Source organism: Mesorhizobium sp. M0208, assembly GCF_040322015.1.
GTDB lineage: Bacteria > Pseudomonadota > Alphaproteobacteria > Rhizobiales > Rhizobiaceae > Mesorhizobium.
In genome coordinates this window covers 1-111509 of record NZ_JAMYSP010000009.1, presented here as the reverse complement: position 1 = coordinate 111509, position 111509 = coordinate 1, and the positions used below count along the sequence as shown (strand labels likewise).

Genomic DNA, 111509 nt, shown 5'->3' with positions numbered 1-111509 from the left:
AGCTGCATGTTCATGCGTTCGGGCAGGCCGCCGACATTATGGTGCGACTTGATCGTCACCGACGGGCCACCGCTGAAGGAGACGCTTTCGATGACGTCGGGATAGAGGGTGCCTTGCGCCAGAAAATCGGCGCCGCCGAGCTTCTCGGCCTCCTCCTCGAACACCTCGATGAACAGCCGCCCGATGGTCTTGCGCTTCTTCTCGGGGTCCGACTCGCCCTCGAGCGCGCCGATGAAACGGTCCGCAGCGTCGACCAGGATGAGGGGCAGATTGTAATGCTGGCGAAACATCTCCACCACGCCTGATGCCTCGTCCTTGCGCATCAGCCCATGGTCGACGAGGATGCAGGTAAGCTGGTCGCCGACCGCCTCGTGGATCAGGAGTGCTGCGACAGAGGAATCGACGCCGCCTGAAAGCGCGCAGATCACCTTGCCCTTGCCGACCTGCTTACGGATCGTCTCGACCGCGTGCTCGCGGTAAGCGCGCATCGTCCAGTCGCCCTCAATACCGGCGATATTGTGGACGAAGTTTTGGAGCAGCCTGGCGCCGTCCGGCGTATGCACCACTTCGGGGTGGAACATGAGGCCGTACATCTTGCGCTCGACATTGCCGAAGATGGCGAAGGGCGAGCCCTCCGATTTTCCGAGCACCTCGAACCCCTTGGGCAGGGAGATGACGCGGTCGCCATGGCTCATCCACACCTGGTGGCGCTGGCCGGGCGCCCACAGGCCCTCGAACAACGGGCTGTCCTTGGCGATCTCGACGAAGGCGCGGCCGAATTCGCGATGATCGGAGCTTTCGGCGACGCCGCCCATCTGCACGCACATCGCCATCTGGCCATAGCAGATGCCGAGCACCGGCACGCCGGCGTCGAAGACGATCTGCGGCGCGCGCGGACTGCCGATATCGGCGGTCGAGGCCGGGCCGCCGGACAGGATTACCGCCCTCGGATCGATGCGCTTGAACGCCGCCTCGGCCGACTGGAAGGGCACGATCTCGGAAAAGACGCCGGCCTCGCGGATGCGGCGGGCGATCAGCTGGGTAAACTGGCTGCCGAAATCGACAATCAGGACGGTGTCGGGATGATTGGCTGTTTTCATGGCGAGCGTTTAGAGAAAGAAACGAGTCGGCGCAATGGGTTGCGAGGCCTCTCTCTCATTCCGATTCCGCATCTTCACGCGACAGATCAAACTCGATTGCGCCGGAGGCGATCGCCTGTTCCAGCAGTTGCACCGCCGCGGCCAGCTTCTCGTCGATGACGTGCAGATATTCGGTCCAGTCGCCGACATGCCTCAGATCGGCTGCCCCGTCGGAAATGCCTCGCAGGCCGATAAGCGGCACGTCGAACAGTTGGCAGGCGCGCAGGCAGGCGAAGGTCTCCATATCGACCATGTCGGCGGCGATCGCGTCGTAGGCGGCGCCGGTGACGATTGCCGCACCGGTCGACAGCGTCGCTTGCCCGATGCCTGGAACTCTGAACGGCAGCGGCACGCTGACAGGCAGATCGAGGAACGGCGTGGCGCCCTTCTCGAACCCCAGGGGCGAGGCGTCCATGTCGCGGTAGGCGACTGAAACGGCCTGGTAGATTTCCGTCTGCTCCAGCGTCCGGCTGCCCGCCGAACCGAGCGACACGACGAGATCGGGCAGCGCCACCCCGGCATGCAGCCGGGACAGTTCGGCGCTGAGTCCGACGCCGGCCTCGACCGGTCCGACGCCGGTCATCAGCGGCGTGAACAGCCGCTGCAGGTGTGGACCGTATTCGGCCTCGGCCGCCATGACGAAGAGAACGGACTTGCCGGAGATCGGGGTGAGCTCACCAGGTGCCTTGCCGGCCATGATCGTCGATCCTCCCCTGCCCGTTCCTCAGCCTTCGATGCCGTCGCGGCCGAGCACTGTCATCATCGTTCCGGTCATCGTGGCGATCAGCTTGGCCTCGCCATCGACAGCGAACGCATAGGCTTGTCCGTCGGCGACGATGATGGTGCGGCCGGGCTTGGTCACCGAGCCGCGGAACAGGAAACGCTCGCCCCGGCCCGGCGCTAGCAGATTGACCTTGAACTCGATGGTCAGCACGCCGGAATTTTCCGGCATCAGCGAGAATGCCGCATAGCCGCAGGCCGAGTCGAGAGCCGTCGAAATGACGCCGGCATGGAGAAAGCCATGCTGCTGCGTCAGAGCCGCCGAATAGGGCATTTCGATCTCGATGATGCCGGGCGTCACCAGCGTCAGCTCGGCGCCAATCGTCATCATCGCGTTCTGGCGCGCAAAGGACGTCCTGACGCGGTCCTCATAGTCGGGAGCAGGAACGATCTTTGCTGCCATGGCCGTCGCCCTTCATTTCTCGGCAAATCTTATTGCAAAGTCATTTATCGCAGAGGGGTGGGCGGCAGGCAATCGCAAATGCTGCACTGCAGCATTCGGCCCCGGCTCTGTTTCCATGACAATGGTTCAGCCGGCGCGGCGCAGCGCACAGAAATAGAAACCGTCGGTGCCGCTCAGCAACGGTGACAGCGAAATGCCGCCCGCAGCGCCTATCCGCATGGCCGCTTCGTGGCCCGCAAAACGGCTGTCCCAAAGCTGGCGGTGATCGACAGGGACAAAACCGGGATGGCGGTCCCGGAACGCCGAAACCTGGTCGCCATTTTCCTCGTCGAACACCGAACAGGTGATGTAGACCAGCAGGCCGCCGGGTTTGACGAAGTCGCTGGCGGCATCGAGTATCGTCTCCTGCTCGCCCTTGCGCGCGTCGAGCTGCCTCTGTGTCAGCCGCCATTTGGCATCCGGCCGGCGCCGCCACGTGCCGCTGCCGGTGCAGGGCGCATCGATCAGGACGATGTCCATATGCCTGCCGAGCGGCGCGAGTTCGGCCGGCCTGGTGACGATCTGCACATTGCGGTTTTCCGAGCGGCGGATGCGGTCGAAGATCGGCGCCAGCCTGGCCTTCTCGGCGTCGTGAGCGAAGATCTGGCCGCGATTGTCCATCGCCGCGGACAGCGCCAGCGTCTTGCCGCCGGCGCCGGCGCAAAAATCGAGCACCTGCATTCCAGGTTCGGCGCCGGCCAGTTCGGCCGCAATCTGCGAACCCTCGTCCTGAACCTCGAACCAGCCTTTCTGGAAGGCCGGCTCGGCCTGCACGTTCGGGTGCCTGCCGTCGCCTTCGATCGGCGGGATGCGGATGCCGTGCGGCGCGATCCGCGCAGGCTTGGCGCCGGTCTCCGCCAACTCGGCCAGCACCTTGCCGCGATCGGCCTTGAGCGTATTGACCCTGAGGTCGAGCGGCGGGCGTGTCGCCAGCGCGGCACCCTCTTCCACCCAGGCCGTGCCGAACGCGCGCTCGAACAGCGGCATGCACCAGTCGGGGATATCTGCCCTGATAGCCGGCGGCGCATCGGCGAGCCGGCGACCGCCGAGCGTTGTCAGTTCGTCGGCGGTAAGCAGCGGCGGCGCGAACTTGTCGCCCTCGAGCGCCTCGTTCAGCGACTGCGCCGTCTGGCCCCATTCGAGCAGCAGCGCGCCGAAGCCGATGGCGCGCGGCGTGTCCTCGCCGAGCAGCCAGCCGGCCGAGCGCTTGCGGCGCAGCGCGTCATAGACGATGTTGCCGATCGCGGCGCGGTCGCCGCCACCGGCGAAGCGGTGCGACAGGCCCCAGTCCTTCAGCGCATCAGCCACCGGCCGGTGGCGCCGGCCAATGTCGTCAAGCACTTCAATGGCTGCCGCCAGCCGCCCGCCCAGTCTCATTGTCGTCTTCCATTACTCAGCAAAACAAAATCCGGCCCTGCTCTTAGAGCTTTTCGTGTCCTGATTGAAACAGTTCTGTTTCCCCGACGGCGAGACAATCCATGCAAGGGGTGACGAGGGTGGGTTGGTGCATCGCGAGCCGCCGCCACCAAGCGGGCGCCGGCATGCGTAACCAAACAATTCATTAATATATTACAAGTCTCTAATGTGCATGTCTGGCGCTCACAAGCATAGCGGCTTGCGAAACTGCTCTGCTTTCCAAGTTTTCCGGTTGCGAATACTCTTTGCGCGGTGATTCGCGTCGCAGAAAAGGCGGAGCCGCGGGTCGATACGAGGAGAGGGCAATGAAGACTTATCTGGCGGAAGTTCTAGGCACGTTCCTATTGGTGTTCATCGGCACGGCTTCGGTGGTGACGGGCGGCTTCGGCGGCGCGCTGCCGCTTGGCCAGGAAGGTATCGGTCTGGCGTTCGGCATCGGCCTGATCGCGGCGGCCTATGCGATCGGCCCGATTTCGGGCGCGCACCTCAATCCGGCGGTGACGCTCGGTGTATTCCTCGCCGGGCGGATGCCGGCCAGGGATGTCATTCCCTATTGGATCGCGCAGGTCATCGGCGCCATCATCGCGTCGCTGGCACTGTGGATCATCGTCTCCGGACAGGTGGGCGGCCACACCGGCGGCTTCGGCGCCAATGGCTGGGATGTGACGAAATGGGGCGTCAGCTCGGCCTTGCTGTGGGAGCTGATCGGCACTTTCACCTTCGTCACGGTGATCCTCGGCGTCACCAACGCCAAGCACACCACGGCGTTCGCCGGCCTCGTAATCGGCCTGACGCTGGCCGGCCTGCACTTCGCCATCATCCCGGTGACCGGCACATCGCTCAACCCGGCCCGTTCGATCGGACCGGCGCTGTTTTCGGGAACTGCGGCGATCGGCCAGCTGTGGCTGTTCATCGTCGCGCCGCTGATCGGCGGCGCCATTGCCGGCGTGGTTGCCAAGGCCGGTATCTTCGAGAAGGACTGACTTTTCGGAAGCCCAACGAACAAAGGCGCGGGTCGAGGCCCGCGCCTTTTTTTGTTGCGTCGAGAAATTCGTATGCCCGGATCAGGCCGCCAGGTCAAAACGGTCGGCGTTCATCACCTTGGTCCACGCGGCGACGAAATCCCTGACGAACTTCTGCCCGGCGTCCGCCGACCCGTAGACCTCGGCCAGCGCCCGCAGCTGCGCATGCGAGCCGAAGATCAGGTCCGCGCGGGTGCCGGTCCACTTGACCGCCCTGGTCTTGCGGTCGCGCGCTTCGTAGACTTCATCGGAGCCGGCCGCCGGATCCCAGACAGTGTTCATGGAGAGCAGGTTGACGAAGAAATCGTTGGTCAACGTGCCCGGCCTGTCGGTGAACACCCCGTGCTTCGACTGACCGGTGTTGGCGCCGAGCACCCGCAACCCGCCAACGAGCACCGTCATCTCCGGCGCCGTCAAGGTCAGCAGCTGCGCCCGGTCGACCAGCATCGCTTCGACCGACATCGGCGGCTTGCCCCTGACATAATTGCGGAAGCCATCGATTTTCGGCTCGAGCGCGGCGAAGGACTGGACATCCGTCTGTTCCTGCGAGGCGTCCATGCGGCCTGGCGTGAACGGCACCCCCACGTCATGGCCGCCGTCTTTCGCCGCCTTCTCGACCGCGGCCACGCCGCCGAGAACGATGAGGTCGGCAAGCGAGATCTTCTTGCCGCCGAACTGCGCTGCGTTGAACTCGCTCTGGATGCCTTCGAGCTTTTCGAGCACCTTGGCCAGTTGCGCCGGCTGGTTGACCTCCCAATCCTTCTGCGGCGCCAGGCGGATGCGTGCGCCATTGGCGCCGCCACGCTTGTCGGAGCCGCGGAAAGTCGAGGCCGAGGCCCAGGCGGTCGAGACCAGTTCTGAGACGGACAGGCCGGAGGCCAGGATCTTCGCCTTCAGCGAGGCGATATCCTGCTCGCTGACCAGTTCGTGGTCGACTGCCGGTATCGGATCCTGCCAGATCAGCTCTTCCTTCGGCACGAGCGGGCCAAGATAGCGGACGGCCGGACCCATGTCGCGATGGGTCAGCTTGAACCAGGCGCGGGCGAAGGCATCGGCGAACTGATCAGGATTCTGATGGAAGCGCCGCGAGATCTTCTCATAGCCCGGGTCGACGCGCAAAGCGAGATCGGTGGTCAGCATCGCCGGGGCGCGACGCTTCGACGGATCGTGCGCGTCCGGCACAGTGCCTGCACCGGCGCCGCCCTTCGGGGTCCACTGATGGGCGCCGGCCGGGCTCTTGGTCAGCTGCCATTCGTAGTTGAACAGATTGTCGAAGAAGTTGTTGCTCCATTTGGTCGGCGTCGTGGTCCAGGTCACCTCGAGGCCCGAGGTGATGGCGTCGCCGGCAATGCCGGTAGCGTGCTTGCTCGACCAGCCGAGGCCCTGCGCCTCGATGCCGGCGCCTTCCGGCTCCGGGCCGACCAGCGATGCATCACCGGCGCCGTGGGTCTTGCCGAAGGTGTGACCGCCGGCGATGAGCGCCACGGTTTCCTCATCGTTCATGGCCATGCGAGCGAAGGTTTCGCGGATGTCGCGCGCCGCGGCCAATGGATCGGGCGTGCCGTTCGGCCCTTCCGGGTTGACGTAGATCAGCCCCATCTGCACGGCGCCGAGATGGCCGTGAAGTTCGCGGTCGCCGGAATAGCGCTCGTCGGCGAGCCACTTGGTTTCCGATCCCCAGTCCACGTCCTGCTCGGGCTCCCAGACATCGGCGCGGCCGCCGGCGAAGCCGAAGGTCTTGAAGCCCATCGATTCCAGCGCGACGTTGCCGGTGAGGATCAACAGGTCGGCCCAGGAGATCTTCCTGCCGTATTTCTGCTTGACCGGCCACAGCAGCCGGCGCGCCTTGTCGAGATTGGCGTTGTCCGGCCAGCTGTTGAGCGGCGCGAAACGCTGCTGACCGGCGCCGGCGCCGCCACGGCCGTCGCCGATGCGATAGGTGCCGGCGCTGTGCCAGGCCATGCGGATGAAGAGCGGGCCGTAATGGCCGAAATCGGCCGGCCACCAATCCTGCGAATCGGTCATCACCTGGTGCAGATCCCCGATCACCGCATCGAGATCGAGGCTCTTGAATTCCTTGGCGTAGTCGAAGTCCTCGTCCATCGGATCCGAGAGGCTGGACTGCTGGTGGAGGACGCCAAGGTCGAGCTGGTTTGGCCACCAGTCACGGTTGCTCCTCCTTGCCGATCCATGTGGGACCGGGCATTTGCCGGCGCTGTTGTCGTCGGTTTTCGCGTCCATCTTTGCCTCCGATTTGTTGATTTTCCGGGATTTTGTTGATTTTCCGGGCAGGGCCAGCGAGCCGCGCCATCCTGGAATGGTTCCAGACTAGCCTGCCCGGCCGATAAACACAAATTGCCTTTGCTGTTTATTCTGATAGGTTTTTCTTATGATCGGTTTGACCGTCCGGCAGATGCATTATTTCGAGGCGCTGGCGCAGACGCTGCATTTCGGCCGCGCCGCCAAGCTCGCTGGCGTCAGCCAGCCGGCGCTGTCTTCGCAGATCGCCGAGATGGAGCTGCGGCTCAATTGTCGTCTGTTCGAGCGCGGCGGCAAGGCGGTGCGGATGACGGACGAGGCGCAGGGCTTGCTGCCGCGCATCGAGCGCATCCTTGCCGACGTCCGCGACATCGAGGCGACGGCCCGGCGCGGCCGCCCGGCGCTGGAAGGCCGCTTCCGGCTCGGCATCATCCCGACGGTGGCGCCCTATCTGCTGCCGCATGTGCTGCCGGAGCTGAAACGGCATTTCCCGGCCTTACAGCTGGAACTGCGCGAGGCGGTTACCGCGTCGCTGGTCGACGACACCAGCTCGGGAAAGCTCGACGCCTTCGTCGCGGCACTGCCCATCGATTACCCGGGCCTGGTCACCGAAGAACTTTTCTCGGACCGGTTCTTCCTTGCCGTGCCGGCCGGCGACCCCGCCTTCGCCTCACCGCCGGTGCCGCCGGAAAGCCCCGCGCTGGAAAGGCTGATGCTGCTGGAGGAAGGCCATTGCCTGCGCGAACAGGCGCTCGCCGTCTGCGGCAGCGTGCGGCCGGTGGCGATGGCAAGCTACGGCGCGACCAGCCTGACGACGCTCTTACAGATGGTGGCGCACGGGCTCGGCGTCACGCTCATCCCGGAAATGGCGGCAGGGCCGGCGAGCGCCATGCGCGACCTGAAGATCGTGCCGTTCCAGGAGCCGATGCCGCAGCGCACGATCTGCCTTGCTTGGCGGCGCAACAAGGTGCGCCACGACGAATGCGTCGAACTGGCCAAGATCATCCGCGGGCTGGATGCGGCGGTGCTGGCGGCGTAGAGCGGCGGATGTTGGATCCGGTTAGCCCGAAGCGGACCCGCAGGCCCCCTTCGAAAGGGACGACTTCAACCTTTTTCCCAGGCTGCGAGCAACGGGCCTTTGCTTCCGTAGACAGGGTCCTTGCGCGGCCGGCCGACCCTGGGGATCGTGACGACCGCCCTGTCATGATCGGCAGCGGTCGTACACAGGTCATAGGTGCCGGATGGAGGATAGGCGCCGACGACCAGAAAATCGTCGGATGCGGAAAGACGCTGGTGCCCGGTGCCGGCCGGAAGCACCGCGACGTCGCCGGCCTTCAGCGACAGCGTTCGCCCCTTGCTGCCGCCAAAGCGGACCTTGGCCGTGCCGCGCGCAACGCCCAGCACCTCGTGGATGCGCGAATGGTAGTGGACGTAACCGTAGATGCCGTTGCGCCAGCTATCGCCCCAGCCATTTGCTTCGAAAAGCGCCTCCATGACGGCCGCCGGATCGAAGTCTTCGGGCAGCTTCACAGCGCCGCGATAGACGACAAGCGGCCAGAACGGATGGTTGGGCACCAGGCCATCATCGCTGAACCGAAACGCGTTTGGTTTGCGCGGCCTCAGGAGGTCGGCAACCTCTCGCCTGTCCGGTCTGGCGATACCAGTGACCTGCTCGACGGCTTTCTTCGTGGTTTGCAGAATGCTCATGGTGGGCCCTTGGGGTTGGTGGAAGCTTCATGCCGATTAACCGGTTGGATGGCGGTCGGTTCCGCTGGCGGCAGAGATCTGCGAACGGTGCGGCAGTCATGGACGGTGCTTGGCGTCGCGACAAGATCCAGCACGACGAGGTGTGGAACTGGCAACAAATATTCGTCGGTCGGAGGCGGCGGCATTGGAGGGCGAGATGCGCCGTACCGTGAAACGGAAAGTCTGGTGTGACCCGAAGTCGACCTTCGCAGCCTGAATGGCTGCTTTGCGCCGCATCACAGCCGTTGGGTAGAGAAGATGGTCATCCCAAAAAGCCGAAAGTTCCGTTTGTTCGAATGATGACAACTAAGGAAATTAGGAAACAGCCTTTGCGCGCAATTCCGTGCTTTGGCGTTGCCGAGGGTGCTTCACTAGCATTGATCTTTTTGGTGCGGCATCCACGGCGCCGCGGCGTGCAGTAAGTGGAGAATACAATAGCGGTGAGGGCTGCGATCGGTGAGGTTCAGTGATGAATCATGTGCAGAGTACCAGGTCAAAATGTCTCCGCTCTGACTTCACCTTTATTAAACGACGGCCCTTGATTTTACCTCACCAGATAAGCGGCAGGGGGCGTAACGGCGCGCCGTCCCTCATTCCGTTATGCCTCGTTCTACTGTTGGCATCTCCGGCAAATGGTCAGTTGGCGCCCGAAGCGCCAGCGGTTGCCATAGCTAACGACAGCTCGTCGGTCGTGGTTTCCGAACATACCAAGGTCGACAAAGAACCGTGCAAGCCACAACCGAGCGCGCTCGGATCCTGTCTATCTAGAGAGCTGGTGCTCAGCGAAACACAGGCACTCAAGGAGGGTGCGCAAACGCGCCTGGGCGAGCATGAAGTGGCTTTACGCCGCGAATTGGCCGCAGCACGAGCGGAGCTACTCGTCATGCAGCGCAGCATACGTGAGCTAAGCGCCCAAGCACACGTGCTGGCAGACACGGTGGCTCAGCAAGCACAAGCCCTAAAAGAGCAGCAGCGAACAGACGAAGCGCTCGCGCTCGATCTGGAGACGGCGCAGCGCGTTATCGAAAGCTACAGGGCTGAAGCCAGTCTCTGGAACAGCGAGAAGGCTGCCGCGCTTGGCGCGCACCCCTCTATGGAAGCCTCCCAGCTTGCTGCGAAGCGAGCGCTTGATGACGAGCGGCACAAGGTTGAGTTCCTGGAACAAGAACTTGCCACGGCTCGCCAAACTATCGATGCTCTTAAGACAGGCGCAAATCTGGCAGCCGTCGAGCAGGCCACCGCCATAAGGGACCGACAGGTGGCCGAGGCCGCTCTAAAGCAGGTTCGAGAAAGACTCGAACGGGGACGCGAACGAGCAGATTCAGCTGTACGTGACCTCGATATTGTTCGCCAGGAGCGCGATGCTTTAAAGCAGAATTCGGTAGCATTGAGTGCGGCGCTCGACCAAGAGCGTGAAAGGGCTATCGGCCTGGCCCGCAGCCTCAGTGCGGCGCGTGAGGCAATTGATACTGTCAAGGGTAAGCGTCGGACTGCGGCTGTGGAGCGCGCGCCGAAAACACGTACCCCCGCGAGTGCACTTGCAAGTAGGTTATCGCGTTCGGGCGCCAAACCAGCCCGTAAACCGGGCTTGCCGGAAAAACAGAGAGTGAAGGTCCAAAAGTCGCCGCAAACTGCTCTGCTGGCAACCATACCTCTTCCCGCAGCATTGCTTCCAACACGGCCATCAAAAAGCTCGAGCCGCGCGAGTGAAGACTAGTGAGCGAAAGCCGCAGGGGAGACGACTATGAACAAGTATGTCGCAGCTGCGTTGGTGATCGGGACTACAATTGGGCCTGCCTCGGCACTTGAAGCAGGCGTGGGCGGTAGCGCCGGCGGTGTCGGAGTCGGTGCTGGAGTGAGCGCCGGTTCGCAAGGCGTATCTGTCGGGGCGGGCACGAGCGTCGACGGCGTAGGCGGAGCAAATGTTGGAACTTCGGTCGGTGCAGATGACGGGTCAGTCGACGCAGGCGTTGGTGCCGGCGGCAACGTTGGTGACACAAGCACAAGTGCCAGTGTGGGCGACGATCCGTCCGCCGAAAACGAGGCGGCTACCGCACCCGACAGTTCGACTGCAGCGACGGCCCCTGCCTCTGCCAAGACGGCCAGGCAATCCATCGTCCTGCCACCCGTCCTCAGGCCTTCCAAAGCCGGTGAGGGTGACTCCACCAAGGGGTATCCGTTTGGATCTCTGGGGCCACTGACACCGAAACCCGGTACGCCGATTGCGGTCGTGCGAACCTGCCGCGCGGCGATCATGGCCGCTGCAACGCCGCTGGGCGCCGTCCGTGTCCACGCGGTAAGCGCAGGCGCCTTGCATCAACGTCGGGGTGCAATCACGGCGCCGATCGAGGTGCGAATAGACTACGCAAGAGAAGACGGCATCGAAGTCCGGCAGGCGCAAGTCAGTTGTCGCCTCGATGCGTCGGGCAGGGTCACTGCAATAATATAGCACCAAGCCTGATTGACGGGGCTGCACGTCGACAGAGGGACGATCCGCTTCGCCATCTACAAGGCGGCGTTCTTCGGCGGTGGCGCCGGAGGTGAGGGCACGCTGACCTTCATGATCGCCGCTATCCCATCTCGGCTCGGCGGCATTTCGGGCGACCTCGCCTTCGAGCTTCTAAACTAGTCTAGCCCATCTGCGCCTCCCACCCCTCACGGCACAAATATCAAAAACACCCAGGTAAAAAACACCACAAGGTGCACCAGCCCGGTCAGGAACGTCGTTCTCTCCGTGCTAAAGCTCACATTGCAGATGAAAAGCGCCAGGACCAAAAGCACCGTGTCGGTCGCCGGCAGCCCCAGGGTCAGCCCTCTTCCGGTGAGCAGGCTGGCGGCGGCTATGCCCGGTATTGTCAGGCCGATCGTCGCGCAGGCCGAACCCATGGCGACGTTCAGGCCGCGCTGCAGTTCGTTGCTGAGTGCGGCACGGACCGCCGAAATCGCCTCCGGCATCAACACCAGCCCGGCGATCATCGCGCCGACAATGGCGTCGGCCTGCGGCACCTCATAGGCAATGAGCGCATCTTCGACGCTTGCCGCGACTTGCTCGGCCAGCATGACAATGCCGATCAGCCCGATCAGCAGGAGAATAGCGCCGGCGGCGAGGCTTTCGTGAGCGTCGGTTCGCACTGTGGCGCCGTGTGCTTGTGCGTCGATGAAATCGTCGCGGTGGCGGACAGTCTGCGCGAACAGAAAACCGGCATACAGCAGCACTGACAGCACGCTGACGAAGCCAAGCTGCGCCGCCGAGAACGTGCCGGGATCGGTGGTTCGCGTGTAGGTCGGCAGAATGAGCGTCATGACGCTCAGCGCGACCAGAACCGCCAGATAGGCGCTTGTGCCTTGGCGCACGATTGCCTGCTTGCGATGGCGCCAGCCGCCAAACGTCAGGCACATGCCGACAACACCGGTGGAGGTGATCATCACCGTCGAGAACACGGATTCGCGTGCAAGCGTCGGGTTGTTCGCGCCGTGCAGCATGATGGAAACGATGATCGACACTTCGATTGCCGTCACGGCGATGGTCAGCACCAACGTGCCGTACGGCTCGCCTACCCGCCGGGCCACCGCCTCGGCGTGGTCGAGCACCACGAAAATGGTGATGAACATGATCGCGCTCGACAGCGCGCCGATAAATATCCTGGTGCCCAGCGACCCTTCGTCCACCGACACCCCGCTGACCCTGACCGCGACAGCCATCGCCAGCGCGGCCAACGGCATGCCGTAGGAAATCGCCGATCTTGCGAAACCACTCATTGTCACCGTTTTGCCTTCCCGCGAATCCCGTGGAAGGGCGATTTGCAACCACTGTTGCGCACCGCGACCATCCAGAGGAATCGCATATGACAGGTCATGACGAGCTCAATCGCAGCGTACCCCACCCTTCAAGGGGAAGGGCAATCGCATTTGGAGTCTTGCGAAAATGGACCCCCACCCTAACCCTCCCCACAAGGGGGAGGGAACGCTGCCGCGCGCCCTTGCTTTCCTTTTGGCGACGAAACGCAGGCAATTTGCAAAGGTCGGCGCCACCGAAAGTCCCCCTCCCCCTTGTGGGGAGGGTCAGGGGTGGGGGTCCTCTTCGCAAGAATCCTCCTGCCCCCGCACACCTCGCCTGTCCCCTGGTCCGAAACATCATGTCATCCGCAGGCAAGCTCACACGCTAGCCGGGCGTGTTGGCCTTGACGACCTTCGTGCATTCGGGCGTCAGCTCGCTCATGTGACCGGCCAGGCATTTGACGACGCGGCCACCGCCCGGCAGCACGCCTTTGCACAATCTCTGGTAATCTGCCTGGCAGGCCTCACGCTCGGCCGCCGTCTGCGCCAGCGCCGCGGTGGCTGCCAGCTGCGTTGCCAAGAAAAGCACCCCTAACCCAATCCGCATGGAACACCCCCCTCAATATGTTGTCCAAACAACGCCTCCGTCACGCGTAGACGCAAGCCTTCTCAAGCCGTCTTCTGCGTCACCAATCCCAGTTCGTCGATCATCGCCTGGCGCATCAGGAATTTCTGCGGCTTGCCGGTCACCGTCATCGGCAATTCGGTGCGGAAGCGGATGTAGCGCGGGATCTTGAAATGGGCGATCTGGCCGGCGCAGAAGGCCTTGATCTCCTGCTCGGTGGTGATCTGGCCGGGCTTCAGCACGATCCAGGCGCACAGCTCCTCGCCATATTTCGGGTCGGGTATGCCGAACACCTGCACCTCCTTGACCTTGGGGTGGCGATAGAGGAACTCCTCGACCTCGCGCGGATAGACGTTCTCGCCGCGCGGATGACCATGTCCTTGACCCGGCCGACGATGTTGCAATAGCCCTCGGCGTCGATGGTGGCGAGGTCGCCGGTGTGCATCCAGCCCTCTGCGTCGATGGCCTCGCGGGTCTTCTGCTCGTCATCCCAATAGCCCTTCATCACCGAATAGCCGCGCGTGCAGAGCTCGCCCGGCGCGCCGACCGCGACGGTAGCGCCTTCGGCGTCGATGGCCTTGACCTCGACATGCGGATGGACGCGGCCGACGGTCGAGACGCGCTTTTCCAGGGGGTCGTCGACGCTGCTCTGGAACGACACCGGGCTGGTCTCGGTCATGCCGTAGGCAATGGTCACCTCGGCCATGTGCATCAGCGATACCACCTTCTTCATCACCTCGATCGGGCATGGCGAGCCGGCCATGATGCCGGTGCGCAGGCTGGTGAGATCGAAGGAGGCGAAATCCGGGTGGTCGAGCAGGCCGACGAACATTGTCGGCACGCCGTAAAGCGCGGTGCAGCGTTCCGTTGCCACCGCCTTCAGCGTGGCGCCGGCATCGAACCCCTCGCTCGGGAAAACCATGGTCGCGCCCTTGGTGACGCAGCCCATCGTGCCCATCGACATGCCGAAGCAGTGGTAGAGAGGCACCGGGATGCACAGCAGGTCGTCGACGGTAAGCCGGATCGCCGCGGTGACGAAATTGCCGTTGTTGACGATGTTGTTGTGGGTCAGCGTCGCGCCTTTCGGCGCGCCGGTCGTGCCTGAGGTGAACTGGATGTTGATGGCATCGCCCGGTTTCAGCCCGTCGGAGATGCGGTCGAGCTTGTCATGTTCGTCGCGCCCGGCCATCGCCAGCACGTCGGCGAAATTGAACATGCCCGGCGAACTCTCCTCGTCCATGCGGATGACGATCTTCAACGCCGGCAGCTTGCTGGCGTCGAGCTTGCCGGGGGTGGCCGTGGCGATCTCCGGCGCCAGCGTTTCGATCATGCCGAGATAGTCGGAGCTCCTGAACTTGGCGGCGGTGACGAGCGCTCGGCAAGCGACCTTGTTCAAGGCATATTCCAGTTCGACCAGCCGGTAGGCCGGGTTGATGTTGACCAGGATCAGGCCGATGCGGGCGGTGGCGAATTGCGTCACCAGCCATTCCCAGCGGTTCGGCGACCAGATGCCGACGCGATCGCCTTTCTCGAGGCCGAGCGCCAGGAAGCCGGCGGCGAGCGCATCGACGGTCTCCGACAGCTCTTCCCAGGTAAAGCGCTTGTCCTGCTCGACGAAGACAGCGGCATCGAGCGTGCCGTATTTGCTGACCGTATCGGCAAACAGCGCCGGGATCGTCAGGTTGAGCAGCGGCACGCTGCGCTCGCCCGAGACATGCGCCGTGCCGTCGACCGGCGCAATGAACGAGCCGCCATCGCGCTTGCCGCGCAGGCTGGTGGCATTCTTCAACTCGTCGAGATTGATCGGCATCGCCGTGTCCTCCGCAGACCAGCCGAGCCTATCAGCCCCGCGGGGTGGTGGAAATCCCGTCGATGGTGGGGCTTGCGCTGGAACTCGCCTGTCAGGGCCGAAAACAAAAAACCCGCCTCGGCGGGCGGGTCTTCTGGGCCAATTGGCACCATAGCGAGATTAGTAGCATAGCTGCCGGCACAAAGCAAGAACAAAATTGCTGTGCTTTAGGGAAATCGCTTCGGCTTGGCGTCAGCGGCTTGGCGAAAGCCGAGGCGATATCCGATCTCCCCCCTTGCGGGGGAGATGCCCGGCAGGGCAGAGGGGGGTGTGAAGGATCGCCAAGTTCGACTTCAGCACCCCCAACCGGGAACGGATGAGGCTCCGATTGGCTGACAGGTCGGCGGGACAGCACCCCCCTCTGGCCTGCCGGCCATCTCCCCCGCAAGGAGGGAGATTGGCATCTTGGCCGACGGCGCCTGCTCCGCAATCGTCAACCCGAGTTCACCAACGCCATCCTGGCCGCAATATCGCGCAAGATCGCCTCGTCCGCCGCCGCGCGCGCCTTCCTCGACGCCACGAGACAGGCCTGCGAGCGCAGGATCACGCCATCGGCCAGCACTTTGAGATGGTTGGCGCGCAGTGTCGAGCCTGACGTGGTGATGTCGACGACGATATCGGCCAATCCGGCCGCCGGCGCGCCTTCGGTGGCGCCCAGGCTTTCGACGATGCGATAGACCTGGATGCCGTGCTTTTGCGAAAAGAACTGCTGGGTCAGGCGCCAGTATTTGGTGGCGATCCTGAGCCGCCGGCCATGGCGCTGGCGGAACTCGGCGGCGACGTCGTCGAGATCGGCCATCGTGTCGACATCGAGCCAGATGTCGGGCACGGCGACGACGACATCGGCATTGCCGAAACCGAGGCGGGCGATGATTTCGGCGCGCGCCTCGCAAGCGGCAAGGTTTTCGCGCAGCAGATCCTCGCCGGTGATGCCGAGATCGACCGAGCCCTGGCCGATTTCGCCCGCGATCTCGGAGGCCGACAGGAACGCTATTTCGACGCCGTCCATGCCATCGATACGGGCGCGGTATTTGCGCTCATCGCCGGGCAGGCTGACGGCAAGCCCGGCCTTGGCCAGCACCTCCAGCGCCTGCTCCTTGAGCCGGCCCTTCGACGGCAGCGCCAGCGTGATCATGGCGCCTTCTCCCGCAGCGCCTCGATGCGGTCGAGCCAGACGGAAAAACCGACGCCGGGGATCGGCGTTTTTGCGCCGAGCAGCGTCAGCAGCCGGTCGTAGCGGCCACCACCGGCGAGCGGCCGGTCGCCATCCTGCGCCGCGATCTCGAAGACCAGGCCGGTGTAGTAATCGAGCGGGCGGCCGAAGGCAGCGTCGTAGCGGATTTCAGACATGGGCAGGCCAAGGCTTGCGATCGCCGCCGCGCGGGCGGCAAAATTGTCCAGCGCGACGCCCAGCGAAAGGCCGGCATCGGCGGCAAAGCTTTCGAGCGCCCCGGCGGCGCTGTCGAGCGGCACGTCGATAGCCAGAAACCCCTTCAGCGCCGCAAATGCCTCGTTCGACAGCCGCACGCTGCGCAATTCGGCCTTCTCGACCAGGCGCCGCGCGATTTCGGAGGGCGAACGCCCGGCCGTTGCCGACAGGCCGGCCTCTTCCATGCCGCCGGCGATATGCGCCGAAAGAGCGTCCAGATCGCCATCAAGGACAAGGGCGGCGACCGCGCCGGCGAGCTGGCTGTTGCGCGGCGGATTGGCGAGGTCGGCAAGGGCTGCCTCCAGCATCGCCGCCGAGCCGAAGGCGCGCGCCAGCCGCATGCGCCAGCCGCGCGGCAGGCCAAGCGCTGCCAGCACCGCCTCGAAAATGGTCTGGTCGCCGAGCGTGACCACCAGCTCGCGGCCGGGCAGCACCAACGAGAGCAGCGCATGCGCATCGGCCAGCGAGCGGGCGTCGGCGGCGGCCGTGTCGCGGTCGCCGAGGTCCTCGATACCGGCCTGGAAGAATTCGTTGCCGCCCTCGCGGCGCTGGCGAAACACCTCGCCGAGATAGGAATAGCGGCGCGGCGTGCCGGCCTGGCTGGCAATGTGGTCGAGGCAGACCGGAATCGTGAATTCCGGCCGCAGGCAAAGCGTCTGCCCGGTCTCGCTTTCGGTGAGAAAGATGCGGCGGCGCAAATCCTCGCCGGCCATGTCGAGGAACGGGTCGGCCGGCTGCAGCACGGCGACTTCGACCGCATGGGTGTTGCGCGCGGCGAAGAGCGTCGCGATGTCGGATGCGATGGCGGGGTAGCGGGAGGTCATTGATCGGTTGGGCGCGAGGCACCCCCCTCTGTCCTGCCGGACATCTCCCCCGCAAGGGGGGAGATCGGCAGCTTGGGCCCCGGCACCTTTTCTCCAACGCCGGAGATTGGCGAAAGCAGGCGCGACATCCAATCTCCCCCCTTGCGGGGGAGATGGCCGGCAGGCCAGAGGGGGGTGTTCACGCGCCACCCTTCGCGCGGTCAGCCGCCTGCGCCGCAAGTATCTTCTTCACTTCGGCAACCAGCTCACTCTCCGCCACCGTCACCTGCGCCGGCCGTGCGGCGCGCCATTCGGCGTTATCGGCGATCTCGGCCGACATCCGTGCGCCCTCGATCAGGTCCTTGATCTGCACCTCGCCCTTGGCGCGCTCGTCGCCGCCCTGGATGACAGCGACGGGGCTGCCGCGGCGGTCGGCGTATTTCAGCTGCGCCTTCATGCCGGCGCCGCCGAGATACATTTCCGAGCGGATGCCGGCGGCGCGCAGCTCGGCCACCATCTTCTGGTAGCGGCCGAGGCTTTCCGTATCCTTGTCCATGGTGAGCACGACGACCGGCGCGATGACATCGGAAGTATCGAGCTTGCCGAGGTTCTTCAGCGCCGTCATCAGGCGTGAGACGCCGATGGAAAAACCCGTCGCCGGCACCGGCTCGCCACGAAAGCGCGAGACGAGACCGTCATAACGTCCGCCGCCGCCGACCGAACCGAAGCGCACGATCTGGCCGTCCTCATTGGGGATTTCGGCCAGCAGCTCGGCCTCGTAGACCGGGCCGGTGTAATATTCGAGGCCACGCACGACGGAGGGGTCGATGCGAATGCGATCCTCACCGTAGCCGCTTTGTGCGACCATGGTTCTTATCTGCTCCAACTCTGCAAGACCCTCAACAAACGAGGCGTTCGTGATGCCCAGATGTTCGAGTTTCCTTTCCTCGAAAAGATTGCTGACACCGGGGTTGATGGATCCCAGTGTCTGGACAATTTTTTCGGGATCATGCTGCGCCATGACTGTGAAATAGCTGATGACAACGTCGATTTGCGTATTGTCCAGCCCGGCGCCCTTGGTGAAATCACCGCTCTCGTCCTTGCGCCCGGCGCCCAAAAGCAGGCGCACGCCCTCGACGCCGAGCTTGTCCAGCTTGTCGATCGCCCGCAGCACCGTCAACCGGCGCCCGGCATTTTCGTCACCGCCGAGGCCGATCGCCTCCAGCACGCCGTCGAGCACTTTTCGGTTGTTGACACGGATGACGTAGTCGCCGCGCTTGATGCCGAGCGCCTCCATCACGTCCGCCATCATCATCGCCATCTCGGCATCGGCCGCAACGCCCGGGGTGCCCACGGTATCGGCATCGAACTGCATGAACTGGCGGAAGCGGCCGGGGCCGGGCTTTTCGTTGCGAAACACCCAGCCGGAGCGATAGCTGCGATAGGGTTTCGGCAGGCGCTCGAAATTCTCGGCGACAAAGCGCGCCATCGGCGCGGTCAAATCGTAGCGCAGCGACAGCCACTGGTCGTCGTCGTCCTGGAACGAGAACACGCCCTCGTTCGGCCGGTCCTGGTCGGGCAGGAACTTTCCAAGCGCATCGGTGTATTCGATGAGCGGCTGGTCGACCGGCTCGAAACCGTAGAGCTCGAAGACCGAGCGGATCGTCGCCATCATCTTCTCGACGGCGCGCAGGTCGTCGGCGCCGCGGTCGACAAAGCCGCGCGGCAGCCGCGCTTTCATCTTTTCGGATTTGTCGGCCATGGGATGGGTACTCGGTGTTTCGTGGCGCTCCGGGGATCGGTTAAATAACCGATTTCCACGGCGCCGGTGTCCTAACCGATGCAGCCGGGAGCGGCAAGGGTTTGCGCTTCTCCTTCCCCCTTGTGGGAGAAGGCAAGAAAAAGAAGCTGAAACAATTACGCCATGCGCGCGGCATCGTGCCGACACAATCCGGGCCGATAAGCGCGCCGAAACAACGGGTTCGGGGCCATGGCCACGCTACAAAAGTTCGACATCATCGATAGCGGCGCACGCGACGCCTCGGTCCGGCTGCGGCCGTCCGACAATCATGCGCCGAAGGCGACGAAGCAATTCGCGGGACCGTTCGAGATCGCGGCGCAACAGCCCAGTGGGCCGACCATACGCGACGTGCTGATGACCGGCCTGCTGGTGATCTATCCGGTGTTCGCCGCGCTGGCGGCCATCCTCGCCGGGTTTTTCCTCGCCGGCGCCGGCGGCGCCTGAGCCGCTATTTCGGCCGCTTGAAGGCTTTCCGCTCCGCCTCGACCGGCTCGCGGCAGACGCAGCCCTCGAGATGGTCATTGACCAGCCCCATCGCCTGCATGAAGGCGTAGACGGTGGTCGGACCGACAAAGCTCCAGCCGCGCTTCTTCAGTTCTTTCGAAATGCGGACCGAGACGGCCGTCGTCGGATTGGCGCGCAGATGCGCGAGATCGACGATCTCGGGCCGCTCGTCGGGGCCGGGCTCGAACTTCCAGAACCAGGCGGCCAGCGAGCCGGCCTCGTCGATGAGCTCGCGGGCGCATCTGGCGTTGTTGATGGTCGAGACGATCTTGCCGCGGTGGCGGATGATGCCGGCATTGCCGAGCAGGCGCTCGACATCGGCGTCGGTGAAGGCGGCGATCTTGTCGACATCGAAGCTGGCGAAGGCCTCGCGGAAATTGTCGCGCTTGCGCAATATGGTCAGCCAGGACAGGCCCGACTGGAAACCCTCGAGGCAGATCTTCTCGAACAGGCGGCGATCGTCGGCGACCGGCCGGCCCCATTCGTGGTCGTGGTAGTGCAGATAATCCGGCAGGTTGCCGTGCCAGAAGCAGCGGGCGACGCCGTCGGGACCGGCAAGCAGACCTGTCTTTTCGTCCATGGCGGAATTCCGTTCGTGTCTTGGCGTTAACGCGTTTTGACGCGGCCTTTACCGTGGCTTTACCAGATTCCTGAACCGGGCGGTAACCACACCAAAAGCTTTACTGACAGATCGGCATTTTACGCATTCCGATTCATGTTTCGGTGGCCGCTTCGCGCTCAATGTCGGCGAAATCGGGGAGGCTTTGCACCCCGGCATGTTCGACGATCAAGGTGCGTTGCGATGAAGACATTCTTGTTCCCACTGTTCGGCGGCGCCGCCGTGCTTGCCGCCGGCGCCGCCAATGCCAACGACCGCTATGCCGAGAGGCCGCCGGTGGTGGTCAGTCCCGACCTTTCGGCGCCCTGGGTGCTGCAGCTCGGCCATGCGCCGGGCATCGTGCGGCAGAGCCGGCAAGAGGCGCAGCCGCAACGGCGCTATCGGCGCCAGGCCGAACCCGATCAGCTGCGCACCGCAGCGGTGCAGGCACCGGCCAAGCGCATGATCATGCGGCCGCAGATCGACCCGATCTATCTGCCGCAGGAAGTCGCCTATGACGGCCCGCAGAAGCCGGGCACGATCGTCATCGATACGCGAGAGAATTTCCTCTATCTGGTCGAGAAGAACGGCAAGGCGCGGCGTTATGGCGTCGGCACCGGCAAGCCGGGCTTCGAATGGTCCGGCACCCACAAGATCACCAACAAGCGCGTCTGGCCGGACTGGCGGCCGCCGGCGGTGATGATCGCCCGCGAGGCCGCCAAGGGCCGTTATCTGCCGACCTATCTCGCCGGCGGCATGGAAAACCCGCTTGGCGCACGCGCGCTCTATCTCGGCTCGACCGAGTACCGCATCCACGGCACCAACCAACCCTGGACGATCGGCGGCGCGGTGTCGTCAGGCTGCATCCGCATGCGCAACGAGGACGTGGTCGACCTTTACGAGCGGGTCAATGTTGGCACGACGGTTGTAGTGATGTAATCTGCGGTTGACCTCACCGATGATTCTGCTCAGAAGCCTCGGGAGTATTGAATAACGGGGGACGGGCCGTGTGGGGATGCGGCCAGTCACGAAAGGGCAGCGCGGCAAGCCGTGCTGCCCTTTTTGTTTCCGCCAGCGCCAGCAAGAATTGACGGGAAGATTTCGCCGGCACGTCGCGCGACGGGCATGGCGGTTCGTTTTTCGCACTGCCTTTTCGCGGTTGCTTTGCTATGTGGCGGCTAAAGTTCAGACAAAGGCCCTATCTCGATGACCCTCTCCGACGACAGCCGCTATCTCCGAGGCGGCCCGGTTGCCCAACGCATCATCGCCGGCGTGCGCGAGGACGCGGCGATCGCCACCGCCGAAGGCTTTCCGCCGAAGCTGGTGTCGATCACCGTCGGCGACACAGCGGCGGTCGACGTCTATGTCCGCAACCAGCGCGCCAAGGCGGGGCTTGCCGGCATCGGCTTCGAGGAAAGGCGCTTTCGCGCCGACATCACCGCCGGCGAACTCGAAGCGGCGATCCACGGCCTCAACGCCGACCCGCGCGTCACCGGCATCATCATCCAGCGACCGGTGCCGGTGCACATCCCGATCAAGACGCTGCAGGCGGCGGTGCATCCGCTCAAGGACGTCGAAGGCATGCATCCGGCCTCGATCGGCAACATCGTCTACAACCAGCTCGATCTGGCGCCCTGCACGGCGGCTGCCTCGGTCGAACTGCTCAAGGAAACCGGCCTCGACCTGAAGGGGCTCGAAGTGGTGGTCGTCGGCCATTCCGAGATCGTCGGCAAGCCGATCGCTTTCCTTTTGATGAGCGAAGGCGCGACGGTGACGGTCTGCCATCACATGACGCGCTCGGTGGCGGCACACGCACGCCGCGCCGACGCGCTGTTCGTCGCCGTGGGCAAGCCGCGGCTGATCAAGGCCGATATGGTCAAGCCGGGTGCGGCCGTCATCGATATCGGCATCAATTCGGAGATCGGGCCAGACGGCGAGAGCCGCATCGTCGGCGACGTCGATGCCGAGAGCGTTAGGCATGTCGCGTCGTGGATCACGCCGGTGCCTGGTGGCGTCGGCCCGATCACCGTGGCGATCCTGCTGCGCAACACGATGGTGGCGCTCAGCCGCCAGCGCGCCCGCTACCAGGCAACCTACGGCACGGCGGACAGACTGGCGGCGGAGTAGGCGACTGGCGGATCACTCGGCCGCGATAACCGCCATCTCTTCGCGAACGCCTTCGGGCTTCGGCCCGCCATAGGCCCAGTCGAGCAGCTTTATCGTATGGACCACCGGCAGCTTCGCGGCAGAGGCGATCTGGGTGATGCAGCCAATATTGCCGGTGGCGATGATGTCAGCACCGGTCGCCTCGATATTCCTGACCTTGCGGTCGCGCAGCGTCGCCGAAATCCCGGGCTGCAGGATGTTGTAGGTGCCGGCCGAACCGCAGCACAAATGCCCCTCGCGCGGCTCGCGCACGACAAAGCCGGCACGGGCCAGAAGCTCCTTCGGCTGGCGGGTGATCTTCTGGCCGTGCTGCATCGAGCAGGCGGAGTGATAGGCGACGACGGTGCCCGGCTTGCGCACCGGCTCGGGCAGGTCGAGGCTTGCCAGATACTCCGTGATGTCCCTGGCCAGCGCCGACACTCGCGCCGCCTTGCCGGCATAGGCCGGATCGAGGCGCATCATGAAGCCGTAATCCTTGATCGTGGTGCCACAGCCTGACGCGGTGATGACGATGGCATCGAGCCCACCCTGTTCGATGGCGCGCGTCCAGGCGTCGACATTCCGCCTGGCCGACGCCAGGGCAGCGTCCTCGCGTCCCATGTGGTGCACCAGCGCCCCGCAGCAGCCCTCGCCTTCGGGTACGACGACCTCGACACCAAGCCTGGTCAGCAGCGAGATCGTCGTGTCGTTGATGCCGGGATCGAGCACGGATTGCGCGCAGCCGGTGAGGATGGCGACGCGGCCATTTTTCTTCGGGCCCTGCCCCGCATGGACGCCCGGCGAGGCCATCGGCGAGACTGCCGGGACCGACGCGGGTGCGAGCTTGAGCATAGCGCCCAGAGGCCTCAAGGCCTGGATTTTTTCAAACAGGCCGGCGAATGGCTGGCCGAGCTTCGCCAGCTTGAGCGCCGCGCGGAAACGCGAGGGATAGGGCAGCACGAAGGCCAGCATGGCGCGGGTCAGACGATCGGCCAGGGGACGCTTGTAGGTCTCCTCGATGTGGGCGCGGGCGTGGTCGACCAGATGCATGTAGTTGACGCCCGACGGACAGGTGGTCATGCAGGCGAGGCAGGACAGGCAGCGGTCGATATGGGTGACGATCTCCTTGTCGGCCGGCCGGCCATTTTCCAGCATGTCCTTGATCAGGTAAATCCGGCCGCGCGGCGAATCCAGCTCGTTGCCGAGCGTCACATAGGTCGGGCAGGTGGCGGTGCAGAAGCCGCAATGTACGCATTTGCGCAGGATCTTCTCCGATTCCGCGACATGCGGATCGGCGAGCTGGGCAGCTGAGAAATTGGTCTGCACGTAAACAAATCCTTACCGTTTGAGCATGATCTTTTCCCAAAACCGGTACCCACGTTTGGGGATCACGCTCATAATCCTAGAAACCAGCTTTCGGGGTTCTTGACCGCTTCGCCGCGCTGCAGCGCCTGCAGGCCGAGAATGCAGCGGGCGATGAACCAGACGGCGACGGCGAAAATCAGCACGACACCGATGACCACGATCATCAGCAGCGCCGAGATCAGTGCATAGAGCAGGCCGATCCAGAAGGTGCGGATCAGGAATGTGTAATGGCTCTCGACGAAGCCGCCGGCCTTGCCGCGGTTGATATAGGCCAGGACGATGCCGACAATGCCGCTGACGCCGATGGCTAGGCCGGCGAGATAGAGGATGTAGATGACCAGCGCGTTGGTCGGGCCGGGCTCTAGCCAGCGGTCGGTCTGGCGTGACGTACCGTTTTGGCCTGGATCGCTCATTGTGCTCCTCCCTCGGTTGCCGCGGCGAGAGTAGCAGAGCCTGCGCCCGGCGCCATACGGCCGGGATTGAGGATATTCTTCGGGTCGAATTCGGCCTTCAGCCGCGCCGACAGTGCTGCCAGTTGCGGCGCTTGCGGTTCGAACACGGGAACGGCAGCGCGGTGCGAGGGGGTTGCGCGCACCAGCGTCGCATGGCCGCCACCATGTCTTCTGATGAGGCCGCGCAACAGGCGGGCCTCGGGATCGTCCTGCTGCATGCGCAGCCAGATCAGCCCGCCCTGCCAATCGTAGAAGGCATCGACCGCGGCCTGCATGCGCAGCGCCAGCACCATCTGGTGGCCCTGTGACGGCGCCATCGAGACGCGCCACACAGGCCTTCCGCCGCCATCGGCGAACGGCGCGCAGTCGCGGATGTCACGCCAGACCGAATACGATACCGAACCGGAAATCTCCTGCAGCGGCCCAGCGTCTTTCAGCAGGTCTTTCAGCGCGGCAATGCGGTAGGCGACCGACGGGCCGAAGCCCTCGATGCGCAGCAGCGTCGCCGCATCGCTGCCGAGACTGCCGTCAGCGACCCTAGCTGCGACCCGTTCGGGAAGATGGGCAGCGCTCGACACCTCCGCGCTGGAACCGAGCGCCAGCGCCATGGCGGCGGCGGCGTGATCGTCGAGCAGGCCGCGAATGGCGAGCGTGACTTCGGTCTCGGCGGCAGGCAGCACCTTGAAGGTGACGTCGGTGAACACCGCCAGCGTGCCCCAGCTGTTGGCCATCAGCTTGGACAGATCATAGCCAGTGACGTTCTTGACCACGCGGCCGCCGGACTTGAAGGCCTCGCCGCGCCCGGAAACGGCAGATATGCCGAGAATGTGGTCGCGCGCAGCACCGGCCTTCAGCCGGCGCGGCCCGGAAAGGTTCGCGGCAAGCACGCCGCCGATAGTGCCTCGTCCTGGCTCGCCGCCGAGCAGCGGGCCGTAATCCATCGGTTCGAAGGCCAGTTGCTGGCCGTTTTCGGCAAGCAGGCTTTCGATCTCGGCCAGCGGCGTCCCGGCCTTCGCCGACAGCACCAGCTCGGCCGCCTCGTAGAGCGTGACGCCGGAGAGTTTGGAAAGATCGAGCGTACGCTCGCTCTGCTGCGGCCGGCCGATGCCGCGCTTGGAACCATGGCCGAGGATCTCGAGCGGCGAGTCTTCCGCTGCGGCCCAGGCGACGGTGGAGTGGGTTTCCGCTGATGTGGTCGGGGTGAAGGTGGTCATGCGGCAGAACCACCAGTCGTAAATGACGAGAGGCCGCGATCCTTCCCACCCCCCTCTGTCCTGCCGGACATCTCCCCCGCAAGGGGGGAGATCGGATGTCGCTTAGGCTTTCGCCAACCATCAACGCTTGAAGGCGAGCAGGACGTTGAAGCAGCCAATCTCCCCCCTTGCGGGGGAGATGTCCGGCAGGACAGAGGGGGGTGTCCAAGCGCCAACATACCCTCAAAACCTCGGAATGTCCGGAAACGCCACTTGCCCGCGATGCACGTGCATCCGCCCGAGTTCGGCGCATCGCCTCAGCTGCGGAAACACCTTGCCCGGGTTGAGCAGATGGTTGGGGTCGAACGCGCATTTGACCCGCACCTGCTGGTCGAGGTCGATCTGGTTGAACATTTCGGGCATCAGGTCGCGCTTCTCGACGCCGACCCCGTGCTCGCCGGTCAGCACGCCGCCGACCTTGACGCAGAGCCGCAATATGTCGGCGCCGAAACTCTCCGCCTTCTCGAGTTCGCCCGGCACGTTGGCGTCGTAGAGGATGAGCGGGTGCAGATTGCCGTCGCCTGCGTGGAAGACATTGGCGACGCCGAGCCCGTATTTCTCCGATAGTTCGCGCATGCCGGCGAGCACGTGCGGCAGTTCCTTGCGCGGTATGGTGCCGTCCATGCAGTAATAGTCGGGCGAGATGCGGCCGACCGCCGGGAAAGCCGCCTTGCGGCCGGCCCAGAAACTCAGCCGCTCCTGCTCCGATTGCGAAATGCGGCATGTGGTCGAGCCGTTCCTATAGGCGATGGCTTCGACCAGGCCGATCAGGTGATCGACCTCGACACCCGGCCCGTCCAGTTCGACGATCAGCAGCGCCTCGACATCTCGGGGATAGCCGGCATGGACGAAATCCTCCGCGGCGTGGATGGCCGGACGGTCCATCATCTCCATGCCGCCCGGGATGATGCCGGCGCCGATGATGTCGGCGACGCATTGGCCGGCCTGCTCGCTGGTCGGGAAGCCGATCAGCAGGGCACGCGCCGTCTCCGGCTTCTTCAGGATGCGTACGGTGACCTCGGTGACGACGCCGAGCAGTCCTTCGGAGCCGGTCATCACGCCGAGCAGGTCGTAGCCTTCCGCGTCGAGATGGCTGCCGCCGAGGCGCACCACCTCGCCATTCATCAGCACCATCTCGATACCAAGCACATTATTGGCGGTGAGACCGTATTTTAGGCAGTGCACGCCGCCGGAATTCTCCGCGACATTACCGCCGATCGAGCAGGCGATCTGGGAGGATGGATCGGGGGCGTAATAGAAGCCCTCCTGCTCGACGGCGGTGGTGATGCCGAGATTGGTGACGCCGGGCTGAGCGACGACGATGCGGTTCTGGAAATCGATCTCGAGGATGCGGTTGAAGCGGCTCATGACCAGCAGCACCGCGTCTTCCAGCGGCAGCGCCCCGCCGGAGAGCGAGGTGCCGGAGCCGCGTGGGACGACGCGGATATTGCGGTCACTGCAATATTTCAGCACGCGCGAGACCTGCGCCACGGTTTGCGGCAGCACCACGACCAGCGGCAATTGCCAGTAGGCGGTGAGCCCGTCGCTCTCGAAGGCGCGCATCGCATTGGCTGCGTCGACGACGCCCTCGCCCGGCACGATGATGCGCATATCGGCGACGATCTCATCGCGCCGGCGCAGCGTGGCGTCGTCTGGTTTCGGCATCGCAAGACCGGACATCGACAGCCTCCTTCGACCGACTGGTAAAAATCTTTTACCAGCGACGGCAGTCGGTTGCAAATGCCGCTTTGGCCGGGATGGGAGGCCTATGGCCGGGACAGCCTTCCGCAGCGGCAATCTGCCGCTCTGCCCTTCACTACTCGCCGGGCTGCTTGCCTGGTTCGGAGTGCATGCGGCGGACGCGGCGCACGCCCCACCAGACGAGCACGACGGCGAGCGGCACCGAGGCGGCGGTGACCATTTCCGGCGCAAAGGCATGGCCGAAGATCGAGGCGCCCTTGGCGACGTAGCCGATAAGGCCGACGACATAGTAGGAGACGGCGGCGACCGAGAGGCCCTCCACCGTCTGCTGCAGCCGCAATTGCAGGCGGGCACGATTGTTCATCGATGCCAAGAGATCGCGGTTCTGCTTCTCGACCTCGACGTCGACCCAGGTGCGCAGCAGCGTGGTGGCACGGGTGAGCTTCGTCGACAGGTTGGCCTGACGCTCCTCGACCGAACGGCAGGTACGCATCGCCGGCGCCACGCGGCGCTGCAGAAAACCGCCCCAGGTGTCATAGCCGGGCACGGCCTCTTCGTCGAGCGCCTCCAGCCGTTCGCGCACGATGCCGTCATAGGCGCGGCTGGCACCGAAGCGGTAGAGGCTGGAGGCGGCATCCGCCTCCAGCTCGGCAGCCAGTTCGGTCAAGTCGGCAAGTAGCGTCTGGCTGTCGCGGGTCTCGGCGACCTTCATTTCCAGCGTGGTCTGAGCCAGCCTGTCTTCGATGCGGCGGGCACGACCGGACAGCGTCAGCGCCAGCGGCAACCCAAGCATGGCCAGCGTGCGGTAGGTCTCGATGTCGATCAGCCGCTGTGACAGTGCCCCGGTGCGCGCCGGGGTCAGGCCGCGGTCGAGCACCAGCATACGGGTCAAGCCGTCGCCATCCTGGCGGAAATCGGTGACGATGGCGGCGTTGCCGCGCTCGACCAGCGAATAGCACAGGCTGGTCGGGTCGAAACCGGCGATCAGTTTTTCGTTCGCCGGCGTCCATTTGCGGATTTCCAGCCTGATGCCGGAAATCACCGTGCCCGGCGGTGAAAACCCGTTGCCGAAGGGTGTGTCTTCTTGCCCTCTGCCGTTTTCGGCGAGCGGTCCTTCCCAGAGGTAGGTCGAGAACTCCGTGTGCCGTTCCCAGCGCAGCGAGCCCTTGCCCCATTTCATCGCGTGGTGGCGGGCGTTGGGGTCGGGCGCGGCGATGCCGAGGCGTCGCGACAATTCGGAAAGCACGGCCTGATCGACGCCGGATCCAGCTTCGGTCATGAAGGAAAGCTGCACCAGCACGCGCGGCTTTTCGACCAGCGGATGCGGCCGGGCGTGGACCTCGCCGAGGGCGCCCGGCCGACCTTCATGCGCCGGAAAGCCCATGACGCTGCCGCCCACGGCTTTGGCGCGCAGCTGGAATTCGAGGTTGGACGGGTCGGCGTCTGGCACGGCTGGTCCCCCGGGCTTCTCTGAGCCCTTTTTGGCGATGATGTCTCTCTTGTTCACGGAAACGCCGAACCGCTCTATCTCTTTGATTCTGCGCAATTCCGGACGGAAAACCGTTTCACACTTTTCCTGGAATTGCTCTAGAGGCAATCACCAGAGGACGCAAACGGCCAGTTTAGCTTACGCTGATATGAAGCCGCGGCAGTGAACGGGCCCGGCCCCGGCGAATTGGATAAATAATTTGACCAGTTGGCGACGCTGGCTTTATCTTGCGCGACATCGGTTCAACCCCCAGGCACCCCGTTTGAGCGACATTTTCTCCCGGATCGAGCATTCGCGCACCGCCGACGAGGTGGTGCAGCAGATCGAGAGCCTGATCCTCGAAGGCGTGCTGCGCACCGGCGACCGGCTGCCGGGCGAGCGCGAGCTGGCGCGCCAGTTCGAGGTGTCGCGGCCGATCCTGCGCGATGCCTTGAAAGGCTTGGAAGGGCGCGGGCTGTTGACGACACGGCCAGGCGGCGGCACCCATGTCGCCGATGTCATCGGCCAGCTGTTCACCAAGCCGGTGACCGACCTGATCTCGATGCATCGCAAGGCGGTGACCGACTATCTGGAGTACCGCCGTGAGATCGAGGCGGTGGTTGCGGAATATGCGGCGCGGCGTGCCACATCGGACGATCTGGCGCTGCTCGACCGCATCATGGCGCGCATGGACGAGGCGCACCGGACCGCCAATTTCGACGACGAGGCGGAAATCGACATCGAGTTCCATCACGCGATCTGCGAATGCGCGCACAATATCATCCTGCTGCACACGCTGCGCTCCTGCTATCGGCTGCTGTCGGAAGGCGTGTTCCAGAACCGGCGGCTGGTGTTCAACGTGCCGGGCGCGCGCGAGGCGCTGCTTTCGCAGCACCGGGCAATCTATGCAGCGGTCAAGGCCGGCGATCCGGCTGCGGCGCGGCAGGCGGCGATGGACCACATCTCCTACGTCGAACGATCGATGGCCGAGGCCGAGCGCAGCGGCGACTGGCAGCGCGTGTCGCGGCTGAGGCTCAGGCAACGCTCCGAGCCCGGTGACGGTGAGGCGGCGAGAAAACCGTCGTAGGCCCCGCCCAGAAAATCCAACGACGAACCAGCGAAGAACCAGCGGAAAAAGATCCATGAGCAGCATTCTCACCATCGCCGACCTCAAGGACCTGGCGCGCCGCCGCGTGCCGAAGATGTTCTTCGACTACGCCGATTCCGGCGCCTGGACCGAAAGCACCTACCGCGCCAACGAAGAGGATTTCCAGAAGATCAAGTTCCGCCAGCGCGTGCTTGTCGACATGGACAACCGCTCGCTGGAATCGACCATGATCGGCGAGAAGGTGACGATGCCGGTGGCGCTGGCGCCGACCGGCATGACCGGCATGCAGCATCCGGACGGCGAGATGCTGGCGGCGCAGGCGGCGGAAGAATTCGGCGTGCCGTTCACGCTGTCGACAATGAGCATCTGCTCGATCGAGGATGTCGCGTCGGTGACCAGGAAGCCGTTCTGGTTCCAGCTCTATGTGCTGCGCGACAAGGACTTCGTCTTCGATTTGATCGACCGCGCAAAAGCGGCGAAATGTTCGGCACTGGTGTTGACGCTCGACCTGCAGATCCTTGGTCAGCGCCACAAGGATATCCGCAACGGGCTTTCGGCGCCGCCGCGGATGACGCCGAAGCACCTCTGGCAGATGGCGACAAGGCCGCGCTGGTGCGTCGGCATGGCCGGGACCAAGCGCCGGAGCTTCCGCAACATCGTCGGCCACGCCAAGGGCGTCGGCGACCTCGCCTCGCTGTCGTCCTGGACGAAGGAGCAGTTCGATCCGCATCTGTCGTGGAAGGACGTCGCCTGGATCAAGGAGCGCTGGGGCGGCAAGCTGATCCTGAAAGGCATACTCGACAAGGAAGATGCGCTAATGGCGGCCAGGACGGGCGCCGACGCGATCATCGTTTCCAACCATGGCGGCCGCCAGCTCGACGGCGCCTCGTCGTCGATCATGGCGCTAGAAGAGATCGCCGACGCCGTCGGCGACACGATCGAGGTGCATATGGACGGCGGCATCCGTTCCGGCCAGGACGTGCTCAAAGCACTGTGCCTCGGCGCTAAAGGCACCTATATCGGCCGGCCTTTCCTGTACGGCCTCGGCGCACTCGGCAAGGAAGGGGTTACCAAGGCGCTGGAAATCATCCGCAAGGAGATGGACATAACGCTGGCACTGTGCGGAAAGCGTCTGGTCACCGACATGGGCAAGGATCAGCTCCGGCGCTAAAGTCCCGTGACGGCATGACCACGGAGGCGACGCAGGCATTGACGGAGCCCGGCATCAATTTTTTCGAAGCGCGCGGACCGGAAGGTATGCGCCTCTATGCGATCGGGGATGTGCACGGTCGGCTTGACCTGCTGACCGCCATGCACCGCCGGATCGAGGGCGAGCTGGAGAGGAAGCCCACTGCCGATTGGCGCGTGATCCATCTCGGCGACTATGTCGACCGGGGTCCGGGCTCCAAAGGCGTCATCGATTTCCTGATCGACGCGCAAAAACGCGATCCACGTCACCTGATGCTGGCCGGAAATCATGATCTCGGCTTCCTCGATTTTCTCGATGTCCCCGACCCGGACGGCCTGTTCATGCGCTATGGCGGCATCCAGACGGCGCTATCCTATGGAGTGTCGCTCGGTGGCAGCAGCGCCTGGTTTGGCCGCGCCGATGCGGCATTGCGGCAAGGGCACGCCGCGCTGGTCGAGGCGGTGCCGCAGAACCATGTCGAGTTCCTGCGCTCGCTGGCCTTTTCAGTGACATTCGGCGACTTCTTCTTCTGTCATGCCGGCATCCGGCCCGGCATTGCGCTGGAAAGCCAGAGCCCGCAGGACCTGATCTGGATCCGCGAGGTCTTCCACGACCACACCGGCCTTCATCCCAAGATCGTGGTGCACGGCCATACGCCGGTGGCCAAGCCCGAGATCACCGGCAACCGCGTCAATGTCGACACCCTCGCCTGGCACTCGGGAAACCTCACCGCGCTCGTCGTGGACGGCGCGGAGAAACGGATCCTGACGGTGACGGGTGAGCGGGCGTAGGTAAGGCGTGAGGTTATGTGCAGAGGGTCTAGCGAAGCGCGGCGGTGACGCCGTAGCCGTCGACGGCATTGTGGTTGTTGGCCGCGTCGGCGGAATAAATGCCGAGGCCGCACAAGACGATGGCCGACAACATGGCAAAGGACAAAAAGGCTGCTTTCACGGACGTCATCTCTTGTTGAGCTTTCTGCATCTATGCACGAGCGGGTTACCAATGCGTTGAAACGCGAAATACGTCGCAAATGTCTGACGGTTTCGCGCTTCTAGGCATGTTCTGTATCGGCGGTGTGTCGCGCGGGTCACAGGAAAGGTTCATCGCGGTTGCACGCAAGATGCAGAGCGGGCGCCTTTTAGGCTGGCGGACTGACACAGGCCAAGGATGAAACGCGTTATCCCCGGCGGATTTGCCGCCGCGTGCCAAATATGCAACGTCGCCAAATACGTTGGCTGTATGAGCCGTCAGATGGTCGCCACCCAGGCGCGGGCGATGGCCAGGCCGGCGGCATAGGCTACAGGTCCGTTGCGGGCCATTTCATCGTCGAGCCGGCCCGCCCATTCAGGATGCCGCTCGGCGATCAGCGGTGCGAAGGATGTGCTCCAGTCGCGCACCATCGGACTGTCGGCCTCGAAATGGAACTGGAAGCCGTAGATGGCGCGGCCGATGCGGAACGCCTGGTTCTCGGCGACGGCATTGCCGGCCAGCCGCACGGCAGTCTCGGGCAAGACAAAGGTGTCGTCGTGCCATTGGAAGATCGGGAATTTTTCGGGCAAGGCGGCGAGCACCGGATCGGCCTGCGCCGCCGCGGTGAGCGCGACCTCGTGCCAGCCGAACTCCGAGGCACCGCCTATCTGGTTCTCGCCGCCAAAGGCGCGCGCGACCAACTGGCTGCCAAGGCAGATGCCGAGCACCGCGCGATCCCTGTCGGCAAAGTTGCGCGTCAGATCGAGCAGGCCCGGGAAATACGGGCAGAGCTCGTCGTCGAGCGCATTCTGGGCGCCGCCGAGCACCACCATGGCGTCATGCCAGCCGCTATCTTGCGGCAGCGCGTCGCCGCGATACGGCCGGCGCAGGTCGATATCGGCGCCCGCCTCGACAAGCGCCGCGCCGATCTGGCCAAGGCCCTCATTGTCGAAGTTCTGGACGACCAAGACCCGCATCGAAACCTGCTGACATGAAATTGATGCAGTGAGCGATATCATGGCGTCAGCATTGCAGCCAACAGGGAACGCCTATGCCACTGCAAAACCGGGTCGACCCGTTCGGCGCCATCCATGCCGTGCCGGAGCGCGGCCTGTTCATGGGCAATCGCGGCATCATTCACGAACCCGAGACGAGAACGCTGTTGAAGAAGCGCTGGGCGCTGCAAGCCTGGATCATCTGTGTCTGCGAATACGGCGACGTGCGGCGCCAGCCGATGGGGCGCAACCGGCAAAGCGACGACCAATTGGGCGGCAAGGCCGGCTGGACCGAGCTGTTTTTCCTCGACGAGGTGACGGCACTTGCCGCCGGGCACCGGCCCTGCTTCTTCTGCCGGCGCGAGCGGGCCAGGGATTTTGTCCAACGCTTCGGCGACGCCTTCGGCATTGCCGAGCCACGCGCGCCGCAGCTCGACAAGCGCCTGCACAAGGAGCGCCTGGCATCGGGCGGGCGGGCGCCGCGACTGAAACCGGAGGCGCTTGCGGACTTGCCGGACGGCACGATGATCTCGTCAGGAAAAAGGGCGTACGCCCTTTTTGACGGCGCAGCGCTGCCCTGGAGTTTCGGCGGCTATGGCGATCCGGTGGGATTCGGCGATTTTACCCACGGTCCAATCGGCATGCTCACGCCGGCGACAACTGTTTCCGTGCTGAAGCGTGGCTACAGACCTGTCTGGCACGCCAGCGCGGAGGCTTGACGCCGGCGACGGCCTCGCCCATTCCTCGGCGATGCGCGCCAATTACAAGATGCAGCGGCTATTCGTGCCGGACGAGCTTGGACCGGATATCGAGTTCGACGTCGGCCAGCAGCAGAGCCATTATCTCTCGCATGTGCTGCGGCTCGGCGAAGGCGCCGAGGTTCTGGTCTTCAACGGCAGCGACGGCGAATGGTCGGCGGCAATCGCCGCGAAATCGAAGAAGGCCTTGCGCCTGAAGGTGATGGAGTTGCAGCGGCCGCAGCCGCCGCTGCCCGATCTCGTCTATTGCTTCGCGCCGCTGAAGCAAGGGCGGCTCGACTACCTCGTGCAAAAGGCGGTGGAGATGGGCGCCGGCATCCTGCAGCCGGTCATCACCCAGCATACGCAAGTGGCAAAACCCGGCATCGAGCGCCTGCGCGCCAATGTCGTCGAGGCGGCCGAGCAATGCGGCATATTGGCGGTGCCGGAGCTGCGCGAAGCGGAAAAATTCGAGCGCCTGCTGGCGGGCTGGGACCGCGAGCGGCGGCTGATCTTCTGCGACGAGGATGCATCGACCAACAATCCCCTGCCGGCATTGCAGGCGGTGCGGGAGGGAAAGCTCGGTCTGCTGGTCGGGCCTGAGGGCGGCTTTTCCGACGAGGAGCGCAGGATGCTGAGAGCGCTGCCCTTCGTTACCGCCATTCCGCTCGGGCCGCGCATCCTGCGAGCGGATACGGCGGCGGTGGCGGCACTGGCGCTGATCCAGGCGACAATCGGCGATTGGTGATCAATTCCCGTTACCCTCTGGCTCAGGATTTTTCGCTTGATCGGCTACTGACATTTCGTCCATCTAGCGCCGGCAGTGGCCGCGTGTCCTTTCGGACGCGCAAAGGACGCTGTAGCATTTGATTGGGCACCTGATCCCTTCCGAAAATCGAAGCCGGTTTTCGGGGTCATGTGCGGAGGGCTATTATGGCGCGCGATACCACCGATTTCCGGCCGATCGAAGGCGCCGACGAACTCGTCGAGCACCTGGCCGAAGGCAACAAGCCGCGCGACAAATGGCGCATCGGCACCGAGCACGAGAAATTCCCGTTCTATGTCGACGGCAATGCCCCGGTGCCCTATGGCGGCGAGCGCGGCATCCGCGCCATCCTCGAAGGCATGCAGGACAAACTCGGCTGGGACCCGATCATGGATGCCGGCCGCATCATCGGACTGGTCGAGCCGACCGGTCAGGGCGCGATCTCGCTGGAGCCAGGCGGCCAGTTCGAGCTGTCCGGCGCGCCGCTGGAGACGATCCACCAGACCTGCCGCGAAGGCAATGCCCATCTGGCGCAGGTGCGCGAGATCGCCGAACCGATGGGCATTCGTTTTCTCGGCCTTGGCGGCAGCCCGAAATGGTCGCTGGCCGAGACGCCGAAAATGCCGAAATCGCGCTACGAGATCATGACCCGCTACATGCCCAAGGTCGGTACCAAGGGCCTCGACATGATGTACCGGACCTGCACGATCCAGGTGAACCTCGACTTCGAAAGCGAAGCCGACATGCGCCGCAAGATGCAGGTGTCGCTGAAATTGCAGCCACTGTCGACGGCGCTGTTTGCCAACTCGCCCTTCACCGAAAGCCGGCCGAACGGCTTGCAGAGCTGGCGCGGCGAGATCTGGCGCGACACCGACAATCAGCGCTCCGGCCTGCTCGAATTCTGCTTCTCGCCCGATTTCGGCTTTGCCGATTATGTCGAATGGGCGCTCGACGTGCCGATGTATTTCATCATCCGCGACGGTCAGTACCACGACATGACGCACATCACCTTCCGCCAGTTCATGGCGGGCGCTGCCCGTGACGAACTGCCGGACGGGCTGCCGACGATGGGCGACTGGGCGAACCATCTGTCGACGCTGTTCCCGGACGTGCGGCTGAAGCGCTTTCTCGAAATGCGCGGCGCCGATGGCGGGCCGTGGCGGCGCATCTGCGCGCTGCCGGCCTTCTGGGTCGGGCTGCTCTACGACGCGGCAGCGCTCGACGCGGCCGAGGCGCTGACCTCGAGCTGGAGCTATGACGAAGTGCTGGCGATGCGCAACGCGGTGCCGCAACAGGGCATTTCGGCGCCCTTCCGCAACACGACGTTGCGCGAGATCGCCCGCGACGTGCTCGTCATCTCGCGCATGGGACTGAAGAACCGTGGCCGCAAGAACCGCGACGGCTACGACGAGACCTCGTTCCTCAACACGCTGGACGAGGTCGTCGCGCGCGGCACGACCAGCGCCGAGGAGATGCTCTCCGCCTACCACACACGCTGGGGCGGCTCGATCGAGCCGGTGTTCATGGAATACGCGTATTAACGCTTCGCAATCCGCATGAGCCACGGTCCGGCAAATTCGCTTCAATCAGTGATGGAAACGAACTAGGCTTCTCCAACGAGGATTTTCCCGGAGGAGAAAACAATGCCTTCCTTGTTCGATATTCTGGCACAGGCCCAGAACGGCAACGGCATGCAGGCGCTGGCCCAGCAGTTCGGGCTGTCGCAGCAGCAGACGCAGGCGGCGGTCGCGGCGCTGCTGCCGGCCTTTTCGCAGGGGCTCAAGCGCAACACGGCGGACCCTTACGGGCTCGGCTCCTTCATGACGGCGATGGCCAGCGGCCAGCACGCTAAATATTTCGAGGATGCAAGCCGGGCCTTCTCGCCGCAGGGCCTCGATGAAGGCAACGGCATTCTCGGCCATCTGTTCGGCTCGAAGGACCTGTCGCGGGCCGTTGCCAACCAGGCCGCGCAGGCGAGTGGCGTCAGCCAGCAGGTGCTGCAGCAGATGCTGCCGGCAATCGCCTCGATGATGATGGGCGGGCTGTTCAAGCAGACCACCAACCAGCTAGGCGGACAGATGCATGCGGCAGGCAGTGGCGGCAATCCGCTCGGCGAACTCATCGAGCAGATGATGCGGCAGGCGGGCGGCGGCAGCCAGGCACCGGCCCCTCAGCCTGCAGGCCACACGGATAACCCGCTCGGCAAGATGCTGCAGGACATGTTCGGCGGCGGGCAGCAGCCGCAAAGCCAGCCGCAGCAGACACAGAACCCTTATGGTGACAATCCGCTCGGCAAGGTGCTGCAGGATATGTTCGGCGGCGGTGCACCACAGCCACAGCAGCCGCAGAACCAACCCCAGCAGACACAGAACCCTTATGGTGACAATCCGCTCGGCAAAGTACTGCAGGACATGTTCGGCGGTGGCGCACAACAGTCTCAGCCGCATCAGGCGCCGCAGCAGACGCCGCAGCCGCAGACCAATCCGAGCGGCAGGCCGAGAAATCCGTTCGACGACCTGTTCGGCAAGATGTTCGAGACAGGCGCCCAGCAGCGCGACGACTACCAGAAAGGGATGGAGTCGATCTTCGACCAGTTCAAGCAGGGCATGGGCCGGCGCTAGACCAGAAACCGGCAACCCCAATCATCAGTGCCGCCCAAAAAAGAAAGCCCGGTCCTGGGAGGACCGGGCAGCGCGCAGGCTGGCCGGGGGGATCCGGCAGGGAGTGGGGAGCCTGCGTAACTTGGTGGCGTCGTGCCTCAAAAGGTTCAATGCGACCAAAATCGCGAATTCGTGCGATCACACCACCTTGCGGGCAAGATCCTCGATCGTTTCGGCGCGCTCGATGGCGATGACGCGAAGCCTTTCTGTCGGATCTCGGCCAAAGGGTACACCGACAGCAACGTGCAGGTCGGCGCGGGTCAGGCCGATGTCGGCGAGCTCGGCATCCGACATCTCGCCGAGGCGATAAAAGGCGCGGCGGTTTTTCCAGGCGCGGTAAACATTGGCAGCGGCATTGGCCACGCGCGTCGCAACGGCCGGACGCGAGGTGATGCGCGAGGTCTCGGTAGCGAAATCAAACGTAGCCATGTCGGTCTCCTTCACATTCGAACGGGCGAAACCGGTCGATCGGGCGCTGGCAACAGCGGCCGTTCCGGCTTCGATTCACATGCGTTCATGTGGACAATCGGAATTTGCCATGGCCCGATTGATTAATCCAACGAATGTTTCTAATCTTTAGCATCAGCATCAATGATGGATTAGGCCAATGAAAGCGCCGCTCGATCTCGATCAGTTGCAGACCTTCATCTCGATTGTGGACACCGGCAGCTTTACCCGCGCGGCGGAAGCGGTGCATCGGACCCAGTCTGCGGTGTCGATGCAGATGCGGCGGCTGGAGGAACGGATCGGCAAACCGCTGTTCGAAAAAGACGGCCGCACCAACAGGCTGACCGAGGAAGGCGATAGACTGCTCTCCTACGCAAGGCGGCTGCTCTATCTCAACAAGGAAACACTGGCCGCCTTCGACGACCGCCGGCTCGAAGGCACCATCCGCATCGGCACGCCGGATGACTATGCCGATCGCTTCCTGCCAGAGATCATGGCGCGGTTTGCCCGCTCCAACCCGCATGTCGAACTGACCGTTATCTGCGAACCGACGCCGGGACTGGTCGAACACATCAAGCGCGGCAATCTCGACCTGGCGCTGGTGACGCACAATGACGCGCGCGGCCAGTCGGAAGTGGTGCGGCGCGAACCGCTGCTGTGGGTTACCTCGGCCAACCACGCGACGCATGAGCAGCCGATCCTGCCGATGGCCTTCGGCCGGCCGAACTGCATCTGGCGGCGGGCGGCCGCCGACGTGCTCGACCAGCAGAACCGCGACTACCGCATCCTGTTCACCAGCTTCTCTGCCACCGTCATCGCCGCGGCGGTGCTTTCCGGCCTGGCGATCTCGGTGCTGCCGGAATGCGCGCTGCGGCCCGGCATGCGGGTGCTGGGCGAGGCCGACGGTTTCGGCGCCCTGCCCGATTGCCGCATCGGCATTATGCGCGGCCAGACCTCGCGGCCGGAGATCGTCGATGCGCTTGCGCGCCACATTTCGGAGAGCCTCGACAATATTTCCGTGCCACTCGGCCAGGAGACCGGCACGTTCGATTTCGCCGCCCTCGCCTTCGCCAAGATGAAACGGACGAAGCCGAGCCAGATCCTGCCGGGCTGGTGATCGCGCGATTGGGGCCGACATCGAACACGGCCGCCTTGACGGCGGCCAACAACCGTTCCCCAATCGGCCGATGAGCGACGCAGCACCCGAATCACGCACCAACGCCACCGAGTATACGGTGAGCGAGATTTCCGGCGCGCTGAAGCGCACGGTCGAGGACGTCTTCGGCAATGTACGGGTGCGCGGCGAGATTTCCGGCTATCGCGGACCGCATTCCTCCGGCCATGCCTATTTCTGCCTGAAGGACGATCGCGCGCGGCTCGATGCCGTGGTGTGGAAGACCACGATGAGCCGGCTGAAATTCCGTCCCGAGGAAGGCATGGAGGTGATCGCCACCGGCAGGCTCACCACCTATCCCGGAAAATCCAACTACCAGATCGTCATCGACAATCTCGAGCCGGCCGGTGCCGGTGCGCTGATGGCGCTGCTGGACGAGCGCAAGCGCCGGCTGCAGGCCGAAGGGCTGTTCGACGCGGCCCGCAAGCGGCGTCTGCCGTTCATGCCGCGCGTCATAGGCGTCGTCACCTCGCCAACAGGTTCGGTGATCCGCGATATTATCCACCGCATCAAGGACCGGTTCCCGCTGCACGTGCTCGTCTGGCCGGTGCGGGTGCAGGGCGAGACGGCGGGCGCGGAAGTGACCGCTGCCGTCAACGGCTTCAATGCACTGCCTTGGGACGGCGCCACCGCGCGGCCCGCTCTGTTGATCGTGGCGCGCGGCGGCGGCAGCCTGGAGGATCTGTGGGGCTTCAACGACGAAGCGCTCGCCCGGGCCGTCGCCGCTTCGGGTATTCCCGTGATTTCCGCGGTCGGCCACGAGACCGACTGGACGCTGATCGATCTGGCAGCGGATGTGCGGGCGCCGACGCCGACAGGCGCCGCCGAGATCGCCGTGCCGGTCAAAGTTGATCTCGAAGCGACGCTTGCCGGCCTTGGCGCGCGGTTGAAGACCGCACTGTCGCGCAATTTCGAACGCAAGCGGCAGGCGGCGCGCGCAGCCGCCCGGGCGCTGCCCTCGCCCGACCAGTTGCTGGCGCTGCCCCGGCGGCGCTTCGACGAGGCGACGAGCCGGCTCGGCCGGGCGCTGTCGGTCAGCGTCGAGCGCAAGCGGGCCAGGCTTCTGGGCCAGCGTCTGACACCGGCGACCTTGTCGCGGCGCATGAACGAAGCCCGCACACTGACCCGCCGCGACCTCGCCCGAGCGCAAGCGGCGTTCTTCGCCATCGTGCGCGAGCGTCGGGCACGGTTTTCGCGCACGGCCGCCAGACTGTCATCGGCGCCGATCGCCAGACGGCAGAAACTGCGAGGCGATGCCCTGCTGGCACTGGCATGGCGGCAGGACCAGGCGATTTCGCGGCGGCTGGACCGTCTGCGTGGAAAACTGACGCAGGCCGATCGATTGCTGGCGACGCTGTCGCACAAGGCCGTGCTGGCGCGAGGCTTCGCACTGGTCAAGGATGCGGACGGCGCGGTGGTCAAGCGTTCGGCGGAGGTCGTGTCGGGAATGGCGCTTTCGCTGGAGTTCGCCGACGGCACCGCCGATGCCGTCGCCATCAGTGGCACGGCGCGGCCGAAGGCGATTGCCAAGTCGGCAGCCAAGCTCAAGGCGCCGGGCGGCCAAGGCTCGCTTTTCTGAGGAAGACCAAGGCGCTTTTCTGAGGAAGAAATGACCGATCCGCATCTTACGACGCCCTCGGGCAAACTGCGTGCACGCGCCGTCGATATCCCATTCGAAGGCACCCCAGGCCGCTTCAATGCCATCACCGATGTGCCCGGCGTGACGGTCGGCTATACGACGCTGATCTCAGGGGACGGGCCGCTCGTTGTCGGCAAGGGTCCGGTACGCACCGGCGTGACCGCGATCCTGCCAAGGCCCAGAGACGAGTTGGCCGTCCCGGCGTTCGCCGGTGTGTTCAGCGCCAATGGCAATGGCGAACTGACCGGCTCGCATCTGATAGAGGAGCTCGGAGCGTTCAATCTTCCCATCACCATCACCAACACGCATTCCTGCGGCGTCAGCCGCGACGCAACGTTGCGCTGGATGCAGACGGTGCTGCCGCACGCGCTCGACAGCGCCTGGGCGCTGCCGGTGGCGGGCGAGACTTATGATGGCTTTCTCAACGATATCAACGGCCATCATCTGAGCTTCGAGCACGTGTTTTCCGCGCTCGACACGGCTGAAAGCGGGCCGATGAAGAGGGCAGCGTCGGCGGCGGCACAGGCATGATCACCTTCGGCTTCAAAGCAGGGTCCGGCACATCCTCGCGCAGCGTCGACTGGAACGGAGAGCGTTTCACGATCGGCTGCTTCGTCCAGTCGAATTTCGGTGCAAGGCGAAACCTCGTCATAGGTGGCATCAGGGCCGGAGCGGAACTCGCCGAACCGGCGATCCGGGACAACACGCCGCGAGCGGAAAAGAGCTCGATCATCGCGATCGTCGCCACCGATGCGCCATTCATGCCGCACCAGTTGAAACGGCTGGCGAAACGCGTGCCCCTCGGGGTCGCGCTGACCGGCGGCTATGGATACAATTCGTCCGGCGATATTTTTCTTGCGTTCAGCACGGCCAATGCCGATGCGGCGCGCGGCGCGGCCGGCAAATTGGCCAGCGCCGGTTACATACCGGATGCCGACATCAACCCGTTCTTCGACGCCGTCATTCAGAGCGTGGAGGAAGCAATCCTCAATGCTTTGATCGCCAACGAAGACATGAGCGGGCGCGACGGCAATTTCGTGCCGGCATTGCCGAAAGGGTGGCTCGAAGGTAGATTCGGGGCGCATCACACTGCAGATCTTGGTTAAGCTTTCGCGGTCTTCGCCGTCTTCGGCAGGAATGGCCTGGAAGCCGCGAAGGATTAACCCAAAGCAGCTCAACGACGAATAAACGACCCCAAAAAATATCAATTGGAAGACTCATCGCCCAATCGGAGCCATAGTATGAGCAACCCAGATGGTCCCGCACCCGTGCACAAGGCGGTGATGAGACATAGCTCGGCTGAAGTCATCCAGGCCATCTCAGAGGGGAAAGATGTCGATGCGTTAGATCGCGAAGGCCGGACGCCGTTGTTTTATGCGTCAAAAGATGGCGAGACCGCAATCGTCGCTGCACTGATCGAGCGTGGAGCGAAGGTGAATGTGCAGGACAAGAATCTGGAAACACCGCTGCACTTTGCTGCTCGCGAATATCGGCTCGAGGTGGCGGAACTTCTAGTCAAGGGCGGCGCAGATGTTTCTTCCCAAGACATTCATGGAAACACGCCCCTGTGGCGTGCCGTGTTTGAATCACGGGGCCGTGGCGAGTTGATCAAGCTTCTTCTCTCAGCTGGCTCAGATAAGACACTGAAAAACAAGCTTGGCTGTTCGCCGCAAGACCTCGCAAAGACCATTGGAAATTACGACATTAACGCGTTCCTGGGCTGAAAACCCGCTAGCTTCACCCAGCAAGCAATTAATGGTGTATGCTGTGCTTCAAATAGCTGGCGCCAGGAACTTCGATCTCGACAAGCCACTGTCGCATACTGTTCCTAAGCATATTACTCGGCGGGCTTGTTCGAATTCTTTTCGTCCTGCTCGGCCTCGGCCGCCTCTTCGAGCCTCGAAGCAATGAGCTCCTGAATGTCGCCGACCTCTTCCTGAATATCCTCCAGGGGTATGCCGGCTTCGGCAGCCTTGGCCGCGCATTCCCTGGCGAGGGTCTCGGCCTGCTTCTCGATTCTGGCTGGCGAGGGCTGGCAGTGGACTTTTTCGCCAATCCACCCGCGCAAGAACTCGATCGCGTGTTCACTCATACTGCTGTTTCCCTAGCGGCTGTCCCGATTGGTAATCATAAACGTCGGCATCTTCGAAAAGATGCGTGCTGCCATTCGAGCCGAGTCGGCTTCGCCCGGCAAGCCGAACTTGTCCGAGGTCCACAGAGCCGAAGGGAATGGAGGGTTCAAGGAGCACGTTCTGGTTTTTGAGGACTGATTCTCTCGAGGAAACTCGTTCGACCCGCGCTATTGTTTCTATTTGCTTTTTTTCGGTTTTCAAGCCGTTTTAGATCACGATAGATGTCACAATAGCTAGCACATTTACCGCGCTCTCGCTGGCACGACGTAAAAGGCGAGCCGTCAAAGCCGCCGCTATATAGTGACAACCATTTGCAATGTCGACTCTGCTCGCGGTCCTGCTTCTTTCCGCCGCGCTTGCTGGGAGAGATATGGCGTGACCGGCCTTGCAGTGCAAGCTGCCGAGCGCGTTATGCAAGGCATGCAATAGCGTCTTGTGGAGCCCTGAAGTGCTTGTCTCAGGGTGGCTCTCTACCGCTGGCGGTAAAGGATCATGCCGGCATGATAGAGGACGCCTTCGACGAACTCACCATCCGCGGTGAAGCCCGTATCGTCCCAGTATTCTATGTGGTTGCCCCGCACTTCGTAGCGTCCCTGATAGGCGCTCTCGCGGTCACCGCGCGCTTCGTCATAACGGCCGTTCGGCAGGAGTTCGTGCCTGATATGGCGATCCTCGGTGACCCACAGTCCGACGTAAGGATGATCTTGCTGCGTCATTGGTTCCTCTGCAAGGATTGGAGTTGAAGGAAGGGTCAGGCCGGCTGGAGTTACAGCAAGGGCAATGCCCGTATGCACTGCGGTCAAAGTGGATGGCATCAATGCGCCGCCTTCGTCGGACGCACGACGATCTCGTTGACGTCGACATCGTCGGGCTGTTCGATTGCGTAGCGCACTGCCCTGGCGATGGCACCGGGTTGCAGGGCAATAGCGCGCCAGGTTTTCATGGCGGCGGCAGCGGCTTCGTCGGTGATCGTGTCCGCCAGTTCGCTTTCCACCACACCGGGATGAATGCAGGTTACGCGGATATCATCACTCTCCTGGCGGAGCCCATCGGAAATCGCGCGGACAGCGTATTTCGTTGCGCAATACACGGCAGCCATGGGCGAGACGGCCAGTGCGCCAATGGAACCGATATTGATGATATGCCCGGAGCCACGTGCCGTCATCTCAGGGAGCACCGCCGCGATGCCGTACAGAACACCCTTGACGTTGACGTCCACCATCAGCTCCCACTCGTCGACCTTCATGGCTGCCATGGCCGACAGCGGCATGATGCCCGCATTGTTGACGATGACATCTACCTGGCCCCATTCGGCCCGCGCGGCATCGGCGAATGCTGCGACGTCCGCCCTCTTGGTGACGTCGAGCGCTCGCACGCGAACCGTTCCACCAGCCGCCTCGATTTCTGCCGCAAGCGCTTCAAGGCGGTCGGCGCGCCGCGCGCCGAGCATCAGCTTTGCACCTGCCGCGCCAAGTTCGCGGGCGATGCCAGCACCGATGCCGCTGGAGGCACCGGTGATCAGAACAACTTTGTTCATGGTCATCGTAGACGATCCTTTTGGTTTTGTGATTATTTCACGATGTGAAGGGATGGCGTGCGGATGAGCTCCCGCGGCGCGCCGGCTTTATAGGGGATCACTGGGCGGTGTAGCCGCCATCGACCAGAAGCAACGCCCCGGTGATGAAGCTGGATGCCGGCGAGGCAAGAAAGGCGATGGCCTCGGCAACTTCTTGCGGCTGGCCGATCCGGCCGATCGGATGCGCGTTGCCGAAACTGCGCAGCATCTCCCGGCCATTCTCCACCACACCTTCCATGATGTCGGTTTCGATCACGCCAGGGGCAACGGCGTTGCAGCGAATGCCCATACGCCCATATTCGATCGCGATTACCTTGGTCAGCTGTGCGACAGCCGCCTTGGAGGAGGCATAGGCCGCCTGCGTCTCGAAGGCCGCGACGGCCGAGATCGATGAGACATTGACGATCGCGCCGCCACCACCGGCGGCCATCAGTTCCACAGCGGCACGGGCGGTGACGAAGCTGCCGCGCGCGTTGATCTGCAGAATGCGGTCGTAGTCGTCGACCGAGGTCTCCGTCAGACGTTTGTTGAGCGTGCGACCGGCATTGTTCACGACGATGTCAAGGCGTCCGAAGCGCTTCGCCGCGAGCTCGACCGAGCGTCGGGCCAGATCCTCGTCGACGACGTCGCCGACCAGGGTTGCCACGTCCTCGGCTTCCAATTCGCGTACGGTGTCGCTGAGGTCGCTTGCCACGATCCGGGCACCGCGCGCACGCAGCAGCTCCGCCGTGCAGCGACCGATGCCGCGTGCCGCGCCGGTCACGAGGGCGACTTTTCCATCCAGGTCCCAGGAGGAAGGGAGTGATGTCATGGGATACTCCTTGTCGGTCGGCTTCGGCTTGGATCGGGAGGATCAAGCCTTCTTGCCGTTGCGACAGAGATAGAGCCAGGGCATTGTCGCGATAAGCCGCCTATTGTTAACCTCTAAGGTAAGTGCGGCTAACCAATGGACGTCGATCTCAATGCAATTGCTGTCTTCGTCACGGTCGCTGAGGAACGCAATTTTCGCGCTGCTGCGGACCGGTTGGGCGTGACGCGCTCAGCGGTCAGCCAGAGCATCCTCAGGCTTGAACAGCGTCTGGGGATCGCATTGCTGCAGCGCACGACACGCAGCGTCAACCTGACCGAAGCGGGCGAGCGCCTGTTGGCGAGCGTCGCACCGGCAATCGCCGACGTGAACGCGGCAGTCGAAGCCACCACGGAGTTTCTGGACCGCCCGCGCGGCCGCCTGCGGATCGCGGTTTCGTCTATCGCAGAGACCTTTCTGTCAGGACCGTTGCTGGCGTCCTTTACCGAAACGTTTCCCGAGGTGCATCTGGACATCGTGGTGACAGACGAGGAATTCGACATCGTTGCCGAAGGCTATGATGCCGGAGTCAGGCTCGGCGAAGTGATCGAGCAGGACATGATTGCCGTGCCGGTATCGGGCGATCAGCGGCAGATGGCCGTCTGCGCCCCGCGCTATCTCGAAAAGTTCGGAGCACCCGCCCATCCGCGCGAGCTTGTGGCTCATCGCTGTATCGGCTGGCGGCCGGCGCCGGGAGTTTCGCCCTATCGGTGGGAGTTTGGCGAGGACGGGCGCGAATTCGACGTGGCGGTTGCGCCCGAGATCACGACCAACGACATGTGGCTGATGATCCGGCTGGCCGTTGCAGGCGCCGGGATCACGTTCGGCATGGCGGATACATTCCGCCCCTGGATCGACCGCGGCGAGCTTGTACCAATCCTCGACGGCTATTTCCCGCCGTTTGCTGGTTTCTATCTCTATTTCCCCAGCCGACGGAATGTCGCGCCGAAGCTGAGAGCCCTCGTGGACCACCTGCGCGGCGCGCGTCAGGCGCGGGACCCTGGGTGAGGCAACCGGTCATAAGACCGCTTTAGCAGTATTTTGCCGGTCAGAAGTGTAGTTGAAAGGTGATGGTACCGTTGGCTGGGATCGAACCAGCGACCTCCGGATCCACAATCCGGCGCTCTAACCATCTGAGCTACAACGGCACGTTTTGCCAGAGCGGGATCGAGATGAAACGTTCGGGACCCGCTCTGTCGTTCGGCGATGCGTCCATACGGGCTATCGGAGTTTAATTCAAGGCTTTTGGCAAGGCAAAAGCTCGCTCCGGCATCGCGTCATTTTCCGCCGGACAAAGAAAAGGCCGGCGGGAGGAGGTGCCGGCCTTTTCCTGTTACGAGCCAGCGGGAGGAGGTGCTGGCTGGTTACCCCGGTGAGCAGAGGGAGGAGGTTCCACTCGCCGGGTATTCGTTTGAACGACTATATCGCACATCTATTTGTCTGACGAAATGCGACCTTTTGATGCATCGTCAAACTGTGTGCAAATATTAGGCGATCTTGATTTCTTTCACGGCCTTCTCGAAGGCGGTCTTGATCGGCTTGGATACGTCCTCGGCCGCCTTGGCAGCAACCGCCTGGAAGTCCTTGGCCTGCTCGACGGTCATTTCGACGCGCTTGCGCAGGAAAGCGGTCTGCAACTCGACGACTTCCGACAGCGACTTGGCGCCGATCAGCGCTTCGAAATGCGAGAAGCCGGCTTCGGCATTGGCGCGCAGGGCGGCGATGGTCTTGAGCGACAGGTCGCTGGAAACGGACTTGGCGGTCTCGTAGGTCGACTCCAGAGCCTTCTGGGTCTCCTCGGCGCCGGTCTTCAGCTTGGCATAGGCCTCTTTCGACTGCTCGACGCCCTTTTCGGCGAAAGCGCGGATCTGGTCGGTGGCCTTGGAAGCGTCGAAGCTCGGGAATTCGGCGTTTTCGATCGTTTCAGCGGTCTTGGTCCTGGACATTTTCCATCCTTTTCAGCGGCAGCGGCTTTGACGAAAAGCCGTCTCGTTCATGTATCATGGCAATATAAAGGCAATTTTTGTGCATTGCAACATGTTTGTTGCATCGCACCATATATTATTTATTCGTGGCGTTAACCACGCGCCTAGAGATTCCATTGGTTGCACGCTATGACTTGTGGACCTTCGCGCCGTCGGCTTTTATTAACAAAGCGTTAACCGCAAATTGCCCGCTCTGTGAGGGTCGCCAAACGCATGCCGGCTGAAAACTACTCCTTCCTCGATGTCGCCGTGCTCGACCCGGTCCGCCTGCGCTTCGCCGCAGGCGACGCGATCGCTATTCTGTCGGCCGATCTCGAGCAGGTGATCTGGGCCAACGGCCCCGGCGCAGCGGTATTCGGCTATCCCGACATCGGCGCGATCATCGGCGCCTCGGCAGGTTTGCCGCTGATCGCCAGGCGCCAGATCATGGCAACCAGCGGTTTTCCGCAGATCGGCCGCGACCGTGCCATCACGGTCCGGCTGGCGACCGGCCTGACCAGCCGCGCGGTCGGCTTCCTGGCCAGCGCAGTGACCATGCCCGATGGCGAGGAAGCAATCATGCTGGCGCTGCCGGCGGCGCAGACCGGCTCGCGCAGCGCGGCCGAGATCGCCGATCGCGCCATCGGTGGTTTTACGGAAGACGGCCACTACATCGCCTTTGTCGACGCCAAGGGCAATATCGACGCCGCATCGGACGGCTTTTCGGCACTCGGCATCCGGCCTGAGACGCTGGCCGCGCTTGTCGCCGACGTGGCGAACGAGAGCGACCGCATCGTCAAGCGCCTGGTCCCAGGCGGATCCAGCTCCTATCCGGCGGGCCTTGCCCGGCTGACGGACGAGCGGCACCTGCTGGTGGTGATCGACGAGGACCGGTTCGACGGCGAGGCCCCTGATGGCGAGCGCGCCGGGGGGGAAACCGGCAGCGAAGCAGCAACGGCACCGAGCGGTGGCGATCTTCCCCAGCCGACGGGCCAAGACAACGAGCCGCCAATCGCCAGAATGGGCGCGGCGGAGATCAACCTTGCAGCGATGGAAGGCACCTCAGCATCGGCGGAGCACGAAGCTGTCGACGCGGCTGACAATCAACACACGGTTGGCGAAACGCCAACGCAGCATGATCATTGGTACTTCAATGCCGGCGACGACGCGCAGGTCCCGCCCGGGGCAGCTGCGTCCGGCAAAGCCGAGAACAGCCCGGACGCTTCGCAGGCCGGCGCGGATACTTCGCCGGAAAGCGCCGCAAAAGCCACCAAAGCCGCCTCCCCGGCCGAACGCCGCGCTTCGGCGATCGATCGCACCGCCGCGCCCATGCGTTTCGTCTGGCGTACCGACGCGGAGGGCCGGTTCAGCGCCCTGTCGCCGGAATTTGCCGAGCTTGTCGGCAGGCCTGCCGCCGACGTGATCGGCCGCCGCTTCGAGGATGTTTCGGCCGCCTATGGCCTCGATGCTTCTGGCGAGATTGCCGGCCTGCTCGAACGGCGCGACACCTGGTCCGGCCGCTCCGTGCTGTGGCCGGTCGCCGGCACCGATCTGAAGATACCCGTCGATCTGGCGGCGCTCCCGGTTTACAGCCGCAGCCGGGTTTTCGAAGGTTTTCGCGGCTTCGGCGTCGCCAGGAGCGGCGATGCGGTGGTCGATCCGGATGCCGTCGGCATGGCCCTTGTCGCCGAGGAGAAGCCCGCCGCGAGCGTTGGGCCGGAAGCCGTCGAACCTGCCCCGGCGACACCGAAACCCGCCGATCCGTTCAGGGGCGAAGTGCCGGCGTTGACCATCGTGCCAAAGCCCGAGCGGCGCTTTGCCGACAAGGTGATCCGGCTGGCCGAGCACCGGCAGCCGGCCAACGACAAGGGCCTGTCGACGCTGGAACGCAGCGCGTTTCGCGAGATTGGCGAGCGTCTCAAGAAGGACAGCACCCCGGCCGAAGAACAGCCCAGCGCCGGAAAGCAGAAGCCGGTTGAGAAAGTCGAGGCAGCCGGCAATGCCGACGAGCCAAAGCTGAAAGGAGCCGGCCCGACGGACAAGGGTGAGATGCCGGAACCAGGTCCGGAAAGCGGGGCGGCTGCCGCCGAACCGCCCGAGGCCGATGCCGAGGACCAGAAGGACCTCGCCCGGCTCGACGGCGAGCAGCCGGATGAGGCGGTAGCAGAGGCGCAAGCCGGCGAACCCGTCACACGCCCTGTTTCCGGATCGCTGCTCGACTATGCCGACCGCGAACCCAGCGATGAAGCGCAGGAAGGCGATGAGCCCAGCACGGACCGTCGAACGATCGTCGCCGAAGCGCCGCGGGATGGCGACGACGATAGCATGACGGCCGAAGATTTCCGTGACGCCGAGGACAGTGAGGATTGGTCCGAGGACAGCGCAGCCGACGCTGCCGGCCAGGTGCCGCCCGTCGAGCGGCCGCAGGCACCACCGCTCAAACTCGACGGCTTCGTGCCGTCGGCGTTTGCCGGAGCGGACAACAAGGGGCCGGATACCTCGATCCTCGGCAAGCTACCGGTGCCGGTGCTTATCCATTCCGGCGATCAACTGTACTACGCGAACGACGAATTCCTCGGCTTGACCGGCTATGCGACGCTCAACGCCCTGGACGAGGCGGGCGGGCTCGGCGCGCTGTTTGCCGACCCTTATGCCGACGACGGCAGTTCGGAGGGCGGCGACCGCGCATTACGGCTGAGGACGCGCGACGGTCAGGAGTTTCCGATCGACGCGATTTTGCGCTCCGTCCCGTGGGGGAACGGCAAGGCACTGATGCTGGTCGTACGCCGTTCCGGCGACGACGAAGCATCAGCCATTCCGCATGGCGCTGCCGACGACCAAACGCAGCCGGATGTTTCCGAGCTCAAGGCGCGCATTGCCGAAATGCGCACCATCATCGACACCGCCACCGACGGCGTCGTGCTGATCGGCCGTAACGGAACGATCCGTTCAATTAGCCGTCCGGCGGAAGCGCTGTTTGGCTTCGACAGCGACGAGGTGACCGGCAAGCCGTTCGTCTCGCTGTTTGCGATCGAAAGCCAGCGCGCGGCGCGTGACTATCTCGAGGGGTTGTCGGAGCCCGGCGTTGCAAGCGTGATGAACGATGGCCGCGAGGTGATCGGGCGCGAGGCGCAGGGGCGTTTCATTCCGCTGTTCATGACCATCGGCAGGCTGCCCAACGACAGCGGCTTCTGTGCGGTGGTGCGCGATATCACCCAGTGGAAGCGGGCCGAAGAGGACTTGACCCAGGCGCGCGCGGTCGCCGAACGCGCCTCGTCGCAGAAGACCGATTTTCTGGCCCGCATCAGCCACGAGATCCGCACGCCGCTCAACGCCATCATCGGCTTTTCCGAGCTGATGGTCGACGAGAAATTCGGGCCGGTGGCCAATGACCGCTATCGCGACTATCTGCGCGACATCAACCGTTCGGGCAACCACGTGCTCGATCTGGTCAACGACCTGCTCGACATTTCGAAAATCGAGGCAGGCCAGCAGGAGATGGCCTACGAGGCGGTGTCGCTTAACGACACGCTGGCCGAAACCGTGGCGATGATGCAGCCGCAAGCCAACCGGGAACGCGTCATCATCCGCTCCAGCTTCGCCTCGCGGCTGCCGGAAGTGGTGGCCGATCTGCGCAGCGTTCGGCAGATCGCGCTCAACATCCTGTCGAACGCCGTCCGCTACACGCAGGCCGGCGGCCAGGTTATCGTGTCGACGGCCTACGAACTCTCCGGCGATGTCGTCATGCGCGTGCGCGATACCGGCATCGGCATGAGCCCGTCCGAGATCGAGCAGGCGCTGAAGCCGTTCAAGCAGATCAATGCGCTGAAGCGCGGCCGCGGCGACGGCACCGGTCTTGGGCTGCCGCTGACCAAGGCGATGGTCGAAGCGAACCGGGCCCGGTTCACCATCAACTCGACGCCCGGCGAGGGAACCCTGGTCGAAGTCGCCTTTCCCTCGACCCGTGTGCTCGCCGGTTAGCTATGGTTGCGCAAAGAAAAAAGGCGTCCAACAGGACGCCTTGAATGATAGGATTGCTGTCACAACGGGGCTTGAGCGAATCAGATCCTCTCGGGGCTAAGAGGAACGGGATTTCTCCCTCAAGTTACGCACGACTATCGATGCCGGGCCTTAACAAATCCTTACCGGCACGCCGGAAAGTTTACCAATGTGTACCACTCATGAAATCTAGGTAAATTCCGAAGAGATAATTTGTTAACGATACCTGAGACCTCAAAACGGCTCCCGCCTTGGATCCCGGGTCAGTCGGCAAGCTGCGGCAGGTTGCGGAACAGCTCGAGCGCTTCGGGATTGGCGAGCGCTTCCTTGTTCTTGATGGCGCGGCCATGCACCATGTCGCGTACCGCGAGCTCGGTGATCTTGCCCGATTTGGTGCGCGGAATATCGCTGACGGCGACGATCTTGGCCGGCACGTGGCGCGGGCTCGCCCCGATGCGGATTTTCGCGCGGATGCGTTTTTCCAGCTCGGCATCGAGCTCGACGCCTGCCGCCAGCCGCACGAACAGCACCACGCGAACGTCATTGTCGAAATCCTGGCCGATGCATAGTGCTTCGAGGATTTCCGGCATTTGCTCGACCTGATTGTAGATCTCCGCCGTGCCGATCCTGACACCGCCCGGATTGAGCGTGGCGTCGGAACGGCCATGGATGATCAGGCCGCCATGGGCGGTCCATTCGGCGAAATCGCCGTGGCACCAGACATTGTCGAACCGTTCGAAATAGGCGGCTCGGTATTTCCTGCCGTCAGGGTCGTTCCAGAAGCCGAGCGGCATCGCGGGAAACGCCTTGGTGCAGACGAGCTCGCCCTTCTCCTGGCGGAGCGGCCGGCCGTCATCGTCCCAGACATCGACGGCAAGACCGAGCCCAGGCCCCTGGATCTCGCCGGTCCATACCGGTTCGATCGGCACGCCGAGCACGAAGCAGGAGACGATATCGGTGCCGCCGGAAATCGAAGCCAGATGCACGTCCTTCTTGATGCCTTCGTAGACGAAGCGGAAATCTTCCGGCGATAGCGGCGAGCCGGTCGAGGAGATGGCGCGCACGCTGGAAAGATCATGCGTGCGGATCGGCTTGAGGCCGGCCTTGCGCACGGAATCTATGAATTTGGCCGAGGTGCCGAAATACGTCATCTTCTCGGCATCGGCGAAGTCGAACAGCGTATTGCCGTCCGGGTACAAGGGTGAGCCGTCGTAGAGCAGCAAGGTGGCGCCCGACGCCAGGCCCGACACCAGCCAGTTCCACATCATCCAGCCGCAGGTGGTGAAGTAGAAGAAGCGGTCGCCGTCGAGCAGGCCGGCATGCAGCCGTTCTTCCTTGACGTGCTGGATCAGCGTTCCGCCGGCCGAATGGACAATGCATTTGGGGATGCCGGTCGTGCCGGACGAAAACAGGATGTACAGCGGATGCGAAAACGGCAGCCTCTCGTAGCTGACAGGCCTGGCGGCAAAGGGTGACAGCGCCTCTTCCAGCGCGGCCGCCTTGCCGATGGTCGCCGCGACGTCGAGCGAGGTGCCGAGATAGTCGACAATGAGGACCTTGCGGACGGTGGCGAGCTTGCCCGCCACGGCCGCGATCTTGTCGGCGACTTCGATCGCCTTGCCATTGTACCAGTAGCCGTCCGGCGCGATGAACACGACAGGCTCGATCTGGCCGAACCGGTCGAGAACCCCCTGCTCGCCGAAATCCGGGGAGCAGGACGACCAGACCGCGCCGATCGAGGCGGCCGCCAGCATCGCAGCAACGGTCTCCGGCATGTTGGGCATCATCGCGGCGATGCGGTCGCCCTTCTTCACCTTGAGCGACAGGAAAAGCTGCTGCAGGCGCGAGGTCAGCGCATGCAGCTCGTTCCAGGACAGCCGCCGCTCGACCTTGTCCTCGCCGCGAAAGACGATTGCGTCGCCAAGCCCGGTTTTCTTGAGGAGATTCTCGGCGAAGTTCAGCTTCGCATCAGGGAAGAAGGTCGCGCCGGGCATCTTGTCGCCATCGATCAGCACGCGTTCGCCCTTGTCGCCGACGATGCCACAAAAGTCCCAGACCAAGCTCCAGAAGGTCTCGCGGTCATCGATCGACCAGCGATGCAGGTCGGCATAGGAGGAGAAAGACTCGCCGGCCATGCTCGCCGCGGCGTTCATGAAGGCGGTCATCGGCGCCGCGTCGATCTGCTCTTGCGTCGGGATCCAGAGCGGTGCGTCGTCAGCCATCATTGTTCCTCCGCAGGCTGCATCGCTTATGCAATATCGCGATGCAGCAGAGCAAGATTTTGTTGGACCGCGCCGGTCAGGGTGTGCGCAAATGCCATCGCCGGGCCATAAAGACTTGAAATGCGTCAGCCGTCGGTTACACCCGTCGGGCGATTTTGTCGGAATGGAAGCATACAGGGCGATATGCCATCACCTTTGATCCGACGCGGAATATGGGCGATCGGCGCAGCCGTCATCGTCATCGCGCTGGTCGTCGCAGCCTTGCCGTTGATCGCCTCGACCCGCATCGTACGCGACCGCATCGCATGGGAAATGAGCGCCTGGAGCGGTTTCCGGGTCACCATCGACGGCGCGCCGCGCATCGAGGTCTGGCCGAATTTCCGGGCGATCCTGAGCGACGTGACGCTGTCGCAATGGACAGAGACGGATGCGCCGCCCGTGGTCGAAGCCGAACGGGTCGAGGTCGACCTCTCGGCGATGGCGGCGCTGCGTGGCGACGTGGTGTTTTCGACGGCGCGGCTGGTACGACCGACGATCCGGGTTCAGCGTACCGCGAGCGGGTTTTTCCTGCCTGCGATTCCCAGCGGCGGGCGCATTACGCGTTCGATCGATGCTGCCCGCGCGGTGATCAACACAAATCCCGCCAAGCCGGATCTCGGCAAGCTGCCAACAGATCCGTTCGGCACAGTCGAGTTCAGGGACGGCCGCGTGGTGGCTGCCATCGGCGACAAGGACCAGGAGATATTGAGCAGCCTGAGCGGCCAGGCGAACTGGGCCGCGATGAACAGCAATGCGACGCTGTCGGCGACCGGGATATGGCGCGGCGAAAGTGTTGCCATCGACGCCGCATCGCCGAACCCGCTTGTGTTGTTTGGTGGCGGCACAGCACCGGTCACGTTTTCCTTCAAGGCGGCGCCGGCCAGTTTTTCATTCGACGGCCGCGCCAGCATGTCGGAAAACGGCTATTTCGACGGCCAGGCAAAATTCGCCGCACCTTCGCTCCGACGCGTGCTCGAATGGTCGCAGGCCGGCATCGCGCCCGGTGCGGCAATCGGCTCGATCTCGGTTTCAAGCAAGATCACGGCGACGGCCGGGCGCGTCAAATTCGAAAACACCGCCCTGACCCTCGACAACAACCCCGGAATGGGCGCGCTGGACTTCACCTACGGCGAGGCATTGCCGGTGATCTCCGGCACACTTGCCTTCGATACGCTCGACCTCAGATCATTTCTTTCCGCCTTTGCCCCGGTGCCATCGGCCGGCGGCACCGATCCGGGCGAAATCGATACGAGCTTCGCCGACCGGATCAATCTCGATCTCAGGCTGTCGGCGGCGCATGCCACGGCCGGCGCCATCCAGCTTGCCGAGGTCGCCGCCACCGCCCAGGTCAAGAACGGCCTTGCCGTCTTCGACATCTCGGATGCATCCGCCTTTGGCGGCAACGTCCAGAGCAGCGTCCGTTTCGACCGCAAGCCCGCCGGCACCGAAGTCGAGATCCGGCTGCTTGCTTCCGATATCGACGGCGGCGCTTTCGGCACCGCGGCCGGGATGACACGGCTGGTGCCGATCGGCACTGGAACCGTTTCGGTCATCCTCAAGGGGCCTGGCAGAACCTGGGACTCGATTTTCGAAAACGCCAATGGCTCGCTGTCCGCGACGTTCGGCGCGGGTGCGCTGAGCCGGCTTAACCTGCCGGCGTTCCTCAAGCACACCGAACAGGGCGGATTCTTCGCGCTGGACGACGTCTCGGACGGAACGCTGCCGATCGACGGGGCAGAGCTCAAGGCGAGCATTTCGAACGGCGTGGCACGCATCGACAAGGCCGAGGTGAATTCCGCGCAATACAAGATCTGGCTTTCCGGCATTGCATCCTATGCCGGACGCGGGCTGGCACTGTCCGGCGGCATCGTCCGGCCGAGCCAGGCTGCCACGCAGACGAACGCCCAGGGACCCAATCAGTCGTCGTTCTTCGTCGGCGGCACGTGGAGCACGCCGTTCATCTCGCCGATAAGCCGCGGCGTTTCGGGAGAGTAAGCAGCAGCAGCAGCAGCTTCAACCGCGCTGCGCGGCCTGCTCGTCGCGCTGGCGCTGCACTTCGCGGCTCTTGTTGACAAGCGAAGCGATGATCACACCGACGGCGACAACGGCGATCAGGATGGTGCAGGCGGCGTTGATTTCCGGCGTCACGCCGAGGCGAACTTGGCTGTAGATCTTCATCGGCAGTGTCGTGGCGCCGGGACCCGAGGTGAAGCTGGCAATAACCAGGTCGTCGAGCGAGAGCGTGAAGGCCAGCATCCAGCCGGAGACGATCGCCGGCATGATGACCGGCAGCGTGATCTGGAAGAAGGTCCTTACCGGCGGTGCACCGAGGTCCATCGCGGCTTCTTCCAGTGACCGATCGAAGGTGATCAGGCGCGACTGCACCACCACCGCGACGAAGCACATGGTCAGCGTGGTGTGGGCAAGCGTCACCGTCAGAAAGCCGCGGTCGAGGCCGACGGCGACGAAGAGCAGCAGCAGCGACAGGCCGGTGATGACTTCGGGCATGACCAGCGGCGCAAACACCATGCCCGAAAACAGAAGCCGGCCGCGAAAGCGCGTGTAGCGTGTCAAGGTGAGCGCCGCCAGCGTGCCGAGCACGGTCGCCACGGTTGCCGAGATGACGCCGACCCGGGCCGTCACCCAGGTGGCGTCCATCAGACCCCGGTTGTGGAACAGCGAGACGTACCATTTCGTCGAGAAGCCGCCCCAGACGGTGACCAGCTTCGACTCGTTGAAAGAGAACACGACGAGCAGGACGATCGGCAGGTAGAGAAAGGCAAAGCCGAGCACGATCGAAATGACGTTGAAGCGGCTCCAGGTGGCGTTCATTGGTCCTGCTCCTGAGCACGCGCCTGGGCCCGCTGGAAAATCATGATCGGCACGATCAGCAGCAGCAGCAGGATGACGGCAACGGCGGACGACACGGGCCAGTCACGGTTGGCGAAGAACTCGTTCCACAGCGTCCTGCCGATCATCAGCGTCTGCGAGCCGCCGAGCAGGTCGGGAATGACGAACTCACCGACGGCGGGAATGAACACCAGGAGGCAGCCGGCGATGACGCCGGGCAGCGACAGCGGAAAGGTGATCTTCCAGAAGGCGCTGGTCGGCGGGCACCCGAGATCCTTCGCCGCCTCGATCAGCGTATGGTCCATCTTCTCCAACGACGAATAGAGCGGCAGCACCATGAACGGCAGATAGGAGTAGACGATACCGATGAAGATAGCCGTATAGGTGTTGAGGATGATCAGCGGCTGGCTGATGATGCCGCTGGCGAGCAGCAGCTGGTTGAGCAGGCCCTCGGGCTTGAGGATGCCGATCCAGGCATAGACACGGATCAGGAACGAGGTCCAGAACGGCAGGATCACCAGCATCAGCAAGGTCGGGCGGATCGTCGCCGGAGCGCGCGCCATGCCATAGGCAATGGGATAGCCGACAAGCAATGTCAGGACCGTCGAGATGGCGGCGACGACGACGCTCGTCACATAGGCGTTGAAGTAGAGCGCATCCTTCGTCAGCCACGTGTAGTTGTCGAAATTGAGCGCGCCAACCCCCGAGATGAACCCGGAAATGCCGCCGCGGAAATCGAGCACCGGAGTATAGGGCGGCATGGCGATCGCCGTCTGCGACAGCGAAATCTTGAAGACGATGATGAACGGGACAAGAAAGAAGAACAGCAGCCAGAGATAGGGGACGATAATGACGAGACGGCTAACGAAAGCCGCGCTCAGCCTGGCCGAGGCGGATTTGCCGGCAGCATTTGCCGGAGAGCTTGTTGCGGCAGTGACAGCGGACATGATCAATTCCTACCGTGTCAGCACGACGCCGGCGTCAGGGCGGAAGGAAATCCAGGCGCGGTCGTTCCAGCTCAGCGGATCCTCGGTGAGGCGTGCCGCGTTCATGGTGCTTGCCCGCACCACCTGACCATCGTCCAGCCTGACGTGATAGACGGTCATGTCACCGAGATAGGCGATATCGTAGACCTCGCCCTGGATGGCATTGACGGCACCGGCGGGTTTCGTCGAGGACACCTTGATCTTCTCCGGCCTGATGGCGAAGGTAACGGATGTCCCGGCGGCGGCACTACCGGCGTTTTCAGTTCGGATGGTGATGCCGTTGCCGGCATCGATGCTTGCGCTGCCGGCCTCGCCAGCCGCGATCCTGCCGTCGAACATATTCACGTTGCCGACGAAGCCGGCGACGAAGCGCGAGCCCGGCGCTTCGTAGACCTCGGCCGGTGTCGCCACCTGCATCACCTCGCCCTTGTCGATGATGGCGATGCGGTCGGCCATCGTCATCGCCTCTTCCTGGTCATGGGTGACGACGACGAAGGTGAGGCCGAGATTCTGCTGCAGGTCCATCAGCTCAAACTGGGTTTCCTCGCGCAGCTTCTTGTCCAGCGCGCCAAGCGGCTCGTCGAGCAGCAAGACTTTCGGGCGCTTTGCCACCGAGCGCGCGAGCGCGACGCGCTGGCGCTGGCCGCCCGACAATTGGTGCGGTTTGCGCTTGGCGAACTGCTCGAGCTTGACCAGCTTCAGCATCTCGGCGACGCGCTTTTCGATATCGGCCTTGACCATGCCTTCCTGCTTGAGGCCGAACGCGATGTTGTTCTCGACCGTCATATGCGGAAACAAGGCGTAGGACTGGAACATCATGTTGACCGGCCGCCGGTAGGGCGGAATGCCGCGCAGATCCTGGCCATCGAGCAGGATGCGGCCGGCGGTCGGCTCCTCGAAGCCGGCAAGCATCCTGAGCAGCGTCGATTTCCCGCAGCCTGAGGCTCCAAGCAAGGCAAAGAATTCGCGTTCGAAGATGGTCAGCGACAGGTTGTTGACCGCCGTGAACTCACCGAATTTCTTGGTGACGTTGTCGAACTGGATGTATGGCTTGGCGTTCGGATCGTTCCATGGCGCGAAATCCCTGCGGATGCTGCCAAGCGATTTCATGTCCCACTCCGTCCTGCTGCTTGCCCCATGAGAAAGCGGGCCCGGCAGCCGGCTGCCGGGGCCTGGTCAGATTGTTATTGGCCAGTGACGATCTTGGTCCAGGTGCGGGTGATGATGCGCTGGGTCTTGGGATCGTAAGGCGAGACGGTGTAGAGCTTCTGCAAGGTGGCGGCGTCTGGATAGATCGCCGGATCTTCCAGGATCGCCTTGTCGATGAACTGCTGCGAAGCCTTGTTGCCGTTGGCGTAGAGCACATAGTTCGACGATTTGGCGATCACTTCGGGCTTCATCATGTAGTTCAGGAACTCATGCGCTTCGGCGACATGCTGCGCGTCGGCCGGGATCGCCATCTGGTCGAACCACATCTGCGCACCTTCCTTCGGCACGGAGTAGCCGATCTCGACGCCCTGCTTGGCTTCGTCGGCGCGGTTGCGGGCCTGGAAGACGTCACCCGACCAGCCAACCGCCAGGCAGATGTCGCCATTGGCAAGAGCGTTGATGTATTCGGACGAGTGGAACTTGCGGATATAGGGCCGGACCTTCAGCAATGTTTCTTCGGCCTTGGCGATCTCATCGGGCGATGTGCTGTTCGGGTCGAGGCCCAGATATTTCAATGCCGCCGGTATGATGTCGGCCGGCGAATCCAGCACATAGACGCCGCAGTCCTTCAATTTGGCCAGGCTTTCGGGATTGAAGAACACGTCCCAGCTGTCGATCTTGTCGGTGCCGAGCGCTGCCTGCACCTTCTTGATGTTGTAGCCGATGCCGACGGTACCCCACATGTAGTTGATCGAATATTCGTTGCCGGGATCATATTTGGCGGTCCGTTCCATGACCGTGTCCCACATATTGGAAATGTTCGGCAGTTTCGACTTGTCGAGCTTCTGGAACACACCCGCCTGGATCTGGCGTGCAAGGAAATTGCCGCTCGGCACGACGACATCGTAGCCGCTGCCGCCGGCGAGCAGCTTCGTTTCCAGGATCTCGTTGGAATCGAAAGTGTCGTAGACGACCTTGATGCCGGTTTCCTTGGTGAAGTCGTCGATGATCGAACTGTCGATATAGTCCGACCAGTTGAACACGTTGACGACGCGATCCTCGGCATGCGCGCCTAAGGTGAAAACTGCCAGAAACGCCGAAGTCGCCGAAAGCCAGAGCGCTTTGCGGGTCATGCTATTCTCCTTTGATGAGTGTTCCGTCGCCAGCTCGTCGCGGCGCTCGCGCGGCTGGGCATTTGCTTCAGGGTATTGGGCTTGCAGGCAGGCGACAAGCGGGAATTGCCGGCGCCATTATGGTTCGGCGACGAGGCGACAGCGAAGACTTGGCGTGGCGTTGCTGGTGTTCCGGCGCCGTCGGAAGCTTTCGCTACGGCGCGGGCAGGGAGACGACGATGTTGTCCGGCCTCGATGCGGCCGGCATGGAGACTTGGCAAGATACGCCTGTCTTGTTGTTGCCGTGATCGCAGCCTGCCCGCGCGGCCGCGACATTGTCAATGGTTCATCTCGCTTTGTCGCGTGCGCTGCATCAATTAGGCGACGGCACACCGGTGACGCCCGCTCGCGCGGGCCGCGTCTGACGCTTGAATTCGAGCCCGATATGGACGAGCAGTGCGGTGACGACGACCGCACCGCCGACGATGGTGCGCGCCGACGGCACCTCGGAATGGATGAGCCAGACCCAGATCGGGCCAAGGATCGGTTCGAACGTGCCGAGCAGCGCCGCGACGGCGGCCGGAACAAGCCGGGCGCCGGTGGCGAAGAAGGCGAGGCCGAGTCCCAGATTGATCACGCCAAAGACAAAGAGAAAGCCCATATCGTGGCTCGAGACGCCGAGGGCCGACCCTTGCGATGCCGCAAAGGCGGCCGCCAGCATCGTGCCGAGGCAAGTCGCCGGGGTCATGCGCACATGGGCAAAGCGGCGCGTGATGACGGTGGCGACCGAGAACATGACGGCGATGAGCAGCGCCAGCCCGTCGCCGATCGGCGATACCGCGCCATCGAGCGATTCCGACACCATGATGGCGACGCCGGCAATGACGGCGGCAATCGCCAACCAGGTCGCCACCGCCACCCGTTCGCGAAACAGCGCCCAGGCAAACAGCGCAGCCAGAAGCGGCACGCCGGCCTGCATCAACAGAATGTTGGCGACGGTGGTATAGGCAAGCGCGACGACGAAAGAGGTCGACGCCGTGGCGAAGCAGAACGCCACCGCAAGGCCGGCCAGGCCCATGCCACGAAACAGCTTCAGCGTGCCACGCCAGCCGTCGCGCCAGACCATGAAGCAGAGCAGGAAGGCAGCGGCCCAGACCGAGCGCCAGAACACCACCGTCCAGCTGTCAGTGTTGTCGATGAAGCGCGCAATTGTGCCGCCAAAACTCCACATCAGCGCCGACAGGAATACCAGCAGGAAACCGACGCGTTCCCCTTGCGGCGACACGATCGGCGAAGCGGCAACCGGAGATGATGCGGTATCGGTCATGGGTGCGACTGTCGGCGAATTCGGAGCAGCACGACGTGCAATGGACGACAGAGACGTGCCTCATTCGCGTAACGCAAAGCAGAAGGCCGGGCGTGATCCAGTTCAATGTTCCGTTTGGCGCACTGATGAGGGCGCCTCGCCCTCGCCCGGCGATGATCCGAGGCGACCTGTCGACGATCGCTTTACGACGTGCCCCTGTTGCCGCGGATAAAGCGCCAGAGACCGGCCAGGGGAACCAGCAGGAGCAGGCCAAACTTTTTCAGCGCGATCAGCGCCACGACCAGAAAACCTGCTTTCGCCGCCAGCTTTCCGGCAATCAGGCCACCGACGCCAATCGCCGCAACCGTATCGACGCCCGGCACGAAATCGGCGTATGTCTTGCCGGTATTGAAGTCCGCGAGGCCAAGCACTTCATCCAGGCTTTGCCTTATCTCCGGCAATTGTTCCACCGTCGCGATATAGCTCATCACGAAGACGCCCTCCCTGCCAAGGAAACGGACGTCGTAGTTGAGCGTATGGGCGGCATCGTTCCCAAATTGCAGCTCCTTGGCCCAGTGAAGGCGCTTGTGGGCCGCGTCATAAACCGGCGGCGACGCCCAGCCGATCAGCGTAATGGGCGCGTAGCCATCCTTTACCCTCTGATCGTTGCCGGACAGAGTGTCTGACTGCATATTGCGCAGCAGTTCATTGTAATCGATGGACGCGGCGTCACTGTCGTCGACGTAACCAATCTTTTCCCAGCGCAGCTCTATCCCCCAATTGTTATCGGCAATGGGATCATGGGAGACTGGAAAGATCATGCCGAGGGCATCAGAACCAGAGTCGGGCGGATTACCCCAGGCTTCGGTGAGGACGGTGAGCGTGTCCTTCTTGTCCAGAAAATAGAACTTGTCCTTGAGATCGAGATGGATGCCTTCGGCAAGATTTATCGCGCCGGTCTTCGGATCGATCTTGTCCAGGAACGCCTTGCCGGCATCATTATACTGTTGATAGGACTTGAAGAAATCCGAGGACTTTTCAGCCAATGCGGGATCGGCCACCGAAAACGCGAGCGCCAAGCCAAGCCAAAAAACTGTCCTGCCCATCATTGATCCCCCGACCGTTGCGCAGTTCTTTTTTTTGATACCGTACTGTCAATGTTGAATCAATATTCGGCTGAATCAATATTTTGGCTGAACCAATATTTTGGCCGACAACAACCAGCTTACTGGTTGCCGCCGCAGGAACAGATGAGGTTCTTCGGTCGAAGATTCAGCCGCAATATTGCTGGAGCCGGATCACTGAAAATCGAATGCCGACAGCCCCGTCACCATCTCATCGAGGCCGAGCGGGCGTGTAACGGGTGGCTCGGCGCGGGCGAGGCAGCCGATGCGCTCGCACAGCCGGCAGGCAGGGCCAACCGGCGTCGCCGTCGCCGTGGCGCTCTGTCCGGTCTTGCCGATGGCGGCGGGCCTCGGCAACGCCGCTCCATAGACGACCTCGTCGCTAAAACCGATGTCGCAGCCGAGCAGCAGCGCGGTGCGGCGCGGCCGCTCGGCAAACGAGCCCGGCGGCCCCTCGAGCGTGCGGGCAATGCAGATAAACGCTGCGCCGTCGGGCATTTCCACCGCCTCGACCAGGATCTGGCCGGGCTGGGCGAAGGCGGCATGGACCGGCAGCCTCGGACAACCGCCGCCGAAGCGGCTTTGCGGAAAGCCGTGGCTGCCCGCCTTGCGGAAGCGATTGCCGGCACTGTCGACCTCGAGCATGAAGAACGGCACACCTGACGCCCCCGGCCGCTGCAGCGTGGCCAGCCGGTTCGCCGCCTGCTCGAACGAAACGCCGAAGCGCGACCGCAACATGTCGATGTCGTAGCGGGTGCGGACCGCAGCGGCGTGAAAAGGCTGATAGGGCATCATCAGAGCGTGCGCGGCATAGCGGCCGAGCTCGAAACGCGCCAGCCGGCGGGCTTCGTCCGTGGTCAGCTTCAGCGCCTGGATCTCGGCGGCGACAGCGACGCTCATCCGGATCAGACAGGCCTCCATAGCCACCTCGCGCAACTGATCGAATGGCGACAGGCGCTCGGACAGGAACAGGCGTTGCGAGTGACGGTCATAGCGACGGCGCCAGTTGGGCATGGTGGCGACCGGCAGTACCTTGACGACGATACCGAATTCACGCCGCAGCCAAGCCTTCAACGCACTGAACAGATCGTCGCCGGGATCGAGCACCGACGTGAATGCCTCGGCTTCCTCTTCGAGCGCGGGAAAATGATTCGGCCGGCGTTCGAAAATCTCATGCACCTCGTCGATCGGCAGCCGGGCACCGGAGAGTGCGGTGGCCTTGCCCTCACGCGCGAGCAGCTCGTTGAGATCCGATAATCGCTTGGCCTGCTCGCGATAGGCGCGAAACAGTTTTATCACAGCGGCGGAAGCGTTGGGCGCCGCCTCGGCAAGCTCGATGAGTTCCTGGTCGCCCGGCAGTTCGCCGGCCAGCAGCGGATCTGAAAACACTTCCTTCAAATCGGCGACCGATCCCCGCGCCTCGCCTTGCAGTTCGTGCGGGTCGACCTTGTAGACGGATGCCAGCCTCAGGATCAGTTGCACCGTCAGCGGCCGCTGGTTGCGCTCGATGAGATTGAGATAGGACGGCGAGATGCCGAGCCCTTCGGCCATCGCCGTCTGGGTTAGCCCCTTGGCGTTGCGGATGCGACGAATGCGCGGCCCGGCGAAGATTTTATGGTCGGCCAATCGACTGCCCTTGACAGAAATTTACATCCGCCGATGGCATTGGCGGCATTTACAATCATGACAGATTTACCGCTCTCATTAGTCAAACACAACACAGGTTTTCTCTTATTTTCTGGCTAATCTGGAGGTTTACCTCGCTTGCGTCGTGCCGGCGTGTAAATGATGTCACACATGGCGCACACATTTTTCCCTCTGCGACGCCATCCGAAACCGGCATCAAACCCGCCTGGAGTGACCAATGACCGACTTTTACAACCTTGTTCCGTCGGCGCCGCAAGGCCGCTTTGATGGCATCGAACGGCCCTATGCGCCGGAGGAGGTGAACCGGCTGCGCGGCTCGGTGCAGATCCGGCAGAGCCTCGCCGAAATGGGGGCAAACCGGCTGTGGCGGCTCATCCATGAAGAGGATTTCGTCAACGCGCTGGGTGCCATGTCGGGCAACCAGGCGATGCAGCAGGTGCGGGCCGGGCTGAAGGCGATCTATCTGTCGGGATGGCAGGTCGCCGCAGATGCCAACACCGCTTCCGCCATGTACCCGGACCAGTCGCTCTATCCCGCCAATGCGGCGCCCGAACTGGTCAAGCGCATCAACCGCACCCTGCAGCGCGCCGACCAGATCGAGACTTGCGAAGGTAAGGGGCTGTCGGTCGACACCTGGTTCGCGCCGATCGTCGCCGATGCGGAAGCCGGCTTCGGCGGGCCGCTCAACGCCTTCGAGATCATGAAGGCATTCATCGAGGCGGGTGCGGCCGGCGTCCATTACGAGGACCAGCTGGCTTCGGAGAAGAAATGCGGCCATCTCGGCGGCAAGGTGCTGATCCCAACCGCCGCACACATCCGCAATCTCAACGCGGCGCGCCTTGCCGCCGACGTCATGGGCACGCCGACACTGGTCGTGGCGCGCACCGACGCGGAAGCGGCAAAGCTCCTGACCTCCGACATCGACGAACGCGACCGGCCCTTCGTCGATTATGGCGCCGGCCGTACGGCGGAGGGCTTCTACCATGTCAGCAACGGCATCGAGCCCTGCATCGCCCGTGCCGTCGCCTATGCGCCCTATGCGGACCTGATCTGGTGCGAGACCTCCAGGCCCGATCTGGGGCAGGCCAGGACGTTTGCCGAGGGCGTGCGCAAGCATCATCCAGGCAAGCTGCTTGCCTATAATTGCTCGCCGTCTTTCAACTGGAAGAAGAATCTCGATGACGCGACGATTGCGAAGTTCCAGAAGGAACTCGGCGCCATGGGTTACAAGTTCCAGTTCATTACGCTGGCCGGTTTCCACCAGCTCAATTTCGGCATGTTCGAGCTCGCCCGCGGCTACAAGGAGCGGCAGATGGCAGCCTATTCGGAACTGCAGGAGGCGGAATTCGCCGCGGAAGCCAATGGCTACACCGCCACCAAGCACCAGCGCGAGGTCGGCACCGGCTATTTCGACGCCGTCTCGATGGCGATCACCGGTGGCCAGTCTTCGACCACGGCCATGCATGGATCGACCGAGCACGCCCAATTCAGGCCGGCGGCGGAATAGCGGACAAACAGAGGGAACGCCCAAACTGGCATGGCAACACAACAGGCACGGCAAAACAGGGAGAAGACCAATGGCATCGATAAGCCGCGTCAAGGAACGGGCCGAAGAGCAGGCCACCAGCATGAATGTCGACCAGCAGGCGACCATCCGAATGTTGGCGAACGATCTGCACAGGCTCAATCAGTCGGTAATGAAGGCGGTCGAGGCCGGCGTCTCGGTCGAACTGGTGCGCTCGGCACGGCACCATGGCGGCGACGGCAACTGGGGCGACCTGCTGATCCCGGTCATCGTCACGCAACGGAGCCACGACTGATGAATTCTACCGCACCGCGCCTTTTTTGAGCGCATGTTATCGCACGCCGCACGCCGCGGCTCTGCCTAGTCCGGCAGAGCCGCTAGTGCAACGATTTCAATGACAAGATCAGGCTGCGCAAGTGCTGCAACGCCGATAACTTCCGAGGGCGGCGGGTTGTTGTAGCTGCAGTGCTTCGGGCAGTGCTCGGCAAAGAATTCGTCCAGGACGTCCAGGCGAAAATTGGGAGAGCTCAGAACGCCGCCATCGGGAAATGGCCCCTTAACAAAGAAGGTCAGCCTGATGAGATGGTCGAGCGCAGTGCCAAGCTCTTCCAGGTCTGATTTGATGTTGGTGAGAATTTCGCGCCACTGCGCGGCCGCACCGCCGACGGCGCCGCCGCCGCTTTTGCCGATCGGATCGTAGTCCTCGACGGTCGCGGTGTTTCCGGAAAGATAGACAAACCCCTTTGCGCCGGTAACGACCGTACCCTTTCCCCACGGCATCAACCGGCCATTTTTGAATTTCTTGTGAGTCACGAGTTCCATTGTCATCTCCCGTCGATCAAAGAGACGTGCTTAGCCAACGAGGAAGGGTAGTCCGCCGAGACGATACGACAAGCTCGCGACAGACCTGCCTCGCCTTCATCCAATCTTTCGTCAACCCGGCTACGGCTGCGAGTTGGTCGTTCGCGCTGCAAAGCTAAAGTTCACTGGAGCCTGCCCGGTTGTGGTGCAACTTCTCCTTCGGGCGGCGACAAAGAAAGCACTTAATTTTAATTTTAATGTTTCTTGCGATATTCTCCTGATATGCCCTTTGAGCTTGACATGAGCAGTGATCTCACGCCAATTACCGCTCGAGTTTCAACCCTGCATTGAAATGTTGAACAACGGCCTGCCCCGCATGTGCCCAGCGAATCGCGATATCGAGCCTGCAAAACAGCCGCCTTTCGTTAGCCGGGACATGGAGACGCGGATGCTGCCGGATTTCTCGCGGGTGCTGGTGGTCGGAAAATCACCGATCAACCGCGTCGTGGTTTCAAAAATCGTGGAGCGGTCCGGCCTCAAACCGATCTCGGAAACTCCCGAAACCGCGGCAAAGGCCTTGCAGGCGCTGATACCGGGGACTGTCGTTCTCGACGGCGGAGCGGAGAACGGGGACTGCGACGCCTTGCTGTCGGGTATCGATGCACTGCGAAGGGCGTCAGGCAGATCGCTTCCGTCGGTGATCCTGCTTTCGGTCAAGACCGGCACTCCGGAGAGCCTGGGCCTGTCGAGCGTCGTCGATGTGGTGGTCGTCAAGCCGATCACCACCGAACGGCTGCAGCCGGTGATTGACCGGCTGGTCGGGGTCGGCCGCAACTGACCTCTACGGCGACGCGCCGACCGCAGACCTGATCAATCAATCTCGCCGATACGCTCGATCAGGCCTGGCAGTTCACCGAGATTGGCTATCTGGCGAAAGCGCGGTGCTGAGACCGGCGGCTCGACATGCTCCAGCACCCAGGTCAGTTCATGCGGCACGTGGATGCCCCAACTGCCGGCTTCGATGGCCGGCACGACGTCCGATTTGAGCGAGTTGCCGACCATCATGCCCTTTTCCGGGCCATCGCCGTGGCGGCTGAAGATGCGGCTATAGGTGGCAGCGCTCTTGTCGCTGACGATTTCGACCGCATGGAACAGCGCTCCCAGTCCGGATTGCGCCAGCTTGCGTTCCTGGTCGAACAGGTCGCCCTTGGTGATCAGCACCAGGCGGTAGGCGCCGGCCAGCTTTTCCACGGTCTCGCGCGCATACGGAAGCGGCTCGATCGGATGGCTGAGCATCTCGCGGCCCGCGGCGAGAATTTCGGCGATCGTTGAGGCCGGCACCTGGCCCTCGGTGACCTCGATAGCCGTCTCGATCATCGACAGCGTAAATCCCTTGATGCCGAAGCCGTAGACCGCGAGGTTGCGCTTCTCGGCCTCCAACAACCTTGCTGAAATCCGGTCCTCCTCGGCGTGATCGGCGAGCAGTGCGGCAAAGCGCTTCTCGGTCATGCGGAAGAACTGTTCATTCTGCCACAGCGTGTCATCGGCGTCGAAGCCGATCGTCGTCAGTTTGCGGCTGTGTTGCATGCGGCCCATTAATTGCAGCGTTGCGGGAGGCCGACCCTAGACCAGGAGGCTTTTATCCGGAAGTCGTTGTGTTTCCCCGATTATCGAGGCGCATGCCAGCCAGCTCCCCTTCCCTTCCGTCGTCGGCAACAGCTATACTCCACAATCTGCAACAAATCTGGTGATTGATGCCGCCTGCAAAAAAGGAAGTCCGTCCGTCGAGCCGCGGAGGACGCGCCCGCACGCCTGCCTTCGTGAAAAACCAACGTGGCGTCAAGAACTGGAAAGAAGTCAGCGCCTGGCTAGAATGGCGCGGCATCGAAGACATCGAATGCATCACGCCCGACCAGGCCGGGGTTGCGCGCGGCAAGATGATGCCATCGAAGAAATTCACCTCCAATACCTCGCTGGCACTGCCTTCGGCGGTGTTCATGACGACGATTTCCGGCGGCTATCCGGAGGACGGCAACGGCTTCCACTATCCGGAGGACGATGGCGACCTCAAGCTGATGCCTGACCTCTCGACGCTGACCGTGGTGCCGTGGGAGGAGGACCCGACGGCGGCGGTTATCTGCGACCTCGTCCACCAGGACGGCCGCTCGGTCGAGTTCACGCCGCGCAACGTGCTGAAGCGCGTGCTCGCTGCTTATGACAGACGCGGGCTGAGACCGGTCGTGGCGCCTGAGATCGAGTTCTACCTGGTGCGCAAGAACCCCGATCCGGACTACCCGCTCACCCCGCCTGTCGGGCGCTCCGGGCGGCCGATCGGCGGCGGCGCCGGCTATTCGATCGCCGGGGTCAACGAATTCGACGAACTGATCGACGACATCTATCATTTCTCCGAAAGCCAGGGCCTGGAGATCGACACGCTGATCCACGAGGAGGGCGCCGGCCAGCTCGAAATCAATCTGCGTCACGGCGACCCGATCGAGCTCGCCGACCAGGTGTTCATGTTCAAGCGCACCATCCGCGAGGCGGCGCTGAAGCACGAAATCTACGCCACCTTCATGGCCAAGCCGATCCAGGGCCAGCCCGGTTCCGCCATGCATATCCATCAGTCGATCATCGACAAGAAGACCGGCAAGAACGTCTTTTCGGCGGAGGACGGCTCGGAGACCGACGCCTTCTTCCACTTCATCGGCGGCATGCAGAAACATGTGCCGAACGCGCTGGTGATGTTTGCGCCCTACGTCAATTCCTACCGGCGGCTGACGCAGTCGGCCTCGGCGCCGGTCAACAACAAATGGGGCTACGATAACCGGACCACGGCCTTCCGCGTGCCCCGCTCCGACCCGGCGGCGCGGCGCGTCGAAAACCGCATTCCCTCCTCTGACGCCAACCCCTATCTGGCGCTGGCGGCATCGCTCGCCTGCGGGCTGATCGGCATGACCAACAAGATCCAGGCCGAGCCGCCGGTTCTGACGACCGCCAACGAGGACCAGATCGACCTGCCGCGCAGCCTGCTCGAAGCCGTCGACCTGTTCGAGGCCGACGAGGAACTCTGCGCCCTGCTCGGCAAATCCTTCGCAGCGACCTATGCGGCGATCAAGCGAGCGGAATTCGAGACCTTCATGGAAGTGATCAGCCCGTGGGAGAGGGAGTATTTGCTGCTGAATGTGTGAGTAGTGAGTAGTCATTAGTGAGTAGTGAACGGGGCTGGATCGCACCAAGACCGTTACTGTCCGTTCCTATTCACCAACTACTACTCATTACTCACTATTTCTCTCCGCCTCTGCAAAAATCTCCGAGTCTTGGCTGCATCATGCCCTACCAATCCCCAATCTCCCCCGGCCGCTCCTGGTACGAAGACACCGCCGGGCCAAGGCCCGAATATCCGGCGCTCGACGGCGACCGGACATGCGATATGGTGATCGTCGGCGGCGGCTTTACCGGCCTGTCGGCGGCGGCTCACCTAGCCAAGACAGGCTCAGATGTCGTGCTTATCGAAACGCATCGTTTCGGTGATGGCGCATCGGGCCGCAATGGTGGCCAGCTCGGCACCGGACAGCGGGCCTGGGCAGAGGAGCTGGAAGCGGAATACGGCTTTCCCCGCGCCAAGGCGCTGTTCGACCTGGCCGAAGAGGCCAAGGCGCATCTGCTCGACTTCGCCGCGGTGAACCAGATCGAGATCGACTATATGCCCGGCCAAATGTCGGTGGCGCACAAGAAGCGCTATGTCGACGACTACAAGGCTCATGCCGAGATCATGGCAAACCGGTTCGGTTATCCGCACATCTCATTCATGGATGCCGCGGAGACTGCCGAGCGGCTCGGCTCGACGCATTATTTCGGCGGCACCCGCGATACCGGCACCGGCCACATCCATCCGCTGAAGCTGGTGATCGGCACCGCGAAAGTCGCGACGCAGGCCGGCGCAAAGCTTTTCGAGCAGACGCCGTCGACCGGCATCACCTCCGGCGGCGGCAAGGTCAGGGTTGCGACGCCGAAGGGCACGATCACCGCCGCTAAATGCCTGATCGGGGTCAACGCCTATGGCGGCACGCTCGAACCGGTGAGTGCCGCGCATATCATGCCGATCGGCTCCTTCATCGGTGCAACGGTGCCGCTGGGAGCCGATTCCAAAGTGTTGCCGGGTGGCGAGGCGGTCGACGATTCGCGCTTCGTCGTGCGCTATTTCCGCAAATCGAAGGATGGGCGGCTGCTGTTTGGCGGACGCGAGATCTACGCGGTCAACGATCCCAAGGACATCCACATCCACATCCGCCGGCAGATCGCCGAGATCTATCCGTCATTGAAGGACGTCGAGATCACCCATGGCTGGGGCGGCTATGTCGGCATCACCGTGCCGAGAAAGCCGTTCGTGCGCGAAGTGATGCCCAATGTGATCTCGATCGGCGGTTATTCCGGCCATGGCGTCATGCTGTCGAACTTTTTCGGCAAGCTTTATGCGGAGACGGTCGCCGGCAACCGCGACCGGCTGAAGCTGATCGAGGACCTGAAAATTCCTCCCTTCCCCGGCGGCCGGCGTTTGCGCGCGCCATTGCTCTTTCTTGCGCTCAACTGGTACGCGTTGCGGGACAGGATTTAACCAGACGTTGCAGAATCCTTAACCTGGGCGCAGAATTCCCGCCAAGGGCGCAGTGATGCCACAATCGCGGGCGAAAGATGATGCTCGTGGGCAGCTGAACGGGGAATTTTGCGGGCTTGCCCGCTTTTGGTTTGGGACCGATGCCGATCGAAATGCCGGCTCTCCGGCAAGGGGTCGTAAGAACATCGGCCCGCAAATGGAGGTGGCAAGAGTGAAAGAGCCCTTCAGTTTCGGCGCGCCGGAACGACGGCGCCTTGCGATGCAATTCGGTTACGATATGCGGCCGACGTTCTGGCATGGGGTCCGGTCGAACGCGCATCTGGTAATCGCCGCGCTTGGCACGGCCGCACTGCTCGGCGTTGCCGCGGTGGCACTGTGGCTGGCATTGCCGGCAAATGAGCGACAAGCGGCCGCAAGCCCTGGGCAGATCGTTCCGACCATCCCGGTCAAGACGACGAAGATCATGCCTGCCAAGGTCGCTGCGGCGCCGCGGACGACGGGCAAGGCAGATGCGGTTTCCCCGGCGGTTGCCGCGGCGGAAGCCGAGATACCGGCGCTGGCTCCCAATGATCCGCGCTGGACGGGGCCAAAGACGGCATCGGCCGCCGCCACGGCAGCATCCGACCAACTGGCAAGCCAGACCGAGCAGGCGGCCGATAAATCGTCCGCCGCGGTGGCGTTTGCTGACCCGGCAGCGAAGCCCGACGCTGCGGCACTGTTTGCCAAAGTGGCGGCTCCCGGCAGCTCGACGAAAAACACAGGGCCTGACGGTGCTCAGACCGCCGCCATCCCCACACCCAAGCCGCAACTGCCGGCGGCGCAGTCCGCGAGTGAGGACGGCGACGGTACCAAGGCAAAATCCGGAAAAGCCAATACTGCGGGTACCGGACGCATCCTGAGATCCGTCACCATGCGGATCGGCCCGAAGAAGAATGCTGCCGCCATTCTCACCGTGCCTGCCAAGACCTCGGTGCAGGTGATGAGCTGCAAGCAATGGTGCCAGATCGTCTACAACGGTAAGCGCGGCTGGGTGTACAAGAGCTACGTCAAAACCGGGGCGTAAGGCCGGCACAGCGATCGCGGGTGGCTTGCCATCAGCCAGTCCTGCGCCTGAGGACCCGGCCGTTCAAATACAACGTCCGCCGTCGACTTCCAGCGCCACGCCAGTGATGAAAGCCGCTTCGTCCGAAGCAAGCCAAAGCGCGGCATTGGCAATGTCGAGCGGCGTCGAAAGCCGGCCGAGCGGGACCGATGCGCGGAACTTCTCGCGGATCTCGGGTGTGTCGGCGCCCATGAATTTCGCGAGCATGCCGGTCTCGCCGGCAACTGGGCAGAGGCAGTTGACGCGGATGTTCTTCGGCGCGAGTTCCACCGCCATCGATTTGGTCGCGGTGATCGCCCAGCCCTTCGATGCGTTGTACCAGGTGAGGCCAGGCCGCGGCCTGATACCGGCCGTGGAGGCCGTCGTCAGGATGACGCCACCGCCTTGCCGGTGCATGACCGGCACCACGGCAAGCGCTGCGTGGTAGATCGCCTTCATGTTGACAGATGTGATCAGGTCGAAGGTCGCTTCGTCGACTTCCAGCAGGTCACCGTTGCGATGCGTGTAACCGGCATTGTTGACCATGATGTCGATGCGGCCGAAGGCGCTCATTGCGGCATGGACCATGTCGTCGAATTCGGACCGCAGCGAGACGTCGGTCTGGGTCCAGATCGCCTTTTCGCCGATCTCCCCGGCAACGCGCTCCGCGCCCTTGGCGTTCAGATCGGCGACGACCACCCGCGCGCCCTCCTCGGCAAAGCGCCTGGCCATGCCCTCGCCAAAGCCCGAGGCAGCGCCGGTGATGATGGCGACTTTGTTTTGCAGGCGCATGCTTTTCTCACTCATCGTTGAAGGCGATCGACGACGCCTTTGGCCAGGCCATCGAAAGATGTGCGTCCATCGACGATTTCTCCTTTGGCTTTCGCTGCCATCCGGCACTATGCTGCACCTGCGAAGGCTCCGGAAGCATCGCTTGCCGACAAGCCTCCGGCTAGCGCCCGTGTCAAGAGCACACGCGGATGTGACGCAATGGCACTGGCAAGTTTAAATCGATTAGATTATATCAGCCGCGTTATCGCGACCGGCGTCACAGCGGACAGACCATGACCAGCCAGATCATTCCCGTCGACCCCTTCGACTTCATCATTTTCGGCGGCACCGGCGACCTGTCGGAACGTAAGCTTCTGCCGTCGCTGTACCACCGGCAGCGCGACCACCAGTTTTCCGAGCCGACGCGCATCATCGGCACATCACGTTCGAAGATGACCGACGAGGAATTCCAGTCGTTCGCCAGGCAGGCGATTGCCGATCATGTGAAACCGGAGGATATCGACGCCACGGAACTAAAGACGTTCCTCGCGCGGCTCTCCTATGTCCCGGCGGATGCAACCACAGGTGCCGGCTTCGACAGGCTGAAGAAGGCGATCGGCGACAGCGAACACATCCGCGCTTTCTATCTGGCGGTGGCGCCGGCGCTGTTCGGCGACATCTCGCACAAGCTGAAGGAGCACGGGCTGATCACGCCGAATTCGCGCATCGTGCTGGAAAAACCGATCGGCCGCGATCTCGCTTCGGCGCGCGCGCTCAACGACCTGGTCGGCGACGACTTCCATGAAAGCCAGATTTTCCGCATCGACCACTATCTCGGCAAGGAGACGGTTCAGAATTTGATGGCGCTGCGCTTTGCCAACGCGCTCTACGAGCCGCTTTGGAATTCCGCCAATGTCGATCATGTGCAGATCACCGTCGCCGAGACGGTCGGCCTGGAAGACCGCGTCACCTATTACGACAAGGCCGGCGCATTGCGCGACATGGTGCAGAACCACATGCTGCAACTGCTCTGCCTGGTCGCGATGGAGGCGCCGTCGTCGATGGACGCCGATGCTGTCCGTGACGAAAAGCTGAAGGTGCTGCGGGCGCTGAAGCGCATCAACGGCAACGAAGCGCCGAAGCACACGGTGCGCGGGCAATATCGTGCCGGCGCCTCGGCCGGCGGGCCGGTGAAAGGCTATGTCGAGGAACTCGGCAAGAACAGCAACACCGAGACTTTCGTTGCGCTCAAGGCCGAGATCGGCAACTGGCGCTGGGCGGGCGTGCCGTTCTACCTCCGAACCGGCAAGCGGCTGGCGACCCGCGTTTCGGAGATCGTCATCGAATTCAAGCCGATCCCGCACTCGATCTTCGGCGAGAGCGCCGGGCCGATCTCCGCCAACCAGCTGGTCATCAGGCTGCAGCCCGACGAAGGCGTCAAGCAGTTCATTATGATCAAGGATCCGGGGCCGGGCGGCATGCGGCTGCGCCAGATCCCGCTCGACATGAGTTTTGCGCAATCCTTCGACGGCCGCGCCCCCGATGCCTATGAGCGGCTGATCATGGACGTCATCCGTGGCAACCAGACGCTGTTCATGCGCCGCGACGAGGTCGAGGCGGCGTGGAAATGGATCGACCCGATCCAGGACGCCTGGGAAAGCGGCAGGCAAGAGGCGCAAGGCTACACCGCCGGCACATGGGGCCCCTCGGCCTCGATTGCGCTGATCGAACGCGACGGGCGGACATGGCACGAGAGCAATTAGGCGACGCCTACAACTGGCACGAATTTGCCGGACGCCAGGAGCTGGCGACAGCGCTTGCCGGCCACGTCGCCGGCCGTCTGTCAAAGGCGATCGCCGAGCGCGGCACGGCACTGCTCGCGGTCTCGGGCGGCACGACGCCTGCGAAATTCTTCGCGGCGCTTTCGACCGTTCCGATCGCCTGGGAAAAGGTGACGATAACATTGGTCGACGAGCGCTTCGTGCCGCCCTCATCGCCGCGCTCCAATGCCGGCCTGGTTGCCGCCAACCTGCTGCAGAACGCGGCCGCGGCCGCGAATTTCGTGCCGCTTTACCGCGCAGCGGCAAGTATCGAGGGCGCAGCGGTCTCCGATAGTGACGCGCTGCAAGTGCTGCCCTGGCCACTCGACGTCGTTGTGCTTGGCATGGGAACTGATGGCCACACCGCCTCGTTCTTTCCGGATGCCGACAACCTGGCAAGATTGCTCGATCCGTCGTCGCAAAGGCTCGTGCTTCCGGTTCACGCGGCAAGCGCCGGCGAGCCACGGCTGACGCTGTCATTGGCGCGGATCATCAATGCCGCCTTCGTCGCGCTGCATATCGAGGGCGCGGAAAAACGCGCCGCATTCGAGGCCGCGCTTGGAACTGGAGCACGAAAGCCCATTCGCGCCGTGCTCGAAGCCACTCTAAAGCCCGTAGAGGTTTTCTGGGCTCCCTGATCTCAACTTGGCTGCAGGTCCCGGCAACAGCCGGAAGGTGTTGCGGGACCTCGCCTGAAAGGACCGACCGCCATGACCGCAAGACGTGACATCGAAGCCATCACCCAGCGCATCCGTGAGCGCTCCAAGCCCGGTCGCGAGGCCTATCTCGGCCGCATCGCCGAAGCCTCGAACCGCACCGCCAACCGGGCCGTGCTGTCCTGCGGCAACCTGGCCCACGGCTTTGCCGTCTGCAGCCCTTCCGAAAAGGTAGCGCTTGGCGGCGACCGGGTGCCGAACCTCGGTATCATCACCTCCTATAACGACATGCTGTCGGCGCATCAGCCTTTCGAGACATTTCCGGCGCTGATCAAGGACGCGGCGCGCGAGGCCGGCGGCATCGCCCAGGTGGCCGGCGGCGTGCCGGCGATGTGCGACGGCGTCACCCAGGGCCAGCCCGGAATGGAGCTGTCGCTGTTCTCGCGCGACGTGATCGCCATGGCCGCGGCAATCGGCCTGTCGCACAACATGTTCGATGCCGCCGTCTATCTCGGCGTCTGCGACAAGATCGTGCCGGGGCTGGTGATCGCGGCGCTGACCTTCGGCCATCTGCCGGCGGTCTTCATCCCGGCCGGGCCGATGACGACCGGCATTCCGAACGACGAAAAAGCCAAGATTCGCCAGCTCTATGCCGAGGGCAAGGCGGGGCGGGCCGAACTGCTCGAAGCGGAATCAAAATCCTATCACGGGCCGGGAACCTGCACTTTCTACGGTACCGCCAATTCCAACCAGATGCTGATGGAGATCATGGGCCTGCACACGCCTGGCGCTTCCTTCGTCAATCCCGGCACGCCGTTGCGCGACGCGCTGACCAGGGAAGCGACGAAGCGGGCGCTGGCGATCACCGCGCTCGGCAACGCCTACACGCCAGTCGGGCGGATGATCGACGAGCGCTCGATCGTCAACGGCATCGTCGGCCTGCACGCCACCGGCGGTTCGACCAACCACACCATCCACCTGATCGCCATGGCAGCGGCGGCCGGCATCGCCATTACCTGGCAGGACATCTCCGATATCTCGGAAGCGGTGCCGCTGCTGGCGCGGGTCTATCCGAACGGCCTTGCCGATGTGAACCATTTCCACGCCGCCGGCGGGCTCGGCTTCCTGATCCGCGAACTGCTCGACGCAGGCGTCTTGCATGAGGATGTGCAGACTGTGTGGGGCGAAGGGCTGCGCCCCTACGCGGTCGAGGCCAAGCTCGGTGCAGACGGCGGCGTCGTACGCGAGGCCTCCCCGCGCCAAAGCGGCGACGAGAAGGTGCTGGCACCGTTCAAGAAGGCGTTCCAGCCGAGCGGCGGGCTGAAAGTGCTTTCAGGCAATCTCGGCCACGCCGTCATCAAGACATCGGCGGTCAAGCCGGAGCGGCGCATCATCGAGGCGCCGGCCAAGGTGTTCGACAGCCAGCAAGGGCTGAACGAGGCGTTCAAGGCGGGGTCGCTGACCGGCGACTTCATCGCCGTCATTCGGTTCCAGGGTCCGAAGGCCAACGGCATGCCAGAATTGCACAGGCTGACCACCGTGCTCGGCATCCTGCAGGACCGCGGCCAGCATGTGGCGCTGGTCACCGACGGCCGCATGTCGGGCGCTTCAGGCAAGGTGCCGGCGGCGATCCACGTGACGCCGGAAGCGGCGGAGGACGGGCCGATCGCCAGGATCCATGACGGCGATATCATCAGGCTCGACGCCGAGGCCGGGACTCTCGAAGTGCTGGTGCCGGCCGGCGACTTTGCCCTGCGCCGGCCCGCCGACAGCGACCTCATAGGCAATGAATTCGGCTTCGGCCGCGAGCTTTTCGCCGGGTTCCGGCAGTTGGTGGGCCGCGCCGACCATGGCGCCAGCGCCTTCGGTACAGCGTGACCTTTTTTAGCAACAAGGAAGAGCGGCTGACGGCTGCTCTCCACTGGATCTATTGAACCGTCAGTTCGGCTCGCGCGCCGGCCCTGACCGTTACCGTGCCTTCTTTCGAGCTGTTGTCCGATTTCTTCGAAACCACCGCGTAGTCACCGGCCGACAGGGTGGCTTCATACTTCTGGTCATAGGCGTAGCCCACCGACTTGCGGGTTCCGTCGATGTTCTTCCTGGCCTCGAATATCTCGATCTTCGAGGCCCCTGGCGCGGTTATCGTCAGCATGCCGGCGTTCATCGCGATCTTCAGATCCTGATGGTCGCCAACCTTGACGCTGAACGGCTGCTCGGCAACCGCAAGGTCGACCGTCGCGACCAGCACATAATCGTCGGGCGGCAGATCGAACTTGCTGTCCGGACCGTAGGCATAAGTCATCTCCTGCCTGGTTCCGTCGACGTTCTTTCTCGCCTGGAGCACCTTGAAGCCGACGCCCGAACCCTCGGCCTTGTCGCCGCCGGCAGCATAATAGGCGTTGGCGACGATACGCCCGACGCCGACGATGACGTCCTTGTCGATGACCCTGCCGGCGGCAAGCGGGATCGTCTCGGTAACCATGCCCTGGCCGATCGTGACGGTCACCTTCTGGTCGCCGGCCGGCAGCACGACTTTCGTGTCGCCGTAATAGGTCCGCGGGGTGTCGACGCCGGGATAGCCGATTACGACAGCCGCGCCGCCGTCAACGTCCGCTCCTTCGCTTGGCCGCGGGTGGATGACCAGCGTGCCGGCATTCAGGTTGAAGTGCGGCTTGGCGGCCTGGCCAGGCTCTATCTTGATCTTCTGTTCGGCCCTGGCCTCGCCGGCGCGTGCGACGACGATATAGTCGCCCGGCTCAAGATTGCCCTTGTAGGCGCCATATTCAGTGGTGACGGGATCGCCGCGCGTGCCGTCGGAATTTGCCTTATAGATCTCCCAGGCATTGCCGTCGGTGACGGGATCGCCACCCTCGGCAAGCACGACGGTGGGCACGAAATTGGACTCCGCCGGCTGCGCGGGCGCCGGCTGGGGAGCAGGCTGCGGGGCGGGAGCCGGTTCAGGGGCGGGTGGCGGAGGCGCGACGGTCTCGACGAGAGCGTCCTGCAATGCCTTTTCATCCGACGCTTCGATATATTTGCCGCCGGTGTTGTCGGCGAGGCAAGCGACCTGCTTGCCCTCGGCCGCCGTCAGGCCGAAGCCGACGACATTGACGGTGAAGTCGACGCCGGCAGCCTCCAGTTCCTTGCCGAGCGCACAGGGGTCGCCGTTGCATGTCTCGATGCCATCGGTGATGAGAACGACCGTCGCCTTGCCCTCGGTGTATTTCAACGCCTCCGCCGCTTGTTTGACGGCGGCGGTCAGCGGCGTCTTGCCCTGAAATTTCAGGCTGTCGGCCGCGGCTGAGATCGCACTGGCCGAGCCGGCCTGCGGTGGCACGATGAGTTCGATGTCGTCACAACTGGCCTTCTCGCGGTGGCCATAGGCCATCAGGCCGATTTCCTCGTCGGTCGGGACCGATTGCAGTACGTTCCGCAGCGATTGACGGGCGATTTCGAGCTTGGGCTTGCCGTCGATCTGCGCCCACATCGAGCCGGAGGCATCGAGAACGATAATGACGCGATCGGCGGCAAAGCCGAACCCCGTCATCCAAAGCAGCAGGGTCGCCGCCGCGGCGCTCCGCACAAATCCCACCATCGAATATTTCCCCATCCGTCGCCGCCGCTCGGCGCCGGAAAGCTATTTGACGCCGCGTCGCGACACAAGCCCGGCTGGAGCACGAAGCTGCGCCGCCGCTGTGCAAAACCCTCAATAGGTCGTGCGCCGCTCCTCGGAAGGCGGCCGGCCGAACTGCAGCCGATAGCTCTGGGCAAAGTAGGAATGCGAGGTGAAGCCGGTGGCGATCGCCACGTCGAGGATCGGCATGTTGGTCTGGCGCAGCAGTTCGCGCGCCCGCTCGAGCCTAAGCCGCATATAGTAGCGCCCGGGCGTCACGCTGAGATGGCGCAGGAACAGGCGCTCGACCTGGCGCACCGACAGGCCCGCCGACTTGGCAAGCTGCACCGCCGACAGCGGCTCGTCGAGATGGTCGGCCATCAGCTCGACGATGCGGCGCAGCTTCTCCGACTTGCCGGTCAGGTCGCGCTCCGGGCCGACGCGCTGGCGGTCACCGGCCGAGCGGATGCGCTCATGCTGGAACTGGTTGGCGACGCCATTGGCGAGGCTCGAGCCGAAATCACCGCGCACGATCTCCAGCATCAGGTCGATCGAGGTGGTGCCGCCGGCGCAAGTGTAGCGCTTGCGGTCGATCTCGAAGACGTTGCCGGTGCAGTTGATATCCGGGAAACGCTCGAGGAAACCGGCGCGGTTTTCCCAATGGATGGTGCAGCGATAGCCATCGAGCTGGCCTGCCTCGGCAAGCAGATAGGAGCCGACCGAAAGCGCGCCGAGCGCATTGCCGCGCCGGCCCCAGCTGCGCAGCGCCGCCAGCACCTTGCTCTTGCCGGGAAATTCCGTCGTCAGCCCGACCGAGACGAACAGGATATCGACCGGCGGCAGATCGGCGACGGCGTAGTCGATCTTGAGCGGCAGGCCGTTGGACGCCATGACGGCATCGCCGTCGGCCGACACCGTCGTCCAGCCATAGAAATCGCGGCCGAGCAGCCGGTTCGCCGACCGGAACGTGTCGATTGCCGCGGCCAGCGAGAACATGGAGAACTTGTCGACCAGCAGAAACCCGAACTGCCGGCCGCCCTGAACGGGATCATTGGTGACCGGCCGTTCTAAGGGAACAGTGAGGTTCGGCAAGGACGCTGCTTTCTGGTCAGAAGGAAGGCCGTTTCAACCCGGCCGCGAGATAGGCGGAAGCTAGCGTGTTGGCCATCAGCATGGCAATGGTCATCGGTCCGACGCCGCCAGGCACCGGCGTGATGGCGCCGGCCGCCGTCGCTGCTTCGGCAAAGGCGACATCGCCGACGAGGCGGGTCTTGCCTTCACCCTTCTCAGGTGCGGCGATGCGGTTGATGCCGACGTCGATGACGGTTGCGCCAGGCTTGACCCAGTCGCCGCGGACCATTTCGGGCCGGCCGACGGCTGCAACTAGAATATCGGCGGTGCGGGCAAGCGCCGGCAGGTCCCTGGTGCGGCTGTGTGCGATAGTGACGGTGCAGTTGGCGGCAAGCAGAAGATTGGCCATCGGTTTGCCGACGATGTTCGAACGCCCGACGACGACCGCATTGAGGCCGGACAGGTCCTTGCCACGCACCCGTTCGATCAGCAGCATCGAGCCGGCCGGCGTGCAAGGCACGAAGGCGGTCTCAAGCTCGCCGGTGCCGAGCTTGCCGACATTGATGAAGTGGAAGCCGTCGACATCCTTCTCCGGCGCGATGGTCTGGATGATCTTGCCGGCGTCGATATGGCCGGGAAGCGGAAGCTGCACCAGGATGCCGTTGATGGCCGGATCGGCATTGAGCTGGCCGATGATCTTCAAAAGGTCCGGCTCGGAGGTTTCGGCCGGCAGTGTGTGCTGAACCGAATGGAAGCCGCATTCCTTGGCGGTACGGGATTTGGATGCGACATAGACCTGGCTCGCCGGATCCTCGCCGACGATGACCACCGCGAGACCGGGCTGCTGCCCACCTTTTTCCGCTAGTTCGGCGGTCAGTGTCTTGACCCGCCGCACCACGTCTTCGGCGACGCTTTTTCCGTCAATCAACTCGGCCATGAACCACCCTCGACGCCTATTGCTAAGCCTGCCGCATCCATGCGGCGTGCTCCAGATATGTTTTTATGCAGGTCGTTGCCCAGAACCATGCGCGGGCGGGCGGACATGCAGCGCGGCATTTTCACGAAAATCGAGCCGGGCAATCCCGTCAATGCGCCGTCCCATGCCGTTAACTCGAAACCGGCATGTTTTATTCGACGCTCAGAAATAGCGGCGATGCGTGCGGTTTTCGGTGAGCTCGCGAACCGCCTCGCGGAATTCGCGCAGGCTGGCGCGGATTTCCTCGATCTGGCTTTGCTGATCGGCGGCTTCCGAGGCCTGAATTGCGTCCCTCGACCAGGCCTGAGTATGTGCCGAATGCGGCGGCGTGGGTTGCTGCGGATACGGTGCCCGACCGGCATAGAGCGGCTGCGGGTAGAAGGCAGGCGACATGGCTGCGCTTGAGTTTGTCGCGGTGGAAGTTTCACCCGACGTCATCTCCTCCTGCGCTCTGCCGGGCATGAGCCGGCCCAGCGCCGACAACACGGCACCGATTGGACCCGGCCGTTTGGTGCGCGCGACCTCGAGCAGAGCGAGAGGCGGCGCTGCCGGGTATGCGGCGCGATCGGCGGAACCGGAATCGGGGCCGTCAAGGGAGCCTACGGGGTCGAAAAATGCATCGGCAGCTGTAGCCTCTTCCATCAGTATGGGGCCGGCCTTTGACGCATCAGGATGGGGCTGGCCTATGCCTGCGGCTGCCAACAGGATCGGGCTGGCACGCGCTTCGCGGCGCGAGCGGGCCAGACGATGGCGTGTGGCGGCATCCTCGCGCCATGACCGGGCTGTACGGTCCTCCAGGGAAACCAGCGCTGCTTCGTCTTCGTCGCGCGCTGCCTCGACGAACGACAGCAGGGACTGCTCGTTCCTCCAGTGTTCACGATTATTCCTATAAGCCATGGTTTCTGGAGCTTCCCCCTCGGGCTGGGACGTAGCGACCGCCACTGGTTAAGCGATGCTAAACAGGCATAGGAAATAAAAGGTTAATGTGGTCGCCGCGCCCCTGCGCGACTACATGCGCATCCCAACCGCAAGGTCCGGGTTTCCGCCTGATCACGGTCCCAAAAGGGCTTCCCCGCCCTGCCGCGAACGTCTATGGGGAAGCCATCTCTATGGAGGCTTTCGATGACGATCAGGCTTGTTCTCGCCGGTTGCGGCAATATGGGCTCCGCCATGCTCTCGGGCTGGCTGAAAGCCGGCAAGCTCGCTCCGGCTGCGGTGTTCGTGGTCGAGCCCAATGCCGAGTTGCGCAAGCGTGCCGAAGCACTGGGCTGCTCTGCTGCCGCGGACGCCGGCGCCATCCCGGCGGACGCCGTGCCGGCCCTCGTCGTCATTGCGGTCAAGCCGCAGGTGATCCGTAACGTGACGGCTGGCTACATCCGCTTCAACGATGGCCGAACCACTTTCCTCAGCATCGCCGCCGGGACGCCGGTCGCTACGTTCGAAGGCATTCTCGGCGATCGCGCGCCGATCCTGCGCTGCATGCCCAATACGCCGGCGGCGATCGGCAAGGGCATGATGGTGGTGTTTTCCAACAGGCTGGTTTCCGACGAGACTAAACGTTTCGTCGCCGACCTGCTCTCGGCGAGCGGGCAAGTGGCCGATATCGACGACGAGGGCCTGATGGACGCGGTGACGGCGGTCTCCGGGTCGGGGCCGGCCTATATCTTCCACTTCATCGAAGCGCTGACCGTGGCCGCCGAGAAGGCTGGCCTGCCTGGCAAGGTCGCAAAGCTCCTGGCCATGCAAACGGTCTACGGCGCCGCCTCGCTTGCCGCCGAAAGCGGCGAGGAGCCCGGCGTGCTTAGACGGCAGGTGACCAGCCCCAACGGCACCACGGCTGCCGCCCTTGCCGTGCTGATGGGCGAGGACCGTCTGACGCGCCTGCTCACTGAGGCGGTGGAAGCGGCGCGGCTGCGGTCGATCGAACTGGGGAAGTAACAGCTGATTTCGGATTACGCGAGATCGGTATGCGAAAAGTCGTTGCCCTTGTAGAGCAGTGCGGAGCCATGACTTTTTGCGCAAGCATAAGAAAGGCAGTCGGCTAAGTTGAGCTGGGCGGGATGTCCGCGCCCCTTTCCGTAATCTGAAAATGTATGGATTGCGAGCTTGGCATCGCTGGCGTCGATAGGCACAATTTCGATTTCAGCCTCGCGAAGAAACGCCTCTATCGCATCTCCGGCGACAACCGGCGGCACGGCAAGCATGGTCGAAAGCCGCATCGCCGCTTCAAGCACCACCAACGCCGAAGTTATTCTTGCGGGCGCTGCCTCGATTCGGTTGCTCCACTCGCGGGCATCCTCTTCGCCTGAAAGAATCGCGACAACCACGGAGGTGTCGACGAACATCAGGAATGGCTCCACATCTCATCGATCTCATCCTTCGTCATAGCCCGACCATCTTGGCCTGCCTTGGCCTTGAAGTCGTTGGCAATGGCAGCAAGCCGCTCGGCCAAGGGAATGCGTCCGCTCTCCCGCTTCAACTCGGATTCAAGCGCTTCGATGACCGCTTCCGTCATAGAAATCTTGCGTTTGGCAGCAAGCTCTCGCGCCAGTTCGCGTGCGCGCGGATCCCTGATCTGAAGATTCATGTAATCGCCTCCGCCTTCATCGTCACTACAATATAGCGAATTCGTCATGACAAAGCCAGTGCTCGGCCGGAGGCCATTGCGACGGCTCACCGGTCGAGAGCCTTACGCTCCATACAGCATCCCGTCCTGCAGCCGGCGCAAGGCGAACAGCCTGGTCGTCGGGTCGGGCGCGGCATTGTCGGCGGTGAGCAATTCGCCTTTCCGCACCTGTTTCAGCACCTTGCCGCCTTCGAGCAGGCCGACGGGCACGGCGCGATGGGCGCGGGCTTCTTCGACGGTCATGGTCCAGGAGCGGTAGCAGGTCTCGCCGATCGCATCGAACGTCTCGCCCGTCGCCAGATCGCGCTTGGCCACGGCGCAGACCTCGGCCACCGGCCGTGGCAGCGGCACCATGTCGGGCTTGCCATAAAGCGCGATGCGAGCGGCCGTCAGCGGCACTTCCAGCGAGGTCAGATGGTAGGGCCTGAAGAAGCTGTAATAGGGGCCGTGGCCGATATGCAGATCGTCCATGCGCTCGATGATGCGCGGATGCGTCGCCTCGACGATTACGAAGACGCCGGGCGCCACGCCCTTGCCGACGGTGTAGTCGACGACGCCGTTCTTCGACAGGATGCCGCCCTGCTCGCGCGGGATCAGCACCTTGACCAGCTCGTCGCGATCGGCCTTGGGGCCGTGCATGCCGGGAACGTCGGGCACCAGCCCGGTGGCGTTGGCAATGGCGCACATCTCAACCATGGTTTTCGAGCCGTCGACGAACTCGACCAGCATGCGCGGATTCATGTTGCGGCGTAGCGCTTCCTCGCGATAGTCGTCGGGAACGGCGTCGTGGTTGAGCGGGTTGTTCTTGCCCTTGCCGGCGGAGACGATGGTGTAGCCGAGCGCCGAGGCGAACTCGATCAGCTCCATGCAGCTCGACGGCTCGTCGCCGGCGCCGACCGAATAGACGACGCCGAGCCGGTCGGCCTGCTGCTTCAGATAGCAGCCGATAGTGACGTCGGCCTCGACATTCATCATCACCAGATGCTTGCCGTGCTGCATCGCCATCAGGTCGAAATCGGCGGCGACGCCGGGCTTGCCGGTAGCATCGATGACGACATCGATAAGCGGATTGGTGACCAGCATTTCGTTCGAGGTTATGGCGATCTTGCCGCTTTCGATCACCTGGCTGAGCTTCGACGGCGTATCGGCCTCCCGTGCCATCGCCTCGTCGCCATAGGCGATGCGGATGGCATCACGCGCCGTATGCGGGCGGCGCGTCGAGATCGCGCAAACCGAAATGCCCGGCATCAGCATGCCTTGCGTCACCAGGTCGGTTCCCATCTCGCCGGAACCTATGACGCCGATGCGCACCGGGCGGCCTTGTGCGGCGCGCTTGGCAAGATCGCGGGCAAGCCCGGTCAAGGCGACATTGGTCATGCGAGAGCGTCCACTGCTTTAAGTCTTTGTTTGCGCATGTCGCTGTCCCAAAACCGCGGCACACTTGGGCAACATGCATCAGGATGCGGGAATAGCAGGGAACGGTAACGGTTTGCCAACGAAACCGGCCGCCGGCGGTGTTTTCTTGCGCTTGGCCCCAAAATCGGATTGCTTTCTGTGAAGACAATGCACCCGGCCAAAGTGTTACCGACGGTCCTGTGGGCCTAACGTCCGCGTTCTCAGATCTTAGAAAATGCCTCTCAGGGCACAACCGGCGAACGGGTGCAGCAGAACCGCTAAGCGCCGTTTGAATGGATCACAGCCAAGAAATGGACGGAAATTCTTAGTCATTCCTTTATGCATCCCGGCTTAAATGAGGAATGGACTGGCGTGCCCGTATCTTCAGGCGTTTTTTCTGCATGCGACGAACCGGCAAGAGTGGCAACGTTGCCACTATTTTTGCCCTGTCGTTGCCGATCGTCGTCGGCGGCGCGGGTCTCGGCGTTGAGACTTCCTACTGGTATTACAGCGGCCTGAAGCTACAAGCGGTGGCGGATGCGGCAGCCTATGCTGGCGCTTTGGAAAAGGTTTCAGGATCCGACAAACCAACGATAGTCTCCGCCGCGACATTGTCTGCGACAACGAATGGCTGGGACCCGTCGACAGGCACAATCGAAATCTTCACGCCCCCGTCCTCCGGCCCGAATGTGGCCCAAAAGGCTGTCGAGGTCATCGTTCATCAGACCCTCGATCGGTTTTTTACATCGATATTCACGCAAAATGCGGTCGGCGCACAGGCAAGAGCGGTGGCTCTTATCACCGACGCCTCAAAGGCCTGCGCTCTAGCTCTCAATCATTCCGCTCCGAAAGCGGCGCTCTTTTCCGGCAGTTCGAATCTCAAACTGAACGGCTGCGTCGTGATGTCGAATTCGATAGCCGCGGACGCCATCAAGCTTCAGGGATCGGCAAGCCTTCAGGTCGATTGCCTGGTATCGGCAGGCGGTGTTTCGTTGAGCAACCCCGTGACGACCGTGTGCGCCAGGCCGATAACCCAGGCGTTGCCCGCTGCCGATCCTTTTGCCGACTTGCCGGCGCCACCGGCCACGAACCCCTGTCGAAACAGCAATCAGTCGGTGTTGCAACCTGGAACATACTGCAGGGGGCTCAGCTTGAGCGGCAATGTAACGCTTTCGCCCGGGATATACGTCATTCAAGGCGGTGATTTCAAAGCGAACTCGAACGCGAATATTTCCGGCGACGGAGTCATCATTTATCTGGCCGGCAGCTCCGGCGTCAGCATGAACGGCACGGCCACCATCAAGCTCAGCGCACCAACGTCGGGCACCTATTCGGGGGTGCTGTTTTACGGCGACAAAGCCAACCTGACTGGATCGAACACGGTTAATGGCACGGCAGATTCGCTTTTGACCGGCGCTTTGTATTTTCCAACGCAAGACGTTAATTATCTCGGCAATTTCTCGGGCAAAGGCGGTTGCACTCAGGTCGTCGCCAGTACCGTGCAGTGGTCCGGCAACGCGAACGTCAATCAGGACTGCACGAGCCTTGGAATGCGAGACATTCCGGCGACGCAATCCATAAAGCTTGTCGAGTAATCTTCGTGACAGGGTCAGCAGTCCGGATGTTCCGCAGCGATTCGGGTGCTGCCGCGGTAGAGTTTGCGCTGATTGTGCCGATCCTTTGCCTGGTACTCCTTGGCATCATTGACGGCTGGTCTTTTGTGTCGAACGCGTTGTCGATGCGTGCAGGCGTCAAAACGGCGGCGAATCTCGTGATGCAAGGAGCAGCCGAGGATGCGACTATCCAAGCTGTCGCTCTTTCAGGCTGGGAAAACCATCCCGGCGACGCGCAGGTGACGCTGAGCCGGAAATATATGTGCGGGACCACCGTGGTCGATCCATCTGTCCTGTGCGACAGTTTGAAAGCTCCCGCGGTTTTCGTCGAAATCCAAGCGACAGCCACCTGGTCACCGCCCTTCAGTTTCGGCGCGTTTTCGCTCTCGCGCGAGCTCAGCCACCAACAGGTGATCCGTGTTCGCTAAAGCGAGGGCCTTCATACGGGGAGCATCAGGCGGAGCTGCGTTGGAGTTCGCGCTGATCGCCCCTGTTCTGATAATGGTCTTGATCGGCGTCTTCGCATTCGGCTGGGCCTTGAATGCCATGTCCAGTGTTCGGTATACGCTGGAAACGTCCGCGCGTGCGCTGCAGATGAAGAACTCGCTGACGCAGGCCGAGATAGAAGCCATAGCCACGGCAAAATTGCTGACTTTGGGATTGAAAGACGTAGACGTAACAATAGCAATCGACGCCCCCAACGGCGGCTTTCGAATGGCACATCTCACGGCCAGGTATGCTTTCGTTATCGAGTTCCCGTACTTCGATCGGTATCCGATAAATTATGGGACGACTGTCGCAGTTCCATTGGTTGGATCATGAGCGCGTCCAATTTCCTTAGGCAATAAGGGGTGAGCGGCCCAACGAAAGTGGCTGCGTCGGTTTCTCGCGGGCTACCGCAATTCGGCCAGCAACACCTGCGCCTCCGCGAGGTTTTTTCAGAGCCGGCGGCCAGGTCGTCCACTACCCCTCGCCCACTTCTATCTCGCCGCTACTTGTTTAATGACAACTATGCGAGGCCCACATGTGGAACTTGGCGACGGAGGGCTGGGTACTCCTCAGGCAAAGCATCCTCGGCTTCGTCAACGACAATGCGCTGAGCCATGGGGCGGCGATAGCGTTTTATGCCACGACTTCGCTTGCGCCGATCCTGCTCATCGTTGTCGCTATCGCCGGCATGGCCTTCGGGCACGAGGCGGCGCAACTCGCCCTTTCGGCACAGATCGCCGGCCTGATGGGGCCGCAAAGTGCCGAGCTGCTGCAGGCGACGATCGAGAACGCCTCGCAGAAGGAAGCGGGAACCCTTGCTAGCATTCTGGGGCTGGTCACGTTGTTCGTCGCCGCATCCGGCGTGTTCGGCGAAATGCAGCTGGCGCTGAACGAGATCTGGAAAGTCAAACCGAGCGGGGCAACGATCTCGCGGCTGGTTCGGGCACGCATTGCAAGCCTGGGCCTGGTCGCCGCGCTTGGTTTCCTGCTCCTGGTGTCGCTGGTCGTAAGCGCTGCAATTTCGGCGCTCGGAGAGGTCATCAACGCCTATCTGCCGTTCGGCACCATCATCCTGAGCGCCATCAACGGGATCGTCTCGTTTGCCCTGATCACGCTGCTGTTTGCCGCGATCTACAAGGTGCTGCCCGACCGCAGCCTGCAATGGCGCGATGTCGGCCTCGGCGCCGTGGTCACCGGGTTTCTGTTCACCATCGGCAAGTCGCTGATTGGCTGGTATATCGGAACCAGCGCCATCTCATCGTCATACGGCGCGGCCGGCGCCCTGCTCGTCGTGCTGTTATGGGTCTACTATTCGGCGGAGATATTTCTGCTGGGCGCCGAATTCACGCGAGCCTATTCGGTCCGACACGGCAGCCGGACCGATTTGAAGAACAAGGTGGAATCGCATGACAAATGAATTCACGCCGAAATTCGACCTGGCCGGCAAGGTGGTGCTGGTTACCGGCGCCTCGCGCGGCATCGGCCGCGCCTGCGCACTCGCCTGCATGTGCTCGGCCACATCCCGCTCGGCCGCATAGGCGACCCGATCGACGTCGCCGGCACCGTGGTGTTCTTCGCCTTGCCGGCGGCGTCACTGATCACCGGCGCGAATATATTGGTGGATGGCGGTTGGTCGCTAGCGTGATAGGGCTCTTTGGCTGGTAGTGCGACACCGCCTCGCGAGTGCCGCCTCCCCACACCGGAAGAAGCGCGCGGACTTCGCAGGTCGTTGAGCGGTTCAAGGTTAGTCCAAGAGGTCTTTTATGGGCGAAAAATCTCAATCGAACAGTGAATTCGACGAACCGCGGAATGAGCCACTCTTCACGACTATCTCGCAGACAGACCCCGCCTTCCTTGCAGCTTACGATCGCGCACTTGCGAGTGTGCCGACATTTGTCGAACACATCGAGAGAAATGCAGATGCCTTCTGTTCCGCGAAGCTTCGGTTTCGCGATCCCGACGAGTCCGAACGTCTTGGGGAGGACAACTTTGTTTTCCTTTGGCTTGCCGCAGTGCATTATCATGCTGAGGAGCGGCTATTTTCGGGTACGTTTTTCGGGGTGCCACCCGAGCTTCAGAAATGGCATCAAGTCGGACAGCGACTTGCATTTGAAGGCGACGATATTTTCGATTGGATGGTTCTCGACGCGGGGCACTTGCATGGGGGATTCACATTGCGCGTAACCCGAGACAAGCTTCCTGAGAAAGATCGCGGCTCATACGATCGATACATCGGGGTTTCGGTTTATGAGCCACTGCCGTCCTGATTCAACGCATGCTTAATGGCCTGGTCTTTCGTTGGAGGATTGGGCACCGCACTGGTCAAACCAGCTTTCTCATTCATTGCCGGCGAGCCAACGGACCATGTTCGCCATCAGTTTTCCGTAGAACGGCCATGCGAGGAAATCCTGCGAGAGCCAATGCGGGCCGATATCGGTTGCCCAGGCAATCGCGCGGCCGCGGCCATGGCTGCCGACGGCAAGGAGCGGCCAGTCGGTGCCGCGATGGTGGCAGGTCGCCAGAAGCCGGGACGAACCGTCGCGCCTGAATTCCAGCTTGTTCATGCCGAGAATCGGCGGCAAAGGCCCCTCCACCCCGGAAAAAATCGGATGTGACGACTGCAGGATGGAGGCCTGCAGGCCTTGCGGCACCTCCATGCCGTCGCAGTAGGGTAGGCAGCGGACGGGCAGAACGTCCTCGACCGGGGTGTCGTGGAAACGCGCCGTCCCGAACATGCCCTGAAAGCCCATGTAACCGCCGGCCAGCATCAGCCCGCCGCCAGCTTCGACATAGGCCTTGAGCACATCGAGGCGGTTGACGCCGACACGCCCGGCGCGGGCATCCGGCGTGACCAGCAATGTCAGGGCGCCGACATCGGAGATCACCACCGCCTGATATTGGGCGAGCCCATCGAGGTCATAAGGGAACTCCGCGCTGCAACGCTCGCCGCCGATCTGCGTGACGGCGATGCCTTCAGTGGCCAGCGCGGCATTGAAGGCCATAGCGCCATTGGTCGAGGCCGCACTTGTAAGCACGTCGCTGCCGATGGCAACCGACGTCGTCGCTGCAAAGGTTTCGCCTGCAAGCAAGATCTTCATTGCCGCCCCGCACTGTTTTCATTCGAGATGTTTTAGGAAGGGCGCCGGATCGACCGGCGCCCCTCTGGAGCTTGAGCTCCATAGAATCAGAACTTGAACTCGGCCAGATTTTCGGGGGTCACGATCTTGGCCGGACCAAGGATCAGTTCGCCGCCGGCGCCAATCGTGTATTCGCCGAGCCTGCCTGCCGTGAACTTCTCACCCTCCTTGCCGGTGATCTTGCACTGCGCAAGCGCCTGGGCTGTCTGATAGGTAAGATAGCCAAGATCGGTGACGTTCCACCAGATATCCTGAGCCGCCCCGTCCTTGATGTATTTCGAGATCAGAGTGGCCGGCGCGAGGCCGGTCAGCTTGACCTTGCCGATCATGCCCGCTTCCTCGAGTGCACGCGCGGCCGCCGGAAGGCCAATGCCTGCCGGGACGATGATCACCTTGAGATCGGGAAACGCCTGGACCAGCGCCAATGCCTGCTGCTGGTTGATCTGTTCGCTTTCTTCACCATAGGCCACCTGCACCAGCTTCATCTTGGAGAACTTCGGCTCGGCCGCCATCTTCGCCTTCATGAAGTCGATCCAGGCATTCTGGTTGGTCGCCGTCGGCGTCGACGACAGGATCGCGAATTCGCCTTCACCGCCGCTGAGGGCGAATGCACTTTCCAGCATCATCTCGGCGAGGCTGTCGCCCTTCACCTGATTGACAAACACCGCGCGGGCATCGGCGGCCACGTCGGAATCATACGAAATCACCCTGACGCCCTGCTGAACGGCGCGCTTCAGCGCCGGCGCGACGGCATTGGCGTCGTTGCCGGCAATTGCGATGACCCCGACCTTCTGCGACACGAGGCTGTTGATGAATTCGATCTGCGCCTCGGCAGTCGCCTGCGATGGGGCGACCTGGGTGGCGGTGCCGCCAATTTCCTTGGCCGCCTCTTGTGCGCCTCCGAAGGCCACTTTGAAATAGGGATCTGTGTCGAGCTTGGGCAGGAAACCGACCGTTACGGGTTCCTTGGCGCATTCCTGGCTGAAGGCCAGCGACGTTGGCGCAAGCAGAACCGCGGACGCGAGCAGGGCTAATCTAAACGCTTTCATTGTGACTCCTCCGTCAAAATTCGGGCTTGAAGGAAGGGGCCCGAGATCACCCCTTTGTCTCGCGCATTGCGCGGGATCTGCTGAGCAGCTCCTGTGTGGAGCGCCAGTAATTGCCGACCAGCAGCGAGCCGATCAGAAGCAGGCCGATGATCATGCCCTGCGCGTCGCCACCGATCTGGTTGAGCGCCAGCACGTTGCGGATGATGGCGATCAGGACCAGCGCCAGCATGACGCCGGTCAGGCGGCCCTTGCCGCCAAAGACGCTGACGCCGCCGAGCAGAACAATGGTGATGACGTCGAGCTCCATGCCGAGCGCATTGTTGGCGCGGGCGTTGGAGAGGCGCGCGGTATAGACGATGCCGGCTATGGCGGCGACAACGCCCGAGACGACGAACAGGTTCAGCACCATCCGCCGCGTGTTTATGCCCGAATAGCGCGCCACTTCGGGGCTGCCGCCGAGCGCGTAGATGCGCTTGCCGGTCGGCGTCTTCTGCAGCACGACCGCAAACACCGGCGCCAGCACCAGGAAGGGCACGATGGTCCACGGTATCTCGGTGCCAGGCAGGTTGTTGATGCCGAAATCGACGACCGCGGGCGGCAGGATGTTGACCGAGCCGGTGCCGAGCAGGATGTAGCCAAGGCCTCGATAGAGCGCCATGGTGCCGAGCGTCACAACCAACGACTGCAGTCCAAGGCCCGAGACCAGATAGCCGTTGAAGGCGCCGAGCAGGCCGCCGCCGACGAGTGTCAGCGGAATTGCGGCAAGCGTCGGCATACCGGCCTGGACCAGCAAGCCAAAGACGACGGATGTCAGCGCCAGCACCGAGGCGATCGACAGGTCGATCTCGCGGGTGATGATGAGCAGCGTCATCGGCAGGATCAGCAATGCCTTTTCCGAGGCGCTGGCGGCCAGTTGCGAGAGATTGAAGCCGGAAACGAAATTCGGCACGAAGATCACGGCATAGAGGAAGATGGCTACACAGGAGGTCGCCAGCAGCAGATCCCAGAAGTCGATCGACCGGAGGAACTTTTTCACCGCGCCCTCGCCTGTCTTGCCTGCTCGGCGCGCCGTACGATGAAGGTGTCGATGCCGATGGCGACCAGGATCACCAGGCCGTAGACGCCCTGCAGCCACAGCGGATCGACGCGCACCAGCGTCAGCCCGTTTTTGATGACCAGCAGCGTGAGGGCTCCGAGAATGATGCCGAGCAGCGTGCCCGAACCACCGCGGATGGCGACGCCGCCGACCACCGCTGACGCGATCACCGTGAGTTCGAAGCCGAGCGCAACGCGGGCGTCGATGGTCGCATAGCGCGATGCCCACAGCGCGCCGCACAGGCCGCCGAGCAGGCCGGCCATGCCAAAGGCCAGCAGAATGCGCCGGTCGACAGGGATGCCGATCAGACGCGCGCCGTCGGGATTGGAGCCGGCGGCGAACAATTCGCGCCCGAAGGCGGTGCGATAGAGCAGCACGTAGCCCAGGCACAGGATGACGATTGCGATGACGACGATCAGCGGCACGCCGGCGATCTTCAGGCCGGTCATGTCGAGCCAGGCTTGCGTGACTTCGTCGGCGCTGATCTGGTCGCCGGCTGCCCAGATCGAGTTGAAGCCGCGGAAGATAGACATCGAGGCCAGCGTGACGACGATCGCCGGGATCTTTCCCCTGGTGACGACGAGGCCGTTGATCAGGCCGGCGACGCCACCGACGGCGCATGCGGTCATCAGCCCGATGCCGATGTCGAGCCCTGGATAGGCCTGGACCATGCTGGCCGCCATGTAGGCCGACAGGCCAATCACCGCGGCGATCGAAAGGTCGATGTTGCGGGTGATCAGCACCAGCATCTGCGCGAGTGCTGCAACCACGAGCAGCGCGGCATCCATCGACACGGCGGTCAGGTTTGCAGCGCTCACCATGCGCGGGTTGATGATGGTGACCGGGATCGCGACCGCCAGCATCGCGGCGAGCAGGCCGAACTCCCGCCGCTTCAGTATGTCGAGCGGCCCTTTTCTTTTCTCCTCGCCGGCGGCCTGTGCTACCGGGCCGGCGCTTTCGCCGGCTTTCGTCGCTGCTTCCAGCACCTTTTCCTGAGTGGCTTCGCCCCTGGCAAATTCGGCCGTCCGATGGCCTTCGCGCAGGACGATAATGCGGTCGCACATGCCGATGAGTTCGGGCATTTCGGAGGAGATCAGGATGATGGCCATGCCCTGGGCGGCAAGGTCGGCGATCATCGCATGCACTTCCGCCTTGGTGCCGACATCGATGCCTTGCGTCGGCTCGTCGAGGATGAGGACGCGCGGTTCGGTGCGCAGCCATTTGGCCAACACCACCTTCTGCTGGTTGCCGCCGGACAGTTCCTTCACCGGCTGCGCGTAGCCGGAAAAGCGAAGCTTCATGCGCTTCAGCCAGTCCGAGACCAGGTTGGTCGCGCGGTTCGTGCCGTAGAAGCCGGAGCGGGCTGCCTCGTCGAGGATTGGCAGCACCGCATTGTCGAGGATGGAAAAATCCATCACCAGGCTCTGGCCCATGCGGTCTTCCGAGACATAGGCAATGCGCGCATCCATGGCGTCGCGTGCCGAGGCGAAGCGCACAGCTTCGCCGTCGATCAGGATTTCGCCGGCATCGGGCTGGTCGATGCCGAACAGCACGCGCGCGATCTCGGTCCGCCCGCTGCCGACCAGGCCGCCGAGCCCGAGCACCTCGCCGGCATGGAGCTTGAGGTCGATATTGGAAAAGCCACCGGCGTGCGAAAGCCCCCTCGCCTCCAGCACCAGTGCGCCGGTGGCGTGGCTTCGTTGCGGATAGAGGTCGGTCACCTCGCGGCCGACCATCATGCCGATGGCGGCGGCGCGGCCAAGCTCGGCCTTCGGCTTGACGCCAATGAGACGTCCGTCGCGCAGCACCGCGATGCGGTCGGCGATGCGGAAGATTTCGTCCATGCGGTGGCCGACGAACATCATCGCCACGCCGTGCAGCCGCAGGTCGGCGACGACAGTGAACAGCCGCTCGACCTCGCGCTGCGACAGGGCGGCCGTCGGCTCGTCCATGATCAGCACCCGCGCGTCGAGCGACAGGGCGCGGGCGATCTCGACCAGTTGCTGTTCGGAGGTGCGCAACGTTCCGAGCCGGGTTTCGGCCGGCACGTCGAGGCCGACTGTCGACAGCACCCTGCGCGCGCCGGTAAGCATGGCGGCGTTGTCGATGCCGCCGAAGCGGTCGCACGGCATATGGCCGAGATAGATGTTCTCCGCCACCGAAAGATCAGGGAAAAGACCGGGGTGCTGGTGCATGACCGAGATGCCGGCAGCCTGGGCGTCGTGCGGCGAATGGAAGACCACAGGCTTGCCATCGACTTCGACATGGCCGCCGGTCGGGAGATACACGCCGGCCAGCAGCTTTACGCAGGTGCTCTTGCCGGCGCCGTTTTCGCCAAGCAGAGCCAGCACCTCGCCTGAGCGCAATTCGAAGGACGCGTCCTTGAGGGCAATCGTGCCGCCGAAGGCTTTTGTCGCCTGAACCAGGGCAACGGGGACAGCCGCGTCGTTCTTCACCATGGCGTCGGCTTCGCCTAATGCGCCCAAGTGCAGCACCTTTCCTCCCTGGTCCTGTTTTTTCAATTTGCTATATTAAATGGCTGAATGCCGCAACTGGAAAATTGACTTCCATGGCCGCGAAGGGCACTGTCGCGTCGCGCACGGGTGCGATTTGAGTGCTCTCTCCCACGGCAGTCCCAAAGCTGCCGACGACTGGAGTGACTCTGCGGGAATGAATGGGGAGGCGCCGGTTTTGTCCGGAAAAGGCAGCAATTCGGTCAAGGTGCGGCATTATAACGAGCGTTTCGTGCTTGATGCCATCCGCCGCCTGAAGGAGGCATCCAAGTCAGACCTGGCGCGCGCCGCAAATCTGACGCCGGCCGCGGTCGCCGCTATTGTCGACGGGCTGGAATCATCGGGATTCGTAAAGCAAGTGGGAAAAAGGTTCGGACAACGCGGATCGCCGTCCACTCTCTACCGACTTGCACCGGAGCGCATCTACAGCGTCGGCATCAAGATCGGCCGGCGCGCGCTGGAAGCCGTGCTCGTCGACTTCGCCGGCGAGGTCCGCTCGCGCGAGTCGCACGAATATCGCTTTCCGGACCCCGACATGGTGCTAAAGGCCGGCAACATGTCGCTGGCCAATTTCGACAAGTTGATCGAGGGGCTTGACGATGCCAGCATCGTCGGCGTCGGCATCGCCTCGCCGTATTTCCTCGGCGGCTGGAGCGAGGAACTCGGCTTTCCCGACGACCTTGGCAGCCGCTGGGAAGCAATCGATCTGACGACGTTCTTCGCCACAAAGCCGAAGACCCCGGTCTTCGTGGAAAACGACGCGTCATCGGCTGCACTCGCAGAGCTCATCCAAGGGACCGGCGCACGGTTCCGCGACTTCATGCATATCTCGATCGACACCTTTGTCGGCGGCGGACTGGTGCAAGGCGGCAAGGTCCACACCGGGCCGCACGGCAACAGCGCCGCGCTCGGTCCTTTGCCGGTCTCGCCTTCAAGCCTCGATTCGGTGGCGGCCAAGCCGGCGCGCTACCAGAGCCTGCTGCATCGCGCTTCGATCTATGTGCTGGTCAATCATCTCAAATCGCGCGGCATCGAAATCAATCGCGTGCGCGAACTCGACCCCTTGCCGCCGGGGGCGCGCGAGCCGCTGTCCGAATGGATCGACGATTGCGTCAATGCGCTGGTCGAGGCGATCATCGCCATCACCTCGGTCATCGACATCGAGGCGATCGTTCTCGACAGCATCCTGCCGCGGCCGATCCATCTCGAGCTGCTGGCAAAGGTGCAGACCCAGTTCAACAGGATCAGCGCCATCGGCATCGTGGCGCCGGAAATCGTATCGGGACAATTCGGCCCCGAGGCTTCGCCGATCGGCGCGGCGATGCTGCCGTTCTCGGCACTGTTGGCGCCCGACAGCGGCGTGCTGATGATCGGCAAGGACAGAACGATGCTGCTGGGCAGCCTGTCGAGACTTGCCAGCCAAAGCCAACCAGGAAGAAGCTCAGCGACTTCAACGGGATAGGGTGGCGCTGCAAGGAGCATCAAGCTCCAGGCATCATCAACATCACCTCGCAGTCCGGCACGGGCACGGCGGGCTTTTTGCGCCGGCACCGGAACTTTTAGCGGCCGCTAATCTTCATTCGTCACCGACATTGAAATGCCGATCGGTCCGCGCTCCGCTTCAGTGCGGGCCCAGGAAGCAAGGAGGAACATATGAACTGGGATCAAATCAAGGGAAAATGGACGCAGTTCAAAGGCAAGGCGAAAGAGCAGTGGGGTGACTTAACCGACGATGATCTTGATCGGATCGAGGGCAACCGGGACCAGCTCTTGGGGCGTATCCAGGAGCGATATGGCATCGCCAAGGAAGAGGCGGAGCGCCAGGTTGATGACTGGTCCAGAAGCATCAGCTGAGCCTTGGACGCAACGCCGTCTTCTGCCCCCACCGGGGTGAAACTCTGCCTCGCCCGCCGTGCCGACTGGTGCGGTGGGCTCTTTCGACAGCGAGGCCCCGCGAGGAACCTTTAGCCGTATCTAATGTTCTACTTGCGTGGCGGGCTTCGCCCCGGCGTGCGCCCCGCCCGGAGGCGAAGGAGTGCAATCATGAACAACATTATCTGGCTGGTCGGCGCGATCGTGATCATAATAGCCATTTTGAGTTTTTTGGGTCTGCGATAGCATCTGAACCCTCTCTTCGAGCCGGCGACCTTCCCCGCGCGGCATGGCCTCAGCACGCCCAAGCTGGTCAGACTTAGGTCCCAAGCAAGACACTCTGGGGTTGGACCGAAGCCTCGGCTGAGGAACGTAGCCGGCTGGCTCACGTTGTGGTGAGCTTTGGCGCGACGAAGATGCGTCCGGGCGGAAGAGTTCAAAGCCAGGGAGGAGAGGCCCGACGCTGCTAACGAGCGTCGGGCCTGGGCGTAAATGCAAACAATCAGCAGACTGTTCAATTCCCATGCCCAGGCAGCACGTGCCGTTGCCGCGCTTCAGGCTGCCGGGATTCGCCGCCGCCAGATCAGCGTCGTCGGATCTTACAACGACAACGATGAACCGATCAGCGTTGCTGGATATTACGACGATGAGATGAGCGCTGTCTGGCGGAGCGCCGTCGCCGGTGCCGCACTTGGCGCCACGGCTGGTCTGTTGGCCGGTTTCAGCGCTTTTGGAGCTCAAGACGTCGATCCTGCGGGGATGACCGGCATGGCTCTGGTCGGTGCGGCGTGGGGCGGCTTTGCCGGCGTGCTTCTCGGAACTTTCGCCAATTTCGCCCAGAAGCCGCGCAAGCCGAGGATCGCTGAGGGTGTCATACTGGTGATGGCCCGGGTCGATGAAAGGCAGGCCGGCGCCGCGCATACGGTGCTCCGGAGTTTCGCGGAGATGCCTTCCGGGCCGATGAAGAGGAGCGCTTTGCCAAATTCAAGCCGGCTCCGCGTCCGATCTAGTGCCCGATGAAGTTGGTTCGCGAAACAGGAATTCAAACCGGAGGCGCCCGACGAAAGCTTGGCAAACCAACACTTTGGAAGCATGCGGGCTACTTACCGTCGAGTTGTCCTTTATTCTTACCATTCTGTTGGCTGGTCTCATCCTTGGCTGAACCGAACCCATGCCCTTGCCACCGGCGACACTATGCCCGGCAATTGGCGAAGGTTGTGGCCAGTTCGAAGGATTAAACCATTCGTGCTAAGCGTTAATAGCTTGTAGCCATAGGAGAGGACGCCGACGTGGACAAACGGGCTGAAGGAGACAGGGAGAAATTGGCCCGAGGCGAGTTCGAGCTCAAAGCCGAACGATATGGTGTGAACGCCTTTCTTCTCGTTGTCGAGCTTGTAAACCTGCTGGAAAAGCGCGGAACGATCAGCAGCGACGACGTCGCGAAAATAGCCGAGGCCGCCGCACTTGCGGTCGCCGCATCCAGTCAACCCGACGTGAACAGCATCAATCTGTTGCAGACCATCGCTGCCGCACGCCGGCCCAAATAGGCTTATATCAAATCCGCCGGCAATCAGCGCCAACCAGACGCTATGGATTGAACTGATCTCGGTCGAGCGTCCGGAGCCTTTCCATGTGCAACGACTACGAGCAGCACATCGCCTGGGCCGAATACTGCAGGATGATGGAATCGCTGGCGCTCAAAATCCCCAGCCATCAAAGCGAACTGGATCTGCCGCAGGCGGATGACATCCACATCAACGACCCCGCGCCTGTAATGCGCGCCGCCGGCGACGCAATCGAACTGGCGTCGATGACGTTCGGCTTTCCCCCGGCCGGGCCAAAAGGCGGACCTGTATTCAACTTTCGCTCGGAGGGCCGGCAGTTCGGCAACAGCAAGCGCTGTCTCGTTCCGGCGTCGGCATTCTTCGAATTCACGGGAACGAAATATCCAAAAACCAAGCACAGGTTCACGCTGAATGGCCATTCGTTCATGGCGATTGCCGGGTTGTGGCGCGAGGGTATCGGCAACAAGCCGCCGACGTTCACGATGCTGACGAGCGAGCCGGGGCCGGACGTGGCGCCATATCACAACCGGCAAGTGGTTGTGCTGCGGCCATCGGACTGGGCGGCCTGGATCCACTTGACGAGGTCCGAGGCTGAACTCCTGCGCCCGTTGCCGGAAGGGTCGCTCAGAGTGGAGACAGCTCGGGCGGGTTCGGAGTAGGAACCACCGGAAAATTGCGCGGTGCGGCTGCGCCGCATAGCCACGGCGCCGCGCCCCATGCTCAGAACGAATGCCCGCGCGATATAAGCGCTTCAGCCCGGCTTGACGTAGCCGGCGGTGACCTCGTCCTTGTGAGCGGCGAAAGCTTCCAGGACTTCGGTTTTCTCAGGCTTCGGAATTTTGAAATGATCCAAGGTCCGCCCGAGTTCCGCTGCGACCTCATCGAATTCCGCGGGGGAAATCCGCAGGTCGCGATGTGCCTCCTCGAGGCCGAGCGGCGTCGTGCCGGGCTTGGTGGCGACGAACTTGAAGGGCCCGCCAGAAACGTCGCAGACCCACAGCGTCCGCATGAACTTGAGGCCGGGCAACCTTTCAAGGTTCTTGGTGTGCCATTTGCGCAATTGTGGGTTCTTGGACTTCTTGCCGACAATCGGGTTCATCACGACGGCGTCGCTGAAATGATCGATCACCGCCGCGATGGCGAACACACCACCCAGGCGCTCATATAGAGTCTTCCCCGATGTGGTTTTCTTAGCCTGGGCGAGTGCGTTGTCGGCAGGCAATACCGACGTCGATGCGGCGGCCAGCGCCAGCCCGGCGACAACACTTCGTCTTGTCAAAGAGGTCGAAATTTTCATCCCTGGTTCCCTTCGAGGTTAGGCCAGAGCAAGCCGCAGCCTGTCTGGCGGGCTTCATGAAGTGACATTCGGACACGTTGCCGTATTTTTAGCATCATCTAATGAACTAACGCACCCTTCGTCCGAATTATTCCGATGGACGGCATTGCTGTGGTCAACATGCGTAAAGGTCGCGCGGATGAGGAAGGCTTAAGCACGCGTCGCCGCGCGCGGCAGCGGTCGCGAAGCCATTTCGGCCGCATCGGCGGCCCGATCGATGTTGTTGCGGGCACCGTAGTGTTCCTGGCCTTGCTGGCGGCGGTCGCCTGCGGCCAATAGCCTGTGCTTTTCGAAGATCGCTAGCTTCTGCGGATAGGTGATCCGCACCTTTGCGTTGCACCCGTCGCATTTGAAGTGCGCGATTGTTCTTAGTGCAGAGCCCTTTCTTACCGCCGGATGCAAGCAATCCGGACATTCGAATGTGAGCGCGACATCTGATAAGTCTTCGGCTAAGCCCATTTCCATCCCCTTCGCAAGCTCGGTGGCTACACTCTGGCGATTCTCAATGAGCAATTCAGATACCAAATGGCTGTGCCAAAGCGGGACTAGGCCAATTCGCCTCGGAACGCCGCCAAGCTAATGCGCCTTCTCTGCGCCTTTTGAGCGACGAAGAAACCTAACTTCTTCCAGCAGTTCGCGCTCATTGGTAGTCACGTTTCGGAAGATTGCGACAATCATCACCGCCAAGGCTTCGGCATCCAGGCTTAGAGGGTCAATGTCATCTGCGCAAACCTGATCAAACACGCGTTCACAAATAGCCAAATCGTGAGGGCTGAGGCGGGTGCGATTGAAACGCCGGCGCGACATTTGCGAGCCTTCGAGGCCGCTGCCCGTGCAAAAGAAGCGGGTCTTCGCAAGAAACGCGAGTCATTGAGCGATTGTTCCCGGCTGCAAGCTTTGTTAAGTCGCCTGCAGCGGGGGCAGACCAGAGCGCTTCCCCATGCGCATCATGGCGCGTGCGACCGGAACTGTGCCTCGACCTTGGCATTTTCCTATCATGGCGAGACGCTTGGCATTCAGGCATTTTCGGGCGCCCGCCCGAACGGAGCTGCCCGCCATGCGCGGGCCGATTTCGGACGGGTGGACCGTTGGGCTCACGTCAGACACAGTAGCCTGGGGGCAAGACTGCTTTGAACCCTAAACGGGGCCGTCGGCTACCCATTTGACGACGCGGAGGAGCCAGGCCTTCCGCCCCTGACAATCGCCATCACAGCCAGTGCCACCGCGACGACCGAGTTCCAATATTTGAAACTATTTGAAAACTCTTCCTAGACGGTTTGGCATCATGAACAGTCTTCTTTGGCGGCAGGCGCTCTAGGGTGACCCGAAACTTGGTCAGTGCCGTAACGCGGTACATGTGCTATAGCTAATATTTGGTCGAGGGGGCGACCATGAAAGGGAGGACCAACCATGAAGCCGCATTCCCTCAGCGCCCGCCGTATTGGCCTGCTTATATTCTCGGTGTGTGCTTTCGGGCTGATAACGTCAGCCGCAATGCCCGCAGACAGCAAATTCGCCGTCGAGCCGGTGGTTGAGAAAAAGGTGAAGGAACTGCCCTCCGGACCGTTGTACTGGCGGCTGGAAAATTTCCCAACGCTGGCGCAGGCCCAAAGCGCTGCGGGCCCGACCTCGCTTGCGGCGGAGGTCGCAGGCAAGGTCTGGCTGTTCACGCTTGGACCGAAGGATGGCTCTACGACCGGCGGAACCAAGGTCGTCGAGATCGGACCGGTCCCTCCGATCAGGGCAAGCGAGTATTTGCTGCGCGTGAACCGCGCCGGTGGAGCGCCCGGCGTCAAGACGAAGATCCATACGCATCCGGGACCGGAGGCCTTCTATGTGCTGACCGGCAAGCTCGGCCAGAGAACGCCCCACGGAATGACCTATGCTGAAGCTGGTACGGCCATGATCGGACACGGGGCCAACACGCCGATGGAGGTGTTCAGCGCCGGCACAACCGATCTCGATGAGCTGGCGATCTTCGTGGTCGACGCCAATCAGCCGTTCTCGTCGCCGGCCAGCCTCGACTGAGGCGACATTTCCCAGGGTGGTACTTCCGCTCTGTTGCAGACAATCGGTCAACAAGCTGAGAATGTCCGCCCTGGGGTCGAACTCGGGTCCTTCAGGGTGTTGGGTTTTGGCCCCAACGCCATGGGATTGGGTTCGCCTGACCCATAGCCGTCCACTTCCCGCTCGGGGGCGTCGCCACCCCCATGCCAGCGAGCGTTGCCGCGATCTGACTGGGGTTCCGACCGGCCCCTTCAGCGGCCCAATGACGGCCATGAGCTGCTTGGCCTCCACAACGGCCTTGGCCTTGGTCGCCTCAGCCCTCGCCAGGGTGCCTGGCCTCAGACCCGCATCGAGATTGCGCTGGGTCGCGGTCACCTAAGCCAATGGCAAAGACAACTCCTCGTCGGCATTCACGGTCGTCTGGTGAAGTACGGCCCAAACACGAGAAGCGCACCAGGGTGCGATTGTCATCGATCGCTTCAGTGTGGTTCGAATGATGCGGGAGTCTGCCCGGGATACTAGCGACCAGTTGACGCTAACAGGTGCATGCTGAATTCGATGGTGCTGCGAGAGGAAACACAGCCACGAACCCGATGAGCAGCCCACCTGTGGTCCGGCGCCGTGTCGTGGTGCTCAGTGCCTGTTTCTTTGCGATGGAACTGAGCCGACGCCGGATCGCCGAGTTACGGTCTTTCATTTTGATACCCCACCAGGACTGACTCGGCACGTAGACGACAGTAAGCAGGGTATCGAGGCCTAGCTAAGTGCCCTAAGCGATCTATTTCTTGCCAGAGTTTCGCTGGGAGCATCGCGTGCCATGTGGTCTCACCGACGCATTGCGGACGCTTTCCGACTTGTATACCTTCCCTTCGCAAACATCCTAATCACAAAAGGCAACCTGCACCGGTGAAGTTCGGATGACGCGAGGTTTGATTCTTCTTGCATGGATTGTCGTCGGAGCGTGGACTAGTTCGGCATTAGCTCAAGACGCCACCGAGAAAACCTTTCCCCACGACACTACGCTTAGCGATGTAGCTCCCTTGAAGCTTGCAATCCGGAAGCACCTTGCCATCTCGACGGAACCAACAGTGTGGATCGCGATGGCTCGCATGGGAGAAAGTGGGGTTGTCTACCTTTGTGGGCTTACGGATGGTGGCAGCATGTCGACCTCCATTCTCTTCTTTGCGCATAAGACGGATGGGGCTGTCGAAGTCGAAGAAATTGATAGTGACTCCAAAGTCGATGGCAGGGCCAAAAAGCTTTGCGACACTCACGGCTTCCGCACCCCTATCCCCGGCTGAACCTCCGCAACCTTTAAGGACAGCTCCCATTTCACCCATCTTGGTCATTCCGCATTTATGAGTTTACGACCTAGCCTCCTTTGGAGCGCGGACTCGAGCGCGAGCAAGCCCACATCTCGCGATCAGCTCAATCCAATATTTATCAACCCATTTTCTTTGCGGCGATGCCTTGCGCAGAACCAGGATTTGTTTGATCAGATTGGCAGGAGACCAACAACCCGCAATTGTGATCCGAAATCTGCTGGCATGATGTTTGATGGGCGGCCAATCGAACGGTCAATTCAAGCGGCACAGCGGGTGCTGGTCGGTCTTGTTGTGCTGCTTGCGCTCGCTGCCCCTACCTTGGCTGAGGATACTGACGATTGCGGAGGCGCCGCTGCAGGCTCACAGCGGATCGCCGCCTGCACGCGGATCATCGAGGACGGGGCGCGAAGCCCGAAGAGTCGCGCCAACGCTTACCACAACCGGGCGATCGCCTGGGCTGACAGCGGCGACAATGACCTGGCCATGGTGGACTACTACAACGCCATCGCCCTCGATCCGAACGACACCGATGCCTACAACGAGCGCGGACTTCTTTGGCTCGATAAGGGCGAGAACGACAGCGCCATCAGCGACTTCGACCGGGCGATCGAGCTCGATCCGGAAAAAGCCATGGCCATCTATAACCGCGGTCTCGCTTGGGCTCACAAGGGCCACGACACTCGCGCCATCGCCGACTACAGCCACGCCATCGAGCTCGATCCGAAATATCTGGAGGCCTACAACAACCGCGGCTTCGTTTTCAACAGGATGGGCGAATTCGACCGCGCCATCGCCGATTTCGACGAGACGATCAGCCTCAATCCCCAACACCCCTACGCTTACAATAACCGGGCCATTTCATGGGGCGCAAAGGGTGATGCAGAGCGCGCCGTCGCCGATTATAGCCAGGCGATCACACTCGATCCGACCTATGTCAACCCGTATGGAAGCAGGGGAATTTACTATTTCTACGGCCGAGATCCGGCGAAAGCGCAAGCCGATCTTGCCACGGCGGCAGCACTAGCACCCGACAATGCCTATTATGCGATTTGGGCGGATCTGGCGGAGCAGCGCAATAGCGGCGTTAGCAATTTGCGTGAGGCTACCAGTAAGTTGGACATGACCAAATGGCCTGCCCCGCTCGTTCGCATGTTCCTTGGGGAGCAGACGCCCGAATCGGCACTCGCCGAAGCAGACGACCCGGTCCCGAGCAGGAACCGGGGAAATGTGTGTGAGGCCGATTTTTATGCCGCGGAGTTCCACCAACTCAAGGGCCATCCCGACAAGGCCTTGCGACTTTACCGGCTAGCCGTCCGCGACTGCCCCCGCGATTTCATCGAATATGTCGCGGCAAGCAAGGCACTGCGCGCCCTGGGCGTAACTCCATAGGGTGCGCTGCGGGTATTATGTTCCGGGGCTCTGTCGGTGGCAACAAAGTCGGTCGGGTCAGCCGCGTGTCGCCCAGGAACGGCGCCTCCCTGCTGACAAAGACCCACCTTCGCCGTTGGCCTGACGTGTGCTGGGTAGGTGATCTGGTGCTGCGAGAGAGGATTGAACTCTCGACCTCTCCCTTACCAAGGGAGTGCTCTACCACTGAGCTACCGCAGCCGCCGATGGCGGGGCTTCTGCCATATCGAACCGGCAAGCGCAAGGCCAAGACAAGGGCACAAACGGGGCCGGGTTGAAAGGCCGCACCAGGCGATCGTTGCGGACATGGCCGTGCCACAATGTTGGCTATCCCTTGATCCGTACCGGCGGGTCGCCGGGCCGGGGACGGAACGATGAACGACAAGGCAGTTTCTCCGAACAAGCCACCGAAGAAGGATGGTTCCGCGAAAAAGGCAGGAACTGGCCGCAAGGACCGGCTGGCCGAGCAGTTGCGCGCCAATCTGCAGAAGCGCAAGGCGCAATTGCGCTCACGAAGGACCGGCGACGCCGACCAGCGGCCGGACGGGCTGCAGGCGGCGATGAAAAAAGATTAATGCGAATCGGCTATGTTGGTCGCCGGTACTTTGGCCAAATCAGCGTGGGCCAAAGTGGGGAATAGCCTGTTTCTTGAACCAAGCCGGCCAATGGTCTAGATGGCGGCAACAGACTCAACCGATTTAAAACGGCCTTTTAGCCGAGGGGACGCTCTTCATGGATCGCATCAGAATTGTCGGCGGCAACAAGCTTGCCGGAAGCATCCCGATCTCGGGCGCGAAAAACGCCGCGCTGCCGCTGATGATCGCTTCGCTTTTGACCGACGACACGCTGACGCTGGAAAACGTGCCGCATCTGGCCGATGTCGAGCAGCTCATCCGCATCCTCGGCAATCACGGCGTCGACTACTCTGTCAATGGCCGCCGCGAAAAGCAGCAGGAAGGCTATTCGCGCACCATCACTTTCTCCGCCCGCAACATTGTCGACACGACGGCGCCTTACGAGCTGGTGTCGAAGATGCGGGCCTCGTTCTGGGTGATCGGTCCGCTGCTGGCCCGCATGGGCGAAGCCAAGGTGTCGCTGCCCGGCGGCTGCGCCATCGGCACGCGCCCAGTCGACCTCTTCCTCGAAGGCCTGCAGGCGCTGGGCGCCGATATCGACGTCGACACCGGCTACGTCATCGCCAAAACCAGGAACGGCCGGCTTGTCGGCAACCGCTATGTGTTTCCGAAAGTCTCGGTCGGCGCCACCCATGTGCTGATGATGGCGGCCTCGCTGGCCAAGGGCGAGACGGTGCTCGAAAACGCCGCACGCGAGCCGGAGATCGTCAACCTGGCCGAATGCCTCAACGCCATGGGCGCGAAGATCTCCGGCGCCGGCACGGCGACCATCACCATCGACGGCGTCGAGGCGCTGTCGGGCGCGCGCGTCAGGGTGATCCCCGACCGTATCGAGACCGGCACCTATGCTATGGCGGTGGCGATGACCGGCGGCGACGTCGTGCTCGAAGGCGCGCGGCCCGACCTGTTGCAGACGGTGCTGGACATCATTTCGCAGACCGGCGCCGAGATCACGCAGACCAATTCCGGCATCCGCGTCAGGCGCAATGGCGCCGGCATTTCACCGGTTGACGTGACGACGGCGCCATTCCCGGCTTTCCCGACCGATCTGCAGGCGCAGTTCATGGGCCTGATGACGATGGCCAAGGGCAAGTCGCGCATCACCGAGACGATCTTCGAAAACCGCTTCATGCACGTCCAGGAACTCGCCCGGCTCGGCGCCCACATCACGCTGTCCGGCCAGACCGCGATCGTCGACGGGGTGGCGAAGCTGAAGGGCGCGCCGGTCATGGCGACCGATCTTCGCGCCTCGGTGTCGCTGGTCATCGCCGGCCTCGCCGCCGAAGGCGAAACCACGGTCAACCGCGTCTACCATCTCGACCGCGGCTTCGAGCGGCTGGAGGAAAAGCTGTCCGGCTGCGGCGCGGAGATCGAGCGCATTTCGGGCTAGAGCCTTTCCGCAGGGCTTGTGGCGCGGTTGCACGGACCGGAAAGACCGCCTAACAGAAGGCTGAATAGTCCAACCTTCAGGTGTGAAATCCGCATGGCCCTCAAGCTTGTCGCGCTCGACGATCAGGATCTGAGCATCATCTCGGCGCATGTCCAGGATGCCGTCATGAAGGTCAGCGATCTTGAATACCTGCCTTCGGTAAAGCGCTTCGTGCTGACCATGAATCGCTTCGTCTGGGAGGCCAAATCCGGCTTCTTTCGCCAGCACAATGAGCGGCGGCAGGCTGTGCTGCATTTCGACCGGGTGCTCGGCGCCAAGACCAGCGGCATTGCCCGCGACAAGCCCGACGAAGTGCTGTCGCTGCTGGCGATCAGCTTTCTCGCGCTCGACAAGCCGGCCGGCATCGTCGAGCTGATCTTTTCGGGCGGCGGCGCGATCATGCTCGATGTCGAATGCATCGAGGCGCGGCTTGCCGATGTCGGCGGCGCCTGGGAAGCGACGTCGCGCCCGGCCCACAGGGTTTGAGCCGATGGCCATCACGCTTCGCCAGTCCGACGCCGATTTCGAGCAGCGCTTTGCCGCGTTCCTGCTGACCAAACGGGAAGTCTCGGCCGATGTCGACGCCGTGGTGCGCGAGATCATCGCCAAGGTGCGCGCCGAGGGCGACGCCGCGCTGGTCGAGTACACGCAGAAATTCGGCGGCGGCGACCTGGCCGAGCTCGGCATCGCCGTCTCCAGGAACGACATTGCCCAGGCTTACGATGCAGCCGATCCGCAAACGGTCGAGGCGCTGAAATTCGCCCGCGAGCGCATCCGCGTCCATCACCAGCGCCAGCTGCCGCAGGACGACCGCTACACCGATGCCGCCGGCGTCGAGCTCGGCTCGCGCTGGACGGCGATCGAGGCCGTGGGGCTCTATGTGCCGGGCGGCACGGCGAGCTATCCGAGCTCGGTGCTGATGAACGCGGTGCCGGCCAAGGTCGCCGGCGTCGAGCGCATCGCCATGGTGGTGCCGGCCTCCGGCGGCGACGTGCCGCCGCTCGTGCTGGTGGCAGCCGACCTTGCCGGCGTCTCAGAAATCTACCGCGTCGGTGGCGCCCAGGCGATCGCCGCCCTTGCCTATGGCACCGAAACGATAAAACCCGTCGCCAAGATCGTCGGCCCCGGCAATGCCTATGTCGCGGCGGCCAAGCGCCAGGTGTTCGGAACGGTCGGCATCGACATGATCGCCGGGCCTTCGGAAGTGCTGGTTGTGGCGGACGGCACCAACGATCCGGACTGGATCGCCGCCGACCTGCTCGCCCAGGCCGAGCACGACGTATCGTCGCAGTCGATCCTGATCACCGACGATTCTGCTTTTGGCGCAGCGGTCGAACAGGCGGTGGAGCGGCAGTTGCAGAACCTGCCGCGCGGAGAAACGGCGGCGGCGAGCTGGCGCGATTTCGGCGCGGTGATCCTGGTGCCGACGATCGAGGCGGCACTGCCGCTGGTCGACCGCATCGCCGCCGAACATGTCGAGCTTGCCATCGACGACCCCGAAGCTTTCCTGGCGCGAATGCGCAATGCCGGTGCGGTGTTTCTCGGCCGCCACACGCCGGAGGCCATCGGCGACTATGTCGCCGGCTCCAACCACGTGCTGCCGACAGCGCGCTCGGCGCGCTTCTCGTCCGGACTTTCGGTGCTCGATTTCGTCAAGCGCACTTCGGTCCTGAAGCTCGGGCCGGAGCAGTTGCGGGCGCTGGCGCCGGCGGCGATTACGCTCGCCAAGGCGGAAGGCCTCGATGCGCATGGACGCTCCGTCGGCATCCGGCTGAACATGTAGACATGTCCGACTACGACCAAACCCGCGCCAGGCTGATCGATGTCGAGCTCGACGAGACGATCGGCCGCTCGACGCCCGATGTCGAGCATGAGCGGGCGGTGGCGATCTTCGACCTGATCGAGGAGAACCGTTTTCAACCGGTCAATGACGATGGCGCCGGGCCGTACCGACTAAAACTGTCGCTGGCCCAATCCCGGCTGGTTTTCGCCGTGACGCGCGAGGACGGCGCAGCTGTGGTCACCCACATTCTGTCGCTGACGCCGCTCAGGCGCATCGTCAAGGATTACTACATGATCTGCGAAAGCTATTATGATGCCATCCGAACCGCGACGCCCAGCCATATCGAGGCGATCGACATGGGCCGGCGCGGCCTGCACAATGAAGGCTCGCAAACGCTGATGGACCGGCTTGCCGGCAAGATCGAGATTGACTTCGACACGGCGCGCCGGCTGTTCACGCTGGTTTGCGTGCTGCACTGGCGAGGCTGAACTGGCCGCCCCGCTGCCCCGCCCGATCCTGCCCCGCTCGATCCTGTTTGTCTGCGGCATGAACGCAGTGCGCTCGCCGATGGCCGAATTGCTGGCACGCAAGGTGCTCCCGCCCACCACCTTCGTCGCCTCGGCCGGGGTGCGCGGCGGGGAACGCGATCCGTTCGTCGATGCCGTGCTGGCCGAAGAGGGCCTTTCACTGGGCGAACGGCACCCGAGAACGATGGACGACCTCGAGGACGATTATTTCGACCTGATCGTGACGCTGGCGCCGGAAGCCCACCACACCGCGCTCGAGCTCACCCGTTCGCTGGCCGTCGAAGTCGAATATTGGCCGATGCCCGACCCGACCGGCGTCAGCGGCACGCGCGAGCAGATCATGGCTGCCTATCGCGACGTGCGCGAGCGGCTGAAGGCGCGGATCGGCCGCCGTTTTCTCGGCAACGGGGCTGAAAACGCCGCGGATTAAGCATGTTCACAAGCGGACGTTTATCATATAGGTTCCGCGCAACTTTCCGGCCGGGGCGCTGGAAGTACCCATCCAAGCAAAGGTATCGAATGCCGAAGGAAGAAGTCCTCGAGTTTCCAGGTGTCGTCACGGAACTGCTGCCCAACGCGATGTTCAGGGTCAAGCTCGAAAACGAACATGAAATCATCGCCCATACGGCCGGCCGCATGCGCAAGAACCGCATCCGCGTTCTGACCGGCGACAAGGTCCTGGTCGAGATGACGCCCTACGACCTGACCAAGGGCCGCATCACCTACCGCTTCAAGTAAGTTCAAGGACCCGGCCGGGATCGCGATGGGCATTTTGCAGAAGCTCGTGCTTGCCTCGGGTTCGCCACGCCGGATCGAGCTGCTGCAGCAGGCCGGCATCGAGCCGGACCGCGTGCTGCCGGCCGATGTCGACGAGACGCCGCTGCGTGCCGAGCATCCGCGCTCGCTGGCCAAGCGGTTGGCGACGCAGAAGGCCGAGAAGGCGCTGGCCTCGCTGAAGACCGAGACCGACTACGTGCCGACATTCGTGCTGGCCGCCGACACCGTGGTCGCCGTCGGGCGGCGCATCCTGCCCAAGGCCGAGACGCTCGATGACGCCGCCAACTGCCTCGGGCTTTTGTCCGGCCGTTCGCACCGCGTCTATTCCGGCATCTGCCTGATCACGCCAGGCGGCAAGCAGCGCTTGCGGCTGGTCGAAACCAGGGTGCGCTTCAAGCGGCTGCCGCGCGAGGAGATCGAGGCCTACATCGCGTCGGGAGAATGGCGCGGCAAGGCCGGCGGCTATGCCGTCCAGGGGCTTGCCGGCGCCTTCGTCGTCAAGCTTGTCGGCTCCTACACCAACGTCGTCGGCCTGCCGCTCTACGAGACGGTGGCGCTGCTCAGCGGCGAAGGCTTCAAGGTGCAGGCCAACTGGCTGTCGGGTACGCGGCTATGAGCCCGGACGACAAGGTCACGCCGTTGCGGCCCAAGCGGCCATGCCCGGAATGCGGCAAGCCATCGGCGCGCGAAACTTACCCGTTCTGCTCGACGCGCTGCAAGGACATCGACCTCAACCGCTGGCTGAAGGGGGTCTACGTCATCCCGGGCCGCGACGACGAGGATGAGAACGACGACCAGAAATAGCACCGTCCACTTGCGGTTTTCCACAGGCTTGGGACGGTTTCGCAGCCGCGATCGTGACCGATGATCGGCCTTGCGGACTGCCTGTCGCTTCCGACTGAAATCAATGTCCAGAACTTGTTCCATCCGGGCACTGTCGGACGGAACAGGTTCTGGCGTTTTGCCTGTACGCATCCGGTGAAGACCGCAGGTATTAAGCGCACCGAGTGAAGATAGCGGCTCGGGCGTCGTCAGCTCGCGTCATGGATCATGTGGTTCTGGTAAAGGTAAGAGATTATCCTGCTAAATTCTTCGATCCCATTTTGAGGATCCATGAAGTAATCACCATGCCGCCAAAGAGCCTGATCGAGGAATTCTGGAGCGGGGACAGCTTCGATGTGAGCGAGTGCTCCTATCGCCCAATTCTGGTTATAAACTCGACCATTTAGAGGTAGGTAGGCATTGAGGTATGATCTTAAAAGGCCGGCACAATGCTCGCCTCCGACTAAGCCCAACGCTACGCAGTATCCTTGCCCGGAGTAAACCATCTCGCTTGCGAGGAGCAGCTTGCCGATCAAGTTGACGAAGCGAGTACGTTTGCTGAGACCTATAAACCAAGCAGCACAGAGGCGACCCCGCCACTCGCGCTCGATCAAAAGTCTTTCGATTTGTTCGTCCGAAATGGTGTTCGCGGCATTTACGATCGCTTGTCTGATGCCGCTGCCATCAGCCCGATCGGGGCGTCTGAAATTTGCATGCAGGAGACTAAGGTAAAAGGGGCGCACAAACGTGTTGCGCAGTGCCACGTGATCGGAAGGCGCCGTAGGGGTCATGCTACAAGCTTGGTCTGATTTACGAACGGCCGCCAGTTCCAGGGCAGCAGTTCGTCAAGCTTCAATTCCGGGTAATCGTTAATCCGGGCGAGGACGTCGGCGAGCCAGGCCTGCGGGTCGATATCGTTCATCTTGGCGCTGACGATCATGCTGTAGAGAACGGCAGCGCGCTGTCCGCCGCGATCGGAACCGCAGAACAGCCAGGACTTTCTGCCGAGAGCGATGCCGCGCAGGGCTCGCTCGGCTGCATTGTTGGATAGGCAGATCCGCCCATCGTCGAGGAACCGGGTGAAGGATGACCAGCGCGCAGTATGTAGTTGAACGCCTTGATCAGGTCGTGCCCGCGCGAGAGCTTGTCGCGCGTCTCGATCATCCAGCTCTCGAGCTCGGTGACCAGCGGCAGGCTCCGCTCCTGGCGCACGGCGTGGCATTGGCCTGGCGACAGGCCGTTGATCTCGCGTTCGACATCGAACAGGGCATCGATGCGCTTCACGGCTTCAACCGCTAGCGGATAGACTAGGTTGGGCTTCTCGCCGCGCGCCTTCTTGCGCGCCGCCGCTTCGATATCGGCCAGCTCGAACACTTTGCGCCGGCTGTGGGCCCAGCAGCTGGCTTCCAGAACAGGCGCCGGCTGACGGCCTGTCGCATAGAGATCGCCATAGCCGCCAAAGGCATCGGCCTGCAGAATGCCGCTCCAGCCGGCGAGATGCGCCGCGGGATGTTCCCCTCGACGATCGCGGGAATAGTAGAACACTGCCGCCGGAGGATCGGCGCCGCCGAACGGTCGTCGCGCACATAGGCCCATAATCGGCCGGTCTCGGTCTTGCCCTTGGCCAGGACCGGCACCGTCGTGTCGTCGCCGTGCAAACGTGAAGCGGCCAGCACATGGGCTTCGAGTCGCCTGAACAGCGGCATCAGCGCCGCGGCGCCGGCGCCGACCTGGTCGGCAAGCGTCGACAGGCTGAGCGGCACGCCTTCGCGGGCATAGCGTTCAGCCTGACGGTTGAGCGGCTGATGCTGGCCGAACTTCTCGAACAGGATCATCGCCAGCAGGCTGGGACCGGCCCAGCCGCGCGGGGTGGCGTGGAACGGCGCCGGAGCCTGGCTGATCGTCTCGCAGTCGCGGCAGGTGAACTTCTCCCGCACGTGCTGGATCACCTTCCATTGCCGCGGCA

The 111509-nt window shown here is 63.0% G+C and carries 105 protein-coding genes, 2 tRNA genes and 5 pseudogenes (1 of these 112 running past the window's edge); 55 read left to right on the top strand and 57 right to left on the bottom strand.

Features of this window, described 5'->3' with window-relative positions; translation table 11 throughout:
* From guaA to NKJ17_RS12070, 4 genes are all read right to left on the bottom strand, one after another.
* On the bottom strand, positions 1 to 1100 hold the 5' portion of the coding sequence (guaA, locus tag NKJ17_RS12085) for a glutamine-hydrolyzing GMP synthase (RefSeq protein ID WP_352688505.1). 463 nt of this gene lie to the left of the window's left edge; 1100 of the gene's 1563 nt are visible here — the first part of the coding sequence; it begins with the start codon at positions 1098 to 1100; its stop codon lies off the left edge, out of view.
* A 55-nt stretch (positions 1101 to 1155) separates the two neighbouring features.
* Complete coding sequence (locus tag NKJ17_RS12080) at positions 1156 to 1836, bottom strand: 5'-methylthioadenosine/S-adenosylhomocysteine nucleosidase (protein ID WP_352688503.1); 681 nt, start codon at positions 1834 to 1836, stop codon at positions 1156 to 1158.
* A 27-nt stretch (positions 1837 to 1863) separates the two neighbouring features.
* A complete protein-coding gene (locus tag NKJ17_RS12075; protein ID WP_023677140.1) occupies positions 1864 to 2322 on the bottom strand; it encodes a PaaI family thioesterase in 459 nt (152 codons plus the stop codon).
* 126 nt (positions 2323 to 2448) lie between these two features.
* Positions 2449 to 3738, bottom strand: coding sequence for an RsmB/NOP family class I SAM-dependent RNA methyltransferase (locus NKJ17_RS12070; RefSeq protein WP_352688501.1), 1290 nt, complete (start codon positions 3736 to 3738; stop codon positions 2449 to 2451).
* Positions 3739 to 4082: 344 nt separating this feature from the next.
* Between NKJ17_RS12070 and NKJ17_RS12065 the strand changes: the two genes are divergently transcribed.
* The gene (locus tag NKJ17_RS12065; protein WP_254819333.1) at positions 4083 to 4760 is read left to right on the top strand and encodes an MIP/aquaporin family protein; all 678 of its coding nucleotides are present in this window, start codon (positions 4083 to 4085) and stop codon (positions 4758 to 4760) included.
* An 81-nt stretch (positions 4761 to 4841) separates the two neighbouring features.
* Here NKJ17_RS12065 and katG read toward each other — a convergent pair whose 3' ends face one another.
* Positions 4842 to 7040 (bottom strand): catalase/peroxidase HPI, encoded by a 2199-nt coding sequence (gene katG, locus NKJ17_RS12060; RefSeq protein ID WP_352506879.1) that lies wholly within the window; start codon positions 7038 to 7040, stop codon positions 4842 to 4844.
* A gap of 148 nt (positions 7041 to 7188) precedes the next feature.
* Between katG and NKJ17_RS12055 the strand changes: the two genes are divergently transcribed.
* On the top strand, positions 7189 to 8097 hold the full coding sequence (locus NKJ17_RS12055; RefSeq protein ID WP_352506880.1) for a hydrogen peroxide-inducible genes activator: 909 nt from the start codon (positions 7189 to 7191) through the stop codon (positions 8095 to 8097).
* Positions 8098 to 8162: 65 nt separating this feature from the next.
* Here NKJ17_RS12055 and NKJ17_RS12050 read toward each other — a convergent pair whose 3' ends face one another.
* Positions 8163 to 8765, bottom strand: a complete 603-nt coding sequence (locus NKJ17_RS12050; protein WP_352688499.1) for a cupin domain-containing protein — start codon at positions 8763 to 8765, stop codon at positions 8163 to 8165.
* Positions 8766 to 9273: 508 nt separating this feature from the next.
* On the opposite strand from NKJ17_RS12050, the gene NKJ17_RS12045 reads away from it, so the two are divergent.
* Positions 9274 to 10521, top strand: coding sequence for a coiled-coil domain-containing protein (locus NKJ17_RS12045; protein ID WP_352688497.1), 1248 nt, complete (start codon positions 9274 to 9276; stop codon positions 10519 to 10521).
* A 744-nt stretch (positions 10522 to 11265) separates the two neighbouring features.
* A complete protein-coding gene (locus tag NKJ17_RS12035; RefSeq protein WP_352506916.1) occupies positions 11266 to 11433 on the top strand; it encodes a hypothetical protein in 168 nt (55 codons plus the stop codon).
* Positions 11434 to 11459: 26 nt separating this feature from the next.
* Here the strand turns inward: NKJ17_RS12035 and NKJ17_RS12030 are convergent, their stop codons facing one another.
* The 6 genes and pseudogenes from NKJ17_RS12030 to hisS form a co-directional block, all read right to left on the bottom strand.
* Positions 11460 to 12563, bottom strand: a complete 1104-nt coding sequence (locus NKJ17_RS12030; protein WP_352688495.1) for a calcium:cation antiporter — start codon at positions 12561 to 12563, stop codon at positions 11460 to 11462.
* 403 nt (positions 12564 to 12966) lie between these two features.
* Positions 12967 to 13170: a cysteine rich repeat-containing protein gene (locus NKJ17_RS12025; protein WP_352688493.1), complete on the bottom strand. Its 204-nt coding sequence runs from the start codon at positions 13168 to 13170 to the stop codon at positions 12967 to 12969.
* A gap of 80 nt (positions 13171 to 13250) precedes the next feature.
* Positions 13251 to 15016, bottom strand: a pseudogene (locus tag NKJ17_RS12020) (AMP-binding protein).
* A 472-nt stretch (positions 15017 to 15488) separates the two neighbouring features.
* Positions 15489 to 16190, bottom strand: a complete 702-nt coding sequence (gene hisG, locus NKJ17_RS12015) for an ATP phosphoribosyltransferase (protein WP_352506887.1) — start codon at positions 16188 to 16190, stop codon at positions 15489 to 15491.
* Positions 16187 to 17308, bottom strand: coding sequence for an ATP phosphoribosyltransferase regulatory subunit (locus NKJ17_RS12010; protein WP_352506888.1), 1122 nt, complete (start codon positions 17306 to 17308; stop codon positions 16187 to 16189). Before NKJ17_RS12010 ends, hisG begins: the two co-directional genes overlap by 4 nt.
* 178 nt (positions 17309 to 17486) lie before the next feature.
* On the bottom strand, positions 17487 to 19049 hold the full coding sequence (gene hisS / locus NKJ17_RS12005) for a histidine--tRNA ligase (protein WP_352688491.1): 1563 nt from the start codon (positions 19047 to 19049) through the stop codon (positions 17487 to 17489).
* Positions 19050 to 19277: 228 nt separating this feature from the next.
* Here hisS and NKJ17_RS12000 point away from each other — a divergent pair, with 228 nt between their 5' ends.
* Positions 19278 to 19532, top strand: coding sequence for a hypothetical protein (locus NKJ17_RS12000; RefSeq protein ID WP_352688489.1), 255 nt, complete (start codon positions 19278 to 19280; stop codon positions 19530 to 19532).
* A gap of 4 nt (positions 19533 to 19536) precedes the next feature.
* Here NKJ17_RS12000 and NKJ17_RS11995 read toward each other — a convergent pair whose 3' ends face one another.
* Positions 19537 to 20172: a DNA-3-methyladenine glycosylase I gene (locus tag NKJ17_RS11995; protein WP_352688487.1), complete on the bottom strand. Its 636-nt coding sequence runs from the start codon at positions 20170 to 20172 to the stop codon at positions 19537 to 19539.
* A gap of 222 nt (positions 20173 to 20394) precedes the next feature.
* Between NKJ17_RS11995 and NKJ17_RS11990 the strand changes: the two genes are divergently transcribed.
* A complete protein-coding gene (locus NKJ17_RS11990) occupies positions 20395 to 21129 on the top strand; it encodes a L,D-transpeptidase (protein WP_352688485.1) in 735 nt (244 codons plus the stop codon).
* Between the two features lie 267 nt (positions 21130 to 21396).
* The gene (locus tag NKJ17_RS11985) at positions 21397 to 22317 is read left to right on the top strand and encodes a bifunctional 5,10-methylenetetrahydrofolate dehydrogenase/5,10-methenyltetrahydrofolate cyclohydrolase (protein WP_352506893.1); all 921 of its coding nucleotides are present in this window, start codon (positions 21397 to 21399) and stop codon (positions 22315 to 22317) included.
* Positions 22318 to 22329: 12 nt separating this feature from the next.
* On the opposite strand, the gene glcF is transcribed toward NKJ17_RS11985, so the two are convergent.
* The 5 genes from glcF to NKJ17_RS11960 form a co-directional block, all read right to left on the bottom strand.
* On the bottom strand, positions 22330 to 23661 hold the full coding sequence (gene glcF / locus NKJ17_RS11980) for a glycolate oxidase subunit GlcF (RefSeq protein ID WP_352688483.1): 1332 nt from the start codon (positions 23659 to 23661) through the stop codon (positions 22330 to 22332).
* Positions 23662 to 23729: 68 nt separating this feature from the next.
* Entirely contained in the window at positions 23730 to 24113 is a 384-nt protein-coding gene (locus tag NKJ17_RS11975; RefSeq protein WP_254819316.1) for a DUF4870 family protein, read from the bottom strand.
* Positions 24110 to 25366 carry an FAD-binding protein gene (locus NKJ17_RS11970; protein WP_352688481.1) on the bottom strand — a complete coding sequence of 419 codons (1257 nt, stop codon included), beginning with the start codon at positions 25364 to 25366 and terminating at the stop codon, positions 24110 to 24112. Before NKJ17_RS11970 ends, NKJ17_RS11975 begins: the two co-directional genes overlap by 4 nt.
* A gap of 222 nt (positions 25367 to 25588) precedes the next feature.
* On the bottom strand, positions 25589 to 27085 hold the full coding sequence (locus tag NKJ17_RS11965; RefSeq protein WP_352688479.1) for an FAD-linked oxidase C-terminal domain-containing protein: 1497 nt from the start codon (positions 27083 to 27085) through the stop codon (positions 25589 to 25591).
* Between the two features lie 136 nt (positions 27086 to 27221).
* Positions 27222 to 28556, bottom strand: a complete 1335-nt coding sequence (locus NKJ17_RS11960) for a DUF3422 family protein (protein ID WP_352688477.1) — start codon at positions 28554 to 28556, stop codon at positions 27222 to 27224.
* A gap of 301 nt (positions 28557 to 28857) precedes the next feature.
* On the opposite strand from NKJ17_RS11960, the gene NKJ17_RS11955 reads away from it, so the two are divergent.
* The 3 genes from NKJ17_RS11955 to NKJ17_RS11945 are packed head-to-tail and all read left to right on the top strand — an operon-like array spanning position 28858 to position 31662.
* Positions 28858 to 29661, top strand: coding sequence for a FadR/GntR family transcriptional regulator (locus tag NKJ17_RS11955; RefSeq protein WP_352688475.1), 804 nt, complete (start codon positions 28858 to 28860; stop codon positions 29659 to 29661).
* A gap of 55 nt (positions 29662 to 29716) precedes the next feature.
* Positions 29717 to 30853, top strand: a complete 1137-nt coding sequence (locus tag NKJ17_RS11950) for an alpha-hydroxy acid oxidase (protein ID WP_352475830.1) — start codon at positions 29717 to 29719, stop codon at positions 30851 to 30853.
* 38 nt (positions 30854 to 30891) lie between these two features.
* On the top strand, positions 30892 to 31662 hold the full coding sequence (locus tag NKJ17_RS11945; protein WP_352688551.1) for a metallophosphoesterase family protein: 771 nt from the start codon (positions 30892 to 30894) through the stop codon (positions 31660 to 31662).
* Positions 31663 to 31690: 28 nt separating this feature from the next.
* On the opposite strand, the gene NKJ17_RS11940 is transcribed toward NKJ17_RS11945, so the two are convergent.
* On the bottom strand, positions 31691 to 31822 hold the full coding sequence (locus NKJ17_RS11940; protein WP_280952144.1) for a hypothetical protein: 132 nt from the start codon (positions 31820 to 31822) through the stop codon (positions 31691 to 31693).
* Positions 31823 to 32118: 296 nt separating this feature from the next.
* Positions 32119 to 32817, bottom strand: a complete 699-nt coding sequence (locus NKJ17_RS11935) for a type 1 glutamine amidotransferase (protein ID WP_352688473.1) — start codon at positions 32815 to 32817, stop codon at positions 32119 to 32121.
* A gap of 74 nt (positions 32818 to 32891) precedes the next feature.
* On the opposite strand from NKJ17_RS11935, the gene NKJ17_RS11930 reads away from it, so the two are divergent.
* From NKJ17_RS11930 to NKJ17_RS11915, 4 genes are all read left to right on the top strand, one after another.
* Complete coding sequence (locus NKJ17_RS11930) at positions 32892 to 33554, top strand: hypothetical protein (RefSeq protein WP_352688471.1); 663 nt, start codon at positions 32892 to 32894, stop codon at positions 33552 to 33554.
* Between the two features lie 31 nt (positions 33555 to 33585).
* Complete coding sequence (locus NKJ17_RS11925; RefSeq protein WP_352688549.1) at positions 33586 to 34320, top strand: 16S rRNA (uracil(1498)-N(3))-methyltransferase; 735 nt, start codon at positions 33586 to 33588, stop codon at positions 34318 to 34320.
* Between the two features lie 185 nt (positions 34321 to 34505).
* Positions 34506 to 35879 (top strand): glutamate--cysteine ligase, encoded by a 1374-nt coding sequence (locus NKJ17_RS11920; RefSeq protein WP_352506901.1) that lies wholly within the window; start codon positions 34506 to 34508, stop codon positions 35877 to 35879.
* 102 nt (positions 35880 to 35981) lie between these two features.
* The gene (locus NKJ17_RS11915) at positions 35982 to 36959 is read left to right on the top strand and encodes a DUF937 domain-containing protein (RefSeq protein ID WP_352506902.1); all 978 of its coding nucleotides are present in this window, start codon (positions 35982 to 35984) and stop codon (positions 36957 to 36959) included.
* Positions 36960 to 37136: 177 nt separating this feature from the next.
* Here the strand turns inward: NKJ17_RS11915 and NKJ17_RS11910 are convergent, their stop codons facing one another.
* Positions 37137 to 37427, bottom strand: a complete 291-nt coding sequence (locus tag NKJ17_RS11910) for a DUF1127 domain-containing protein (protein ID WP_352475835.1) — start codon at positions 37425 to 37427, stop codon at positions 37137 to 37139.
* A gap of 178 nt (positions 37428 to 37605) precedes the next feature.
* Here NKJ17_RS11910 and NKJ17_RS11905 point away from each other — a divergent pair, with 178 nt between their 5' ends.
* From NKJ17_RS11905 to NKJ17_RS11890, 4 genes and pseudogenes are all read left to right on the top strand, one after another.
* A complete protein-coding gene (locus tag NKJ17_RS11905; RefSeq protein WP_352506903.1) occupies positions 37606 to 38562 on the top strand; it encodes a LysR substrate-binding domain-containing protein in 957 nt (318 codons plus the stop codon).
* Between the two features lie 70 nt (positions 38563 to 38632).
* Complete coding sequence (gene xseA / locus NKJ17_RS11900) at positions 38633 to 40198, top strand: exodeoxyribonuclease VII large subunit (protein WP_352688468.1); 1566 nt, start codon at positions 38633 to 38635, stop codon at positions 40196 to 40198.
* 30 nt (positions 40199 to 40228) lie between these two features.
* Positions 40229 to 41364: pseudogene (locus tag NKJ17_RS11895) on the top strand (DmpA family aminopeptidase).
* 135 nt (positions 41365 to 41499) lie between these two features.
* Positions 41500 to 41982, top strand: a complete 483-nt coding sequence (locus NKJ17_RS11890; protein WP_352475838.1) for an ankyrin repeat domain-containing protein — start codon at positions 41500 to 41502, stop codon at positions 41980 to 41982.
* Positions 41983 to 42095: 113 nt separating this feature from the next.
* Here NKJ17_RS11890 and NKJ17_RS11885 read toward each other — a convergent pair whose 3' ends face one another.
* The 4 genes from NKJ17_RS11885 to NKJ17_RS11870 form a co-directional block, all read right to left on the bottom strand.
* A complete protein-coding gene (locus NKJ17_RS11885; protein ID WP_352475839.1) occupies positions 42096 to 42350 on the bottom strand; it encodes a hypothetical protein in 255 nt (84 codons plus the stop codon).
* Positions 42351 to 42860: 510 nt separating this feature from the next.
* The gene (locus NKJ17_RS11880; RefSeq protein ID WP_502896106.1) at positions 42861 to 43205 is read right to left on the bottom strand and encodes an Atu4866 domain-containing protein; all 345 of its coding nucleotides are present in this window, start codon (positions 43203 to 43205) and stop codon (positions 42861 to 42863) included.
* Positions 43205 to 43933, bottom strand: a complete 729-nt coding sequence (locus NKJ17_RS11875; RefSeq protein ID WP_352506905.1) for an SDR family oxidoreductase — start codon at positions 43931 to 43933, stop codon at positions 43205 to 43207. Before NKJ17_RS11875 ends, NKJ17_RS11880 begins: the two co-directional genes overlap by 1 nt.
* A gap of 91 nt (positions 43934 to 44024) precedes the next feature.
* The gene (locus NKJ17_RS11870) at positions 44025 to 44777 is read right to left on the bottom strand and encodes an SDR family NAD(P)-dependent oxidoreductase (RefSeq protein ID WP_352506906.1); all 753 of its coding nucleotides are present in this window, start codon (positions 44775 to 44777) and stop codon (positions 44025 to 44027) included.
* Between the two features lie 135 nt (positions 44778 to 44912).
* Between NKJ17_RS11870 and NKJ17_RS11865 the strand changes: the two genes are divergently transcribed.
* Entirely contained in the window at positions 44913 to 45821 is a 909-nt protein-coding gene (locus NKJ17_RS11865) for a LysR family transcriptional regulator (RefSeq protein ID WP_352506907.1), read from the top strand.
* 63 nt (positions 45822 to 45884) lie between these two features.
* Here NKJ17_RS11865 and NKJ17_RS11860 read toward each other — a convergent pair.
* Together NKJ17_RS11860 and NKJ17_RS11855 are read right to left on the bottom strand one after the other, a co-directional pair.
* Positions 45885 to 45961: transfer RNA gene (locus NKJ17_RS11860), tRNA-His, on the bottom strand.
* A 339-nt stretch (positions 45962 to 46300) separates the two neighbouring features.
* A complete protein-coding gene (locus tag NKJ17_RS11855) occupies positions 46301 to 46759 on the bottom strand; it encodes a phasin (protein WP_352506908.1) in 459 nt (152 codons plus the stop codon).
* Positions 46760 to 47011: 252 nt separating this feature from the next.
* Between NKJ17_RS11855 and NKJ17_RS11850 the strand changes: the two genes are divergently transcribed.
* Positions 47012 to 50758 (top strand): PAS domain S-box protein, encoded by a 3747-nt coding sequence (locus NKJ17_RS11850; protein WP_352688465.1) that lies wholly within the window; start codon positions 47012 to 47014, stop codon positions 50756 to 50758.
* Between the two features lie 281 nt (positions 50759 to 51039).
* Here NKJ17_RS11850 and NKJ17_RS11845 read toward each other — a convergent pair whose 3' ends face one another.
* Positions 51040 to 52998 carry an acetoacetate--CoA ligase gene (locus NKJ17_RS11845; RefSeq protein WP_352688463.1) on the bottom strand — a complete coding sequence of 653 codons (1959 nt, stop codon included), beginning with the start codon at positions 52996 to 52998 and terminating at the stop codon, positions 51040 to 51042.
* A gap of 183 nt (positions 52999 to 53181) precedes the next feature.
* Here NKJ17_RS11845 and NKJ17_RS11840 point away from each other — a divergent pair, with 183 nt between their 5' ends.
* Positions 53182 to 55032, top strand: coding sequence for an AsmA family protein (locus NKJ17_RS11840; RefSeq protein ID WP_352508669.1), 1851 nt, complete (start codon positions 53182 to 53184; stop codon positions 55030 to 55032).
* Between the two features lie 18 nt (positions 55033 to 55050).
* Here NKJ17_RS11840 and NKJ17_RS11835 read toward each other — a convergent pair whose 3' ends face one another.
* From NKJ17_RS11835 to NKJ17_RS11805, 7 genes are all read right to left on the bottom strand, one after another.
* Positions 55051 to 55869: an ABC transporter permease gene (locus NKJ17_RS11835; RefSeq protein WP_254819294.1), complete on the bottom strand. Its 819-nt coding sequence runs from the start codon at positions 55867 to 55869 to the stop codon at positions 55051 to 55053.
* Entirely contained in the window at positions 55866 to 56834 is a 969-nt protein-coding gene (locus NKJ17_RS11830; protein WP_352688461.1) for an ABC transporter permease subunit, read from the bottom strand. The genes NKJ17_RS11835 and NKJ17_RS11830 overlap by 4 nt, the downstream gene beginning before the upstream one ends.
* 9 nt (positions 56835 to 56843) lie before the next feature.
* Entirely contained in the window at positions 56844 to 57983 is a 1140-nt protein-coding gene (locus NKJ17_RS11825) for an ABC transporter ATP-binding protein (RefSeq protein ID WP_352644202.1), read from the bottom strand.
* Positions 57984 to 58057: 74 nt separating this feature from the next.
* Positions 58058 to 59155 carry a polyamine ABC transporter substrate-binding protein gene (locus NKJ17_RS11820; RefSeq protein WP_254819291.1) on the bottom strand — a complete coding sequence of 366 codons (1098 nt, stop codon included), beginning with the start codon at positions 59153 to 59155 and terminating at the stop codon, positions 58058 to 58060.
* Between the two features lie 352 nt (positions 59156 to 59507).
* The gene (locus tag NKJ17_RS11815) at positions 59508 to 60461 is read right to left on the bottom strand and encodes a DMT family transporter (protein WP_352508666.1); all 954 of its coding nucleotides are present in this window, start codon (positions 60459 to 60461) and stop codon (positions 59508 to 59510) included.
* Between the two features lie 182 nt (positions 60462 to 60643).
* Complete coding sequence (locus tag NKJ17_RS11810; RefSeq protein ID WP_352508665.1) at positions 60644 to 61546, bottom strand: DUF2167 domain-containing protein; 903 nt, start codon at positions 61544 to 61546, stop codon at positions 60644 to 60646.
* A gap of 192 nt (positions 61547 to 61738) precedes the next feature.
* On the bottom strand, positions 61739 to 63190 hold the full coding sequence (locus NKJ17_RS11805) for a helix-turn-helix domain-containing protein (RefSeq protein ID WP_352688458.1): 1452 nt from the start codon (positions 63188 to 63190) through the stop codon (positions 61739 to 61741).
* A gap of 238 nt (positions 63191 to 63428) precedes the next feature.
* Between NKJ17_RS11805 and aceA the strand changes: the two genes are divergently transcribed.
* On the top strand, positions 63429 to 64718 hold the full coding sequence (aceA, locus tag NKJ17_RS11800; RefSeq protein WP_352688456.1) for an isocitrate lyase: 1290 nt from the start codon (positions 63429 to 63431) through the stop codon (positions 64716 to 64718).
* 70 nt (positions 64719 to 64788) lie between these two features.
* Entirely contained in the window at positions 64789 to 65031 is a 243-nt protein-coding gene (locus NKJ17_RS11795; protein WP_023719402.1) for an SMc00767 family acetate metabolism repressor, read from the top strand.
* A gap of 65 nt (positions 65032 to 65096) precedes the next feature.
* On the opposite strand, the gene NKJ17_RS11790 is transcribed toward NKJ17_RS11795, so the two are convergent.
* Complete coding sequence (locus tag NKJ17_RS11790; protein ID WP_254819286.1) at positions 65097 to 65558, bottom strand: RidA family protein; 462 nt, start codon at positions 65556 to 65558, stop codon at positions 65097 to 65099.
* A gap of 427 nt (positions 65559 to 65985) precedes the next feature.
* Here NKJ17_RS11790 and NKJ17_RS11785 point away from each other — a divergent pair, with 427 nt between their 5' ends.
* Positions 65986 to 66375, top strand: coding sequence for an ANTAR domain-containing protein (locus tag NKJ17_RS11785; RefSeq protein WP_254819285.1), 390 nt, complete (start codon positions 65986 to 65988; stop codon positions 66373 to 66375).
* 32 nt (positions 66376 to 66407) lie between these two features.
* On the opposite strand, the gene NKJ17_RS11780 is transcribed toward NKJ17_RS11785, so the two are convergent.
* Positions 66408 to 67124, bottom strand: a complete 717-nt coding sequence (locus tag NKJ17_RS11780) for an HAD family hydrolase (RefSeq protein WP_352508660.1) — start codon at positions 67122 to 67124, stop codon at positions 66408 to 66410.
* Between the two features lie 167 nt (positions 67125 to 67291).
* Here NKJ17_RS11780 and NKJ17_RS11775 point away from each other — a divergent pair, with 167 nt between their 5' ends.
* The 3 genes from NKJ17_RS11775 to NKJ17_RS11765 all read left to right on the top strand — a co-directional run bounded on the left by NKJ17_RS11775 (position 67292) and on the right by NKJ17_RS11765 (position 71215).
* Positions 67292 to 68725, top strand: a complete 1434-nt coding sequence (locus NKJ17_RS11775; protein WP_352475854.1) for a glutamine synthetase family protein — start codon at positions 67292 to 67294, stop codon at positions 68723 to 68725.
* 140 nt (positions 68726 to 68865) lie between these two features.
* A complete protein-coding gene (locus NKJ17_RS11770; RefSeq protein ID WP_352688454.1) occupies positions 68866 to 70152 on the top strand; it encodes an NAD(P)/FAD-dependent oxidoreductase in 1287 nt (428 codons plus the stop codon).
* Positions 70153 to 70363: 211 nt separating this feature from the next.
* The gene (locus tag NKJ17_RS11765; protein WP_352688452.1) at positions 70364 to 71215 is read left to right on the top strand and encodes an SH3 domain-containing protein; all 852 of its coding nucleotides are present in this window, start codon (positions 70364 to 70366) and stop codon (positions 71213 to 71215) included.
* Positions 71216 to 71278: 63 nt separating this feature from the next.
* Here NKJ17_RS11765 and NKJ17_RS11760 read toward each other — a convergent pair whose 3' ends face one another.
* Positions 71279 to 72025: an SDR family oxidoreductase gene (locus NKJ17_RS11760; RefSeq protein ID WP_352688450.1), complete on the bottom strand. Its 747-nt coding sequence runs from the start codon at positions 72023 to 72025 to the stop codon at positions 71279 to 71281.
* Between the two features lie 272 nt (positions 72026 to 72297).
* Between NKJ17_RS11760 and zwf the strand changes: the two genes are divergently transcribed.
* The 3 genes from zwf to edd all read left to right on the top strand — a co-directional run bounded on the left by zwf (position 72298) and on the right by edd (position 76358).
* On the top strand, positions 72298 to 73767 hold the full coding sequence (gene zwf / locus NKJ17_RS11755; protein ID WP_254819279.1) for a glucose-6-phosphate dehydrogenase: 1470 nt from the start codon (positions 72298 to 72300) through the stop codon (positions 73765 to 73767).
* The gene (gene pgl / locus NKJ17_RS11750) at positions 73749 to 74462 is read left to right on the top strand and encodes a 6-phosphogluconolactonase (RefSeq protein ID WP_352688448.1); all 714 of its coding nucleotides are present in this window, start codon (positions 73749 to 73751) and stop codon (positions 74460 to 74462) included. Before zwf ends, pgl begins: the two co-directional genes overlap by 19 nt.
* Positions 74463 to 74534: 72 nt before the next feature.
* The gene (gene edd / locus NKJ17_RS11745) at positions 74535 to 76358 is read left to right on the top strand and encodes a phosphogluconate dehydratase (RefSeq protein ID WP_352644218.1); all 1824 of its coding nucleotides are present in this window, start codon (positions 74535 to 74537) and stop codon (positions 76356 to 76358) included.
* Between the two features lie 49 nt (positions 76359 to 76407).
* Here edd and NKJ17_RS11740 read toward each other — a convergent pair whose 3' ends face one another.
* From NKJ17_RS11740 to NKJ17_RS11725, 4 genes are all read right to left on the bottom strand, one after another.
* The gene (locus NKJ17_RS11740) at positions 76408 to 78075 is read right to left on the bottom strand and encodes a vWA domain-containing protein (protein ID WP_352688446.1); all 1668 of its coding nucleotides are present in this window, start codon (positions 78073 to 78075) and stop codon (positions 76408 to 76410) included.
* A gap of 111 nt (positions 78076 to 78186) precedes the next feature.
* The gene (locus NKJ17_RS11735; RefSeq protein WP_254820541.1) at positions 78187 to 79185 is read right to left on the bottom strand and encodes a GlxA family transcriptional regulator; all 999 of its coding nucleotides are present in this window, start codon (positions 79183 to 79185) and stop codon (positions 78187 to 78189) included.
* 16 nt (positions 79186 to 79201) lie between these two features.
* Positions 79202 to 80101: a bifunctional methylenetetrahydrofolate dehydrogenase/methenyltetrahydrofolate cyclohydrolase FolD gene (gene folD, locus NKJ17_RS11730; RefSeq protein WP_352475861.1), complete on the bottom strand. Its 900-nt coding sequence runs from the start codon at positions 80099 to 80101 to the stop codon at positions 79202 to 79204.
* 201 nt (positions 80102 to 80302) lie between these two features.
* A complete protein-coding gene (locus NKJ17_RS11725) occupies positions 80303 to 81037 on the bottom strand; it encodes a hypothetical protein (protein ID WP_352688444.1) in 735 nt (244 codons plus the stop codon).
* A gap of 225 nt (positions 81038 to 81262) precedes the next feature.
* On the opposite strand from NKJ17_RS11725, the gene proC reads away from it, so the two are divergent.
* Entirely contained in the window at positions 81263 to 82078 is an 816-nt protein-coding gene (gene proC, locus NKJ17_RS11720; RefSeq protein ID WP_352688442.1) for a pyrroline-5-carboxylate reductase, read from the top strand.
* 14 nt (positions 82079 to 82092) lie between these two features.
* On the opposite strand, the gene NKJ17_RS11715 is transcribed toward proC, so the two are convergent.
* From NKJ17_RS11715 to NKJ17_RS11705, 3 genes are all read right to left on the bottom strand, one after another.
* Complete coding sequence (locus NKJ17_RS11715; protein WP_352508649.1) at positions 82093 to 82485, bottom strand: type II toxin-antitoxin system VapC family toxin; 393 nt, start codon at positions 82483 to 82485, stop codon at positions 82093 to 82095.
* Positions 82485 to 82727, bottom strand: coding sequence for a type II toxin-antitoxin system VapB family antitoxin (locus NKJ17_RS11710; RefSeq protein ID WP_352508648.1), 243 nt, complete (start codon positions 82725 to 82727; stop codon positions 82485 to 82487). The genes NKJ17_RS11715 and NKJ17_RS11710 overlap by 1 nt, the downstream gene beginning before the upstream one ends.
* Positions 82728 to 82829: 102 nt before the next feature.
* Positions 82830 to 84143 carry an NAD(P)H-dependent oxidoreductase gene (locus NKJ17_RS11705; protein WP_352508647.1) on the bottom strand — a complete coding sequence of 438 codons (1314 nt, stop codon included), beginning with the start codon at positions 84141 to 84143 and terminating at the stop codon, positions 82830 to 82832.
* Positions 84144 to 84523: 380 nt separating this feature from the next.
* Here NKJ17_RS11705 and NKJ17_RS11700 point away from each other — a divergent pair, with 380 nt between their 5' ends.
* From NKJ17_RS11700 to NKJ17_RS11670, 7 genes and pseudogenes are all read left to right on the top strand, one after another.
* On the top strand, positions 84524 to 85756 hold the full coding sequence (locus tag NKJ17_RS11700) for a pilus assembly protein TadG-related protein (RefSeq protein ID WP_352508646.1): 1233 nt from the start codon (positions 84524 to 84526) through the stop codon (positions 85754 to 85756).
* A gap of 26 nt (positions 85757 to 85782) precedes the next feature.
* Entirely contained in the window at positions 85783 to 86202 is a 420-nt protein-coding gene (locus tag NKJ17_RS11695; RefSeq protein ID WP_352508645.1) for a TadE/TadG family type IV pilus assembly protein, read from the top strand.
* Between the two features lie 40 nt (positions 86203 to 86242).
* Entirely contained in the window at positions 86243 to 86596 is a 354-nt protein-coding gene (locus NKJ17_RS11690; protein WP_254820550.1) for a TadE/TadG family type IV pilus assembly protein, read from the top strand.
* 202 nt (positions 86597 to 86798) lie between these two features.
* Complete coding sequence (locus NKJ17_RS11685) at positions 86799 to 87680, top strand: YihY/virulence factor BrkB family protein (protein WP_352508644.1); 882 nt, start codon at positions 86799 to 86801, stop codon at positions 87678 to 87680.
* Positions 87670 to 87801 (top strand): hypothetical protein, encoded by a 132-nt coding sequence (locus NKJ17_RS11680; RefSeq protein ID WP_352508643.1) that lies wholly within the window; start codon positions 87670 to 87672, stop codon positions 87799 to 87801. Before NKJ17_RS11685 ends, NKJ17_RS11680 begins: the two co-directional genes overlap by 11 nt.
* Positions 87768 to 87908, top strand: a pseudogene (locus NKJ17_RS11675) (SDR family oxidoreductase); the annotation flags it as partial. The gene NKJ17_RS11680 and the pseudogene NKJ17_RS11675, both read left to right, overlap by 34 nt.
* Before the next feature lie 118 nt (positions 87909 to 88026).
* Positions 88027 to 88530 (top strand): DUF2314 domain-containing protein, encoded by a 504-nt coding sequence (locus NKJ17_RS11670; protein WP_352644236.1) that lies wholly within the window; start codon positions 88027 to 88029, stop codon positions 88528 to 88530.
* 69 nt (positions 88531 to 88599) lie between these two features.
* Here the strand turns inward: NKJ17_RS11670 and NKJ17_RS11665 are convergent, their stop codons facing one another.
* The 4 genes from NKJ17_RS11665 to NKJ17_RS11650 form a co-directional block, all read right to left on the bottom strand.
* Positions 88600 to 89361, bottom strand: a complete 762-nt coding sequence (locus NKJ17_RS11665; protein WP_352508641.1) for a glutamine amidotransferase — start codon at positions 89359 to 89361, stop codon at positions 88600 to 88602.
* Positions 89362 to 89447: 86 nt separating this feature from the next.
* Complete coding sequence (locus NKJ17_RS11660) at positions 89448 to 90449, bottom strand: rhamnose ABC transporter substrate-binding protein (protein ID WP_352508640.1); 1002 nt, start codon at positions 90447 to 90449, stop codon at positions 89448 to 89450.
* 46 nt (positions 90450 to 90495) lie between these two features.
* The gene (locus tag NKJ17_RS11655) at positions 90496 to 91485 is read right to left on the bottom strand and encodes an ABC transporter permease (protein WP_352688438.1); all 990 of its coding nucleotides are present in this window, start codon (positions 91483 to 91485) and stop codon (positions 90496 to 90498) included.
* Complete coding sequence (locus tag NKJ17_RS11650; RefSeq protein ID WP_502900480.1) at positions 91482 to 94040, bottom strand: ATP-binding cassette domain-containing protein; 2559 nt, start codon at positions 94038 to 94040, stop codon at positions 91482 to 91484. Before NKJ17_RS11650 ends, NKJ17_RS11655 begins: the two co-directional genes overlap by 4 nt.
* A 196-nt stretch (positions 94041 to 94236) precedes the next feature.
* Here NKJ17_RS11650 and NKJ17_RS11645 point away from each other — a divergent pair, with 196 nt between their 5' ends.
* From NKJ17_RS11645 to NKJ17_RS11625, 5 genes are all read left to right on the top strand, one after another.
* Positions 94237 to 95520 (top strand): ROK family transcriptional regulator, encoded by a 1284-nt coding sequence (locus NKJ17_RS11645; protein WP_352508636.1) that lies wholly within the window; start codon positions 94237 to 94239, stop codon positions 95518 to 95520.
* 191 nt (positions 95521 to 95711) lie between these two features.
* On the top strand, positions 95712 to 95912 hold the full coding sequence (locus tag NKJ17_RS11640) for a CsbD family protein (RefSeq protein WP_023677416.1): 201 nt from the start codon (positions 95712 to 95714) through the stop codon (positions 95910 to 95912).
* 510 nt (positions 95913 to 96422) lie between these two features.
* Positions 96423 to 96950 carry a hypothetical protein gene (locus tag NKJ17_RS11635; RefSeq protein WP_352508635.1) on the top strand — a complete coding sequence of 176 codons (528 nt, stop codon included), beginning with the start codon at positions 96423 to 96425 and terminating at the stop codon, positions 96948 to 96950.
* Positions 96951 to 97219: 269 nt separating this feature from the next.
* Positions 97220 to 97477, top strand: a complete 258-nt coding sequence (locus NKJ17_RS11630; RefSeq protein ID WP_352508634.1) for a hypothetical protein — start codon at positions 97220 to 97222, stop codon at positions 97475 to 97477.
* 83 nt (positions 97478 to 97560) lie between these two features.
* Complete coding sequence (locus tag NKJ17_RS11625; RefSeq protein ID WP_352508633.1) at positions 97561 to 98154, top strand: SOS response-associated peptidase; 594 nt, start codon at positions 97561 to 97563, stop codon at positions 98152 to 98154.
* 92 nt (positions 98155 to 98246) lie between these two features.
* Here NKJ17_RS11625 and NKJ17_RS11620 read toward each other — a convergent pair whose 3' ends face one another.
* The 3 genes from NKJ17_RS11620 to NKJ17_RS11610 form a co-directional block, all read right to left on the bottom strand.
* Positions 98247 to 98792 carry a group I truncated hemoglobin gene (locus NKJ17_RS11620; protein ID WP_352508632.1) on the bottom strand — a complete coding sequence of 182 codons (546 nt, stop codon included), beginning with the start codon at positions 98790 to 98792 and terminating at the stop codon, positions 98247 to 98249.
* A 189-nt stretch (positions 98793 to 98981) separates the two neighbouring features.
* Entirely contained in the window at positions 98982 to 99344 is a 363-nt protein-coding gene (locus NKJ17_RS11615; RefSeq protein ID WP_352508631.1) for a hypothetical protein, read from the bottom strand.
* 63 nt (positions 99345 to 99407) lie between these two features.
* Positions 99408 to 99638: a hypothetical protein gene (locus NKJ17_RS11610; protein WP_352688433.1), complete on the bottom strand. Its 231-nt coding sequence runs from the start codon at positions 99636 to 99638 to the stop codon at positions 99408 to 99410.
* 603 nt (positions 99639 to 100241) lie between these two features.
* Between NKJ17_RS11610 and NKJ17_RS11605 the strand changes: the two genes are divergently transcribed.
* From NKJ17_RS11605 to NKJ17_RS11595, 3 genes are all read left to right on the top strand, one after another.
* Entirely contained in the window at positions 100242 to 100859 is a 618-nt protein-coding gene (locus NKJ17_RS11605) for a cupin domain-containing protein (RefSeq protein WP_352508629.1), read from the top strand.
* A gap of 896 nt (positions 100860 to 101755) precedes the next feature.
* A complete protein-coding gene (locus tag NKJ17_RS11600; protein ID WP_352644254.1) occupies positions 101756 to 102139 on the top strand; it encodes a hypothetical protein in 384 nt (127 codons plus the stop codon).
* Positions 102140 to 102196: 57 nt separating this feature from the next.
* On the top strand, positions 102197 to 103552 hold the full coding sequence (locus NKJ17_RS11595; protein ID WP_352688431.1) for a tetratricopeptide repeat protein: 1356 nt from the start codon (positions 102197 to 102199) through the stop codon (positions 103550 to 103552).
* Positions 103553 to 103696: 144 nt separating this feature from the next.
* On the opposite strand, the gene NKJ17_RS11590 is transcribed toward NKJ17_RS11595, so the two are convergent.
* A tRNA-Thr gene (locus tag NKJ17_RS11590) sits at positions 103697 to 103771 on the bottom strand.
* A 173-nt stretch (positions 103772 to 103944) separates the two neighbouring features.
* Between NKJ17_RS11590 and NKJ17_RS11585 the strand changes: the two genes are divergently transcribed.
* The 9 genes from NKJ17_RS11585 (at position 103945) to yacG (ending at position 109525) form a co-directional block, all read left to right on the top strand.
* Positions 103945 to 104145 (top strand): hypothetical protein, encoded by a 201-nt coding sequence (locus NKJ17_RS11585; protein WP_352475882.1) that lies wholly within the window; start codon positions 103945 to 103947, stop codon positions 104143 to 104145.
* Positions 104146 to 104302: 157 nt separating this feature from the next.
* Positions 104303 to 105595, top strand: a complete 1293-nt coding sequence (murA, locus tag NKJ17_RS11580) for a UDP-N-acetylglucosamine 1-carboxyvinyltransferase (RefSeq protein ID WP_352475883.1) — start codon at positions 104303 to 104305, stop codon at positions 105593 to 105595.
* Between the two features lie 93 nt (positions 105596 to 105688).
* Entirely contained in the window at positions 105689 to 106120 is a 432-nt protein-coding gene (locus tag NKJ17_RS11575; protein ID WP_254820565.1) for a DUF2948 family protein, read from the top strand.
* Positions 106121 to 106124: 4 nt separating this feature from the next.
* A complete protein-coding gene (gene hisD, locus NKJ17_RS11570) occupies positions 106125 to 107417 on the top strand; it encodes a histidinol dehydrogenase (RefSeq protein ID WP_352688429.1) in 1293 nt (430 codons plus the stop codon).
* Positions 107418 to 107419: 2 nt separating this feature from the next.
* On the top strand, positions 107420 to 107905 hold the full coding sequence (locus tag NKJ17_RS11565; RefSeq protein ID WP_352475885.1) for a UPF0262 family protein: 486 nt from the start codon (positions 107420 to 107422) through the stop codon (positions 107903 to 107905).
* Between the two features lies 1 nt (position 107906).
* Complete coding sequence (locus tag NKJ17_RS11560) at positions 107907 to 108374, top strand: arsenate-mycothiol transferase ArsC (RefSeq protein WP_292663983.1); 468 nt, start codon at positions 107907 to 107909, stop codon at positions 108372 to 108374.
* Between the two features lie 89 nt (positions 108375 to 108463).
* Positions 108464 to 108682 (top strand): translation initiation factor IF-1, encoded by a 219-nt coding sequence (infA, locus tag NKJ17_RS11555; protein ID WP_006200926.1) that lies wholly within the window; start codon positions 108464 to 108466, stop codon positions 108680 to 108682.
* Between the two features lie 25 nt (positions 108683 to 108707).
* Positions 108708 to 109337, top strand: a complete 630-nt coding sequence (locus NKJ17_RS11550; protein ID WP_352475886.1) for a Maf-like protein — start codon at positions 108708 to 108710, stop codon at positions 109335 to 109337.
* A complete protein-coding gene (yacG, locus tag NKJ17_RS11545; RefSeq protein ID WP_023677402.1) occupies positions 109334 to 109525 on the top strand; it encodes a DNA gyrase inhibitor YacG in 192 nt (63 codons plus the stop codon). Before NKJ17_RS11550 ends, yacG begins: the two co-directional genes overlap by 4 nt.
* A 227-nt stretch (positions 109526 to 109752) precedes the next feature.
* On the opposite strand, the gene NKJ17_RS11540 is transcribed toward yacG, so the two are convergent.
* From NKJ17_RS11540 to NKJ17_RS11525, 4 genes and pseudogenes are all read right to left on the bottom strand, one after another.
* The gene (locus NKJ17_RS11540; protein ID WP_352688427.1) at positions 109753 to 110307 is read right to left on the bottom strand and encodes a DUF6000 family protein; all 555 of its coding nucleotides are present in this window, start codon (positions 110305 to 110307) and stop codon (positions 109753 to 109755) included.
* A 23-nt stretch (positions 110308 to 110330) separates the two neighbouring features.
* The gene (locus NKJ17_RS11535) at positions 110331 to 110483 is read right to left on the bottom strand and encodes a transposase domain-containing protein (RefSeq protein WP_352506236.1); all 153 of its coding nucleotides are present in this window, start codon (positions 110481 to 110483) and stop codon (positions 110331 to 110333) included.
* Between the two features lie 81 nt (positions 110484 to 110564).
* Positions 110565 to 111139: pseudogene (locus tag NKJ17_RS11530) on the bottom strand (IS66 family transposase); the annotation flags it as partial.
* Positions 111140 to 111174: 35 nt separating this feature from the next.
* Positions 111175 to 111378 (bottom strand): annotated as a pseudogene (locus NKJ17_RS11525) (IS66 family transposase); the annotation flags it as partial.
* Positions 111379 to 111509: the final 131 nt, after the last annotated feature.

What these genes read in the sequence shown, in the direction of transcription:
- NKJ17_RS12075 (WP_023677140.1), bottom strand. Translation starts at nt 2,322, where the DNA reads ATGGCAGCAAAGATCGTTCCTGCTCCCGACTATGAGGACCGCGTCAGG.
- NKJ17_RS11725 (WP_352688444.1), bottom strand. Translation starts at nt 81,037, where the DNA reads ATGGCTTATAGGAATAATCGTGAACACTGGAGGAACGAGCAGTCCCTG.
- xseA (WP_352688468.1), top strand. Translation starts at nt 38,633, where the DNA reads ATGAGCGACGCAGCACCCGAATCACGCACCAACGCCACCGAGTATACG.
- NKJ17_RS11930 (WP_352688471.1), top strand. Translation starts at nt 32,892, where the DNA reads ATGCCACTGCAAAACCGGGTCGACCCGTTCGGCGCCATCCATGCCGTG.
- NKJ17_RS11885 (WP_352475839.1), bottom strand. Translation starts at nt 42,350, where the DNA reads ATGAGTGAACACGCGATCGAGTTCTTGCGCGGGTGGATTGGCGAAAAA.
- NKJ17_RS12050 (WP_352688499.1), bottom strand. Translation starts at nt 8,765, where the DNA reads ATGAGCATTCTGCAAACCACGAAGAAAGCCGTCGAGCAGGTCACTGGT.
- NKJ17_RS11840 (WP_352508669.1), top strand. Translation starts at nt 53,182, where the DNA reads ATGCCATCACCTTTGATCCGACGCGGAATATGGGCGATCGGCGCAGCC.
- NKJ17_RS11835 (WP_254819294.1), bottom strand. Translation starts at nt 55,869, where the DNA reads ATGAACGCCACCTGGAGCCGCTTCAACGTCATTTCGATCGTGCTCGGC.
- NKJ17_RS11770 (WP_352688454.1), top strand. Translation starts at nt 68,866, where the DNA reads ATGCCCTACCAATCCCCAATCTCCCCCGGCCGCTCCTGGTACGAAGAC.
- NKJ17_RS11660 (WP_352508640.1), bottom strand. Translation starts at nt 90,449, where the DNA reads ATGAAAGCGTTTAGATTAGCCCTGCTCGCGTCCGCGGTTCTGCTTGCG.
- NKJ17_RS11775 (WP_352475854.1), top strand. Translation starts at nt 67,292, where the DNA reads ATGCCGCCTGCAAAAAAGGAAGTCCGTCCGTCGAGCCGCGGAGGACGC.
- NKJ17_RS11870 (WP_352506906.1), bottom strand. Translation starts at nt 44,777, where the DNA reads ATGACATCACTCCCTTCCTCCTGGGACCTGGATGGAAAAGTCGCCCTC.
- NKJ17_RS11880 (WP_502896106.1), bottom strand. Translation starts at nt 43,205, where the DNA reads ATGCCATCCACTTTGACCGCAGTGCATACGGGCATTGCCCTTGCTGTA.
- NKJ17_RS11600 (WP_352644254.1), top strand. Translation starts at nt 101,756, where the DNA reads ATGACGCGAGGTTTGATTCTTCTTGCATGGATTGTCGTCGGAGCGTGG.
- murA (WP_352475883.1), top strand. Translation starts at nt 104,303, where the DNA reads ATGGATCGCATCAGAATTGTCGGCGGCAACAAGCTTGCCGGAAGCATC.
- NKJ17_RS11700 (WP_352508646.1), top strand. Translation starts at nt 84,524, where the DNA reads ATGGACTGGCGTGCCCGTATCTTCAGGCGTTTTTTCTGCATGCGACGA.
- NKJ17_RS11920 (WP_352506901.1), top strand. Translation starts at nt 34,506, where the DNA reads ATGGCGCGCGATACCACCGATTTCCGGCCGATCGAAGGCGCCGACGAA.
- NKJ17_RS11990 (WP_352688485.1), top strand. Translation starts at nt 20,395, where the DNA reads ATGAAGACATTCTTGTTCCCACTGTTCGGCGGCGCCGCCGTGCTTGCC.
- NKJ17_RS11875 (WP_352506905.1), bottom strand. Translation starts at nt 43,933, where the DNA reads ATGACCATGAACAAAGTTGTTCTGATCACCGGTGCCTCCAGCGGCATC.
- NKJ17_RS11975 (WP_254819316.1), bottom strand. Translation starts at nt 24,113, where the DNA reads ATGAGCGATCCAGGCCAAAACGGTACGTCACGCCAGACCGACCGCTGG.
- NKJ17_RS11715 (WP_352508649.1), bottom strand. Translation starts at nt 82,485, where the DNA reads ATGTTCGTCGACACCTCCGTGGTTGTCGCGATTCTTTCAGGCGAAGAG.
- NKJ17_RS11620 (WP_352508632.1), bottom strand. Translation starts at nt 98,792, where the DNA reads ATGAAAATTTCGACCTCTTTGACAAGACGAAGTGTTGTCGCCGGGCTG.
- NKJ17_RS11670 (WP_352644236.1), top strand. Translation starts at nt 88,027, where the DNA reads ATGGGCGAAAAATCTCAATCGAACAGTGAATTCGACGAACCGCGGAAT.
- NKJ17_RS11740 (WP_352688446.1), bottom strand. Translation starts at nt 78,075, where the DNA reads ATGGTGGGATTTGTGCGGAGCGCCGCGGCGGCGACCCTGCTGCTTTGG.
- katG (WP_352506879.1), bottom strand. Translation starts at nt 7,040, where the DNA reads ATGGACGCGAAAACCGACGACAACAGCGCCGGCAAATGCCCGGTCCCA.
- NKJ17_RS11785 (WP_254819285.1), top strand. Translation starts at nt 65,986, where the DNA reads ATGCTGCCGGATTTCTCGCGGGTGCTGGTGGTCGGAAAATCACCGATC.
- NKJ17_RS11625 (WP_352508633.1), top strand. Translation starts at nt 97,561, where the DNA reads ATGTGCAACGACTACGAGCAGCACATCGCCTGGGCCGAATACTGCAGG.
- NKJ17_RS11635 (WP_352508635.1), top strand. Translation starts at nt 96,423, where the DNA reads ATGCAAACAATCAGCAGACTGTTCAATTCCCATGCCCAGGCAGCACGT.
- NKJ17_RS11585 (WP_352475882.1), top strand. Translation starts at nt 103,945, where the DNA reads ATGAACGACAAGGCAGTTTCTCCGAACAAGCCACCGAAGAAGGATGGT.
- NKJ17_RS12000 (WP_352688489.1), top strand. Translation starts at nt 19,278, where the DNA reads ATGGCCACGCTACAAAAGTTCGACATCATCGATAGCGGCGCACGCGAC.
- NKJ17_RS11605 (WP_352508629.1), top strand. Translation starts at nt 100,242, where the DNA reads ATGAAGCCGCATTCCCTCAGCGCCCGCCGTATTGGCCTGCTTATATTC.
- NKJ17_RS11915 (WP_352506902.1), top strand. Translation starts at nt 35,982, where the DNA reads ATGCCTTCCTTGTTCGATATTCTGGCACAGGCCCAGAACGGCAACGGC.
- NKJ17_RS11890 (WP_352475838.1), top strand. Translation starts at nt 41,500, where the DNA reads ATGAGCAACCCAGATGGTCCCGCACCCGTGCACAAGGCGGTGATGAGA.
- NKJ17_RS12055 (WP_352506880.1), top strand. Translation starts at nt 7,189, where the DNA reads ATGATCGGTTTGACCGTCCGGCAGATGCATTATTTCGAGGCGCTGGCG.
- NKJ17_RS11965 (WP_352688479.1), bottom strand. Translation starts at nt 27,085, where the DNA reads ATGTCCGGTCTTGCGATGCCGAAACCAGACGACGCCACGCTGCGCCGG.
- NKJ17_RS11790 (WP_254819286.1), bottom strand. Translation starts at nt 65,558, where the DNA reads ATGGAACTCGTGACTCACAAGAAATTCAAAAATGGCCGGTTGATGCCG.
- aceA (WP_352688456.1), top strand. Translation starts at nt 63,429, where the DNA reads ATGACCGACTTTTACAACCTTGTTCCGTCGGCGCCGCAAGGCCGCTTT.
- NKJ17_RS11665 (WP_352508641.1), bottom strand. Translation starts at nt 89,361, where the DNA reads ATGAAGATCTTGCTTGCAGGCGAAACCTTTGCAGCGACGACGTCGGTT.
- NKJ17_RS11565 (WP_352475885.1), top strand. Translation starts at nt 107,420, where the DNA reads ATGTCCGACTACGACCAAACCCGCGCCAGGCTGATCGATGTCGAGCTC.
- NKJ17_RS11995 (WP_352688487.1), bottom strand. Translation starts at nt 20,172, where the DNA reads ATGGACGAAAAGACAGGTCTGCTTGCCGGTCCCGACGGCGTCGCCCGC.
- NKJ17_RS11820 (WP_254819291.1), bottom strand. Translation starts at nt 59,155, where the DNA reads ATGACCCGCAAAGCGCTCTGGCTTTCGGCGACTTCGGCGTTTCTGGCA.
- NKJ17_RS11575 (WP_254820565.1), top strand. Translation starts at nt 105,689, where the DNA reads ATGGCCCTCAAGCTTGTCGCGCTCGACGATCAGGATCTGAGCATCATC.
- NKJ17_RS11680 (WP_352508643.1), top strand. Translation starts at nt 87,670, where the DNA reads ATGACAAATGAATTCACGCCGAAATTCGACCTGGCCGGCAAGGTGGTG.
- NKJ17_RS12030 (WP_352688495.1), bottom strand. Translation starts at nt 12,563, where the DNA reads ATGAGTGGTTTCGCAAGATCGGCGATTTCCTACGGCATGCCGTTGGCC.
- NKJ17_RS11830 (WP_352688461.1), bottom strand. Translation starts at nt 56,834, where the DNA reads ATGTCCGCTGTCACTGCCGCAACAAGCTCTCCGGCAAATGCTGCCGGC.
- NKJ17_RS11695 (WP_352508645.1), top strand. Translation starts at nt 85,783, where the DNA reads ATGTTCCGCAGCGATTCGGGTGCTGCCGCGGTAGAGTTTGCGCTGATT.
- infA (WP_006200926.1), top strand. Translation starts at nt 108,464, where the DNA reads ATGCCGAAGGAAGAAGTCCTCGAGTTTCCAGGTGTCGTCACGGAACTG.
- edd (WP_352644218.1), top strand. Translation starts at nt 74,535, where the DNA reads ATGACCGCAAGACGTGACATCGAAGCCATCACCCAGCGCATCCGTGAG.
- NKJ17_RS11985 (WP_352506893.1), top strand. Translation starts at nt 21,397, where the DNA reads ATGACCCTCTCCGACGACAGCCGCTATCTCCGAGGCGGCCCGGTTGCC.
- NKJ17_RS12065 (WP_254819333.1), top strand. Translation starts at nt 4,083, where the DNA reads ATGAAGACTTATCTGGCGGAAGTTCTAGGCACGTTCCTATTGGTGTTC.
- folD (WP_352475861.1), bottom strand. Translation starts at nt 80,101, where the DNA reads ATGGCCGAGTTGATTGACGGAAAAAGCGTCGCCGAAGACGTGGTGCGG.
- proC (WP_352688442.1), top strand. Translation starts at nt 81,263, where the DNA reads ATGACGATCAGGCTTGTTCTCGCCGGTTGCGGCAATATGGGCTCCGCC.
- hisS (WP_352688491.1), bottom strand. Translation starts at nt 19,049, where the DNA reads ATGGCCGACAAATCCGAAAAGATGAAAGCGCGGCTGCCGCGCGGCTTT.
- NKJ17_RS11640 (WP_023677416.1), top strand. Translation starts at nt 95,712, where the DNA reads ATGAACTGGGATCAAATCAAGGGAAAATGGACGCAGTTCAAAGGCAAG.
- NKJ17_RS12080 (WP_352688503.1), bottom strand. Translation starts at nt 1,836, where the DNA reads ATGGCCGGCAAGGCACCTGGTGAGCTCACCCCGATCTCCGGCAAGTCC.
- NKJ17_RS11910 (WP_352475835.1), bottom strand. Translation starts at nt 37,427, where the DNA reads ATGGCTACGTTTGATTTCGCTACCGAGACCTCGCGCATCACCTCGCGT.
- pgl (WP_352688448.1), top strand. Translation starts at nt 73,749, where the DNA reads ATGGCACGAGAGCAATTAGGCGACGCCTACAACTGGCACGAATTTGCC.
- hisG (WP_352506887.1), bottom strand. Translation starts at nt 16,190, where the DNA reads ATGATCACGCTGGCGCTGCCGTCGAAGGGCCGGCTCAAGGAGCAGGCG.
- NKJ17_RS11815 (WP_352508666.1), bottom strand. Translation starts at nt 60,461, where the DNA reads ATGACCGATACCGCATCATCTCCGGTTGCCGCTTCGCCGATCGTGTCG.
- NKJ17_RS11825 (WP_352644202.1), bottom strand. Translation starts at nt 57,983, where the DNA reads ATGAAATCGCTTGGCAGCATCCGCAGGGATTTCGCGCCATGGAACGAT.
- NKJ17_RS12010 (WP_352506888.1), bottom strand. Translation starts at nt 17,308, where the DNA reads ATGACCTCCCGCTACCCCGCCATCGCATCCGACATCGCGACGCTCTTC.
- NKJ17_RS12070 (WP_352688501.1), bottom strand. Translation starts at nt 3,738, where the DNA reads ATGAGACTGGGCGGGCGGCTGGCGGCAGCCATTGAAGTGCTTGACGAC.
- zwf (WP_254819279.1), top strand. Translation starts at nt 72,298, where the DNA reads ATGACCAGCCAGATCATTCCCGTCGACCCCTTCGACTTCATCATTTTC.
- NKJ17_RS11780 (WP_352508660.1), bottom strand. Translation starts at nt 67,124, where the DNA reads ATGCAACACAGCCGCAAACTGACGACGATCGGCTTCGACGCCGATGAC.
- NKJ17_RS11905 (WP_352506903.1), top strand. Translation starts at nt 37,606, where the DNA reads ATGAAAGCGCCGCTCGATCTCGATCAGTTGCAGACCTTCATCTCGATT.
- NKJ17_RS11845 (WP_352688463.1), bottom strand. Translation starts at nt 52,998, where the DNA reads ATGGCTGACGACGCACCGCTCTGGATCCCGACGCAAGAGCAGATCGAC.
- yacG (WP_023677402.1), top strand. Translation starts at nt 109,334, where the DNA reads ATGAGCCCGGACGACAAGGTCACGCCGTTGCGGCCCAAGCGGCCATGC.
- NKJ17_RS11795 (WP_023719402.1), top strand. Translation starts at nt 64,789, where the DNA reads ATGGCATCGATAAGCCGCGTCAAGGAACGGGCCGAAGAGCAGGCCACC.
- NKJ17_RS11855 (WP_352506908.1), bottom strand. Translation starts at nt 46,759, where the DNA reads ATGTCCAGGACCAAGACCGCTGAAACGATCGAAAACGCCGAATTCCCG.
- NKJ17_RS11935 (WP_352688473.1), bottom strand. Translation starts at nt 32,817, where the DNA reads ATGCGGGTCTTGGTCGTCCAGAACTTCGACAATGAGGGCCTTGGCCAG.
- NKJ17_RS11685 (WP_352508644.1), top strand. Translation starts at nt 86,799, where the DNA reads ATGTGGAACTTGGCGACGGAGGGCTGGGTACTCCTCAGGCAAAGCATC.
- NKJ17_RS11865 (WP_352506907.1), top strand. Translation starts at nt 44,913, where the DNA reads ATGGACGTCGATCTCAATGCAATTGCTGTCTTCGTCACGGTCGCTGAG.
- NKJ17_RS11705 (WP_352508647.1), bottom strand. Translation starts at nt 84,143, where the DNA reads ATGACCAATGTCGCCTTGACCGGGCTTGCCCGCGATCTTGCCAAGCGC.
- NKJ17_RS11970 (WP_352688481.1), bottom strand. Translation starts at nt 25,366, where the DNA reads ATGACCACCTTCACCCCGACCACATCAGCGGAAACCCACTCCACCGTC.
- NKJ17_RS12045 (WP_352688497.1), top strand. Translation starts at nt 9,274, where the DNA reads ATGAATCATGTGCAGAGTACCAGGTCAAAATGTCTCCGCTCTGACTTC.
- NKJ17_RS11760 (WP_352688450.1), bottom strand. Translation starts at nt 72,025, where the DNA reads ATGCGCCTGCAAAACAAAGTCGCCATCATCACCGGCGCTGCCTCGGGC.
- NKJ17_RS11850 (WP_352688465.1), top strand. Translation starts at nt 47,012, where the DNA reads ATGCCGGCTGAAAACTACTCCTTCCTCGATGTCGCCGTGCTCGACCCG.
- NKJ17_RS11950 (WP_352475830.1), top strand. Translation starts at nt 29,717, where the DNA reads ATGAGCAGCATTCTCACCATCGCCGACCTCAAGGACCTGGCGCGCCGC.
- NKJ17_RS11810 (WP_352508665.1), bottom strand. Translation starts at nt 61,546, where the DNA reads ATGGGCAGGACAGTTTTTTGGCTTGGCTTGGCGCTCGCGTTTTCGGTG.
- NKJ17_RS11535 (WP_352506236.1), bottom strand. Translation starts at nt 110,483, where the DNA reads ATGATCGTCAGCGCCAAGATGAACGATATCGACCCGCAGGCCTGGCTC.
- NKJ17_RS11710 (WP_352508648.1), bottom strand. Translation starts at nt 82,727, where the DNA reads ATGAATCTTCAGATCAGGGATCCGCGCGCACGCGAACTGGCGCGAGAG.
- NKJ17_RS11925 (WP_352688549.1), top strand. Translation starts at nt 33,586, where the DNA reads ATGCGCGCCAATTACAAGATGCAGCGGCTATTCGTGCCGGACGAGCTT.
- NKJ17_RS11610 (WP_352688433.1), bottom strand. Translation starts at nt 99,638, where the DNA reads ATGTCGCGCCGGCGTTTCAATCGCACCCGCCTCAGCCCTCACGATTTG.
- NKJ17_RS11550 (WP_352475886.1), top strand. Translation starts at nt 108,708, where the DNA reads ATGGGCATTTTGCAGAAGCTCGTGCTTGCCTCGGGTTCGCCACGCCGG.
- NKJ17_RS11595 (WP_352688431.1), top strand. Translation starts at nt 102,197, where the DNA reads ATGAGTTTACGACCTAGCCTCCTTTGGAGCGCGGACTCGAGCGCGAGC.
- hisD (WP_352688429.1), top strand. Translation starts at nt 106,125, where the DNA reads ATGGCCATCACGCTTCGCCAGTCCGACGCCGATTTCGAGCAGCGCTTT.